Source organism: Streptomyces sp. ISL-99 (assembly GCF_018614005.1).
Taxonomy (GTDB): Bacteria; Actinomycetota; Actinomycetes; order Streptomycetales; family Streptomycetaceae; genus Streptomyces; species Streptomyces flavidovirens.
The window spans coordinates 1-105,704 of sequence record NZ_JAGGPC010000035.1 but is presented as its reverse complement, the minus strand read 5'-3'; the positions used below and the strand labels follow the sequence as shown (position 1 = coordinate 105,704).

The window sequence follows — 105,704 nt, the reverse complement described above, 5'->3', positions numbered from 1 at the left end:
GGCCCGCACCACCGCGCGGCGCGCGAGCGGCCCGAGTGCCGCGGGGGCCCCGGCGGCACTCAGCGCCGTGCCGAGCGCTCGCGTCACCGCGGTGCGCAGGGCGGGGGCGGCGGGCAGGCGGGCGTGCTCCTCGACGCTGGAGTCGAGGAGCACGACGGAGGCCGTACGGGCCGGGTACAGGCGGGCGAACGCCTCCGCGTGGAACCCCGCGACGGAGTGCCCGACGACGGTGGCCGGGCGGTGATCACCGTCACCGTCACCGTCGCCGTCCAGGGACAGCGCGTCGAGGATCGCGGCGATGCGGTGCGCTTCCCCGCTGGCGGTGGGGGGCGTGGCGGTGGGGGCGGGGGCGCTCAGGCCGTGGCCGGGGCGGTCGAACCGTACGACCGTGCGAAAGGGCGCGAGCAGCGGCACCACGGGGTCCCAGTCGAACCAGCTCATGCCGAGACCGGCGCTCAGCACGCACACCGGGCCGCTGCCTTCGACGACCACGTGGTGCGCCGTACCGCCGATCCTGATGAAACTCCCCGTCGAGGTCACTCGTACAGCTTCTCGCGTGCGATCGACCACGCGAGCACGACGAGCCAGACCGCCGCGAGGAGGACCTGGAGCCGCTGCCCGGCGCCCAGAAGCCACAGGCCGTTTCCGGCCTCGAAGGCGGCGATGGACGACAGGGTCCAGACGGTGGCCGCCAGTTCGGCCGCCGCGATGGCCGGTCCGGTACGGGCGAGGGGTGAGCGGCGGCCGTGGCGGCGGGCCGCGACGGTGAGCGCCACGACGGCGACGACCGCCGCGGTCGACGCGATGCTGCTGCTCCACGCGTGCGCCGCGTGGGTGGCCGGGACGAACCCCGCTGCCTCGCGGACCGCGCAGGCCGCGTCCACGGTCGGCGCGCAGCTCAGCGGCAGCCGGGAGTCCGCGGCGGTCGCGGCGCCGAAGACGGCGAGGGCCGCCCAGCCGGTGACGTCCCACAGGCCGCGCGGGCGGCACCTGACGAAGGCCCAGAGCGCGCCCGCGAGGATCAGCAGACCTGCGACGAGGTCGGTGACCCGGAAGAGGCCGCCGAACGGCTGGTCGGCGGCGGCCAGTTCGCTGACGTACGTGCGCAGGGGGTCGAGGCCGGTCGCCAGGACCGCTTCGAGTACCCAGGCGGTGTACACGGTGGCGCCGAGCGCGAGGAGGACGGCGATGGGCCGGGTGCCGCGGAGGGACGCAGTGGGCATAGTGAGATGAACGTTACTTCGGGATTACGGCACGGCGGCGACCGGGCGGGGCCGGGGCCGCTGCCTCGGGGACGCGCCATGGGGCCTCCCCCGGGATCTGCCACGGGAACGCCCGTCGACCTGCCCCGGACAAAGGTGATGAGCCCGACGAGCCTCGCTGCTGATCGACGGCAGCGGCCGCCAGAAGGTCCTTACCGGCAACCTCCTGCCGGGCAAGCGGTCCGTCGGGAAGTACGCCTACTCCCTGCCGCCCGACGCGGCCGACCGGATACGGGTCGAGTTCAGCCCGGACGTGATGGAGTACGACGACACCATCTGGACCGGCCCGGTCAAGTGATCCGGGCGGCGGTGCCGGATCCCCCAGGACATCGCGTCAGACAGACGATTAGACTGGGGCGCGTGCCTCAACTACGCCTCGCTCTGAATCAGATCGACTCGACCGTCGGCGACCTCGCCGGCAACGCCGAATCGATCGTCCACTGGACCCGGCACGCCGCCGAGCAGGGCGCCCACCTCGTGGCGTTCCCCGAGATGGCGCTGACCGGTTACCCCGTCGAGGACCTCGCGCTGCGGTCGTCCTTCGTCGAGGCCTCGCGCGACGCCGTGCGCGCGCTCGCGGTGCGCCTCGAGAAGGAGGGCTTCGGGGAGATCCCGGTCATCGTCGGCTACCTCGACCGCTGCGAGAAGGCCCAGCCGCGCTACGGCCAGCCCGCCGGGTCCCCGCAGGACGCCGCCGCCGTGCTGCACCGCGGGAAGGTCGCGCTGTCCTTCGCCAAGCACCACCTCCCGAATTACGGCGTTTTCGACGAGTTCCGGTACTTCGTGCCGGGCGACTCGATGCCCGTCATCCGGGTGCACGGCGTCGATGTCGCCCTCGCCATCTGCGAGGACCTCTGGCAGGACGGCGGACGCGTGCCGGCCACCCGGTCCGCCGGGGCGGGTCTGCTCGTCTCCATCAACGCCTCGCCGTACGAGGTCCACAAGGACGACAGCCGGCTGGAACTGGTCCGCAAGCGCGCCCAGGAGGCGGGCTGCACGACGGCGTACGTCGCGATGATCGGCGGCCAGGACGAACTGGTCTACGACGGCGATTCGATCGTCTGCGACAAGGACGGCGAAGTCATCGCGCGCGCCCCCCAGTTCTCGGAGGGGAGCATGCTGCTCGACCTGGACCTGCCGGCGGCGGCGCCGAGCGGGGAAGCTCCGGCCGGAATCGTCGACGACGGGCTCCACATCGACCGCGTGATCCTCTCCGAGGAGCCGGTGCTGGCGTACGAGCCCGAGCTGACGGGTGGTTACGCCGAGCGCCTGGAGGACGAGGAGGAGGTGTACTCGGCCCTCGTCGTGGGACTTCGCGCGTACGCCGCCAAGAATGGTTTCAGCAAGGTCCTGATCGGGCTCTCCGGGGGCATCGACTCGGCGCTCGTGGCCGCGATCGCGTGCGACGCGCTGGGTGCGCAGAACGTGTACGGCGTGTCCATGCCGTCGAAGTACTCCTCGGACCACTCCAAGGGCGACGCGGCGGAGCTGGCGCGGCGTACGGGGCTGAACTACCGGACCGTCGCGATCGAGCCGATGTTCGACGCGTACATGGACTCGCTCGGCCTGACCGGCCTCGCCGAGGAGAACCTCCAGTCGCGGCTGCGCGGCACGACGCTGATGGCCATCTCCAACCAGGAGGGCCAGATCGTGCTCGCGCCGGGCAACAAGTCGGAGCTGGCGGTGGGGTACTCGACCCTGTACGGCGACTCGGTCGGGGCGTACGGGCCGATCAAGGACGTCTACAAGACGTGGATCTTCACGCTCGCCAAGTGGCGGAACAAGGCGGCCGAGGAGCGGGGCCAGACTCCGCCGATCCCGGAGAGCTCGATCTCCAAGCCGCCGAGCGCGGAGCTGCGGCCGGGGCAGGTGGACACCGACTCGCTGCCGGACTACGACGTCCTGGACCGGATCCTGGAGCTGTACGTCGACAAGGACCAGGGCCTGGAGTCGATCGTCGCCGCCGGGTTCGACCGGGCGCTGGTCGCGAAGACGCTGCGGATGGTGGACACGGCGGAGTACAAGCGGCGGCAGTACCCGCCGGGCACGAAGATCTCCGCGAAGGGCTTCGGCAAGGACCGCCGGCTCCCGATCACGAACCGGTGGCGCGAGTTCGGCTGACGTGTGAGGTGCGGGTGACGCCGGGCGCCGGTGACGCGGGGGCGGTGCGGGCGGGTGCGGGTGCGGTGTGCCTGCGGCGGGCTTTCCCCGACCCGCCCCTTCCCGACCCGGGACGCTGCCCCAGGGCCCCGGTCCTCAAGCGCCGGACGGGCTGGATGCGGCCGGGGGTGCTGTCGGGGCTCCGCCCCAGACCCCGCTCCTCAAACGCCGGAGGGGCTGAAAGTTGCCCAGGGGCAACCCTCCAGCCCGTCCGGCGTTTGAGGACACGCCCGTAGGGCGTCCGGGGGTCTGGGGGCTTGACCCCAGTTTCGGGAAGGGGCGGGGTGGGGAAATAATCGCCCTCACCCCGCCCCGTCCCGCGCCGGCTCCCGCCCCGATCCCCCCGCACCGGAGGCGACCACGCGGGAGCGGGACGACGCCGGGGTCCGGTCCAGGAGGCCCGCCGTCACGGCGATCGCGAGGCCTGCCGCCGCGAGCACCGCGCCGACCAGCGTCGGAGACATCCAGCCCCAGCCCGCCGTGATCGCCATGCCACCGAGCCACGCGCCGCCCGCGTTGGCGAGGTTGAACGCGGAGTGGTTGGAGGCCGACGCCAGCGTGGGCGCCTCCTTGGCCTTGTTCATGACCAGCATCTGAAGCGGCGTCGTGGTCATGAAGCCGACCGCACCCAGCACCACCACAGTGGCCAGCGCCGCCCACCGCACATGCGCGGTGTAGTTGAACGCCAGCAGAACGACCGCGAGCACGGCCAGTGAGCCGTAGAGCGTGGGGCGCAGGGCGCGGTCCGTCAGCGGGCCCGCCGCCAGCGCGCCCAGCGTCATGCCGATGCCGAACAGGGCCAGGACCAGCGTCACCGAGGACTCGCCGAAGCCCATGACCTCCGTCGTCATCGAGGCCAGGTAGGAGTACACCGCGAAGACGCCGGCGAAGCCGAAGACCGCGGTGAGCAGCCCGAGCAGCACCTGACGGTTGCCGAGGGTGCGCAGTTCGCGGCGTACGCTCTGCCGCGCGTCGAGCGGGACGTACGGCACCAGACGGGCCAGCGCCGCCATGGCGACCAGCCCGATCGCCGCCACCACCAGGAACGTCGCACGCCAGCCGAGGTGCTGTCCGAGCAGCGTCGCCGTCGGTACGCCGACGATGTTGGCGACCGTAAGGCCCAGGAACATCGTCGCGACGGCCCGCGCCTGCCGCCCGTCCGCGACCAGCCGCGCCGCGACCACCGCGCCGACCCCGAAGAACGCCCCGTGCGGCAGCCCGGCGAGCACCCGGCCCGCGACCAGCCAGCCGAAGCCGGGGGCCAGGGCGGAGGCGAGGTTGCCGACCGTGAAGAGGGCCATGAGCAGGAGCAGCATGCGCTTGCGCGGGATGCGCGAGCCGAGCGCGGTGAGCAGCGGGGCGCCGATCACCACGCCGATGGCGTACGCCGACACGAGATAGCCGGCGGTGGGCGCCGAGGTGCCCAGGTCGTCCGCGACATTGGGCAGCAGGCCCATCATCACGAACTCGGTGGTGCCGATGCCGAAGGCACTGACGGCGAGGGCGAGCAGGGCTACGGGCCGGGGCGGCCTGGGCATGAAGGACCTTTTCAGTGGCAGGGGGCGCGCGAGTACGTTCCCGTACTGAACAAAGTCTCTCAGGGGAAATGTTCCCCGACGTAAACGCCGGGTTGCGAGAGGGCGTGCGGCAGGGCGCGCGGCCGGGCCTGCGGCTGTCAGATCTCGACCCGCGCCGCGATCGGAAGGTGATCGCTGCCCGTCTCCGGCAGCGCCCACGACGACATCGGCTTGATCCCCTTCACCATGATCTGGTCGATCCGCGCCATCGGGAACGACGCGGGCCAGCTGAAGCCGAAGCCGTCGCCCGCCGCACCCTGCGTGGACCGCATCTGCGAGGTGACGGCGTTCAGGGCCCGGTCGTTCATGGTGCCGTTCAGGTCGCCGAGGAGGGCTACCTTGCCGACGGGCTCGCGGGCGATCGCCTCACCCAGCGCGTCGGCACTTTCGTCACGCTGCCCGGCCGTGAAACCGGCGTTGACCTTGACCCGTACCGACGGGAGGTGGGCGGTGTAGAAGGCGACCTGGCCCTCCGGGGTCGTCACCGTCGAGCGCATGGCCCGGGTCCAGCCCATCTTGATGTCCACGGGCTGCGTGTCGCTCATGGGGTACTTGCTCCACAGGCCGACCGTGCCCTGCACCGAGTGGTACTTGTACGTGTCGGACAGCGCCCGCTCGTACGCCGGCACCTCGCTCGCCTTGAGCTCCTGCAGCGCCACGACGTCAGCACCGGAATCGGCCAGTTTGCGGGCCGTTCCCTCGGGGTCGGGGTTGTCGGCGTTGACGTTGTGCGAGGCGACCGTGAGGTTGCCACCGGGGGACGTCTTGTCGGTGAGCAGGCCGCCGAAGAGATTGAGCCAGACCATGGCCGGCAGCAGCAGCGCGACGAGCGCGGTCGCCGAGCGCCGCAGCAGGGCGCCGGCCAGCAGCAGCGGGATGCCCACGCCCAGCCAGGGCAGGAAGGTTTCGGTGAGGCTGCCGAGGTTGCCGACCTTGTTGGGGATCTCCGCGTGGAAGACCATCAGGAGTGTGAGCAGGACCGCGCAGAGGGCGAGGATGATGCCGCGCCGCCAGATCCCGCGATCGTGACGCAGGCTCCCGAGACGGCGCCGGAACCGGGATCCAGGACGCTCATGCCCTGAGCTGCCGTTCCCCGTGTCCGTCATGTACGCCTGCGCCATTCCGCTGTCCTCACTGACTGCCTTGCCGTGCACACCGCCCTGCCCCCCGTCTGACCCTAGGGGATGGCCGGTGTCTTTCCCCGCCGCCGCAACACGACGGCCGTACTGCCACGAGGACGACAGGGTGGCGCGACGGGTTCCGGTTCGTGGGCGCCATCCGAACCCTGTGACGAAACGCGCACAAACCAGCCAGTGCGTGCGGCCGGGTGCGGGTCCCCACTTCCCGTGGGTGCCGCCGGGATGCCACCATGGACGTGGTCCGGGGACGCCGTCAGGGCGCCTCGAGATTTCGAAGGAGCCGTTGGTCATGACGCTTCAGGCTGCCCAGAAGACATCCGCCGACAGCAGCAAGGCGCTGTACGGCGGCAAGGGCACTCGCCGCATCACCGTCCACGACATCGCCGCCGCCAAGGAGCGGGGCGAGAAGTGGCCCATGCTCACCGCGTACGACGCGATGACCGCGTCTGTTTTTGACGAGGCCGGGATTCCGGTCATGCTCGTCGGCGACTCCATGGGGAACTGTCACCTCGGTTACGAGACGACCGTGCCCGTCACGATGGACGAGATGACGCTGCTCTCCGCCGCTGTCGTACGGGGCACCAAGCGCGCCCTCATCGTCGGCGACCTGCCCTTCGGCTCGTACCAGGAAGGCCCGGTGCAGGCCCTGCGCAACGCGACCCGGCTGATCAAGGACGCGGGCGTGGGCGCGGTGAAGCTGGAGGGCGGTGAGCGCTCGCACGCCCAGACCGAGCTGCTGGTGAAGGCCGGCATCCCGGTGATGTCGCACCTCGGCCTGACGCCGCAGTCCGTCAACACCATGGGCTACCGGGTCCAGGGGCGCACCGACGAGGCCGCGCACCAGCTCCTGCGGGACGCGAAGGCGGCGCAGGACGCGGGTGCCTTCGCGGTCGTGCTGGAACTCGTACCGGCCGAGCTGGCCGCCGAGGTGACGCGCTCGCTGCACATTCCGACCGTCGGCATCGGCGCGGGGCCCGACACGGACGCACAGGTCCTGGTCTGGACCGACATGGCGGGTCTGACGGGCGGCAAGGTGCCGCGCTTCACCAAGCAGTACGCGAACCTGCGGCAGACCCTCGGGGACGCGGCGAAGGCGTTCGCCGGCGATGTCGTCGGCGGAACGTTCCCGCAGGAGGAGCACACCTTCCACTAGTCCGTCAGTCCTTCAGTCCGTAACAAAGCCACTGCCGCACCACAGACAGCCCGCCGACATCCCCCATCGGCGGGCTGTCGGCATTCTGTCGGTGCGTTGTCAGTGGCGGCTGTTCTCATGGTCGGCATGACGCGATTCGACAAGAACCCCACAGGCGGCGCGGCCAACGCCGTCGAGGTAAGGGGACTGGTCAAGCACTACGGCGAGACCAAGGCACTGGACGGCGTGGACCTGGACGTACGGGAAGGCACCGTGCTCGGTGTCCTCGGGCCCAACGGCGCCGGCAAGACCACTCTCGTACGCTGCCTGTCCACCCTGGTCCAGCCGGATGCCGGCACGGCCGTGGTGGCCGGGTACGACGTGGTGAAGCAGCCCCGGCAGCTCCGCCGCACCATAGGCCTGACCGGGCAGTACGCCTCGGTCGACGAGAAGCTCGCCGGCTGGGAGAACCTCTACATGATCGGGCGGCTGCTCGATCTGTCCCGCAAGGACGCGCGGCGGCGGGCCGACGAACTGTTGGAGCGGTTCTCGCTCACCGAGGCCGCGAAGAAGCCCGTGATGCAGTACTCCGGCGGCATGCGGCGGCGCCTGGACCTGGCGGCGTCGATGATCGGGCAGCCCGCCGTGCTCTACCTGGACGAGCCGACGACCGGTCTCGACCCCCGTACCCGCAACGAAGTGTGGGACGAGGTGAAGCGGATGGTGGGCGAGGGGGTCACCGTCCTGCTCACCACCCAGTACATGGAGGAGGCGGAGCAGCTCGCGAGCGAACTGACGGTCATCGACCGCGGCCGTGTCATCGCGGGCGGCAAGGTCGACGAGCTCAAGGCGAAGGTCGGTGGCCGCACCCTGGAGGTCCGTCCGACCGACCCGGCGCTGCTGCCCGCCATGGCGCAGGCGCTGGCCGGGGCCGGGCTCGACGGCATCGCGGGTTCGCAGGTCGACGCCGGCGAAGGCCTGCTGTACGTACCGATCCTGAGCGACGAGCAACTGACCGCGGTGGTCGGCCTGCTGGGTGCGCGCGGCTTCGGCATCGCGCACATAGGCACCCATCTGCCCAGCCTGGACGAGGTGTTCCTGGCCATCACGGGCGAGAAGACGAGCGACGCGGCGGCCGGGACCGTCGACTCCGCAGCGGACCACAAGCACGAGGAGGTCGCGGCATGAGCGCGGCGACAGTGACACCGGCGGCCACGTCGTCGTCCGTGAAGGCGCACGACAGCGAAGGGCGGATCGGTCTGCGGGCCAATCTGCGGCACATCGGCGCGCTCGCCCGCCGCAACACCTTGCAGATCAAGCAGGACCCGCAGTCGATGTTCGACGTCCTGCTGATGCCGATCGTCTTCACTCTGCTGTTCACCTACGTCTTCGGCGGGGCGGTCGCGGGCAACGGCAAGCAGGACGAGTACGTCAGCTATCTGGTGCCCGGTCTGATGGCGATGATGGGACTGAACGTCTCCATGGCCGTCGGCACCGGCATCAACGAGGACTTCCAGAAGGGGGTCATGGACCGGTTCCGTACGATGCCGATCGCCCGGTCCTCCGTCCTCATAGCGAAGATCGTCGTCGAGGTCGGCCGGATGATGGTCGCCTTCGCGATCCTGCTGGCCGTGGGCTTCGTCCTCGGGATGTCGGTCGACACGTCGCCGCTGCACGTGCTGGGGGCCGTCGGGCTCTCGCTGCTCTTCGGCGCGTCGCTGATGTGGATCTTCATCCTGATCGGTCTGTCGGTGAAGACGGCGCAGGCCGTGCAGGGGATGGCGATGCTCGTGCTGATGCCGCTTCAGTTCGGGTCGTCGATCTTCACCCCGCCGTCGACGATGCCGGGCTGGCTCCAGGCCTTCACCGACTACAACCCGCTGTCGAGCCTCGCCGACGCGGCGCGCGGACTGTTCATCGGCGGGCCCGTCGCCCGCGATGTGTGGATGGTGCTGGCGTGGGCCGCGGCCATCACGCTGGTGACGGCGCCGCTGGCGATCTCGAAGTTCCGCAAGAAGACCTGACGTTCCGTTATCAGTTCTTCCTGACGTTTCGTTATCGCTTCTTCGTGACGTTTTCTGAGGTGCGCGGAGCTCGTCACCGGCCGGCGATGGCGGCGGCCTCATCCAGGGTGAGGCCGCCGCCCTCGGCGTACGCCGTCTCGTACGCGGCGTCGCCCAGCGCGGCGCGGGCCGCCGCCTCGGCGGCCGCCCTCGCCTCACGCTCCTGGGTCGCCAAAAAGTGGCCGGACGGGAGCAGCGCCTCGTACGCGCCGAGCAGCAGCGCCGCGTCGCGGGCGCGACCGGGGCCGCCCAGCCCTGCCAGGGCACCGGCCACCGTCATCAGGTGCATCGCGGGCATCTGCGGGGCGACAATGCGGGACAGCGGCTCGCGTGAACTTTCCAACGCCTCGCGGGCGTGCCCGAGGGCCTCCTCGTACCGGCCGTCCAGGTTGTCCATCCAGGCGAGGAGGCCGAGCACGAAGCCTGCGAAAAGCGCGAGGTTGGAGCGGTTGAAGGACTGGCGCATCAGCTCCAGTTGCTCTCGCCCCTCGTCCGTACGGCCCGTGCGGCCGAGCCGCATACACAGGAACATGCGGGCGGCGGGCTCCGACTCGTGGCCGTGCTGTTCGACCTCGGCCAGGATTGCGCGCAGCATCGCCTCGGCCTCCTCACCGTCCCCGGTCTCCAGCAGTACGCCGGCGAGCCGTGCCCGCAGCAGCGCCACCTGGGTCTGGGCGCCGAGCAGGTCCGCCTGGCCGATCGCGGCGCGGAAGTCCTCGGCGGCGAGGGTGAATTGACCTGTGCGCTCGCGTGCCTCGCCGCGGGCGGCCAGTGCCTCGGCCCTGCCCCAGGCGTCACCGAGCCGGGTGAAGATCTCCAGGCTCTCGTCGGCGTCGCGGCCGGCGTTGCCGCCCCAGTCGCTCCGGTTGGCGAGGATGTTGGCCCGCAGCTGGAGGGCCATGGCGAGCTCCCAGGTGTAGCCGTACTCCCGGCAGGCGTCGACGGTTCGGTTGACGACCTCCTGCAGCTGCCCGGGGCTGCCGGTCAGCATGACCGCGTAGATCCAGAGATTCCCCGGGATACGGCAGGTCTGCGGCAGGCCGGGCCGGTAGACGTCGACTACGCGGCGCAGCCATGCCGTCGCCTCGTCGCCGGTCCACACGTCGAGCTCGTGGTTCATGCTCGCCAGGTGGATGAGCCAGGCCCCTCGCCTGGCCTCCAGCAGCTGTTCCGGCGCCATGGGCGGCGGAGTGTCCGTACACCGCTCGTGCAGGGCGGGAGCGGGTGCGGCCGGCGGGGCGAAGGGGTCGGGGCCGAGTTCGGCGGCGGCGCGGGACCAGTGGCGGGCGTCGCCGCGCAGGCCCCGGATCGTCCAGTACCAGGCGAGCGAGTGGACCAGGCAGAGTGCCTCGTGCTCGTCGCGGGCGGCGACGGCGCGGCGCAGGGCGGTGCGCAGGTTCTCGTACTCGGCCTCCAGGAGGCTGAAGCAGGCGAGTTGTTCGCGGCCGCGCAGCAGGGGTTCGGCGCGGCGGACGAGCTCGCGGAAGTGGACGAGGTGGCGGCGCTCGGCGGTGGGGCGGTCGCCTGCCTCGTCGAGGCGTTCGGCGGCGTACTCCGCGACGGTCTCAAGGAGGCGGTAGCGCATGGTGCCGTTGCCCGAAGGGGCCGCCACCACCAGTGACTTGTCGATGAGTGAGCCGAGCAGGTCCAGTGCGTCGGGGCCGCACACCGCTTCCGCGGCGGCCAGGTCGCAGCCGCCCGCGAAGACGGACAGGGCGCGCAGGGCCGCCCGCTCCCCCTCGTCCAGCAGGTCCCACGACCAGTCGACGACCGCGCGCAGCGTCTGCTGCCTCGGCAGTACGGTGCGGCTCCCTCCGGTCAGGAGCCGGAACCGGTCGTCGAGGCGGTCCGCGATCTGGCGCGGGGTGAGCATCCGGAGCCGGGCGGCGGCCAGTTCGATCGCGAGGGGCAGTCCGTCGAGGCGCCGGCAGATCTCGGCGGCGGCGGCCGGGTCGTCGTCGATACGGAAGCCGGGTTTCGCGGCGGCGCCGCGTTCGGCGAGGAGGCGCAGCGCCATGGGGTCGGGCAGCGGTTCCACGAGGCGGACGGTCTCGCCGGGGACGCCGAGCGGTTCGCGGCTGGTGGCGAGTACGGTCACGCCGGGGCAGCGGGCCAGGAGTTCCTCGGTGAGGCGGGCCGCGGCGTCGATGACGTGCTCGCAGTTGTCCAGCAGGATCAGCATCCTGCGGCGGGCGCAGTGCTCGACGAGGCGGAGGAGCGGATCGTCGCCGTGCCGGTCCGCGGCGCGCAGTTCCTCGGCGCCGGCGCCGCGCAGCACGGTCTCGCGCGCGCCCAGCGCGACGAGTACGGCTTCGGGAACGGTGTCGGGGTCGTCGACGGGGGCGAGCTCGGCGAGCCAGACACCCTCCTGCCAGGTGCCGTTGGCGGCCTCGGCGGCCTCTTGCGACAGCCGCGTCTTCCCGGCGCCGCCCGGGCCGAGCAGGGTGACGAGGCGGGCCCGCCCCAGGTCGGCGGTGATGGCAGCGATGTCGGCCTCACGTCCGACGAAGGAGGTCAAGCGGGCCCGCAGGTTTCCGTGCGGCAGGAGCTTTTCGGGCGCCGAACGTTCAACGCCCTGCGGGGAGCGCCCCGATACGTCCCCTGCCAGCGGCGTGGCAGGCGCAGCCGGGGGTGCGGTTGCTGGGGCGTTGGGGGCGGTGCCGCGCCGGGTCGTCTCCTCGGGCGTCGAACGTTCGGGTACTGCGTTGGTTCGTTCGCGGTGGTTGCGTTCAACGCCCTGCGGGGAGCGCCCCGGCACGTCCCCTCCCGGCGGTGTGGCGGGTGAAGCCGGGGTGGGGGCGGACGCGGAGGCGTTGGCCCGGGGCGCGGGTGTGGCGGCGGGGTTTGTTTCGGGCAGGGTGATCAGTTCGGTGTGGAGGGCGCGGAGTTCGGGGGACGGGTCCGTGCCCAGGCGGGACGCCAGGTCGCGGCGGATTTCTTCGTACGCCGCCAATGCCTGCGCCGTACGGCCCGTGTCGCGCAGGGCGCGCAGGCGGAGGGACTGGAGGTGTTCGTCGAGCGGGTGGTCGTCGCAGAGGGCGGCGAGCTCCGGCAGGGTCTCCTCCGGCCGGCCCAGGGCGAGCAGGGCGGCCAGGCGGGTGTGGCGGGCCGCGAGGCGGCGGGTCTCCCAGCGGGCTGCTTCCGCCGTACGGTCCGGGAGGCCGGCCAGGACCGGCCCGTGCCACAGGCCCAGCGCCTCCTCCAGCAGCTCCGCCGACTTGCCCGGGTCGCCTTCGTCCAGGGCCCGCGTGCCCTCCACCGCCAGCCGCTCGAAGCGGTACAGGTCCACGTCGTCCGGGTCGGCGCACAGCCGGTAGCCGCCGTCCGTGGAGGCGATCGCGGCGTGGCCCAGGGCCCGGCGCAGGCGGCCGACCAGGGCCTGGAGCGCGCCGGTCGCGTCGGCGGGCGGCTCGCCGTTCCACACCTCGTCGGTGAGGGCGCCGACCGTGACCGTACGCCCCGGCCGCAGCGCCAGCACCGTCAGCACGGCACGCAGCCGCGCCCCGCCGACGGCGATCGGCGTGCCGTCGTCGCGGAGTGCTTGCGTGGGTCCGAGGATGCGGTAGCGCACGGATCTATTGTCCGGGACGCGCGGACACCGGACCGCCGGGCGTCTCCAGCTCCACCAGAGCCCCCGTCTCGACGCGCCGGTAGCCCCGGCCCCCGCGGTCCGGCAGCGTCTCGTCGCTGAACCATCTGGGGCAGGTGCCGATCTCCCGCAGCCACCGTTCGCCCGCCACCGGCTCGTACGAACGCGACCCGGTGTGCGTCTCGGCGTACCCCTCGGTGACGACCTGGATCGAGCGGACCGTACCGACGGTCTCGGGGACGTCTTCCGGCTGCGGGCCGTGCGTCTCGACGGCGAGGAGTCCGACGACCGGGCGGCTGAGCGTCTCCCCCGCGTAGAGAGCGATGACGCCGGGGCCGCTCACCAGCCCGTAGCCCGCCGGCTCCAGCTCGCTGTAGGTGTCCTCCCACGACTCGTGGGCCGTGACCTCGTCCGGCTCATGCAGCGCCAGCGGCCACCGCACTTCGTCGCCGACCGAGAACGGCTCGCCGCAGCACTCCATCTGCCAGCTTTCGTACATGATTCGCCAGAGCGTCATGCATGCAGCTTCGCCGGAACTACCGTGGCCGCGCGAGACGTTTTCGTAGTCCTGCTGGGTAGGCAGTCCTGCTGTCCGGCCTGCCACCATCTTCTGGAGACCTGCCCATGACCACCGCCCTCACCCGTCGCGACCGGCGGATCAGTCCCGTCTTCCTCGGGATCGTCGCCGTCATGGCGGTCTCCGGCTGGGCGGTGTGGACGGAGTTCTCGGTGAGTACGGGCTTCGCCGTCTTCCTCTTCGTCACGTCCGCGTGGATCGTCTCGCTGTGTCTGCACGAGTACGCGCACGCCCGCACCGCGCTCCACAGTGGCGACATCTCGGTGGGCGCGAAGGGGTATTTGACCCTGAATCCTCTTAAATACACCCATGCGTTGCTCAGCATCGTGCTGCCCGTGCTTTTCGTGATCATGGGCGGCATCGGCCTGCCGGGCGGCGCCGTCTTCATCGAGCGGGGACGCATCCAGGGCCGCTGGAAGCACAGCCTCATCTCGGCGGCGGGGCCGCTGACCAACGTGCTGTTCGCGCTCGTGTGCACCGCGCCGTTCTGGCTGGACGCGCTGGCCGGCGTCCCGGACCCGTTCCGTTACGCGCTCGGGTTCCTCGCACTGCTCCAGGTCACGGCCGCGATCCTGAACTTCCTGCCGGTGCCGGGGCTGGACGGATACGGCGTGATCGAGCCCTGGCTCTCGTACCGGATCCGCCGCCAGGTTGAGCCGCTCGCGCCCTTCGGGCTGCTGCTGGTCTTCGCCGTGCTGTGGATCCCCGAGGTCGGGGGCCTCTTCTTCGACGCGGTCGACGCCGTACTGCGGAGCCTGGGGGTCGACGACTGGCGGACGGGCCGGGCGTTCTACCAGTTCTGGGACGGCGACCCCGACCTCGCGTCGCCGGTCAGCCCGTGACGGGGGTCCCGCGGCCGGCCTTCGCCTTGCGGACGTAGTACCAGGCCATGTTGGAGGCGACTGCGGCCAGCAGGATCCAGACGACCCCGAGCCAGTTGCCCTGGACGAAGGACACCACCGCCGCGGCCACGGCGAGGACGCAGACGACGAAGGCGTACAGAGCGAGGCGGGGCATGGGGGGCGGCTCCTGTCCGGGTGCGGAATGCTTCCGGTCCAGTGTCCCCCATGCCCCGACAGCTCCTGGACGTAGCTCCTACACGTCGGTCACGCGCAGGCCCGCGTGCGCCTTGTAGCGGCGGTTCACCGAGATCAGGTTGGCGACCAGGGACTCCACCTGGTGGGCGCCCCGCAGCCGGCCGGCGAAGACGCCGCGCATGCCGGGGATACGGGCCGCCAGGGCCTGCACGATGTCGGTGTCGGCGCGGGACTCGCCCAGCACCATCACATCGGTGTCGATCTCCTCGATCGCCTCGTCCTGGAGGAGGACGGCCGACAGGTGGTGGAAGGCGGCGCACACGCGCGAGTCCGGCAGCAGGGCGGCGGCCTGCTCGGCGGCGCTGCCCTCCTCGGGCTTCAGGGCGTACGCACCCTTCTTGTCGAAGCCGAGAGGGTTGACGCAGTCGACGACGAGCTTGCCGCTCAGTTCCTCGCGCAGCGCTTCGAGCGTCTTGGCGTGGCCGTCCCACGGCACGGCGACGATCACGATGTCGCTGCGGCGCGCGCACTCCGCGTTGTCCGCGCCTTCGACGCCGAGGCCGAGTTCACCGGCGGCGCTCTGCGCCCGCTCGGCGGCGCGCGAGCCGATGATCACCTTCTGGCCGGCCCTGGCCAGGCGGTACGCGAGCCCGCGCCCCTGGTCGCCGGTCCCGCCGAGCACGCCGACGACCAGGCCGGACACGTCCGGGAGGTCCCAGGGGTCCTTGGCTGCCTTGGCCGGCTTGTCGGCAGGCTGCTGCGCGCTGCCGGTGCTGTTGTCAGTGGAAGTCATGGGCCGACCCTACTTGCAGGTAGCACGCTCGTACGGGTGAGGCGGAGGCATTCGCGGGCAGTCGGCGGGCAGGTGCGGCAGGATGCCGCCGCATGGATGCCGTACGTGTCGCCCTGCTGCGTGAAGTCCTCGACGGGACCGAGTGGTTGCCGGCCACGCAGCGGTTCGCCGGGGCGCTGCGGTCCTCCGTCGTGCCGCAGGGCGGCGGGCTGCTGCTGGTGGGGACCGAGGTGTACGAGCCGTGGCACCTGGCCGCGCATCTCGTGGACGAGGCGGCGTGGTCCGGGCTCGCGGAACTGAACCCCACACTCGTACGCCACCGGGTGCGGCCCGGGGAGCCGGCGCACCTGTCGGTGGGCCTGGGCAGGATCGAGGCGGCGGGCCGGGGCGAGACGCTGCTGGTCGTGGCGCCGGAGCAGCCGGAGGCGGGGCTACTGGAGCGGGTGCACGACGCGCGGCGGGCCGGGGCGACGGTGCTGTCGCTGGACGGCGGCGACCGGGAGATCCGGGGGCTGGCGCACGAGGCGTTGTCCGTGCCGGTGGACGGGGAGGTGGATCTGGATACCGTGCAGCACCTGGTCAGTGCGGCGGCGGGGGAGAACAGCCTGCCGGCGCCGCGGGGGCGGCGGCGGTTCCGTGACCGCCTCTCCCGCCTCGCCGACCAGCTGACAGCGCCGCCGCCGGGGCGGTGGTAGGGGGTGGGCGCGGTGTGGGTGGGTGCGGGTGCCGCTGCGCGGGGCTTTCCCCTACCCGCCCCTTCCCGAAACTGGGGGCAAGCCCCCAGACCCCCGGACGCCCTCCGGCGTTTGAGGAGCGGGGGCAGGCCTCAGGTGCCTTCCTCGTCCGGCTGCGCGGTGTCCTTGTCGTGCCACTTCGGGTCCGTCTCCCACTGGAGGTTGCGCTCGGCCGCGGTCTCCATCGCGTGCTGCGCCTCCTGACGCGTCCCGTAGGGGCCGAAACGGTCCTTCGCCGGGCACTCCGGGCCTTCTTCGACCTTCTTGTGCTCCAGGCAGTAGAACCATTCGCCCGGCTTTCCGGCGGTGCGCTTCTTGAACAGGGCCATCGTCGGCTCCTTCCTCTGTCGCCATGCTGCCCGATGGCGGCTGGATACACTCGCTTGCATGTCTGGCCAGTCGCTGCTCGTACCAGGGGAGCTCTCTCCCACCCGTTCCGTTCCCGGCAATATCCGGCGTCCCGAGTACGTCGGGAAGCCGGCGCCGACGCCGTACACCGGCCCGGAGATCCAGGATTCCGACACCATCGAGCGGATGCGCATCGCGGGCCGCATCGCCGCCCAGGCGATGGAGGAGGCCGCCAAGCACATCTCACCCGGTGTGACCACGGACGAGCTCGACCGGGTCGCTCACGACTTCATGATCGATCATGGTGCCTACCCGTCTACCCTCGGCTACCGCGGTTACCCGAAGTCGCTGTGCAGCTCCGTCAACGAGGTCATCTGTCACGGAATCCCGGACTCCACGGTGCTGCGGGACGGCGACATCGTGAACCTCGACGTCACGGCGTACATCAACGGTGTGCACGGCGACAACAACGCGACGTACCTGTGCGGTGACGTCGACGACGAGTCGCGACTGCTCGTCGAGCGCACCCGCGAGTCGCTGGCCCGCGCCATCAAGGCGGTCAGGCCGGGGCGCCAGATCAACGTCATCGGGCGGGTCATCGAGTCGTACGCCAAGCGCTTCGGCTACGGCGTGGTGCGGGACTTCACCGGGCACGGCATCAACGCGTCGTTCCACTCCGGCCTGATCATCCCGCACTACGACAGCCCGCACGCGACGACGGTGATGCAGCCCGGCATGACGTTCACCATCGAGCCGATGCTCACGCTGGGTACGCACGAGTACGACATGTGGGAAGACGGCTGGACGGTCGTGACCAAGGACCGCAAGCGGACGGCGCAGTTCGAGCACACGCTGGTCGTGACGGAGACCGGGGCGGAGATTCTCACGCTGCCGTAAGCGGATGCCGTGAGCGGATGCCACGAACGGGCCGGGGCGGTAGCGTTTTACCGACAGGTCGTCGGGAACGCATTGACTTAGGCATGCCTAAGTAGGAAGATCGACGGTGGCGGCTGCGCGTGCTGCCACCGCAGGCTCTTCCTTTCCCGTCCCCTCGGTCCCCGGAGGTCCGCCTTGGACGCCACCGCCACAGCAGCCGCCAGTGCCACCGACGCCGCGACCCCCTTCTCCACGCTGATCCGCGTCGCCTCGCACGAACAGCACACCGAGGCGGAGACCTCCACCTTCATGAGCGACCTGCTCGGCGGAAGGCTCTCCGTCGACGCGTACGCGCGCTACACGGAGCAGCTGTGGTTCGTGTACCGGGCGCTGGAGGACGCCGCCGAGTCGCTCGCGGACGACCCGGTCGCCGGCCCGTTCATCCAGCCCGAGCTGATGCGCACCGCCGAGCTGGAACGCGACCTGGCGCACCTGCGCGGCGCCGACTGGCGCGAAGGGGCCGAGCCGCTGCCCGCCACCGCGGCGTACGCCGCCCGCGTCGCCGAGTGCGCGCGCGACTGGCCGGCCGGGTACGTGGCGCACCATTACACGCGCTACCTCGGCGACCTGTCCGGCGGCCAGATCATCCGCGACAAGGCGGAACGGACCTGGGGCTTCGAGCGCAAGGGCGACGGGGTGCGCTTCTATGTCTTCGAGGGCATCTCCAACCCGGCCGCTTTCAAGCGAAGTTACCGGGAGCTGCTGGACCAGGTGAACGCGGACGCCCTGGAGAAGCAGCGCATCATCGACGAGTGCAAGCGCGCCTTCGACTTCAACGGGGCGGTCTTCCGCGAGCTGGGCGGGGAGTTCCCGCTCAGCGCGTGAACCCCTGCGGCGGGTGTGGCGCGAAGCGGACGCGGCCGCCGACTTCGATCGTGGCCTCGGGTCCCGGCGCCGTCAGGATCTGGGAGCCGCGGCCCTGCGTGATGTTCAGGGCCCGGCCCAGTTCGGCGGTGAGCAGCAGCGCCGCGGCGCCGGTCGCCTCGTCCTCCGTAAGCCCGTCGTCGCGGCGCGGGAACGCCCGCGCGCGGACCCGGCCCGCCGCCTCGTCCTCCCAGGCCCACGCGTACAGCCAGCCCTCGCCGGGCGGAGGGGCGGGCAGCGCGTCGACCTCGGCCGCCGACGCGTACCGCTGGAGGCGGCGCGGCGGGGCCCACTCGGCGCGCGCCGTGATCCACGTGAACTCGCCGTCGTTACGCGCCCACACCTCCCCCGCCGGTGGGTTGACCACTTCCAGGTCGAGCAGCCAGGCGGTGCCGACCAGGGGGTGTCCGGCGAAGGGCAGGCGCAGGCCGGGCGTGTAGATGTCGACGACGCCGCGCTCGGGGTCGTCGACGAACACGGTCTCGCTGAAGCCGAGTTCGGCGGCGAGGGCCTGTCGGGACGCCTCGTCGGGGTACGCACGTCCGTCGCGTACGACGCCCAGGGCGTTGCCGTGGCGTCCGTCGGGGCCGCAGAAGACGCGGAGTACGTCGAGTTCGTTCACCCCGGCATTGAAGCACCAGCCCGCGCCTTCCCTGTTCCAGGTCACGGTGTGGCTGCTGTACCTGATCCCCACGCCCGCGCCTTTCCCGTCCCCGGTAGGGTTCCGGAAGTCGGTGGGCACGAAGACACAGAAGGCAGCGCATGAGCAGGCTGGGCAGGCGGAGCACGCTGAGGCGGCTGGGAACGGCGCTCGCGACAGCGACGGCGCTGTCGCTGACGGCGAGCGGGTGCGTGACGGTGCACGGCGAGCTGGAAGTCGTACCGGCGGCGACGGAGTCCGAGGCCGCGCAGGCCCTGAAGGACTTCACGGCCGCGTACAACAAGGCGGACAAGGCGTACGATCCGGCCCTCGACGCGGGCCGGGTCACCGGTGCGCTCGGCGCGATCAATCAGGCCGGACTCAAGGCGCGCCAGGCGCAGAGCCCGAACGGGAATCCGCGCCACGATCCGCTGGAGCTGACCGACGCGAAGTTCTCCATCCCCAAGAAGGCCGGCTGGCCCAGGTGGTTCGTCGCGGACACCGACAGCAACCGCGACAAGGACGGCGGGCGGCTGGACACGCGCTGGCTGCTGGTGTTCGTACGCGGTGGGGCCAACCAGCTGTGGGAGGTCTCGCACCTGTCGGTGCTGACGCCGGACGAGATGCCCGCCTTCAAGAAGGACAAGGACGGCTGGGCCGAGCCGGTGGCGCCGGACGCGCCCGGGCTCGTGGTGCCGCCGAAGGATCTGAGCGTGCAGTACGCGTCGTACATGCAGGACGGCAAGCCCGAGAACTTCGCGCCGGGGCCGCACACTTCCGCCGTACGCCAGATGCGCCAGAAGACGGCGCGGCAGGTCGGACGCACGGTCCAGTACCTCGACCAGGCGCTGGACACAGGGATGTTCGCGCCGCTGGGGCTGGTCACGGAGGACGGCGGGGCGACGGTGTTCTTCGCCACCCGCCAGTTCGAGCAGCAGACCGTGGCCGACGGGGTCCGGCTGGACCTCAACGCCGACGTACGGGCGCTGATGACCGGCACGGCGAAGACCAAGCTCACCAAGGAGCGGGTCTCCAGCCAGGTCGTGCTGGTGCCGCCGAAGGACGCGGCGGGCGGGTCGTCCGGTGGAACCGGCGCCGGCGTGGGGAAGCCGCAGGTGACCGTGCTCGCCCGGATTCAGGGGCTCACGGCCGCCAAGGGGTCGTGAACCGCTCCCCTGCCCCGGCGGCTCAGCGGCCCAGCGGCCAGGCCACCGCGTGGTGGTCGTCCGGGTCGTCCTCGCCGACGTACCGCGCGCACGCGTCGGTCAGCGTCTCCAGGAGCGTCAGCGGGTCGGGCAGCGGATGTTCGAGGCCGCGGACCCAGCTCACCCCGTGCTCACCGGGAAGTTTCGCCGGCGGTACGAGGACGTAGCTGCCCCGGCAGTGCCAGCGCAGCCCCGGATGCTCGTCCATCGTCTCCGGGTGGCAGTCCAGCTCGCACGGCCACCACTCGTCCTCGTCGTCCGGGGTGCCGCGGGTGGCGGTGAAGAAGAGCAGGCGCGCGTCGTCGCCGTTGCTGGCGCCGAACTCGGCCACCGGGCCGACGTCGACCCCGGCTTCGAGCAGCCGTTCCAGCGCGCTGCGGCCCGCTTCGAGCGGTACGTCGAGTACGTCGTGGACCATGCCGGTGGCGGTGATGAAGTTGGCCTGCGGCTGGCCCTCGGCCCAGCGTTTGATCTGCGCGGCGTCGGTGGTCGACTGGGTCTGCCAGGCGAACGAGACGGGGTGCCGGGCAGGGGTGGGACACCCGACGCGTTCGCACGAACATCGGTATCCCGCGGGGTGCGCGGCGGGCGCGAGCGGCAGGCCCGCGGCGGCGGCGGCCAGGAGCAGGGCCTCGCGGCTCTCGGCCAGGTCGTCGGCGTCGGTGGCCTTCGGGCGGCGGCGCAGCCACTGGGGAAGTCGGCTTTCCACTGTCTGCCTGCTCTCTGTGCCGCGATAGCGGCCGAAATCGGCGCCCATTCAACCCCTCACCTCAGCGTTGTGCTGTCCATGCTGCCACCATCCTGCGCCTCGGGTGGCCGCAGTCCCCATCCGGGGTACGCGGGCCGATACCACAGCGGTGGTGCGATTGGCGCCTTTGCCCCGATAAGTGGCCTCGCGGTGAACGTACGGCGAACTCCGTGAGCGAACTCACCCCCGGCGGCATCCAGGCAACCTCAGCGCGGTGCGAGGCCGCCGAGTGCGTAGTCGACGACGGCGTCGGCGTACTCGTGCGTGAGCGGGAGGGTGCGCAGCAGCCAGCGGTGGGCGAGCGGGGCGACGAGGAGTTCCAGGGCGATGCGCGGGTCGATCCCGGTGCGTACGTCGCCGGCTTCCTGCGCCGCGCGCAGCCGGTTCACGTACAGCTGGAGCGACGGTTCGAGCAGCTTCTCCACGAACTCCGCGCCCAGGGCGGGGTCGACGATGCCCGCGGCGGTGAGGGCACGGGAGGGGGCTTCGCACTTCGGGTCGAGGAGTTCGTCGACGGTGGCGCGCAGGACCGTCTTCAGGTCGGCCGCCAGGTCGCCGGTGTCCGGGATCTCGTACTCACCGCCCTCGGCGCCCGCCGCCTCCGCTGCCTGTTCGCCGAGGTCGAGGAAGGCTTCGAGCAGGACGGCGGCCTTCGAGGGCCACCAGCGGTAGATCGTCTGCTTGCCCACGCCGGCGCGGGCGGCGATGCCCTCGATCGTCGTCCTGGTGTAGCCCACCTCGCCGACGAGGGAGAGCGCCGCTTCGTAGATGGCGCGGCGGGAGCGCTCGCTGCGGCGCGTGGAGTCGGGGGTTCTGTCTGCGGGCTTGGGGTTTCGGGTCTCGGCCATGCGGCCAATCTACCAGTGCGGCGAGACGTCACGTCTCGTCGAGTGGACGCGAGCTGACCAGTACGGAACCACCCGATCGGTTCACTGCGCGACGGCCCTGTTCGGCGGACCATGGCTGTCACGCACACTCTGTGCCCTCAGGCCCCATGCCGCTCGTGAGGAGCCCTCATTGCCTCGTGACGCTTCGCCCCGCCGCTACCTGATGTGCCCCCCGGAGCACTTCAGGGTGACGTACTCCATCAACCCCTGGATGGACCCCGCAAAGCCGGTCGACCTGCCGCTGGCCCTGACCCAGTGGGAAGACCTGCGCGACCGCTACCGGAGCCTCGGCCACACCGTCGAACTCCTCACCCCCAGGCCCGGTCTGCCCGACATGGTGTACGCCGCGAACGGCGCGACCGTCGTCGACGGGCGGGTGCTCGGCGCCCGGTTCGCGTACGCGGAACGGGCACTGGAGGCCGAGGCGCACCTGGAGTGGTTCCGCGCCCACGGCTTCACCGAGATCTGCGAGCCCGCGCACATCAACGAGGGCGAGGGCGACTTCGCGGTCACCTCGTCGTGGATCCTCGCCGGCCGGGGCTTCCGCTCCAGCCCGCTGTCGCACGACGAGGCGCAGGAGTTCTTCGGCCGCCCGGTCATCGGCCTGGACCTCGTCGACCCGCGCTACTACCACCTGGACACGGCGCTGGCCGTCCTCGACGACCGTACGGACGAGGTCATGTACTACCCCGGCGCCTTCTCCCCCGGCAGCCGGGCCGTCCTCGCCCGGCTCTTCCCCGACGCGATCATCGCCGAGGAGGCGGACGCGGCGGCGCTCGGGCTCAACGCGGTGAGCGACGGGCGGCACGTGCTGCTGCCGCAGACCGCGCTCGGGCTGTTCGCGCCACTGCGGGCGCGCGGGTACGAACCGGTGGGGATGGACCTCGGGGAGCTTCTGAAGGGCGGCGGCAGTGTGAAGTGCTGTACGCAGGAGCTGCGCGGGGAGCCTTGCGGCTAGGGCTCGGCTAGGGCGTGTCCGACGGGGGCGGCGGCCAGGCGTCGCCCCAGTCGATGTCGCGGGCCGCCCGGTAGAGGTCGCCGTGGCGCTTCTTGGTGACCGTTTCGCGGGTCAGTTCCTCCGGCTTCGCGCACAGTTCCAGCAGGACCATGCCCTTGCGGATCTGCGGCCTGCGGATCACGCGGTTGGCGGCCGGGTCCGCATCCACTTCGTCACGGACGGCGGCGACGTAGCTGAACTTCTCGTCCTCGTACGGCAGCGAGCCGCCCTTGACCTGGCGGTGGAGGGAGGAGCGGCTCACCCTGGCGGAGAAGTGGCACCAGTCGGTGCCGGGCTCGATGGGGCAGGCGCCGCTGTGCGGGCAGGGGGCGGCGACGCTCAGGCCGGCGTCGATCAGCTGCTGCCTGGCCTCGATGACGCGGAGGTAGCCGTCGGGGGTGCCGGGTTCGACGATGACGACGGCCTGGGCGGCGCGGGCGGCCTCGGTGACGAGGGTGGCGCGGTCGGCGGGGGTGAGTTCCTTCAGGACGTACGAGATGGTGACGAGATCAGTGCTCTCGATCCGGAGCGCCGATCCGATACGGGAGCGCTGCCAGTTCGCGGCGCGCAGGGCGGGGGAACCGGAGGCTTCGGCCAGTTCCCGGCCGAGCGCGAGGGCGGGCTCGGCCCAGTCGACGACCGTACTGGCCGCCTTCTCCTGCCACGCCTCCGCCACGGCCCAGGTCGCGGCGCCGGTCCCGCCGCCGATGTCCGTGTGCGTCGCCGGGGTCCACTCCGGGGCCGCGGCACGCAGTGCGGCGAGCGCGGAACGTACCGCTTCGAAGGTCGCGGGCATCCGGTACGCGGCGTACGCGGCGACGTCGGAGCGGTCGCGGAGCACGGGGGCGCCGGTGGGGGTGGTGCCCCGGTAGTTCGCGATCAACCGCTCGACGGCCTGCGCGGCCTGCTTGGGCGGCAGCCCGTCGAGAAGTCCGGCGAGTGCGCTGCGCAGGGCTTCCGCGGTGGGGAGGGTGGAGTTCACTGTCGAATTTTAGGCACTTCCGGGGCACGCCGGGGGCCGCCGGTGGCGGGCGGGGGCGACCGGCGGCGGGGTGCGGCCGAACTGATCCGGCGCGAGCGGAAGTTGCTACGCTGACGCCCTTGACTTGACCCTCGGGGGGACCATGGGACAGCGGGTCGTACGGGTGGCTCTGGTGGCCGGTGTGATCGTTCTGGCGCTGCTGCTCCTGCTGGCCACGTGCGGTGGTGGGGGCGACAACAACGCGGACTCCGACGCCGCCGCCGACAAGGAACGGAAGTCCCCCCAGCCCTCCGCACCCGCGAGGAAGAGCGCGGCGGCCGGACCCGCGACGCGGCTGGCCGTTCCCTCGGCGTACACCAATGAGCGGGGCTGGCAGGTCACCGGTCTCTCGCCGGACTACGCGGTGGCCGCGAGGGCGGGGCGCGTCGGCTACCTGGAGCGGGTGTCCGCCACCCGCTTCCGCCTCCGGACCGTCGACGCGACGAGCGGGAAGACGCGGTGGGCGGGCGACCCGTGGCAGCCGTTGTCCGACCCGGAGCACTTTCCCCGCTTGCTTGCCGTGGCCAAGGACGGCCGCGAATTCTTCGTCACCTGGTCGTACGGGAAGGTCGGCGAGGACGCGCTGTCAGCAGCCGACATGATCGTGGCGCTCGACGTGTACGACGTCGAAAGCGGCACGCAGCAGCGGGTCGAGCTGCCCTGGGCCGACGTGCCGAGCGTGAACGGGGCCGGCCCCGGCATCCTCGTCAGCGACGGCGGCGCGGACAGCGCGGTCGTCGACCCGGCGACGGGCCTGGTGACCCGCGTCGCCGCGGCCGACCTTCGCTACCCGAAGGGGTGCGGGGAGTGCCGGGTGGAGACCCAGGTGCGGGCGGTGACGGAGAAGGGGGTGCTGGTGAGCGGGCGCCGGGAGTTCTGGGTGCGGGGCGGCTGGCACAGCCGGAAGACCGCGCCGGCCGGGACTGAGCCGGCCTCCGGGGTGCCGACGTCGGTGGTGGACGGGCGGATCGTCGCCCGGTGGAAGAAGAAGCGGGGCAGCGAGGGCGCGGCCGACTACGACGTGTGGGCGGTGCACGACGCGACGACCGGGAAGGCGCTCGCGAAGGCGGAGTGCCGGAAGCCGGCCATAGAGCCGGGAACGTACCCCCGGGCGGCGGTCGCGCCGGAGGGGCGCTACGTCGTAGCGGGGAGCCTCGGCTTCGACCTGGAGACGGGGGCAGGCCACTGCTTCGAGGAGGCGGACGGCACGAAGCCGCTGTCTCTGACGGTGGCGACGGACACGGGCATCGCGTACGGCACCACGGCGACGCACACCCCCGTGGAGGCCGACCTGACGACGTCCCGCCCCACGGCACTCCCGGCGAACGTGCACGTCCCGGCGGTGGAGGTGGCCGGCACGGCCCTGTTCCCCTGGACAGACCGCAAGGACCGCCCCCACCTGATCGCTTACGCGCGCCGAAGCTGAGAGGCCCCGCGACACCACGAGTTCGACCTCAGTAACCGCCCGGGCGGAAGCGGTGGCAGCCAGGGCCAGATCAAAGCGGCCCGCTCCGCCGGCGACCGCCTACGGACCGGTGCGGACGACGGCTTGGTCGCCGTGCGGGCCGAACATGTGCAGGATCTCCACGGCGTCCGTGCCGGCGGGGCCGAACCAGTGGGGTTCTGTGGTGTCGAACTCAGCCACCTCGCCCGGTCGGAGAGTGGACTCCCGTTCCCCGAGGATGAGGCGGAGTTCACCGGCGAGCACATACAGCCATTCGTAGCCGCGGTGGGTGACGAGCTTCGGCTCGCGGTGTGCGAGTACCTGCTTGAAAACCTGGACTCGGCCGGGGTACTGCGTCAGCGGTACGAGGACACTCCCGCGTCCCCGGCTGTGGGGCTTGAGGTGAACACGCGGGTCACCGGTGGCCGGTGCCGCCACGAGCTGGTCCAGTGCGACGCGGTGAATCCGCGCGAGCGGGATGAGCAGGTCGAGGGTCGGGCGCCGTCGGCCGGACTCCAGACGCGACAGGGTGCTCACCGAGATCCCGGTGCCGTCCGCGAGCGCCTCCAGGGTGAGCCCGCGGTCGCGGCGCAGTTCGCGCAACCTCGGCCCGATGCCGTCGAGGATTTCCGAGAGTTCCACTTCCATAAGAGCCATTTTGCAGTCTTCGCAAAGTCTCTGGGCCTCCGCTCCTCGCTGAACCGAGCATGGGCGGGCAGATCATCCCGGCACAACCGAAGGGGAATTCCCGTGACCGCCACATCCCTGGCCGCCCCACCACTCGCGCTCAGTGCGCGCCGGCGCTGGACGGTACTCGCCGTCTGCGCTCTGAGCATGTTCCTGGTGGGTGTGGACACCACCATCGTCAACGTGGGTCTGCCCGAGATCGGGCGCGGCCTGGGCGTGGGAACTCGCGGTCTCGAATGGATCGTCGACGCATACACCGTGGTCCTGGCCAGCCTCCTTATCGTGTCCGGCGCGCTCGCGGACCGCTTCGGACGACGCCGGGTCTTCCAGTGCGGACTGGTTCTTTTCGGCATCGCCTCACTGGCCTGTGCCCTGGCTCCGTCACCCGGCCTACTCGTCGCGGCGCGGGCCGTCCAAGGTATCGGGGCCTCGATGCTGAGCCCCGTGGCCCTGGCCATCGTCGTGAACACGATGCCCGACCCACGGGAGCGGGCCCGGGCGATCGGCATCTGGGCGTCGGTCTTCGGGCTCAGCATGGCGGCAGGGCCGGTCATCGGCGGGGCCCTCATCGCCGCGTTCGGTTGGCGGTCGGTGTTCTGGATCAACGCACCGGTCGTCGTCGCCGCCCTTGTCCTGGTCGCCGTGTTCGTACCGGAGTCCCGAGCGGCGCGCGCCCGGCGGCTCGACCTGCCCGGCCAGGCGCTTCTCACCGCGGCCCTGTTCCTCTCCGTCGGCGTCCTCATCGAAGGGCCCCACATCGGCTGGGCCTCACCCACGGCGCTGACCGGTTACTCCTTGATCGCGGTTGCCACCTCCGCGTTCGTCCGGGTCGAACTCCGTCGGCGGGAACCCTTGATGGACCTGGGGCTTTTCCGGCGGCCCCCCTTCGTCACGGCGGTCCTGGGAGCGATGGCGGTGTTCGTCGCACTCAACGTGAGCCTGATGCTCACCACGTTCTACCTCCAGCACGGACGCGGCTGGAGCCCGCTCGCCGCAGGCACGGCGACCCTGCCCATGGCGCTCGGGGCCTTCCTGTGCGCGCCCTGGTCCGGCATCCTGGTGGGACGCCTGGGACCGCGACGTCCGCTCCTCCTTGCCGGTGGGTTCATCACCGTCGGCGGCCTGAGCTTGGTAAACCTCGGCCAGGACACGAACGTGCTGCTGCTCCTGCTCGCCTACCTGCTCATCGGCGTCGGATTCGGATTCGCCAACGCACCTCTCACCAACATCGCAGTCGGCGGACTGCCTCCGTCCCGGGCCGGCGTAGCCGGAGCGATCACCTCGACCGCTCGCCAGATCGGCTCGGCGGTGGGCGTCGCCGTCGCCGGAGCCCTCGTCACGGGCGTCGGCCCCGCCGATCTCGCTCGTGCGTCCCACACGGGATGGCTGCTCGTGGGGGCTTGCGGACTGTTCCTGTTCGCCGCGGCGCGCACGTCCCAGCCGGCGACCACGGCCAAGGCGTAGACCTGGTGACGACCAGCGCCGGCAGAGCTCCCACAGGCTTGGCGACGCGATCGCCGATCAGTGTTCGCTGAACACGCCGATCGGGGAGCGGATCCCGATCGGTGCGTCGCGGACTGCAGGCGGCGGTATCAGCCGGTCGAACAGCGCCAAGCCCTGGGACCGCGGCACCCGCTCATCGTCCCACTGAAGCAGGAACTCCACCGGGACGGTGATCCGCGCGGCAGCCTCGGTCAGGCGTCGCGGGGTTTGCCGAACTCTTCTATCAGCACGGGGTACTGCTCCCCACCGTGTCCGGCGGCGATCGAGCGGTCCGCCATCGCCTTGATCAACTTCGGCAGTTCGGCGTTGATACCCGCCGCCTCGCTCTCCTCGATCAAGTGTGTCATCGTCCGCGCCTCGGTCTCCAGGGCCGACACCTCGGCCGGGAAGGCGCCGCTGTCGATCTGCTCGGCGTATCCAGGCAGCCATTCGGCCACGCCGGCAGCGATCTGCTGCGCGAACGGCGCGTACGTTGCGGCGTCAACACCGGCCGTCCTGAGCAGGGCGGTGCCCTGGAGCCAGGCGTTCAGGACGCTCCACATCATGGCCAGGCCCGCCACGTCGTACAGGGACGCCAACCCATGGTCCGCGCCGAGGTAGGTGACAGTGCCGAGCGCGTCGAGTGTTGACTTGTGTGCCTCGAAGTCCGGCTGCGGCCCGCTGTGCAGAATGACCGCTTCGGCGGTCCCGATCGCCGGCGGAATGGCCATGATGGCGCCGTCCAGGTAGTGGGCGCCGCGCTGCTCGGCCCATTGGGCGGCTTCCCGGGCCTGGGCCGAGTCGCCCGAGGTCAGGTTGATCAACATCGTGCCGTCCAGCTCGATATCGCTCGCGCCGAGCAGCTCGTACATGCCCTGGTAATCGGTGACGCAGATGATCGTCAGGGAACCGGCCTTGAGCGCGTCGCCGACCGTTGGCGCCAACTGGGCACCCTCGGCGACCAGTTGGTCGGCCTTGGAGGTCGTGCGGTTCCACACGGTTGTGGGATGCCCGGCTTTGAGGAACGCGCCGGCGAGTGCCTGGCCCATCCGTCCGAGTCCGATGACTGTCACGGGTGTATCGGTTTTTTTCCTCATGGCAGGATCGTCAACGTTGGTGCCGGTGTGAAGGTCAAGCGAGGTTTCGATGTTGATCGGGGAACTGAGTCGTCGGACGGGCGTCAACGCCCACCAGTTGCGCTACTACGAGGCCCATGGCCTGCTGGAGGCAGACCGCGGCGCGAACGGTTATCGCGAGTACGACGAGAACGCCGTGCTGCGGGTGAAGCAGATCCGGCACCTGCTGGGTGCCGGTTTGTCCTCCGAGGACATCGCGTACCTGCTGCCCTGTGCGGTGGGAGAGGCCCCGGAACTGCCCGGGTGTCCCGAGTTGCTGGCCGCGATGCGGTCACGGCTGCAGCGACTGGACGATCAGATGGCCAGGCTCGCTCAATCCCGCGACGCTCTTGCCTACTACATTGACGCGGCCGAGCGAACGGGCACCGAGAGCTATCCCCCCTTTGACGATGCCGACCTGGAGCCCGTACCCGCCTGAACAGCCGGCGTACCCCGCCTTGCGGACCGTCTCGACCAGCACCACCCGTCGGCCCGCGAGACCACCGCCGACGTCAACTCACCAGTGATGGCCGTGCGATCGTTCGTGCTCGGTCGTACAGGTCGCGGGCGGTCGCGTTCTTCAGGTGGGGGCGCAGGAGGCTGAACATCGTCTTCACGCGCTCGTCGGCTCGGCCGGACTGGACCATGGGGTAGTCGTCGAGGGCCTGGTGCCAGGTGGCGCAGGCTGCTTCGAGATGGCCGATCTCAAATTGGCGTTCTGCGAGTGTGCCTCGCTGGTGCATTCGCGTTCGCCGGTAGACGCCAGGACGCAGCCGATCGGCCTGCTGCATCGCCTCGACGGCTCCGCGGGTGTCTCCGAGTTCGTAACGCACCTGGCTGATGTGGTAATTGAGTGCTGCCGGGTCGTACGAGCCGAATACTCTCGCCCGAGACTCGGCGCGGTCCATTGCGGCCTCCGCCTCGCGCATATAGCGCAGAGCGCTCGTGCGGTCGCCGGTCTGCGCGGCAGCGTGGGCCTGCTGGCCCAGGAGAAACGCAAGCATTCGGGGCCCGGCCTTCGGGGATGCAGCGGCAGCAGCGTTGGCCAGCTCCACCGCCTTGGCCCCGTAGCCCAGGTCGACCGCCTGGACGCTCATGCCGCGCAGAGTGGTGCAGTACGTCAGGTGATCCTCGGCCGCGCCCGCCAGTTGCAGGGCGTTGACGTAGTAGCGCTGCGCAAGGCCGTGCAGCCCTTCGTCCACGGCCATGTAGCCGGTCAGGTACAGCAGGTCCGAGGCGGCGGACAGCATCGCTTGTCGTACCTCCTCCGACGCGTCGGCGCGAAGGTATGAAGCCACGGTGTTGACCATGAACGAGGCCGCCATGGGACGCGCGTGACGGCCGCCGAACTGGTCGTCGAGATCGGAGACTCGCTCCGTCATGGCGACGACCATGTCTACTTCGTTCATGCCGATACGCGCGGTGCGGCCGGACTGTACCGCCTCCGCACGCCCGATTACGTCCTGCCAACCGGGGATCGTGAGCGCCACGGAGAACAGACCGGCACCCAGGACGTTGCGGCGGGACGGGTCCATGTCTTGCCTCCCCAGGTCGATCATTCCCTCCACGGTATCCGTGGACGCGGTGGAGTGACTGCGGGGAACACGCAAGCTCGCCTCAGCGTGCGTCACAGGTCGGCCGAGGCGGCGCGAGAGAGCTTCAAGGATGCATGCCCGCACGGCACTGCGAGGGACAGTGCCGCCGAGCCAGTGGCTCACCGCCGACTCGTCGTATCGCAGCGGCGTGCCGGTCTCAGTGCCAACGCGGTTCACGGCACGAGCGAATTGGCGATGCGTCCAACGGCTTTCAGCAAGCAGGCGGCCGAGTGCCGTGTTCGGTTCACGCTTCCCCATGACCGTCAACTCCCCACGCACTTACGAACTTTCAAGGCTTTCAAGTCCCGCCGCTACTGCAACGGTACCGCTCAGCGTGTTCAGGCGGTTGCGTAGAGGCAGGAGCGAACGGCGAGACCGTCGCCGCAGGCATCGTCCGAGGGAATACGGCATGAGAAGCGAAGCGCGGGCCCTGCTGGCCCAGATGACCGAGGAACGCGGCACGAATGGAGTGCTGCGACTCGAAACGCACGAAGGCGCGGACCTCCCTCCCGGCTCCACTAAGTACCCGCCATGCCAGTGCCCTCAACACCGCGAACTCCTCCCGTCGCAGGGACAGGTTCCCCCTGCGCCCCGGGAGGACCCGCCGCTATGACGTGGCGGGCACCCCGTCCCGCTGCCCCGTGTAGGGCGGTCGGCAACCGGACGGGGCCAGCTCCGCAGCACCCGCCGCGGAGTGCGCTTCAACCCTGGAAGGAGAACGCAATGAACGTGGACGAGCTCGTCCCGCCGCACCACGTCGGAAGGAACTCATGTGCTTTCGATGCGTCTGCATCTGCCAGATGTCCGAGCCCCCCACTGGACTTTGCGGGGAGGTCGTTGGACCAGCGGTACGAGCTGGATCCAGCCCGCGAAGGTATCGACCCTCGCTGCGGAGTTCGATGGCGACCGTGCCCCGTGTGTCAGCCTGACGGTGAGGGAGTGCAAGCGGGGAGAGGCAGACTTCGTCGCACTGACGATGAAACCCGGGGAAGTCCGTCTGACGGCGGGTGCGGTCGGTACGGCGCCGCTCTTTCTCGTGTCGGTCGAGGATGTCTTGTACGCGTCCTGGGACCTTGCGGAGCTGCGCCCGCACCTACGGGCCGACCGGCTCGTGCCCCGCGTGGTGGCCCGGATTCTGACCAGACAGCATCGGTACACCGCCGACACGCTGTTTGAGGGGGTGTACCGCCTCACCGAACGTGCAACGGCCGTCTTCACATCCTCGGGCCTCACGGTGCAATACCCCGAACCCGCCGAGCACGTACTGGCACCGCGTCCTCTGCGCCCCGACGTGGACCCGCTCGACGTATTCGACTCCCTGCTGTCCGAAGCAGTCCGCGAAGCCCCCACGGCAACCGGGTGCGTCGGCATTGAACTTTCGGGCGGAGCCGACTCCGCCAACGTCGCCTTGTCGGTGAATTCCGCCCACTACAACAAGGTGCACAGTTTCGGGTTGGTGATGGGCGGAAGCTTCGGGGCACAGCAGCGAGAGCGCCGGCGGGCATTGGTGGACCACTGCGGCTTTCGTGACACGGCCGTTCCTGCCATGCGATTTCCGCCGTTCGTACCGGGCGGGGTGCGCGCCCTCGGTATGCCCCACGATCCCGCCGGCGCGTTCTACCAAGAGGCGTTCGACGTGATCCGCGAGCAGGCAGCAGCACGGGGATGTGAAGTCATGTTCACGGGCAGCGGTGGGGACGAGACCAACGCTCACCATTCGAGGACGAGCGCCGCACTCCCTACGACAGACCCCGTTCCGTGGCTCGGCAACGAGGCCGAACGAGCACTCACCGACGTGAACGAGCACCTGGCGCCGATTCCGGTGCTCCCGGTGCCAACGCTCATGGCGTTCGGGCTCCACAATCCGGGTTACCTCCGGGTCGGAATCTGGCCCGTGAGCCCACTCGTACACCCTCGCATCGTGCGGTTCATGGAGCAGCTACCGCACGAGTACAAGCGCGGAAAGGCGCTCTTCCGCGAGCGGCTGAGGCGTGCAGGACTGTCCGAGTCGGTCGCCTCGCCGGCGGAACCGGAGAACTTCCTAGGAGTCATGGAAGCGGGAATGCGCTCCTTCGGCCTGCCTGGCCTGGACAGCATGGTGCGGGAATCGCTCTTGGTGGATCTCGGATACGTTGACCCCGAAGCGCTCGCCAAGGCCAGGGAGGACGCCGAGCACGCGCCCGTGGTGCCTGATCTGCTGTGCGACGTGCTGGCCTTGGAAGTGGGACTGCGGAGCCTCATGTGACCAGCCCCGACGTGGAAGCCGAAACGCATGGAAGCAACGAACCTCTTCTATCGAGACCCGGCGCTGTATGACGCGATCCAGTCGGACAGCGGCAGTGCCGAGACATGCCGAGCCCTCATCGAACGCCATCGGCCGGATGCGACCACGCTGGTGGATTTCGGGTGCGGTACGGGGCGCGACCTGGAGATCCTGGCCAAGCGCTTCGACTGCGTCGGCGTGGACCTGCAACCCGGCTTGGTCGACTACGCGCAGCGAGTACGGTCCGGGCTCGACATCCGCGCCGGCGACATGCGGACTGTCCGTCTCCGGCGACGCATGGACGCCGTGATCTGCCTCGGCAACTCTCTCGCCTACCTGTACGACAACGACGAGATCAGCCAAGCATTCGCTACTTTCGCCGCTCACGCCCGACCGTGCGCACTGCTGGTGCTGTGTTCGCCCGTCTCGCCCGTCATCCGCCCTGAGGCGACCACGACCGTCGTCGAGACACCGGGCGGACCGGCCCGGGTCACCATTGGCTATGAGTGGGACCTGCGCACACAGATCAACACCATGCACAGGAGGTGGGTGCTCCCCTCCGGGGACGCTGCCCAGGATGTGATCCGGCGGCGCGTCCTGTTTCCGCGGGAACTGGAGCGCTACGCCTCAGCCGCGGGGTTCGAGATCGTGGACATGGTCGACGAGTCCGGGGCCGGATTCACCGGGCCGAATGCGTACACAGTGGCTCGATACTCGTGAGGACACCCCGGCTTGGGTACGGAGCCAAACCGTCGCCGTCACACTGACGCCGCGCGCTTCCACGGGCGGCACAGGGCTGCGAAGCAGGTCAGGGAGGCCAGGGCGCAGGTCAGTTGGACCACGGCCATCGGGACCGCTGTCGCCTCGCCCGCAATGCCGACCAGGGGGGACGCGATCGCGCCGATCAGGAACGACGACGTACCGAGCAGCGCGGACGCCGAGCCCGCCGCGTGCGGGGTGCGCATCAGGGCCAGGGCGTTGGTGTTGGGGAGGGCCAGGCCCATCGACGACATCAGGACGAAGAGGCCCGCCGCGACCGGCACCAGGCCGACCTCGCCGAAGACCCCGGTGGTCATGAGGAGGAGGGCGAGGGACGCCAGGGCGATGAGGAGCAGGCCCGCGGTCAGGACCTTGTCCATGCTGATCCGGCCCACGAGCAGCTTGCCGTTGATCTGGCCCACGGTGATCAGGCCGACCGAGTTGATGCCGAAGAGCAGGCTGAAGGTCTGGGGGGACGCGCCGTAGATCTCCTGGACCACGAAGGGGGACGCGGCGATGTACGCGAAGAGGGCGGCGAAGGCCAGGCCGCCGGTCAGCGTGTAGCCGGTGAACACCCGGTCCGCGAGCAGGCCGCGCATCGTGCGCAGGGCTTCGCCGACGCCTCCCCCGTGCCGCCGCTCCACCGGCAGCGTCTCGTGCAGCCACTTCCACACCACGAGGGTGAGGAGGACGCCCACGGCGGTGAGGACCACGAAGATGCCCCGCCAGTCGGTGAGGCGCAGTACCTGACCACCGATCACGGGCGCGATGACCGGTGCGACGCCGGAGATCAGCATGAGGGTGGAGAAGAACCGGGCCATCTCCACGCCGTCGTAGAGGTCACGCACGACCGCTCGGGCGATCACGATGCCCGCCGCCCCCGCCAGGCCCTGGAGCAGGCGGAAGGCGATCAGGAGTTCGGTGGAGGGCGCGAAGGCGCAGATCGCGGTGGCTACGACGTACACGATCATGCCGAGGAGCAGGGGTTTCCGGCGGCCGAACCTGTCGCTCATCGGGCCGACGACCAGCTGCCCCAGCGCCATGCCGGCCAGGCACGCGGTCAGCGTGAGCTGCACGGTGGCGGCGGGCGAGCCCAGGGACTTTGTGACCTCGGGCAGGGCGGGGAGGTACATGTCCATGGACAGCGGTGGCAGGGCGGTGAGACCGCCGAGTACCAGCGTGACCAGGAGGCTGGTGCGACGGGCGGAGGGGGAGGAAAGAGCTGCGCTTTCTGCCTCCGCGCCGGATATGTGACCTTGCGTGGACTGGCCTGTCTCCGGCATTCGCATCTCCATGTCGTTGAATCCGTACCTATGCTCTCAGCTCGTCCGGTGTGGTCGAGACCTTTTTTCTGGGGGCTGGGATGGGCAAGAAAACCGTGCGATGGGGCGTGCTGGCAACCGGCGGCATCGCGTCGTCGTTCACCGCGGACCTGCTCGCGATGCGGGAAACCGACGGCGCGGAGGTGGTCGCGGTGGCTTCCCGTACGACGGCCACCGCGAAGGCGTTCGCCGACCGGTTCGGGATACCGCGGGCGTACGGCAGTTGGGCGGAGCTCGCCATGGACGAGGACGTGGACGTCGTGTACGTCGCGGGTCCGCACTCCGCGCACCGGGTGGCCGCCGGGATGTGCCTGGAGGCCGGCAGGGCGGTGCTGTGCGAGAAGGCGTTCACGCTCAACTCCCGTGAGGCCGAGGAGCTGGTCGCCGTGGCCCGGCGCCACGACCGCTTCCTGATGGAGGGGATGTGGATGTACTGCAACCCCGTCGTCCGGCGGCTCGTGGAGCTGGTGCGGGACGGCGCGGTGGGGGAAGTGCGCACCGTACACGCCGATTTCGGACTCGTCGGGCCGTTCGCCCCCGAGCACCGGTTGCGTGACCGCGCGCTCGGCGGCGGGGCGCTGCTCGACCTCGGCGTGTATCCGGTGTCGTTCGCGCACCTGCTGCTCGGCGAGCCCGACCGCGTACAGGCGGACGCACTGCTGTCACCGGAGGGTGTGGACCTGAACACGGGGATGCTGCTCGGGTGGGATTCGGGTGCGACGGCGCTGCTGAGCTGTTCCATCACGGCCGACACCCCCATCACGGCGGCCGTGACGGGGACGAAGGGCCGGATCGAGCTGGGGCGCGGCTTCTTCTATCCGGACCGGTTCGTGCTGCACCGGGAGGGGGCGGAGCCCGAGGAGTTCACCGCCGGGGTGGACACTCGTCACAGCCTCCAGTACGAGGCCGCCGAGGTCATGCGCTGCCTGCGCGCGGGCGAGAAGGAGTCGCCGCTCGTCCCGCTGGACGGCAGCCTCGCCGTCATGCGGACGCTCGACGCGGTGCGCGACCGCATCGGCGTCCGCTACCCGGGCGACGACAACTAGACGCCGACCAGCAGCCGCTAGGCGGGCTTCAGGCCGGGGTTCCCCGCCTCCGTCACGAGCGAGGCCGCCGTCGTGACCGGGGCGCCGGGCGTCGTGACGGCGGACACCGTCCTGAAGTCCGCGCGCGCCGCGTCCTCGCCGAGTGTGACCGTCGTATAGCCGCGCCTGCCGTTGTAGAACTTCAGGTGCGCGTTGCCCCGCATCAGACGGTCGTAGTTGGCGGGCCGCTCCGCGCCGTCCTTGCCGCTCGATATGGAGGTGGTGACGAACTCCGTGCCGACGGTGCGCGAGTCCGGGTCCTCGAAGTCCTTCTTCAGGTCGAAGGCGTACGAGACGTGGACGTCACCCGTGAGCACCATGAGGTTGTCCACGCCCGCCGCCTCCGCGCCGTCGAGCACCCGCTTGCGCGAGGCCGGGTAGCCGTCCCACGCGTCCATGCTGACCTTCGGGTCGTTCACGCTGCGCCGGCGGGCGAAGGTGACCTGCTGCGGTACGACGTTCCACAGCGCCCGCGACTCGCGCCAGCCGTCGATGAGCCACCGCTCCTGCTCCGCGCCCGTCATGGTGCGCGAAGGGTCCTCGGACTCGGGGCCCGGCAGCTGCCAGCCGTCGCCGTACGCCTGGTTGGAGCGGTACTGGCGGGTGTCGAGGATGTCGAACTGCGCGAGCCGCCCGAAGTGCAGCCGCCGGTAGAGCCGCATGTCGGCGCCGTCGGGCCGCTGCGGGGCTCGCAGCGGCTGGTTCTCCCAGTAGGCGCGGTACGCCGCCGCCCTGCGCAGCAGGAACTCCTCGGGCGGTACGTCGTTCTCGGGGGTCTCGCCCGCGTAGTTGTTCTCCGTCTCGTGGTCGTCCCAGGTGACGACGAAGGGGTGGGCGGCGTGCGCGGCCATCAGGTCCGGGTCGGATTTGTAGAGGGCGTACCGCAGCCGGTAGTCCTCCAGCGTGACCGTCTCGCGGTTGAAGTGGGCGGGAAGGTGGCGGTCGGTGTAGGCGCGGGCGCCGCCGACGCCGTTGACGGCGTACTCGTAGAGGTAGTCGCCGAGGTGGAAGACGACGTCGAGGTCTTCCTCGGCCAGGTGCTTGTACGGGGTGAAGTAGCCGTCGTGGTACGCCTGGCAGGAGACCGCCGCGAGCCGCAGCTCGCTGACGCGCGCGCCGCGCGCGGGAGCCGTGCGCGTACGGCCGACCGGGCTGGTCCAGTCGCCCGCGCGGAAGCGGAAGTAGTAGACCCGGTCGGGGTCAAGCCCGCCCGCCTCGACGCGGACGCTGTGGGCGTACTCGGGGTGCGCGGTGACGTGGCCGCGCCTGACCGTCCGGCGGAAGCGGACATCGTGCGCGAGTTCCCAGCGCACCTGGACACGGGCCCGCGGCAGACCGCTGTCCGGTTCGTACGGCTTCGGGGCGAGTCTTGTCCACAGGAGTACGGACCCGGGAAGGGGGCACCTCCCATGCCCTTGAGGCTATGGGGGAGGGTCTCCGGACGCGACGCCCAGCGTGAAGGGGTCGTCGGTGATTCTCTTGGCGTCCAGCTCGGCCGCCTGGGCGGCCCCCGGAAGGTTCGTCGCGAAGGCGAGCGCGGCGGCGGCGCCGGTGACAGTGAGGAACCTGCGGCGGTGGATGTGCCGTGCGGCGGCCCTGAGCTCCTGGTCATGGCCCGATGTGCTGGTCATCTGCCCCTCCCCTGACTGCTGTTGTCAGGGGTATTGGAGTGCTGCGGGGCGTCGCCGCGCTTTCATGTACGTGTCACGTACGCTGCTGGGCCATGAACCCTCGGACGAAGATCGCAGTCGTGACCGGAGCGGGCTCGGGCATCGGCCGGGCCGTCGCACTCGCCCTGGCGGGCGCGGGCTGGTCGGTCGCGCTGGCAGGGCGGCGCACCGGGCCGCTGGAAGAGACCGCCCAGGAAGCGGGCGGCGAGACCTTGTGCGTACAGGCGGACGTGTCGCTTCCGGCCGACGTGAACGCCCTCTTCGCCGCCGTACGGGAGCGCTACGGACGCCTCGACCTGCTCTTCAACAACGCGGGCACGTTCGGGCCGCGCGGGGTGCCGGTGGAGGACATCCGGTACGAGGAGTGGCGCTCGGTCGTCGACGTCAACGTCACGGGCTCGTTCCTGTGCGCGCAGGCCGCGTTCCGGCAGATGAAGGAGCAGGACCCGCAGGGCGGCCGGATCATCAACAACGGTTCGATCTCGGCGCACGCGCCCCGGCCGAACTCCATCGCGTACACGACCACCAAGCACGCCATGACGGGCCTGACGAAGTCACTGTCGCTGGACGGGCGTCCTTACCGGATCGCGTGCGGCCAGATCGACATCGGCAACGCGGCGACGGACATGACGGAGCGGATGCAGGCCGGAATCCTCCAGGCGAACGGCGAGCTGATGGCGGAGCCGGTGATGGACGTACGGGACGTGGCGCGCACGGTGCTGCACATGGCGGAGCTGCCGCTTGAGGCAAATGTGCAGTTCGCGACGGTGCTGGCGACGACGATGCCGTACGTCGGGCGAGGCTGAGGGAACACCGGGACCCCGGCCGCCGTTGGCCGCGGTATGAAGTCATTCACCGACACCGACGTCCTGCGTTACACCGCCTTCTCGACCGACCCGGAGGGCGGCAATCCGGCGGGCGTCGTCCTGGACGCGGCCGGGCTCGACGACGTCGGCATGCTCGCCGTGGCGGCCGAGCTGGGCTACAGCGAGACCGCGTTCCTGACGCAGGAGCTGGAGCCCGGACGCGCCTTTACGGTCCGGTACTTCAGCCCGAAGGCCGAGGTCCCGTTCTGCGGCCACGCGACCGTCGCGACGGCCGTGGCGCTCGCCGAGCACCAGGGCCGCCCCGGCGACCTGGTCTTCGAGACGCGGGCCGGCACGGTTCCGGTGAAGGTGACCGAGAGCCCGGACGGCACGTACCGCGCCACTCTCACCAGCGTCGAGCCGCACACCGAGGACGCGGCCGAAAGCAACGTCGCGGAGGCACTGGCGGCACTGGACTGGCGGGCCGCCGACCTGGACCCCGCGTTCCCGCCGCGCATCGCGTACGCCGGCGCCCGCCACCTGATCCTGGCGGCCGCGACCCGCGAGCGGCTGGCGCGGCTGTCGTACGACTTCGAGCGGCTGGCCCGGCTGATGCGCCGCCTCGACCTGACGACGGTTCAGCTGGTGTGGCGCGAGGACGCGACGACGTTCCACGTCCGCGACCCGTTCCCGGTGGGAGGTGTCGTCGAGGACCCGGCAACGGGCGCCGCCGCGGCGGCGTTCGGAGCGTACGCACGCGAACTGGCGCTCGTCCCGGAGGAGTCGGTACTGACCCTCCACCAGGGCGACGACATGGGACGCCCGGGCGTCCTGACGGTCGAACTGCGGGCGGGCGACAGCCGGATCAGGGTCGGCGGCGCGGGCACCCGCATCCCGGAAAAGACGGCCAACACCCCGAACCCCTGAACCCCGGCCGAGGCGACGGAGCCCCGCCTCGCCGCCACCGCCCACTCAGGCGGCCGCGCACCAGGGCGGACTGCACCTCGGGAAGATCCAGTACAACGTGCCCGGCCAGTGACATGGCCCGCCTGATCAAGCCGAGCGGCACGTAGTACTGCCACTGACGAACCGCAGCAGCGGCAATCGCCTACAAAACGGGCGTTGCCGCTGCTGCCGGCCAGGGTGGACAATGACGGTCACAGGTCCTGCGCGCACGAAAGAAGATGCAGGCGCATGAACCGCAGCAGGCCGCTGACCACCGCTTTCCTCGCACTCACGCTGGCCACGGGCGGGTCCACTCTCGCCGCCTGCGGCAACGGAAGCGAGACGGGCCGGAACGGCGACGACGGCGGGACCGTCACCTCGGAAGAAACCACGCCACGCGAGGACACCACACGTCCCAAGGAGCCCCCACCGCGCGAGGAGACTCCACCGCGCGAGACCCCACCGCGCGAGGACACTCCACCACGCGAAAACCCCACGCAGCGCGAAGAGCCTCCGCCGCGCGAAGAGAACCCTCCGCCGAACGAGCCCGCCCCTCAGGGCGAGCGAGAAGAAACTGCAGAGGAAGCGGAGAGCGAGCCCCCCGATCCCCCAGTCACCGAGACCCCGTCGGCCGTCGTCGTCGAGCGCATAGTTGACGGCGACACCATCGAGGTAAGCGGCGACGGCCGCATCCTCCCCAGGGACACCTCGGTGACGGTACGCCTCCTGGCAATCGACGCCCCTGAGACGCGGGATTGCTACAGCAGCGAAGCGACCGCTCGCATACAGCAACTGCTCCCCCTGGGCTCCGAGGTTCGCGTCGAGCGGGACAAGGACCTCAAGGACAGGTACGACCGCTACCTGCTGTACGTCTGGAACGAACAGGGCGAGTTCGTGAACGAATCCCTGGTGCGTACGGGGCACGCCAAGGCGGTTCTCTTCGAGCCCAACGACAAGCGCTGGCCGACGATCTCGCAGGCCGGGGAGACCGCCGAGCTGAACGAGTCGGGCCTCTGGTCCGCCTGCGGCACGGAAACGGAAGCTCCCCCGCCACCCGACACTCCCCCACCCGCCGAGCCCCCCGAGCCAGCTGCCCCCGAGCCGGCTGCCCCCGAGGGGGCCTATCCCCCAGGGCCGCCGCCCGGCCCCGACCTCGACTGCTCCGACCTCCCCGGCCCGGTCGCGGTCGGCTCCGACGACCCGCACCGCCTCGACCGCGACGGAGACGGCATTGGCTGCGAATGAAGCGAACTGATTCCAGCGTCCGGAAATTGGAGGAGGACGGAACGATGCCTGCTTCCGGTCTCCCAGCCCCGAGAATGAGTCCCGCCGGCAGCATGCTGTGGGCACTCATCCCGCTCTTCACGCTCGGCCTGGGAACCCCGTTCGTACTCGCCTGGGCCGCCCACCGGCTAAGGTCGCGCGGTCTCGCCCTCAGCGCTCTCGCAGCGCTGATCATGATGGTCGCCGCGCTTTCGCTCAGTGGCTCGCCCGACGGTTCGGGCGGCAGCACGGCGGCCGGGTGGTTCATTGTCGCGCTCATAGGCGGCGGCCTCACAGCGACATTCGCAACCCGGCCGCGGCTCGTGGACCCCGGCCACAGCTCTCGCCCCCGCACAGGACCCGGGGTCCGGGGGCCGGCGTGGTCGCCTCGCACCGATCGGTCAGTGCCTGGAGCTGTGGACCCTGCCGTTGGCGCCGCACTCGTACGTCGGCAGCGACGCGCTGAAGCCCGGAGCCTCCTCGAACGTGACCCCGCCCTCGCACGAGAGCTGCTGATCGGCCGACCGGATCTCCCGCGCCGGTTCGACGACGGCGGTCTCGTGGACGTCAATCACGCACCGGTCTCGGTACTCACCACTCTGCCGGGGTTCACACCAGAACGGTTGATCTTCCTCCGATAGCCCCCGGCGAAAGCGAAAAGCGGCAGACGAGTCGGGCTGTACGCCGGGTTCTGTGCCTCGGGACCTCGCGGTCGTCGGGGCGACGGCCATCCATCTAGGACCGGCGTTGCCGCCGGCCTCGTGCGGTCTACCCGCGGACTCGGGCGGGCAGCCCTCGATCGTCCGCGCAAGGCCGTCTTGCGACGGCCTCTCTTGACCTTGCTCCAGGTGGGGTTTACCTAGCCGCCTGAGTCACCTCAGGCGCTGGTGGTCTCTTACACCACCGTTTCACCCTTACCGAGGACCGAAGTCCCCGGCGGTCTGTTTTCTGTGGCACTGTCCCGCGGGTCACCCCGGGTGGCCGTTAGCCACCACCTTGCCCTGTGGAGCCCGGACGTTCCTCGGGGAGATCCGGGGATCTCCACGCGGCCGTCCGCCCGGCTCGTCTGCCGTGCCGACCATGCTACCCGCCAGGACCTTCCAGCTCAGACGAAGGCCGCCGTCTCCAGGTCGAAGCCGAAGGGATTGGGGAGAGAGAGGGACTTGCCGAAGGGGATGGTGCAGTGCTGGCGGTAGTCGTCGCCCTCCGGCTCGCTGAACAGCGTCAGTGAGGACTCCTCGCGGTCGACGAGCAGGTAGAGGGGGATGCCGCCGCGGGCGTAGCAGTACCGCTTGTCCTCGCGGTCGCGCCTCGGCCTGGTGGAGGTGACCTCAGCCACCATGGCGACGCCGTCGCACGGCATCCACGGCTCGGCACCGCGGTACAGGCGCAGCTCGGTGGGGGCGAAGGTGCAGTCGGGAATGGCGTGGTTCTTCGGGCAGGCTCCTCCGCTCTTCAGTTTGAGGCCCTTGTTCCCGGAGAAATCCATGTCGGTCCGGGAGCGCCTCATCACCTGCTTCACGATCAGGCCGATGTAGTCCTCGTGGTCCCCGTCCGGCGGCGGCGTCACGACGATTTCCCCCTCGATCAGCTCGGCCCGGAAGCCTTCCGGCGTATCCAGCGCCAGGAAGCCCTCCAGCAGGACATCCGCCTGCGTGAGCGGTTCTTGCGGCATGGCACTCATGTCACGCCCCTTCCTCGGTCGCTCGCCAGACTGGTGCATCGCGTGATCAGCCGTCCGTGAGATGGGAGTCCTTCCTCCGATCGTGGCACACCGTCACGCGCTGACGACAGACGCGGCCCCGCGGTGTGGCCGCCCTTGACCCTGCCGCAGCGTCAAGGTTTCTACTGGGGCTCATGCGCATCGGAGAACTCGCCGCGCTCGCCGGGGTCACCACCCGCGCCGTGCGGCACTACCACCACCAGGGGCTGCTGCCGGAGCCCCCGCGGCTGGCCAACGGTTACCGGGTGTACGGGGTGCGGCATGCCGTCGCCCTGGCCCGCATCCGGCGGCTGACCGAGCTCGGCCTCGACGAGGTGCGGGACGTCCTCGCCGACGACGCGGGGGCCGAACTCGCCGTCGTACTGCGCGAACTGGACACCGACCTCGCCACTCAGGAGGCGGAGATCCGGCGGCGGCGAGCGCGGCTCGGTGAGCTGCTGGCGCAGGCCGAGGCGGGGACGCTGCCCGCCGAGGGGCCCGTCTCGCCCGCCCTGGCCGAGCTGCTGGGCGGTCTGCCGGTCACCGATTCGCCGTCGGCGGCGAAGGACCGGGCCCATCTGACCCTGATGGCCGGCAACGGGCAGAGCGATCAGGTCCTGCGGGCCCTCGCGCCGATGACCCGGGACCCTGCCGTGCTGACGCTGTACGAGCGGATCGACGAACTCGCCGACGCCTCTGGCGACGACCCCCGGATCCGCCCGCTCGCCGACGAGCTTGCGGCGGCCGTGCCGGACGCGGTGCTCGCGGCGATCCCGGCTGAGGGCCCTGTCGCCGCGGCGGGTGCGTACGGAGAAGCCATGCTGGCGGACTTCGCTCCGGCGCAGGCCGCGGTCGTACGACGCGTCATGGAGCTGCTCGCCGCCAGGATGGAGCGGTGAAGGGGCGGGCTGCGGCGCTCTTCGTCGTGGCGGCCAGCGCGTACCGGCCGCCTCCATCAGGTCCGTACGCGTCGAACGGCGTACTCCGACGCCAAGGAGGACGGCGTACTCGGCCTGACCGTGGGCGGGCAGACCACCGTGCTGCTGGAGCTGAACGAGCCCGTCGCCTACCTGCGGCCGCTCGGGGCGCGCGCCGAGACGCGGGTCGTACGCTTCCACGCCGACGAGCCGCGCGCGCTCGTCACGGCCGTCACGCGGGGGCGAACAGGACCTTCGCCGAGCCCGGGTCCGCCTGGGTGAGCCGTACTCTGATGCGCTCTCCCAGCGGTAGCTCACCGTCGCCGCCCTCGACCCGGCCGACCACCGCCACGTCGTCCAGGTGGACGGTGCCGACGGCCCGGTCGCGCTCCTGCACATCGACCACGTGGGCGTTGAACAGCTCGCCCACCCGGTCCCTGAGCAGCGCCGCCTCGACGATGTCCACGCACTCGCGCTCCACGGTGCTCGCCCGCCGTGTGCCCGCCGCCATCTCCTGCGGGAGGCCGGGCAGCGCGTCCCGTACCCACTGCGGCGGCTCCTCGCCCGCGACCGCGGCGACGCACAGCTCGCCCGCGTAACGGTCGGCGAGGCGGCGCAGGGGCGCCGTGCAGTGCGTGTACGGGGCGGCGACCGCCGCGTGGACGGCGGGGTCGGGGATCTTCCCGTCCGTGAAGACGGTGTAGCCCGCGCCGCGCAGCAGCGTCGTGCACTCCTGGAGGAACGCGGCGTGCGCGGCCTTCGTCGGGTCCAGGGAACGGACGATCTCGGCGTACGACGTGTGATGCGGCCACTCGATGCGCAGCGCCTTCGCCGACCGGCGCAGGCGCGCCACCTCGCCGACGGGGGCGGCGGGCAGGGTGCGCAGGATGCCGGTGCCGGTGGCGGTCATCCCCGCAGCCGGAGGCTGCCCAAGCATCACTGTGGCGGCGGCCATGCCGGTGAGGAGGGAGATCTGGGCGTTCCAGCCGTCGGCCGGCAGCGGGGCGCGGAAGCCTAGGAAGTACGAGTCGCCGCGTTCGACGATCTCCTGCTCCGGGACGTTCAGCGAGATCCCGCCGCGCTCGCGCTCCAGCGCCTCGCGCAGCCGCCCGATGTCACGCAGCAGCGCGACCGGCTCCTCGGCCGTGCCCGCGTCGATCTGCTGCTGGACGCCGGAGTAGTCGAGCCTGGCCCGGCTGCGTACGAGCGCGCGTCGTACGTCGACCGCCTCGGTACGGCCGTGCGCGTCGAGGTCGACGCGCCACAGGAGGGCGGGACGCGTCTGGTCCGGGAGCAGGCTCGCCGCGCCCTCCGAAAGCCGGGGCGGGTGCAGCGGAATCCTCCCGTCCGGGAAGTACAGCGTCATCACCCTGCGGTGCGCCTCGGCGTCCAGTGCGCCGCCCGGCGCGACGAAGGCCGCCACGTCCGCGATCGCGTAGTGCACGCGGTACCCGCCGCCTTCCCGGCGGGCCAGGTGCATCGCCTGGTCGAGGTCGGTGGAACCCGGCGGGTCGATGGTGAACAACGGGATGCCGGTCGCGTCGTACGCGGGCAGCCGGGGGGCCTTCGCGGCCTGATCCGCTTCCGCGAGGACCTCGGCCGGGAACTCGTCCGGCACATCGAGCGTGGTGCGCAGCGTGCGCAGGGCTGCCCGGAGGGGAGCCTCCGGTGCACCGGTCACATGGATCTGGCGGCGGGGCATGGTCCGAGCGTAGGTCCGGTCGGGCCGGGCGGCATGGCGGGCTCCGCTTACCCTGGCGTTTTGGTGTGTACGTATCCGAAGGAGTTCCGCTGTGCTCGTGCTCTTGCCGCCGTCCGAGGGAAAGGCCGCCAGCGGGGCCGGCGCGCCCCTGAAGCCGGAGTCCCTCTCGCTGCCGGAACTGGCCGGGGCGCGGGCCGCGGTGCTGGACGAGCTGGTGGAGCTGTGCGCCGCCGACGAGGAGAAGGCCCGCGTCGTCCTCGGGCTGAGCGAGGGGCTGCGCGGCGAGATCGCCAAGAACGTCGGACTGCGGACCGCCGGGGCCCGGCCCGCCGGTGAGATCTACACCGGCGTGCTGTACGACGCGCTCGGCCTCGCCACTCTGGACGCCGCCGCGCGCGAGCGGGCCCGGCAGTCGCTGCTGGTGTTCTCCGGGCTGTGGGGCGCGGTGGGGATCGGCGACCGGATCCCCTCGTACCGGTGCTCCATGGGCGTGAAGCTGCCAGGGCTGGGCGCGCTGGGGGCGTACTGGCGCGAGCCGATGGCCGCCGCGATGCCGGTGGCCGCGGGCGACGGTCTGGTGCTTGACCTGCGGTCGTCGGCGTACACGGCGGCCTGGAAGCCGAAGGGTGACGTGGCGGGGCGCACGGCCACCGTGCGGGTGCTGCACTCGCGGATCGACGCGGCGGGGGTCGAGAAGCGGTCCGTCGTCAGCCACTTCAACAAGGCGACGAAGGGGCGGATCGTACGGGACCTGCTCCTGGCGGGCGCGGCTCCCGCCGACCCGGCGGAGCTGGTGTCCGTGCTGCGGGATCTGGGGTACGTCGTGGAGGCGTCGGCTCCGGCGAAGGCGGGCAAGGCGTGGTCGCTGGACGTGGTGGTGAGCGAGATCCACTGAGCGTTGTTGCACCCTGCGCAACGCTCGTTGCACAGAGCGTCCGTCGGCGGCAGGATGGCGGCATGCCTTCCGTGCTCGACCTCGCGCCCGTCGTCCCTGTCGTTGTCCTGGAGGACGCTGCCGACGCGGTGCCGCTCGCACGGGCGCTCGTCGCGGGCGGGCTGCCGGCCATCGAGGTGACGCTGCGGACGCCGGCCGCGCTCGACTCGATCCGGGCCATCGCGGCGGAGGTGCCGGACGCGGTGGTCGGGGCCGGCACGGTGATCTCCCCCGCCGGGGTGGCCGACGCGGTGGCGGCCGGAGCGCGCTTTCTGGTGAGCCCGGGGTGGACGGACACGCTGCTGGACGCGATGAAGGGGGCCGGGGTGCCGTTCCTGCCGGGGGTCTCGACGACCTCGGAGGTCCTGGCGCTGCTGGAGCGTGGCGTGACGGAGATGAAGTTCTTCCCGGCGGAGGCGGCGGGCGGTACGCCGTACCTGAAGTCCCTGGGCGCCCCACTCCCCCAGGCCCGCTTCTGCCCGACGGGCGGCATCACCCTTGCTTCGGCACCGTCGTACCTGGCCCTCCCGAACGTGGGCTGCGTGGGCGGCACCTGGATGCTCCCACCGGCCGCCCTGGCCACGAAGGACTGGACCCGGGTGGAGACGCTTGCCCGCGAGGCGGCGGCGCTGCGGCAGTAGGGGCGCGGGGCCGCATGGGGTGCCGGGGCCGGGCCGCTCCGGGGGCGGCGTTCGGGACTGCATGATTTAGCCGCACACCAGCGCCCTATGTACGACGCCCACTCCCTGCGCACACATCACGCTTTACGTCCCGAACACCACCCCCTGCGCGTCCCGCCCCCTCCCGCCGGTGAGCGAAGTGCGGGCCGCCCGGAGCCGGCTGCCTTCCCCCCACCCCCCGAACGGCAGGGTGCCGCGCCACGACGCACGGGAGGGGGCCGGGGCCGTAGGGAGCGGTGTTCGGGACGTAAAGCGTGATTTGTGGGCTGGACGCCGGGGAGGCTTTCAGGCACCCCCGCGACGCGCCTAAATCATGCAGTCCCGAATGCCGCTCCCGTAGGGCCCGGCCCCCGGAACGATCACACCCACCCGCACCCAACGGTTCACCCGCCCACCGCCCCGCACCCGCCCCCGCTCACCGCAGGTGCGACGTGTCGTTCAGCAGGCGCAGCGACGCGTTGCCGTCCGCGTAGTACGCCACCGCCGACAGCGACGCCGCCGAGAGTTCCATGCGGAACAGGGACTCGGGCGGTGCGCCCAGCGCCAGCCGTACCAGCGTCTTGACCGGCGTCACGTGGCTGACGACCAGGACCGTGCGGCCCGCGTAGCGGGCGATCAGCTTGTCCCGCGTAGTCGACACCCGCCGCGCCACGGTGGCGAAGCTCTCGCCGCCGCCCGTCGGCGCCGCCTTCGGGGAGGCCAGCCAGGCGTCCAGGTCCGTGGGGTACCGCTCGCGGACCTCGGCGAACGTCAGGCCCTCCCAGGCCCCGAAGTCCGTCTCGCGCAGGCCCTCCTCGATGCGTACGTCCAGCCCGAGCCGCGCCGCCACCGCGTCCGCCGTCTCGCGGCAGCGTCGCAGTGGCGAGCTGACGATCTCCTGTACGGTGCCGCGCGCGGCCAGGGTCGTGGCGACCGCCTCGGCCTGGCGGCGGCCGACCGCCGACAGCTCGGGGTCGGAGCCACCGCTCCCGGAGAACCGCTTCTCGGGGGTGAGCGCGGTCTCGCCGTGGCGCAGGAGCACGAAGGTCGCGGGCGTACCGAGGTCGGCGGAAGCGCCCCAGCCCACGGTCGCGGCGGCCGGGGCGGGCTCGGCCTCCGAGGCATCGGGCAGGGTCAGCGGCTCGGCCACCGCGCGCCCCAGCGCCGCCCGGGCCCTGGCCGCACCGGCCACGGCGTCGCCCACCACGCGCGGCGGGGCGGAGGCACGGGAGTCCAGGTCGGCCGTGGAGGCCGACGCCTCCCACTTCTTGCCCTTCTTGCCCGCGTCCATCGCCTCGTTGGCGAGCCGGTCGGCGTGCTTGTTCTTCTCGCGGGGGATCCACTCGTAGGTGACCCGGACGCGCGGGAAGACTGTCGCGGCCTCGGCCGCGAGCGGCTTCATGTCCGGGTGCTTGATCTTCCAGCGGCCGGACATCTGCTCGACGACGAGCTTGGAGTCCATGCGGACATGGACGGTCGCGTCGGGTGCGAGCGCGTGCGCGGCGCGCAGGCCGGCGATCAGGCCCTTGTACTCCGCGACGTTGTTGGTGGCGACGCCGATGTACTCGGCGGCTTCGGCGAGCGTCTCCCCCGTGTCCGGGTCGAGGACGACCGCGCCGTAACCGGCGGGGCCCGGGTTGCCCCGGGAGCCGCCGTCGGCCTCGATGACGAGGCTGCGTCCCATGGCTACAGGCCGGACTCGGACGTACGGACAAGGATGCGGCGGCAGTTCTCGCACCGCACCACCGTGTCGGGTGCGGCGGCCCGCACCTCGTTGACCTCGGTGATGTTGAGCTCCAGCTGGCAGCCCTCGCAGCGGCGCTGGTAGAGGCGGGCCGCGCCGACGCCGCCGGACTGGACGCGGAGCTTCTCGTACAGCTTCAGGAGGTCGGCGGGGATGGTCGCGGAGGCGACCTCGCGCTCCTTGGTGACCGTGGCGACCTCGCCGTCGATCTGCTCGAACGCGGCGTCGCGGCGCGCGGTCGCGTCGTCGGCCTTGGCCTGGACGGAGGAGACGCGCTCGGTCAGCTCGGCGATCCGCTCCTGGATGGACTCGCGGCGCTCCATGACTTCGAGGACGACGTCCTCCAGGTCACCCTGGCGCTTGGCGAGGGAAACGATCTCGCGCTGGAGGTTCTCCAGGTCCTTGGGCGACGAGACGGCGCCCGAGTCGAGGCGCTGCTGGTCGCGCACGGCGCGCTGGCGGACCTGGTCGACGTCCTGCTCGGCCTTGATCTGCTCGCGGGCGGTGTCGCTCTCCTCGGTCTGCGCGGCGACCAGCAGGTCACGAAGCTGCGCGAGGTCCTTGGTGAGCGTTTCGATCTCGGCGTGCTCGGGGAGCGAGTTACGCCGGTGGGCGAGCTGGGACAGGCGCAGGTCGAGGGCCTGTACGTCGAGGAGACGGATCTGGTCGGCGGGCGCGGCGTTCAGTTGGGGGCTCCAGAAGAATCAAAGGGGGCGCGCGAAGCGCTCGTCGGAAGGGCGGTGGTGGGGGCGTGGTGGGAGGTCCAGGGGTCGGTGACCGTCTTCGAGACGTGGACGCGCAGGTCCCATCCGTGACGGTCGGAGATCTCGTCGAGCTGTGCGGCGGCCTGCTCGCACCAGGGCCACTCGGTGGCCCAGTGCGCGGCGTCGATCAGCGCGAGAGGGGTGTGTTCGCGGGCCTCGGAGGCCGGGTGGTGGCGCAGGTCCGCGGTGACGAAGGCGTCCACGCCGGCCGCCCGTACGTCGGCGAAGAGGCTGTCGCCGGAGCCGCCGCTGACGGCGACGGTGCTGATGAGCGCGTCCGGGTCACCGGCGACGCGGATGCCCTGCGCGGTGGCGGGCAGCCGGGCGGCGACGCGGGCGGCGAAGTGGCCGAGCGTTGCCGGGGGGTCGAGCTCGCAGACGCGGCCGAGGCCGCGGCGGCCCTCGGGGTCGGTGGGGTCGGGGACCAGCGGCCCGGTGACCCGCAGGTCCAGCGCTCCGGCGAGGGCGTCGGAGACGCCGGGGTCGGCACTGTCGGCGTTGGTGTGGGCGACGTGCAGCGCGATGTCGTTCTTGATGAGGGTGTGTACGGCGCGGCCCTTGAAGGTGGACGCCGCGACCGTCGTCGTACCGCGCAGGTAGAGCGGGTGGTGGGTGACGAGGAGGTTCGCGCCGAGCTTCACCGCTTCGTCGACAGTCTCCTGGACCGGGTCGACGGCGAACAGGACCCGGGTCACCTCGGCGTCGGGTTCGCCGCAGACCGTACCGACCGCGTCCCAGCTTTCGGCCCGCTCGGGGGGCCAGAGGGCGTCGAGTGCGGCGATGACTTCAGACAGACGGGGCACGCAGACAGGTTACCTGCGCCGGGTGCCCCGCCCACCATGGCGTACGCGGCTGCTCGACCGGGCCCTACGTGAGCCTGGGCGCGGCCTTGAGCTCGGTCCTGCCCATGGCGTGGGTGAGGGTGCGCGGGAACTGGCCGGCCTTGGCGTCCGTGCCGTACGCGGCGGTCTTGGCTGCGGCGTCGCCGAAGTCCTTGCCGCCCTGCGCCACGGCCTTCTTGTCGCCGCTGTCCTTCTGCTCGCTCTTGGTGTCGGTCGCGCCGCCCCCGCAGGCGGTGAGGGCGAGCGCCGCGGCCACGGAGAGGGAGACTGCGGCGGCACCGCGGCGTCGTACGGACATCAAGAGCTCCTGCACAGGACCAAAGGTTAGGTTCGCCTTACTTATCGTCACCGGCGCATCACCCAGCACACCCGCTTCCGTCATCTCAGGGGAATCAGATGACGGCCACCCTTATGTGTGAAGTGGGCGGTTGCATGTTGTTCGGCAGGAAGTGCGAAAACTAGCTTCGGTCGTCGGAGGTGATGGCCCGATGACGGCCTGTGCCATCGAGACCGCGGCTGACGGCGACGCGGTGAGTGAGGCGGTGTTCACGATCGCCGCTGACGGTTCCTACGCCGCGCGGCTGGCCGGCGCGGGAGACGCGCGGTTCCCCGAGCGGTGGACGCTCGACGGCCCCGAGCCCTACGCCGTGCCGCTGCCCGCCGACCAGCCCGAGGAACCGGACACCGGACTCCTGCCCCTGACGGACGGGCGGGTGCTGATCCACCGGCGGCAGGGAGGTGCCTCGCACGCCTTCGGCAGCGGCGCGGGGCGGCACTCCTTCTCGCTGCTGTACCCGACGGGACCACGCACCGGCGAGCTGCCGATGGGAGCGGTCGAGTGCGAGCGGCTGGAGCTGCTGCCGCCGGCCCCGGACGGCTCGCGTGCGTACGCCCTGTCCGTGGGTGAACTGTCCACGACGGTGTGGCTGGTGGCGGGCGGCGCCTTCGGTCCCGAGCACGTCGCCGAGATCTCGGGGCGCTGCTCGGGCGGCGTATGGCTCGACCGTACGGGACGGATGCTCGCCCTGGACCGGGAGGCCGACGGGGTGACGAAGGCGGTGGCGGTCGACCTGGAGCGGGGCGGGGAGGTGACGCCGCTGCTGCAGATCACGGAGGGCAGCAACGACCGGCTGCTGCTGGCGGATCCGGACAGCGGGCTGCTGCTGATCCGGTCGGACGCGCCGGGGCACGACCGGCTGGGGTGGGGTGTGCTGGGGAGCATGCTGCCGGTGCGATTCCCGGAGTCGCTGGCGCCTGCCGACTGCGCGGTGACGCCGTTCGCGGTGCAGCCGGGGCAGGTACTGACGCCGGAGAGCTGCGCGGTGGCGCTGCGGATCGAGGGGGCGGCGGGGAGCTGGGTGGGCGTGTGGCGTCCGGCGGGGCGGAGGCTGCATCACCTCGCGCCGCCGCAGGGGTGGTTGGCGGGGGCCGGGCTCTGGACGCGCGAGGGGGTGCTGCGACTGCCGTACGCGACGGGGGCGGTGAGGTGTGGGGTGGCTCGGATCGAGGCTCCGGAGGATGCGGTGATCACTGAACCCGCACAAGTGGAACGCGCAGGTGGGGAACCGTTTGCGGCTCCGGACACTCCTGTGGTGTGCAAGCCCGTACCGCTCCAGCAGGCGCCCCTCACCGGGCGCGGGGCACGTGGTTAGACTCGGGCCCCGGGACTGCGCGGTCGTTGCGACTGAACGCCGGTGGTGACGGCGGGGCGGGCCTTGCACCACTTGAAAGCGATCGCAGCGATTCCAGGGGATCTCCCAACATGTCTGAAGCCCGAACCGACACGACCCAGACGCGGCCGCAGCCTTCGGCCGCCGAACGGGACGACGCCGGCCACCGCTCCGGTAGGCACCGCGGAGGTGCGGCCACCACGGAGGACTCCACCGCCCCGTCCCACGGCCGCCACCGCCGGGCGTAGGGGGGGCGGAGCGCTTCCTGTACGGGGCTCCGCCCCGGACTCCGCTCCCCAAACGCCGGAGGGGCTGGACATTGCCGCTCAGCAGTCAATCCAGCCCGCCCGGCGTTTGGGGACACGCCCGCAGGGCCCCTGCCGCCGCCCTCACCCCCGCTTCAGGCCCAGTACCTCCGCCGCCCCGAACGTCTCGTTCGCCGGGCGGTCCTCGAAGTACGGTGACAGCCGTTCCGTCAGCTCCTCGTACGAGAAGACCTCCTTCGCCGTGTCGAACTTGGCTGCCACCTTCGGCCGTTCCATGACCGCGACCATGCCGCCGTGGACGACGAGCAACTGGCCGTTGACCCTCCCGGCCGCAGGCGACGCGAGGTAGCCGACCAGCGGGGACACGTGCTCGGGCGCCAGCGCGTCGAGTTCGCCCCCCGCCGGCTCCGCGAATCCGGCGAACACGTCCTCGGTCATGCGTGTACGCGCACGCGGGCAGATCGCGTTGGCCGTGACGCCGTACCTTCCCAGCGCCAGCGCCGTCGACGTCGTCAGCCCGACGATGCCGCCCTTCGCCGCCGCGTAGTTGGGCTGCCCGGCCGATCCCGCCAGGTACGCCTCCGACGAGGTGTTGACGATCCGCCCGTAGACGGGGGCGCCCGCCGCCTTGGAGCGTGCCCGCCAGTGCGCCGCCGCGAAGCGGGTGGTGTTGAAGTGGCCCTTGAGGTGGACGCGGATCACCGAGTCCCACTCGTCCTCGGTCATCGAGAAGACCATCCGGTCGCGGAGGATGCCCGCGTTGTTGACAAGGATGTCCAGCTTTCCGTACGTATCGACGGCCAACCGGACCAGCGCGCCCGCCTGTTCATGGTCCGATACGTCGCCGAGGTGGGCCACGGCCCGCCCGCCCGCCGCCCGGATCTCCGCGGCGACCTCCTCGGCAGGAGCCGCCGATGCCTCACCCGAGCCGTCGCGCCCCGGCTGCCCGTAGTCGTTGACGACGACGCTCGCGCCGAGCCGGGCCAGTTCCAGGGCCTCCGCGCGGCCCAGGCCGCGGCCCGCGCCCGTGACGATCGCGGACAGCCCGTCGAGCGGCAGTGCCGGTGACGGTGGCAGTGACATCCGTGGCCCCCTCAGATCTCGATGCACGTACGCAGGGCCTCGCCCGTACGCATCTGGTCCAGGGCGTCGTTGATCCCGTCCAGCCGCACCCGGTGGGTGATCAGGCCCTCCAGGTCGATCCGCCCGGCGCGCCACAGCGCGATGGCCCGCTCGTACGAACGGAGCACGTCCCCGCCCCCGTACATGGACGGCAGGATCCGCTTCTCGTCGAAGAACAGCTCGAACATGTTGAGCTGGAGGAAGTCGTCCATGGCGCCCGCGCCGACGACGCACAGCGTGCCGCCGCGCCGCGTCGTCTCGTACGCGGTGCGGGCCGTGGCCGACTTGCCGACGACCTCGAAGACGTAGTCGAAGCCCTCGCCCGCCGTGACGCGCTGCTTGGCGTCGGCCAGCTCGTCCGGTGGGACCGCTTCCGTGGCGCCGAACCTCAGCGCCGCCTCGCGCCGTGAGGCGACCGGGTCGACGGCGATGATCTGGGCCGCGCCCTGCACCCGGGCGCCCTGGATCGCCGAGATGCCGACGCCGCCGCAGCCGATGACGGCGACCGAGGAACCGGCCTCCACCCGCGCCGTATTGATGGCCGCGCCGAGCCCCGTCGTCACGCCGCAGCCGATGAGGGCGGCGATCTCGTACGGCAGGTCGTCGGGGATCGGGACGGCGCAGCCCGCGTCCACCACCACCTCCTCGGTGAAGGTGCCGGTGCCGGCGAAGCCGAAGACGTCACCGCCGCGGCGCTTGAAGTTCGGCGTGCCCGCGTTCATGAGCCCGGCGAGGCACAGGTGCGTCTGGCCGCGCTTGCAGGAGGGACAGGAGCCGCACGCGGGCAGCCAGCAGACCAGGACGCGGTCCCCCTGGCTGAACCCGGTGACGCCGTCGCCGATGTCGACCACCTCGCCCGCGCCTTCGTGCCCCGGTATGAAAGGGGCGGGCTGCGGCAGTACGCCGCTCATCGCGGAGACGTCGGAGTGGCACAGTCCGGTGGCCCGGACGCGGAGCTTGACCTTGCCGGGGCCGAAGCCCACCGCCTCGACGTCGTCGAGGACTTCGAGCTTGTCCTGCCCTATCTCGTGCAGTACGGCTGCGCGCACGGTACGGCTCCCTTCACGGGCCTCAGGGGATCAGGGGGATCAGGTGTGTACGACGGTGGTGTCGGCCAGTACCGGCGCGTCGTCCCTCTCGACAGCCGTGACGGACACCTGGACGCGCCCCGGCGACTTCCACATCCGCAGGTGCAGGGTCTCGCCGGGGAAGACGACCCCGGCGAAGCGGGTGCTGTACGCGTTCACGCGCGCGACGTCGCCGCCGAGCACGGTGTCGACGACGGCCTTGAGCGTCATGCCGTACGAGCACAGGCCGTGCAGGATCGGCCGGTCGAAACCGGCGAGCTTGGCGAACTCCGGGTCGGCGTGCAGCGGGTTCCAGTCGCCGGACAGGCGGTAGAGCAGCGCCTGGTCCTCGCGCACGTGCCGCTCGACCTCCACGTCCGGCGCGTGCGTGGGCTGTTCGATGCGGGCGGACGGTCCGCGCTCGCCGCCGAAGCCGCCTTCGCCACGTACGAAGATCTGGGTGTCGCTGGTCCACAGCGGCCCGTCGTCGTCGGCGGTCTCGGAGCGCAGCACGATGACGGCGGCCTTGCCCTTGTCGTACACCGCCTGGACCTTGGAGGTCTGCACCGCGTTGCCCCTGACGGGGATCGGGCGGTGCAGCTCGATGCGCTGGCCGCCGTGCAGGACGTGGGCGAGGTCGACGTCGATGCCCGGCGCGGAGAGGCCGCCGACCACGGCCATGCCGGCGCCCGCGACGGTGGCGAAGCTGGGCAGGACGTGCAGCCGGGATTCGAGGGTGTAGCGCAGCTCGTCGGGGTCGGTGGCGGGCGTGCCGGCGCCGAGGCCGAGGTGGTAGAGCTGGACGTCCTTGTGGTCCCAGGCGATTTCGGCGCTGCGGGGTTCGGCTGCGACGGCCTTTGCGGCATCGATGGGCATGGGGATGCTGCTCCTTGATGGATGGAAGACCCCGGCGCGGCCGTCCGCACCGTCGGCCGCACCGAGGTCGTGCGGGACCGGCCGCGGACCGCCCGTTCTAGAACGCGTTCTAGGCCGATGGAGCCTATGTATAACGCACGCCCCGGAAGTTGTGAAGACAGCTCACTGACGCACCGTCAGGCGGCGTCCGGGTCCTTGCGGTCCTGCCACCGACCTGGACGGCGCCCGCTCCGCCCTCTGCGCTCGGTTTGTGGTGCGGCGGTGTGGAGCGGTCTCCACCGTCGGCGGGGTTAGCCCGCCGACGGGTGCGGGCGCCGGTTGAGGGTCGGGTGGCGTGGTGCCGTCGTTGATGGCCGCGTTGGAGGACAGGGAGAACGCGTGCCGCTCCAGGGCTGAGGATCCGAGGCGACCACAGCGCATTACGGGGAGCTACCAATTCCGGCCTCGTCCGGCTATATTCTGCGCGCGACACTGCACTGAGCTGGTCTTCTCTGTGGGGTGGCCAGCTTTGATCGTGCGAGTGCGAAGGTCGGCCTGTGGGTACAGACGGCGATGCCGTGGGCGCTGTTGCGTGGGACGGGGCCCCGTCCGAGCGGTGGCAGCAGGTGTGGGGTCATCGTGAACACTTGCTGAAGGTTGCCCGGCGGCGGTCCATGAGTGCGGAAGACGCCGAGGACGCTGTGCACGAAGCGATGGTTCGGGCGGCGGAGCGCGCCAACGTGGACAACGAGCGGCTTGGCGCGTGGCTGACGACAGTCACGGTACGGCTGTGCATCGACCGATTGCGACAAGTCACTCGGGAGGCCGAGGTGCACACCCGTGCGGTCCTCGGCGCCCCTGGCCTGCCCCACGTTGAGGAAGCGGTGTGCGACCGCGCAGAGGCGAAGTGGCTCGCCAACCGGAGCACAGACCTTCCGGAACGCCAGCAGGAGGTGCTGAGCCTCAGGGCGCAGGGCTTGGCCGTTGCGGACATCGCGCAGCAGACAGGACTCAGTTACCAGGCGGCCCGGTCACTGCTGGCCAGGGCGCGAAAGACGCTGCATACCGTGCTGGCGGGGACGCTGGCCACCGGCATCTGGGCGTGGCGCAGCCGCCCGTGGACGGTGGTTGGTAGTGGGCAGACAGCGACCGTGGCGTCCGCAGCAGCAATACTGGCGGTTGCGGTTCTCGGCCTGTCCACGCTGGTCCAGGCCAAGGCGCCGGAGGCGCCCGACGTCCTTCCCTACGAAGCACCTCTTCGAGCTGGTGCGAACGCTCCCTTCACGGGCAGCTCCGCAGAGCACAGCCCGCCCATGCCGCTCACGGACCATGGTGGAGGAGGTGTTGCGCTGACGGGTGCCGGCCCCGAGCGGTCCAGCGCGCCGACCTTGGTTCCGATGAACCGGTCGGATACCTCTCCTGTCCCTACGCTTCCGAAGGCCTCGCAACCGACTCATCCCGCGATGCCGCAGCCGACCCTCCCCACGCTCCCGGCCGCTCCGCAGCCGACCCTCCCCACGCTCCCGGCCGCTCCGCAGCCGACTCTGCCCACGCTGCCCGAGGCGTCAGCCTTGCTCGCGCATGACACACCTGCCGCGCCGCAGGAGCGGCTCCGCGTGGACGCCGTCTCTGCTGTATCGGCAGACGTACCTCCCACGTCGCCGCTCCAGTGACGCCACACTGAGATCCGCGCACCTCTCCCACAGCCCAAAAAATCTTCTCTCGCGCGACGCACGCGCTGCTCCTCCCCGTAGAAGCAGATGAAGTCTCACGCTGCCGCGGCCACGTGGCGGCGCACCGGAGGGGAGGCGGGGTGCCAGACCATGCGGCCTTCCGGCTCCACCGAGCAAGGGAAGGAAGCCCGTGCTGAAGCGCATACTTCTATGTTTTTGGATGGGCATGTCAGCGCTGCTGGCAACAGCCCAGCCGGCGTCGGCTCACGAGCTGGGCTACAGCGCCGTGGACAACGGCGAGATTCGCTGGTGGGAGTACACCAGGTACGACACCGAAATCGCACACGCACACAGCACGTGGGATGCCCTCGGTCACATCAACATCGCGAAGGACGACTTGTTCACCGTCGAGGACCTGGAGTGGAACGACGCAGACCGCTGCGACGTCACCTGGGCCGGACTGTACGACTACGACCTTGTCTTCGCAGACGAGGTGTACCTCAATGTCTGCAATTTCAACAAATACAACTATGACCTCTTCATGCGCAAAGGCACCGCCGCCCATGAACTGGGGCACGCGCTCGGGCTCGCTCACAGCTATGAAGGCCAGCTCATGAACAAGTGCTCGGCCTGCTCTGGCGTCAACACCCCGCAATCGCACGACAAAGCCGACTACAACGACCTTTGGGGCTGATGAGATGAAAACCCTTTTTGGTGTGCGTCACCCTTGGCGGTCCACCCTCACTGGTCTCGTCGTCGCTCTTGTCCTCGCTCCCGCTGTAGTTGGATGCGCGCAGCAGAAGAGCCGCACGGCTGAGGTCGATCAGGTCACGGACGTAGCCAATCCGCGTGCGCTCGCGGCCATAGCAGATTCGATCTTCATCGGTGTCGTCGAAGAGCAGGTCGGGACCGAGAGCCTCGGCCAAGTTCCCGAAACGCAGTATCGGGTCAGGGTCAGCCAGCGACTGAAAGGGCCTACCGGCGACGAGGTAATCGTCAACCAGCTGGCAGGCGAACGCCCGGACGGGAGCCGCTTCTCCGTCGAGGGCGACGAGCCCCTACAGCCAGGGCAGGAGTACCTGTTCGCTGCGCGTACTCACCCCAACGGTAAATGGCAGACCGTTGCGGACGTGCATGGCACTCGCGAGATCGGCTCTGCAGCGGAACGCAGCGAACTCGCGACAACCTACCGCGATGCGATAGCGAATCCCCTCCGCCCTGAGGAGATGTGGAAGCGCAAGCCGGGAACGCCGAGCGAATGACGAGCTGTTGGCCGCCGATCACGGGGCACGCCTAAGGTTGGCGGCCAACAGTGGCTGAGAACTCCGGAGCATGGAGGCGCGGCGGGCATGAGTTCGGGCGCGGCGCCTGCCGCTCTGCCCTGCCTATACGAGTTGGAGGGCAGATCTAATGGGGGTTCTGGCGATCAGGCCGCGGGTATGAGCGTGTCGCGGTAGCGGGCCTGGTGGTTGCGGGTGAACTCCTGTTTCTCGTGCCAGGCCCAGTAGGTGTCGAAGTCGCCGTTGCTGCGCAGGGCACGGAGTTTCAGGACGGCTTCGGCGCCGGAGAGGCCCCAGCGGGCACCGGTGATGTCGAGCCGGTCTTTGACCAAGTCCTTGGACCGCCACGCCGACCCGGACGTGGCGAACAGAGCGATGATCCACTGGTAGTCCGGCGGCATCACCGTCACATCGCCCACGGCCTCCGCCGCCAACAGCGCCTCGGCCACATCGGCTGGCCCGGACGCCTCCGGGCCAGCCGCATCACCCGCGACCGCCGCCGACGGACCGTCCGCCAACACCGCCTTCACCGACAAGATCTGCACCCTTTGAAGATTGCGGACAACGGCCGGGGGCGTAGGCTCCGACCAGCCCGTAGGCACCGACCTGACCGATCTGGAACTGGAGCCCACCCCGTGATCAGAGTCCTCCTCGCCGAGGACCAGGGCATGATGCGCGGCGCCCTCGCCCTGCTGCTCGGCCTGGAGGCGGACATCGAGGTCGTCGCCCAGGTCGCCGCGGGTGACGAGATCGTTGACGCCGCCCTCGTCTCCCGCCCCGACGTGGCGCTCCTGGACATCGAACTCCCCGGCCTCAGCGGCCTCGACGCCGCCGCGCTGCTGCGCGACGAGGTCCCCGACTGCCGGGTGCTCATCCTCACCACCTTCGGCAGGCCCGGCTACCTGCGGCGCGCGATGGAGGCGGGCGCGGCGGGCTTCCTGGTCAAGGACGGCCCGGTGGAGGAACTGGCCGCGACGATCCGCCGGGTGCTGACCGGTGAGACCGTCATCGACCCGGCCCTCACGGCGACGGCCCTCAGCTCCGGGCCGAGCCCGCTCACCGCGCGCGAGTGCGACGTACTGAACGCGGCGGTGGACGGCGCGACCGTCGCCGACATCGCCGGGAAGCTGCACCTGTCGGAGTCGGCCGTACGGAACCACCTGTCGTCGGCGATCGCCAAGACCGGCACGCGCGACCGCATGGAGGCGGTACGCGCGGCGAGGCAGCAGGGCTGGCTCTGAGCCCTCGCGTTACGTGCCGAGCCCTCCCATTCACGTGCCGAGCCCTTGCGTTACGTCTGCTGGCTACCGCGCGGCAGCCAGACCAGCATCAGCACCGCACCCCCGAGCAGCGCCCCCGCCCCCACCCGGAACGCCAGCGCGTAGCCGGCCGTCAGCGCCTCCGCGCTCGTTCCGCCCGCCGTCCTGGACGCCGCGACCGTCGACAGCACCGCGAGGCCCAGCGCGCCGCCCATGGTGCGCGAGGTGTTGATCAGGCCCGACAGGAGACCGGCGTCGCCCGGTTCGCCGCTCGATGTGGCGAGCGAGGCCAGCGGGGTCGAGGCGAGACCCGCGCCGGCCATCATCACGACGCCGGGGCCGAGGACGGCGGTGAGGTACGTCCCTTCCGCCCCCATCGTGGACTGCCACGCCATGCCACCGGCCGCCACCAGCGCACCAGTGATCGCGACCCGGCGCGCACCCGCCCTGACCATGAGGCGCGGGGCCAGCTTGGAGCCGATGACGATGCTCAGCGAGCTGGGCACGAGGGCGAGCCCGGCGCCGAGCGGGGTGTACCCCAGCACGTTCTGGGCGTACAGCGTCATGAAGAACCACATGCCGAACATCGCGGAGCCGTTCACGAACATCGCCGCGTTCGCCGCCGAGACCGCCCGCACCCGGAAGAACTTCAGCGGCATCAGCGGCGCCTTCGTCCGCGCCTCCACCGCCACGAAGACCCCGAGGAGGGCGAGTCCCGCCGCCAGTGGCACCAGGGTTTCGGCCGCCGTCCAGCCCTCCGCCTCCGTCTGCACGATCCCGTACGCGAGGGTCGCGAGCCCGGCGGTGACCAGCAGCGCGCCGGGGAGGTCGAGCCGCCGGCCGTCCCTGGCGTGGCTCTCGACGAGCCACAGGGCGGCGCCCGCGAGCACCATCGCGCCGACGGGGACATTGATCAGCAGCACCCAGCGCCAGGACAACGCGTCCGTCAGTACGCCGCCGACGAGCCCGCCCGCGGCCCCGCCGCCCGCACCGACGGCGGCCCACGTTCCGATGGCGTGCGTGCGGGCGGGCCCTTCGGGGACGGCCGACGTGAGGATGGTCAGCGTCGCGGGGGCCAGCACCGCCGCGCCCAGGCCCTGCACTGCGCGGGCGGCCAGTAGCTGCCAGTCCTCCTGGGCGAGCCCACCCGCGAGCGAGGCGGCGGTGAACAGGCCGAGCCCGGTCAGGAAGGTCCGTTTGCGGCCGAAGATGTCCGCGGCGCGGCCGCCGAGGAGCATGAAACCGGCGAAGGCGATCGCGTAGGCGTTGACCACCCATTGCAGGCCGATCGCGCTGAGCGCGAGGTCGGCGCGCATCGAGGGCAGCGCGACATTGACGACGGACACGTCGAGGACGACGAGGAACTGGCCCGCGCAGGCGGCGAGTACGACTGCCCAGGTGCGGGACGGATTGCGGGCGGCGGGTATCCGGGTCTTGGCGGAGGAAGAGGAGGCTTGGACCATGCCTGTCATGCTCGCAGCAACAGTGTGCCCCGTACATCCGCCTTCCGGCGCACGGACACCCCCGGACACACCCCCACGCGCGATGCGGTCCTAGTCGGTGTCCTTCCGCCACATCTTGACGGTCGTCTTCGGATTGCTCGCGGAATTCGATGTGTGCGTCACCAGGCAGCGATACTGCTTACCCAGGTGAGCGACACGATCATTCGCCGCATACTGCCGGTTTACTTTCCATTCCGAAAATCCCGCTGCCATGTGATGACGCCCTTTCAAGGGTCCGGCTCGCTGCCGACCCGCCGGAATTGTCCCATGCCCCGACCCTCACGCCGCCCGCAGCATCGTCACCACCGCCGCCCCGCCGAGGCCGATGTTGTGCGCCAGCGCCACCCGCGCGCCCTCCACCTGCCGCGCCCCCGCCTCCCCCCGCAACTGCCACGTCAGTTCCGCCGCCTGGGCGAGGCCGGTGGCGCCCAGTGGGTGCCCCTTGGAGATGAGTCCGCCGGAGGGATTGACGACCCAGCGGCCCCCGTACGTCGTCGCGCCGCTCTCCACGAGCTTGCCGGATTCACCGTCGCGGCACATGCCCAGCGCCTCGTACGTCAGCAGCTCGTTGACAGAGAAACAGTCGTGCAGCTCGACCACGTCGACGTCCTCGATACCGAGACCGGACGCCTCGTACACCTGCCGCGCGGCGGCCCGCGACATCGGCTTGCCGACGACGTCGACGCAGGAACCGGAGGCGAAGGACTCCTCGGTGTCCGTCGTCATCGCCTGGGCGACGATCTCGACGGCCCTGCCGTGCAGGCCGTGCCGCACGAGGAAGCGCTCCGAGACGACTACAGCGGCCGCGGCCCCGTCGGAGGTCGGGGAGCACTGGAGCTTGGTGAGCGGCCGGTGGATGGTCTTCGCGGCGAGTATCTCCTCGACCGTCCACACGTCCTGGAACTGCGCGTTGGGGTTGTCCGCCGAGTGCCTGTGGTTCTTGGCGGCGACCGCCGCGAGCTGCGCCTCCGTCGTGCCGTACCGCTCCATGTGTTCGCGCGCCGCGTTGCCGAAGATCTGCGCGGTGGGCGGGGTCATCTCGAAGCCGTGGGCGGCGGCCATGACGCCGTAGTGCCGGGCGACGGGTGAGGTGGCGAAGTCGCCCCCGTCCGATCCACCTCCCAGCGCCCCCCGCTTCATCGTCTCGAAGCCCAGCGCCAGCACGCAGTCGCTGATACCGCCCTCGACGAACTGCCGCGCCATCATCAGCGCCGTCGACCCCGTGGCGCAGTTGTTGTTGACGTTGTAGACGGGGACGCCGGTCAGGCCGAGCTCGTACGCCGCCCTCTGCCCGGCCGTCGAGGCCTGGAAGCAGTAGCCTGCGGCGACCTGCTGGACGTCGCGGTACGCGATCCCCGCGTCGGCCAGCGCCTTGGTCCCGGCCTCCTTCGCCATGTCCCAGTACTGCCAGTCACGGCTCTCGGGCTTCTCGAACTTCGTCATCCCGGCACCGACGATGTACGCCTTCATCAGCTCGCCTCCCTCTCCCCTTCACCACGCCAGTCACGCGGCAGGCAGACTAGAACACGTTCCAACCTGACGGAAGGTCAGGTCGCGGCGGAAGAATCGATACGGCTACACCCGTTCGAGTGGCGCGGACATCGTGGGACATCCACATGGGCAACGGACAGAAGGCACCGAAGCCTTCAACGTCAAAACGTCCCGCCCGCCCACACGCCGAAGAACTCCACGAACCGGGCGGCGATCGTCTTCGTGGACACGGACTGCAACGGCCCCTCCTGGCACCTCCGGCCCGGCGGCAGCGCCTGCGACCGGCTTCAGCTGCGCTCAGTAATCTTCAGCTGAACATGACTGCTTCCGCCCCGGTACGACGCGCACCGGGGCGGACAGATTGCGCGAGCTCCTAATGATCTCGCGGAAGGGCGATGCCCTTGTGTACTACGCGTACTACACTGGGACCATGACCCGTTTCGTACCTATAAGAGAACTCAATCAGGACACGGCAGGCGTGATCGCTCGCGTCGAAGCGGGCGAGACCATCACGATCACCCGTAACGGCCGGCCCATTGCCACTCTGGTTCCCCAAGGCGCCGAAGCGGACGTTCCGACCTACCCCTTCCGCACCGATCCCATGGGCGAGCTCGATGACCTCCCCGTTTTCCAGGGCCCAGACCTCAGCGATGACGAGATCAAGGACACCTTGAGCGGCATGGGCGGCAGCGTTGACTGATCACGCCATTCCCGTGGCCGTCGCCGATACCAACGCCCTGTTCCGGCTGTTCACCACGTCCAGCAAACGGCATGAGGAACACCGTGAGGCGCTTAGCAGGATCGGCCACCTCATCGTCTCGCCGATGGTGCTCGCCGAACTCGACTACCTGCTGACCCAGAAGATCAACGCGTCCACGGCGGCGACCGCACTTGAGTTCATCGCCAAGCGTGCCGACACGCAGCGCTTCGAAGTGCCTGCCGTGCAGCCTCACCTGCACACAGCCCTCGCTGTCATGAACGGATACCGGGACCTTGACGGTGGCAGCGGAATCGGCCTCGCGGACGCAATGAACGTGGCCCTGGCGGCGCACTACCGGACGGCTGCCCTCTTCACCTCGGACATCCACTTCCGGATCGTGCGCCCCCTGGACGCGCACGAGTCGTTCCGACTCCTTCCGGAAGATCTCTAGCCCATGCGACCCTCGGCGGCGGCCGTGACGAAGGCCGCGAACGCGGCGGGGGCGACGGCGAAGGCGGGGCCTTCGGGGTGCTTGGAGTCGCGGACGGCGATACGACAGGGCTGGGCGGCGACCTCGATGCAGTCACCGCCGGTGTTACCGCTGTACGACGACTTGCGCCAGGCGGCGGCGCCGAGGGGGGCGCACTCGATGCATTCGCCGCCGGTGTTACCGCTGTAGCTGGACTTACGCCACCGCGCGTTGGTCAGGTCCTGGCTGATGCCCATAACGTTCCTCCATTACGCGGATGATCAGTGCCGCCGAATCCTCCACAGAGAGAGCAGCGGCCTGCAAGTGAGCGTAACGAAGCGCGGCTTCCTTGACAGTCTCAGGGTTGGCAGTCATGTGCCCCGAGATGAGGTCCTCCGAGTACACGAGGTCTGGATCGTCGTCGAACCGCATGGTGGTGAACGAACCGATCAGGCTTGCGTGTTCGCCGGCGGAAAAGGGGAGCACCTGGATCCTCACCCACCGCTCCTCGCGGAAGCTCAACAAGTGAGCCAGTTGATTCCGCATAACCTCCAGGCCGCCAATCGGCCGGTACAGCGCGGCCTCGTCCAGCACCACCCAGATCATGGGCGGATGCTCCCGGCGCAGGATCCGCTGGCGTTCCATTCGAGCCGCCACCAGCTCATCCAGGTTGTCCGGCAGACCCGTTGCCAGCACCGCCCGCGCGTACGCCTCCGCCTGAAGCAAGCCGTACACCAACTGCGCCTGGTACGTGGAGATGTACGCCGCCCGCGCCTCCATCTCCGCATACGGCTGGAACCAGTGCGGCAACTGGCTCCGCAACACCAGCCCCACCAACCGCGAAAACGTCCCGCCCGTCCCCAGCGCCGCGTCGATCCGTTCCGAGAAGTCGCGGGTCGGAACCTTCCGTGCCGTTTCCACCTGGCCGATCAGTGAGCCCGTACAGAAGACGATGTCGCCGAGCTGCCCCTGCTTCAGTCCGGCCGCCTCTCTCAGGCGGCGCAGTTCGGAGCCGTAGTAGTCCAGCGGCGATGCGCTGGGATCGAGATCGCGGATGTTGACCATGATCGGCGGCCACCCCCAAGTTCAACGCCGTGAGGCGTTCCTTTCGGTCAGTAGCCGAGCGTAATCGCGCCACTGCATCCTGGTGACATGAATCACGCAACTGACCGCTCACCAGCAGAAATTGACGCCAGCTATCGCATGGGCTTCACCGTAGGTGAGCACTCGGCGCGGCACATGCGCCGCATCGTGCGGACGTTTCTGGCCCGCTGGGACCTGGCCGAGCTGACCGACGCCGCCGAGCTCGCCCTCACCGAGCTCGTCGCCAATGTCGTACGTCACGTACCCGACCGGCACTGCAACCTCCTCATCCTCCGCCGGCCGGGCGGACTGCGGGTGGAGGTCACGGACAGGTGCCCCCGCCCGGTCCGCACGATGGGCACAGGAGAAGGCGACGAGCTCGCCGAGGGAGGGAGGGGGCTGCTGCTGGTCGAGGCCGTGACCGACCGCTGGGGCGCGGTGCCGCTGCCGGGCGGCAAGACGGTCTGGTTCGAGTGCGATGCGAAGCCCTGTTCGGGCCCGCCTACGATGTGACCGCCCAGTACACGTGCACGCCGCCTGACCGGAGGACCCCATGGCCGCCGCCGCGCCCAAGCCCGAGACGCTCGCCGCCTTCGAGGCCGCCAAGGGCTTCATGCCGGTGCGTGAAGGGCTCGCCCTGTACGCCGCCGCCGCCGAGGCCGGGGCGCTCGGGCTGCCGCTGGTGGAGGTCGGTACGTACTGCGGGCGCTCCACGATCCTGCTGGCCGACGCCGCCCGCGAGGCCGGAACGGTCGCCGTGACGGTCGACCACCACCGGGGCAGCGAGGAGCAGCAGCCCGGCTGGGAGTACCACGACCCGACGGTCGTGGACCCGGAGGTCGGCCGGATGGACACGCTCCCCACCTTCCGGCGCACGCTGCACAAGGCGGGTCTCGAAGACCACGTGATCGCGATCGTCGGGCGTTCGCCGCAGGTCGCGGCCGTGTGGGGCGGCAAGGTCGGTCTCGTCTTCATCGACGGCGGACACACCGACGAGCACGCCAACGGTGACTACGAGGGCTGGGCCCCGCACGTCGCCATCGGCGGGCTGCTCGTCATCCACGACGTGTTCCCGGACCCGGCGGACGGGGGCCAGGCGCCGTACCGCGTGCATCAGCGTGCACTCGCGTCCGGCGCCTTCACCGAAATCTCGGTGACCGACTCGCTTCGTGTCCTGCGCCGTACATCCTCGGGGATCTGACCGGCCCGGATAGCATCGCCGGGTGTCGTACGACAGCCAGCCCCCCACTCCGCCGTCCTCTCCCTCCTCCTCCCCCTCTCCTCGCCGCTTCGGCCGGGGGAACGTCACCGTCGCGGTCGCCGCGCTCGTACCGACCGCCCTGGCGGGCTGGCTCGTGTGGCAGGCGATGAGCGGCCCCGGCGACAGCGATCCGCCGAAGGTGGTACCGCTGCCGGGCCAGACTCAGAGTCAGAGCCGGTCCGCCTCGTCACATGCCGACGCGAAGCCGTCGGCGCCCACCACGCCGCCCACGGCGACCGCTTCCCCCTCCAGGACGAAGGAGGAGGACAAGCCGGTCGCGGCCCCGACCGCGACCGGGCCGCTCGCCGGCAAGGTCGTGGTGGTCGACCCCGGTCACAATCCGGGCAATTTCCGCCATACGCGCGAAATCAACAGACTCGTCGATGTCGGTACGCACCGCAAGGAATGCGACACCACCGGCACGTCCACCAACGGCGGCTACACCGAGGCCTCGTTCACCCTGGACGTCTCGCGCCGCCTGCGTACCCTCCTCGAACAGCAGGGCGCGACGGTCAAGCTCGTACAGAACGAGGACCGTCCGTACGGGCCGTGCGTGGACGAGCGGGCCCGGATCGGCAACGAGGCGAAGGCCGACGCGGTGGTCTCCGTCCACGCGGACGGCTCGGCGGTCGGCAACCGCGGCTTCCACGTGATCCTGCCCGCCCTGGTGAAGGCCGGCGCCGCGGATACGTCGGAGATCGTCGGCCCTTCGCGCGATCTGGGGACGCGCCTCGCGGGCAAGTTCGTCCAGGCGACGGGCAGCGCGCCGTCCAACTACGTGGGCGGTGGCACGGGGTTGGTCGTACGCAAGGACCTCGGCGGGCTCAATCTGTCGACTGTGCCCAAGGTGTTCATCGAATGCGGCAATATGCGTGACCCGAAGGACGCGGCTCTGCTGACGGACGGCGGCTGGCGCCAGAAGGCGGCGCAGGGGATCGCCGACGGCATCGGGAGTTACCTCAACGGGTAGGTCTGATACCCGGGGGCCGACCCCGCCGGAGGGACGATAGATTCATCCGTACGATGGGGAGCTGCCCCCGAGCTCCACACTGTGCCGCCCCGACGAGTCGACCCACTAAGGACCTTCAAAGTGAACATCCGCTCCCTCACTCGAGGCGACGGCGTGGTGATCGGAGCAGCGGTGGTGCTGTTCATCGCCTCGTTCCTCGATTTCAAGTCGTACGACAAGCCGGCTTGCTCGGGCAACTTCTGCCCTCCGGCCATCGATTCCGGCAATGCCTGGGACAGCCTGGGCCTTCTGATGAGCGTCTACCTGGCGGGTGTGATCGCGGCAGCACTCATCGTCGTGTCCCGTTCGCTGCCGCAGCAGCGGAAGATCGCCGGTATCGACCTCGGGCAGTTCGGGGTCGCGTTCGCCGTCTTCGCGGCCTGGACCGCCTTCTGGACGATCGTCGACGGCAGTGACTCCGGCCCCGGCCAGATCCTCGGCCTGCTCGCGGTACTGATCCTCGCCGCCGCCGCCGTCGCCGCCCCGCTCGTCCCCATGCTCAAGGCCCCGCTCATGGGCGCCCCGAAGCCGGTCACGCACCAGCCGTACGGTGGCCAGCCCGGTCAGCCGGGCCCCGGTGGTTACGGCTACCCCGGCGCGCAGCAGCCGCCCTACGGCGGCCAGCCGGGGCAGCCGCAGCCGTACGGTGCGCAGCCCCAGCCGCAGCAGGGTCAGCAGCCGCACGCGCAGCAGGCTCCGGCCTCGCAGGCGCAGCAGGCCGGTGCGCCCGCCGCTGCCGCCGCCGACTTCGCGCCGTTCTGGTTCGCGGTGCCGGTCGCCCGTCCGCTGTACGCCGAGGACGGTTCGCCGACGCCGATCGCCGAGCTCGCGCCCGGCACCTGGTACCTGGCGGTGGAGCAGCGCGGTCCCGGTCTGGTCGCCCAGACGCAGGACGGCCGCCGCGGCGTCCTCCAGGACACCACCGGCATCCAGCGCGGCTGACGCCGAGCAGCGTAACGACAACGGCTCCTCGCCCCTTCCGGGGCGAGGAGCCGTTTCCGTTGCGGCCACCCGGCGTTCACCCGTCGGAAAGGTGAAATCTCAACTGACTTGCCCCGTAAAAGAGTTACTGTCCGGTCGGCGTAGAAAACCGCACCCGTGATCGGGTACGTTCCTCCACGCAGCCGCCACACCAGGGGCACAGGGCTCCCAGGGACTAGCGGCGCGAAGGACCCTAACCTCTGTTGACCACAGCAGTAGAACTCTTCACCGTCCAGCCATACACCCCGCATTGCCAGGTGATCGCCGACGAGGGAGACCACGCCGTCGTCGGCATCTCGCCGGGCAACTCCTACTTCTCCGCACAGCGCGTCACGGACCTGGCCCACTGGGGCATACGCAACTTCCGTCAGGTCGACCTCGTCTACACAGACCTCCACGTAGGAGCCATGTACGAGGCGCTCGGATACACGCCCGAAGAGGCCCGCCGCAAGGAGGTGAAGAACCTCCGTGGCGTGCGCGCCAAGGTCACCAACGCCGCTCTGAGCGCCGACCCGACCGGCACCCGCGTACGCGGCCGCCCCATGTCGGACCTGACCAGCAGCCCCACCTACCGCGAACTCCACGCGCACCTGGGCAACCTGCTCGCCACCGACCCGGAGTTCCGCACGACGTGCGAAACCCTGGTCGACACGTTCCTGTCGACGAAAGTCCTGGACGGCAAGGACAGCACCGCCCGTCAGCGCGAGGTCTGCCTCAAGTACATCTGCGCCGAAGTGCCGTTGTTCCTCGACACCCCGGCGATCCTCGGCGTCTCGTCGTCGCTCAACTGCTACCACCAGGCGCTGCCTCTGGCCGATCTGCTGTACGCCCGCGGCCCCGGCCTGCGCGCCTCACGCAACCAGGGCCACGCCATCGTCACCCCCGCCGAAGGACACCGCCATGACCAGCACTGACACGCTCCTCGACTTCCCGTTCTCCCCCCGGGGCGACCAGCTCCCGCCCGAGATCGAGACCCTGCGCGCCGAGCCGGTCAAGCGGGTCCGCACGATCGCCGGTGACCCGGCCTGGCTCGTGTCCTCGTACGCCCTGTGCAAGCAGGTGCTCGAAGATCCCCGGTTCAGCCTCAAGGACACTTCCGCACCCGGCGTGCCCCGGCAGTACGCGCTGACCATCCCGCCCGAGGTGGTCAACAACATGGGCAACATCACCGGGGCCGGGCTGCGTAAGGCTGTCCTCAAGGCGATCAATCCCAAGACGGACGGCCTTACCGACTGGATGCGGGCCCACGCCGCCACCCTGGTCGACGAAATCGTCGACTACGGCCCGCCGGTCGACCTCCGCAGCCGGTTCACCAACCCCTACGCCGAGCACCTCCACTGCCGCATCCTCGGCATACCCCAGGCCGACGCGCCCCGCCTCGCCGCCAGCCTCGACATCGCGTTCATGAACTCGGCCTGCCCCATCACAGGCGCCCGCCTGAACTGGGACCGTGACATCGCCTACATGGTCGACCGCCTGGACGCCCCGGCCACCACCGGTCTCATGGCCGAACTCGCCGCTCTCCGCGGAAATCCCGACTACGACCATCTGACGGACGAGATGCTGGCCACGGTCGGGGTCACCATGTTCGGCGCCGGAGTCATCTCCACCATGGGGTTCCTGACCATGGCGATCTTCTCCCTGATCCAGCATCCGGACGTGTGGGAGCAGTTGCGCAAGGCACCCGAGAAGATCCCCGCCGCCGTGGACGAGCTGCTCCGCGTCAACCTGTCCATCGCGGACGGCCTGCCCCGCCTGACCCTGGAAGACGTCCGCCTCGGTGACGTCGAGGTGAAGAAGGGCGAGCTCGTCCTCGTCCTGGTGGAGGCCGCCAACACCGACCCGGCCGTGTTCGCCGACCCGCACACCGTTGACATCGACCGGCCCAACGCCGGCACGCACCTCTCCTTCGGCGGTGGCGCGCATTACTGCCCCGCCACCGCCCTCGGCAAGAAGCACGCCGAGATCGCGATCGAGGTACTCCTCGACAGGATGCCCGGCCTGCAGCTCGCCGTACCGGTCGACCAACTCGTGTGGCGGAGCGGGTTCATGAAGCGCATCCCCGAGCGCCTGCCGGTGGCCTGGTAGGCGATTGCCGGCGCCGGACGGCGCCCGCCACGGGGGATGGCCCCGGCCGGATTCGGCCGGGGCCATGGCCACGCCCGCGACCACCGCGCCACCTTCCGGGCGGGGGGCCGTTGTCGTACAGTCGGCCAGGTCCCGCTTCTGACGGACCGTCAGGCGATCGGACGCCCTCGCCCGGAAGGAAGCGGAAATGCGCCTCGGACTCGCTCTCGGCTACTGGGGCCGCGGCCCCGACCCCGGCCATCTCGATCTCGCCCGTGAGGCCGAGCGTCTCGGCTACGACTCCGTGTGGACCGCCGAGGCCTGGGGCTCCGACGCCTTCACCCCGCTCACCTGGATCGCGGCGCACACCACCCGCATCCGGCTCGGCACCGCCGTCGCGCAGATGGCGGCCCGCACGCCCACCGCCACGGCCATGCACGCGCTGACCCTCGACCACCTCTCCGGTGGCCGGATGATGCTGGGGCTCGGGCTTTCGGGACCGCAGGTCGTCGAGGGCTGGTACGGGCGGCCGTTCCCCGCCAGTCCGCTCACCGCCACCCGCGAGTACGTCGACGCAATCCGCCAAGTGCTGCGGCGGGAGGCGCCGGTCGAGGTGGACGGGCGGTTCCACCCGCTTCCGTACCGGGGCGCGGACGCCGTGGGCATCGGCAAGGCGCTCAAGCCCATCACGCATCCGCTCCGGGCCACCCTGCCCGTCCTCCTCGGCGCGGAGGGCCCCAAGAACATCGCGCAGACGACCCGAATAGCCGACGGCTGGCTGCCCCTGTACTGGTCCCCCATGCGCACCGACGTGTACGCGGCGTCACTGACCGGCCTGCCCGCCGACTTCATGATCGCGCCGATGGCACGGGCGCGCGTCTGCGACGACGTGACGGAGGGCCTGCTGCCGGTCAAGGCGATGCTGGGCTTCTACATCGGCGGCATGGGCCACGCGGCCCGCAACTTCCACGCCGACCTGATGGCCCGCATGGGTTTCGAGGCGGAGGCCCACCGCGTCCAGGAGCTGTTCCTGGCGGGCCGCAAGGAGGAGGCGGTACGGGCGGTCCCCGACGCGTTCGCCGACGAGATCTCCCTCATCGGCCCGCGCGAGCGCATAGCGGAACGCCTGGACCTCTGGCGCAAGGGCCCGGTCACGGACCTCCTGATAACGGCCCCGGACCCGCACACCTTGCGCGTACTGGCGGACCTGAACAGCTGAAGGGCCGCGCTCTCCCGATCGAGTGAGCCATACGGTTTCCGCCCCACCGTGTCGGCCGGCTCCCCCAGGTTCGGCCGCATGGAACCGCGGTACGACATCGAGATCGAACCCGAGGTACGGGCTTGGCTCGGTTCCCTTCCGAGAGATCACTACCGTTTCGTCGAACGGCACGCGGACCGCCTGAAGACGTACAGGTCGAGCGGGCTGTGCGTGCTCAGAAGGAGTGCGAGGCCGCGCACTGCCCGGCTGAGGCCGAGTACCACCGGACATTCGAGGAGCAAGGATGAGCGGCGGCTACCACACCGAGTGGAAGATCCCGGACGAGCACCGCGTCGACCCTGCGTACATCGAAGCGGGCGCCTCGATCGCCCTCGGTCAGGCGGTGTACGACTTCCGTGTCGCGCTCGGTATCTCGGAGGCCGAACTGGCCCGGAGGGCCGGTCTCACCGAGGCCGAAGTAGAGCAGATCGAGGGCGGTGGCGCCGCACCGACGCTGCCTCTGCTGCGGCAGCTGGCCTCCGCCCTCGACGCACAGCTGGACGTGTCCATCGACTCCGACGCCATGTCCCTGGCCTTCGTACCGCACGCCGCATAGCCGTCGGGTCAGGCGAAGTCATGCGGGCACTCCAGTGAACCCGGGACCGGCGCCGCCCGGTTTCAGCCAGCGTAAAACGGCAATACGTTCGACATGTCCTCACGTCATCGCAGTGGAAGCAACCAGGCGGCGACGGTCATCATCGTCGTCGCCGACATCATGGCCGTCATCCTCGGCCTGTGGATCCTGATGTACCTGCTGGACGCCAACCGCGCGAACGACCTGGTGAACTTTGTCCAGGACGCCGCCCGGTGGCTGGCCGGCTGGTCACACGACCTGTTCACCTTCGACGAGGCCTGGGCGCGTGTTGTCGCCGGGTACGGTCTCGCGGCGATCGTGTACCTCTTCGCCGGGCACGCCCTGGCCAACGTCGTACGCCGCCTCTGAGGCCCGCTGCTGACGACAGGCCCTAGCAGCAGTCCGGGTCCAGGCCTAGCGGCAGCCGTTCGCCGCTGAAGACCGCGGTGGTCGCCTCGTCGCCTCCTAGGGCGGCCACCGCCAGCAGCAGGGAACCCGCCGTCCAGGTGGTGAGTTCCTCGGGCCATATGGCCCGGTTGCCCTCGAAGACGTACCCCGTCCAGTACATGCCGTCCGGCGCCCGCAGGTGCTGGATCGACTGGAGGATCTCCAGCGCCCGGTCCGACTCGCCCATCACCCACAGCGCGAGGGCCAGTTCGCAGCTTTCGCCGCCGGTCACCCAGGGGTTCGGGAGTATGCAGCGCACGCCCCGGCCGGGGACGACGAAGCGGTCCCAGTCGGCCTCGATGCGGGCCTTGGCCTCGGGGCCCGTGACCGCGCCGGCGAGGATCGGGTAGTACCAGTCCATCGAGTAGCGGCTCTTGTCGAGGAACCGCTCCGGGTGGCGCTGGATGGCGTGCCGCAGCGCGCCGACCGCCAGCTCCCAGTCGGGCTGCGGCTCCTCACGCTGCTCGGCGATGGCGAGCGCGCAGCGCAGCGCCTGGTGGATGGAGGAACTGCCGGTCAGCAGCGCGTCGTTGACGGGAGTGCCGTCCTCCTCGCGCTTCCAGCCGATCTGGCCGCCCGGCTGCTGGAGCCCGAGGACGAACTCGACCGCCGCGTAGACGGTCGGCCACATGTGGTCGATGAACGCGTCGTCGCCGGTGGCGAGGTAGTGGTGCCAGACGCCGACGGCGATGTACGCGCAGAAGTTCGTCTCGCGGCCCCGGTCGGTGACCCGCCGCGCGTCTCCGTCGTCGTACGCCGCGTACCAGGAGCCGTCCGTGTTCTGGTGCCTGGCCAGCCACGCGTAGGCGCGCTCGGCGGCGTCGTGCTCGCCGGCCGCGTCGAGCGCCATGGCGGCCTCGGTGTGGTCCCACGGGTCGAGGTGGTGGCCACGGAACCAGGGGATGGCGCCGTCCTCGCGCTGTACGGCGAGGATGCCCGCCACGGTCTCGGCGGCCTCGTCGGCGGTGAGGACACCGGGCAGGACGAGGTGTTCCGTACGCTCGGGGATCGTCACTTGGCGTCCGCCGCGACCGACACGTCCGACGCGTCCGAAGTGGCCGACGTGGCCGGCAGGTGGGGCTTGGTCGCGTACGCCACGAAGCTCTTGCCCACCAGAGGGTTCAGCGCCTGCTCGGCGATGCGTGTGGCCAGCGGCTTCTTCATGATGTCCCAGACCAGCAGCTTGTGGTACGCGCGGACCGGCAGCGCTGCGTCCTTGCCGTCCCTGCCCACTCCGAACGCGCACTTCAGCCACCAGTACGGCGAGTGCAGCGCGTGCGCGTGGTGCGTGCCGTACGGCCTGAGGCCCGCTTCGCGCATCTTGCCGAGCAGCTCATCGGCCTTGTAGATGCGGATGTGGCCGCCCTCGACCTCGTGGTACGCGTCGCTCAGCGCCCAGCAGATCTTCTCCGGCCCGTAGCGCGGCACGGTGACCGCGATGCGCCCGCCCGGCTTCAGTACGCGCACCATCTCGGCCAGCACCCCCTTGTCGTCGGGGATGTGCTCCATGACCTCGGAGATGATCACGACGTCGAAGGAGGCGTCGGGGAAGGGGAGGTTGAGCGCGTCGCCCTCCATGGCGGTGGCGGTGGCGCCCGCCGGGGCCTCACCCGCCTCCTTCATCGCGGCGAACCACTTGGCGACCTCGCGGATCTCCTCGCCGTTCTGGTCGAGGGCCACCACCTGGGCGCCGCGCCGGTAGCACTCGAAGGCGTGCCGGCCCGCACCGCAGCCCAGGTCGAGTACGCGATCGCCCGGGGCGAGCGGGAAGCGGGAGAAGTCCACGGTCAGCACGGGGTCTGCCCTTCCGGGTGGGGGTGGGTTACGGCGACGCCAGTCCATCGGGGGCGCGTGGCTGGGGCCGCGTGACGGCGGGGGGTGTGCGGGGTCCGCGTCGGCTGCGGAGCCCGCGTCAACGAGGTCTCACCGGGCTCCCCCGCGCACCGCGCTGTGCGCGGCGATCCGTTCGCGGTAGAGCTCCGCGGTGCCCTGGGCGGCCTTGGCCCAGGTGAACCGCTCCAGCACCCGGTTACGGCCCGCCGTACCGAGGCGCCGGCGCAGCTCGGGGTCGCCGAGGAGGCGGCCGAGCGCGGCGGCCAGCGCGCCCGCGTCACCGGGCGGCACGGCCAGGCACGTCTCGCCGTCCGGCCCCGCAACCTCGGGGATCGCGCCGCCGGTGGTGGCGACGAGCGGGGTACCGGTGGCCATGGCTTCGGCGGCGGGCAGCGAGAAGCCCTCGTACAGGGAGGGGACGCAGGAGATCTGTGCGCTGCGGACGAGGTCCACGAGCTCCTCGTCGCTGATGCCCTTGACGAACTCGACGGCGCCCTGGAGCCCGTACCGCTCGATGGCCTGGGCGACCGGTCCGTCCTCGGCGCGCTTGCCTACGACGACGAGGTGCGCGCCGGGGTGTTCGGTGCGGAGCTTGGCGAGCGCCTCGACGAGGTGGACGAGGCCCTTGAGCGGTACGTCGGCGCTGGACGTCGTCACGATCCGGCCAGGGATCTCGGCGACGGACGGGTCGGGCGACCACAGGCCGGTGTCCGCGCCGATGTGCACGACGCGGATGCGGTCGCGGCGTACGCCGAGGTGCTCGACGATCTCCTGCTGCGAGGAGCCGGAGACGGTGAGCACGGAGGGCAGGCGGGCGGCTACGCGCTTCTGCATGCGCGTGAAGCCGTACCAGCGGCGTACCGAAGCGCGCTTGAGGCGGCTCTCGGCGGCGTCGAGATCGAGCTGCCGGTCGACGGTGATGGGGTGGTGGACGGTGGTGACCAGGGGGGCGCCGAGGTCTCCGAGCAGTCCGTAGCCGAGCGTCTGGTTGTCGTGGATGACGTCGAACTCGCCACGGCGGGCGGCAAGGTGGCGCCTGGCGCGGAGGGAGAAGGTGAGCGGTTCGGGGAAGCCGCCGGTCCACATCGTCGCTACTTCGAGGGCGTCGATCCAGTCGCGGTATTCGTCGCGCCGGGGAGTGCGGAAGGGGTCCGGGCTGCGGTACAGGTCGAGGCTGGGCAGCTCGGTGAGCGGTACGCCCTCGTCGAGTACGGGGTAGGGCTGGGAGCCGAGGACTTCGACGCTGTGGCCGAGGCGGGCGAGCTCGCGCGAGAGGTGGCGTATGTAGACGCCCTGGCCCCCGCAGAAGGGGTTGCCCTTGTAGGTGAGGAGCGCGATGCGCAGCGGTCGGTCGCCCTGGGCGGGGTCCCCCGCGTGGGGGCTCGCCTCTATGGCCTCAGCGGTCACTCACGGCCCCCTTCTCACTGCTCTTTGGCCGGAGCGTAGCCGCTGGCGCTAACCTAGAACAAGTTTCAGTATCGATCGTCCGACCAGCTCTGAATCTACCGGCAGGCAGCGCAACCGTAAGCGCCGGATCAGGTGATTCGCGCCACGGCAGGCGCCCTGCCATGCTGTGCCACCCGGGGGGTCCGGTCCCCCACGCCCGGCGTACGGACAAATGCCATGGAATGGGACGCATGACAGCGGAAGTCCAGCCCTCGTCGCCACCTCTGACGGAACGCCAGGAGGCGCGCCGCCGCCGGATCCTGCACGCCAGCGCGCAACTGGCCAGCCGGGGCGGGTTCGACGCGGTGCAGATGCGCGAGGTCGCCGAGGCCGCCGGTGTCGCGCTGGGCACGCTGTACCGCTACTTCCCCTCCAAGGTCCACCTGCTGGTCGCCACCATGCAGGACCAGCTCCAGCACATGCACACCACGCTGCGCAAGCGGCCCCCGGCCGGCGAGAGCGCGGCCGAGCGGGTCGCCGAGACCCTGATGCGCGCCTTCCGCGCGCTTCAGCGGGAGCCGCAGCTCGCGGACGCGATGGTGCGGGCGCTGACCTTCGCGGACCGCAGCGTCAGCCCCGAGGTGGACACGGTTTCCCGCCAGACGACGGCGATCATCCTGGACGCGATGGACCTGACGGGGCCGCCGACTCCGGAGCAGTTGTCGGCGGTCAGGGTCATCGAGCACACCTGGCACTCGGCGCTGATCACGTGGCTTTCGGGGCGGGCGTCGATCGCCCAGGTGAAGATCGACATCGAGACGGTGTGCCGGCTGATCGACCTGACCGGCCCGGCCGGGCGACCGGCCTGACCCGCCCGACCGATTCGATCGCCCCGCCGCAGCGGCTTGCCGTACATGAACCTTGCCGTACATAAACAGGGGGGGCACGCGTGCCCGAGATGTGCCTCCCGCGCTCCCCATTGGCCAGATTCCGCCCCCCTGACATCCGCCGTCGTGGGTACTAATGGGCGACGTGCCATGTTCATGCACAGCTACGCAGGGGCACCTCAGGGGGAGCAGGCAGTGACCAGCATGATCCGCGTTCTTCTCGTGCACGACGTCTGTCTGGTGCGGTCGGGACTGGCCGCACTGCTCGAAAGGGAGCCCGACATCGAGTTATCCGCCAGCACGTCAGGAGGAGCGCTGGGCAGCGCCCGGTCGTTAGCGCCGGACGTGTGCGTGGCCGACGCGGAGGGGCCGGGATCGCCGTGCCTGGCCGCCGCCGCTGAGATATCGGGCGCCCGCGGCGCGTATCCGGGCTGCGGGCTGCTCGTGCTGGCCCGGGCCGGCAAGCCCGGGCTCCTGCGGCGGGCGCACGAGGCCGATGCCCAGGGTTACGTCAGTAAGGACGCCCCGGCCGAGCGGCTGCTCGAAGGGATACGGCGGGTGGCCGCGGGGGCACGTTTCATCGACGACTCCCTCGTGAGTGAATTCCTGGAGGCCGCGCGAAGTCCGCTCACCACACGGGAGTTGAGCGTGCTGTCACTCGCCGCCGAGGGGGCGGACGTCACCGAGATCGCCCACAGCCTGCACCTGACCAACGGGACGGTGCGCAACTACATGGCCGCGATCACCCGGAAGACCGGGGCCCGCAACCGCGTGGACGCCATTCGCATCTCCCAGGGCGCCGGCTGGCTCTGACCAGCCGCCGGCCAGATCACGGTAGAGGGCGGAGCACCGGATCAGCTCGTCATGGCTGCCGCAGACGGCGTGCGTACCGTCCATCACGAGCACGCGGTCGGCGCGCCGGGCCGAGCTGATCCGGTGGGCGACGACGATCAGGGTGGTGTCCGGACGCTCGGCGAAGGCCCGTTCGGCGCGGGCCTCGGCGGCGGGGTCGAGATGGCAGGTCGCCTCGTCGAGCAGGACGACGGGCACGGGTGCGAGGTGGGCGCGGGCGAGGGCGATCAACTGGAGCTCGCCCGCCGACAGTTCACCGGGCGCCACGGCGGCGTCCAGGCCACCCAGGCGCAGCAGCAGTTCGTACGCCCCGACGGCACGGGCCGAGGCGAGCACGGCGGGGTCGGGTGGCGGGTCCGGGCACAGGTAGGTGAGGTTGTCGCGCAGAGCGCCGGAGAAGACGTACGCCTCCTGCGGCACGAGCGCCCGCCGGTGTACGGCGCCGCGCACGGGCTCTCCGCAGAGCCGGACCTCGCCGCCGGCGGGCTCCAGCAGGCCCGCGACGAGGGCGGCCAGGGTGGACTTGCCGATACCGCTGGGGCCGACGACGGTGAGGTGACCGCCGGCCGGGACGATGAGATCGAGCCCCTGGAACACCGGCTCGGCGTGCGGCCCGTAGGCGAAGGTGACCCCGCGAAGCTCCACGGCGGGCTGCGCGGGGCCGGCAGGCCGAAACGGCTTCTTTCCCCACCCCGCCCCTTCCCGAACCGGGGCTCCGCCCCGGACCCCGGTCCTCAGACGCCGGACGGGCTGGGGGGTTGCGGCGGGGAGCGCCTTCCCCGCACCGTGAGCGGGATCCGCCCCGGGACCGGAAGGCGCACCGGCGACGCCGGCGAGGGGCCCGCCTTCCGGCGCCGTGTGCTCGGGACCGGTGGGTGCACGCCCCGGCTGCGTCAGGCGGCGCAGGACCACCGTCAGGCGGGAGCCTGCTGTGCCCAGGGTCTGCATCAGGCTTTGGAGCGCGGGGAGCAGGGCGTACATGAGGTAGGTGAGGGCGCCTACCATGTCGCCGGGGGTCGCGCCGCGGCTCAGTAGCCAGGGGGCGGTCACCAGGAGCAGGATCACCGGCAGCCGGCCGCCCACCGCCACCGCGAGCACCCGCAGCACGCTCCAGCGGGCGAGGGTGCGCGCGGCGCGGAACTCGGCGGCGAACCGGGTCTCCGCCTCGGCGGCCGTCCGCGTCTCCGCGCCCGCCGCCGTGATGTCCCGCAGCCCGGCGGCGGTCGCGTCGAGCGTCACCGCCACCGCCTCGTCGGCGGCCAGGAACGTCTCCTGGCGGCGGGCCATCGGCCGCAGCGTCACGAGGAACAGGCCGAGGCCGAGGACCAGCGGCGGCACCACCACGAGCAGCAGAACGGGCGCCAGCGAGGCCAGCCCGGCCAGCGCCCCGGCCGCCGTGAAGACGAACGACCTGGAGACCATCACCAGGCCTGCGAAGGTGTCCCTGGCGATCTCCACCTGATGGGTGAGCCGGGACACCGCCGCATGGTCGGCCTCCGCCAGGGCCCGGCCGACGACACGGCGTACGAGGCCGTCGCGCAAGGGCTCCACCAGCTCGGAGACGGCCCGGAAGACCCGCCCGGTGCCGTACGCTCCGGCCGCGACGGCCACGGCGGCGGCCGCCAGCCAGCCCAGTCCCCCGGCCGTGCGTCCGGCCAGGAAGCCGTGGTCGAGGGCGCGGGCGACGGCGTACCCGAAGAGGAAGGTCTGCGCGGCCTCCAGCAGCGACCAGCCTGCCAGTCGGGCCAGTACGGGCCGCCGCCGGTTCAGGAAGCGCAGGCCCTCGGTGCGCAGCCGGGGTGCGTCAGTCGTCATGGGCTGAGTGGTCCGTTCCGTCCGTGTCGGTGAACACCGCCCGGTAGTCGGCCAGTTGCCACAGCCGCGCGTGCGGGCCCACCGCGCGGACGCGGCCCTCGTGGAGCCAGGCGACCCGGTCGGCGCGGGCCGCCGTCGAGGCCCGGTGGGCGATGATCAGGCGGGTACGGGCCCCGGCCTCCCGGGTCAGCGCCTCGCCCACCCGCAGCTCGGTGACCGTGTCGAGGCTGGAGGTCGCTTCGTCGAGGATCAGCAGCCGTCCGGGGTGCGCGAAGGCGCGGGCGAGCCCGAGGCGTTGGGCCTCGCCGCCGGAGAGCGGGGCCTCGGCGCACGGGGTGTCGTAGCCGAGCGGAAGGCGGCGGACAAAATCGTCGGCGCAGGCGGTACGAGCCGCCTCCCGCACCGCCGCCGCGTCCGGTTCGCCGGCGCCGAAGGCGATCGTGCCGCCGATGGTGCCGCCCAGCAGCGCGGGCCGCTCGAAGGCCTGGCCGACCGCGCGGCGCAGCACCTCACGGGGCAGCTCGCGCAGCGGGACGCCGTCGAGCGTGACCGTACCCGCGTCGGGGTCGGCGAGGCGGCCCGCGACCGCGGCGAGGGTGGACTTGCCGGAGCCGGAGCGGCCGACGAGGGCGAGCGAGGTGCCGCCGGGGACGGTGAGGTCGAGGCCGGCGAGGATCGTACGGTCACCGCGGGCGACCGTGATTCCCCGCAGTTCCAGCGTCCCGTCACCACCGGGCGGAAGCTCCGCGTCGCCGTGGGTGGTTGCCGGTACGGCGAGCAGTCCGGCGAGGCGGCGGGCCGCGCCCCGGCTGCGCACCAGGCCGTTCAGACGGCCGACCAGCATGCCGATGCCGGTGGCGAGCGCCGCGTACCGGGCGGCTGCGAGCAGCCCGCCCACCGAGAGTTCACCGGCCGACAGGCGTGTTCCGGCCACCGCCAGCACGGCGAGCTGGAGCAGCGGCACGATCACGGCGGCCTGGGCCGTGGAACGTCCCTGGACCCGCCACATCCGGTAGCCCTGGGCGCTGAGCGCCGCCAGCGGCTCCAGGATGCGGGCCTGCTCACGGCGGGCGGTGCCGGCGGCCGCGATCGTACGGGCGCCGCCCACCGCCTCCACGAGGCGTGCGGCGATCTCGCCCTGGCTCACCTGGTAGCGCGCGACACTGTCGCCCGATTCGCGGACGAAGACCTTCAACAGCAGGACGAGCACGGGCATGCCGACGAGGAACGCCACCGCCGTCCACAGGTCGACGACCGCGAGGGCGACGAGACCGCCGACGGGCGTCACCACGGCGGCCACCGTGCCCGCGAGCGCGGCCGGGGCGCCCCCGGCGTGAGCGGCGTTCCCGACCAGGCGGGCCACGATGTCGCCGGGTGGCACCCGGTCCGTGCAGCGCGGCCCGGCCGCCAGGACGTGCCGCAGCAGGCGCCGCCGGAACCAGGCGGTGGAACGGGCGTTGGTGGTGCCGGCCAGTACGCCGTCGAGTGCGTCGACCACGACGAGCAGGCAGGTGAGCGCCGCGCAGGCGGTGAGCCAGGTGGTGGCGGGACGCCCGGAGAGCAGCAGGTCCAGCGTGTGGCCGAGCACGGCGGGCAGGGCGAGTCCGGTCGCGGCGCCCGCGGTACTGAGGACCAGGATCGCCGCGCCGGGGAGCGCGCTGTGCCGGACGGATTCGAGCAGCAGCCGGTCGGCCGTACGGGGTTGGTCCAGCTCCTGGTTCATGCGCGTCACCCTCCCTTCGTGCTCCCTTCGTGCGCGCAGATGTACGGCCCCGGGGGCGCGGTGCCCCCGGGGCCGCATCTTCCGTCAGTACGCCTCAGAGATCTCTCTCGACGTCACAGACAGGACGTCACAGACACAGCAGGAAGCTGTTGGAGCTGTGCTTGTCGCACGCCAGCAGGCTCAGGCTGCTCTGGTCTCCGCCGTCGCTCTCGGGGGTGTCCAGGCTCTGAAGGTCGAGAAGTGCCATGGTGGTTCCCTTCGGTTGTCCGTTCCCGTGGGGACGGGTTTTTTTGGCGGTACGGCTCCGGGTCGGAGCCGTACCGGTTCTAGGGCCGCCTCAGCGGCGGGAGGAAGGGCAGGTGCGCGCCGGTGCCGCGCGCCGCTGCCAGTGCGAGGAGTACGCCGGCGCCGCCGGTGCCCAGGTCCATGGACAGGCGCATCATCTGGTCGCCGGGGAAGGCCAGGTGGCCTTCGTACGGCAGGGCGTACCAGCCGAGGCCTTCGAGCTGCGCGGCCAGATGGGCGGGGCGCGCCTCGGGGGCCGTCGTCCTGGCCAGGTAGAGGGCCATGCCCGCGCGCCCGTTGAACAGTCCGGGCTGGGCGTAGTAGCGCGACCGGGCGGCCCGTACGATGCCGGCCCGCGCCGCCTCGAACTCCTCGTCCGCGCGGTGGGAGAGGAAGTCGTCGAGCACCATGCCGATGCCCACGGACCCGGCCCCGAGGTACGGCATGGTGCGCGTGCCCTCGTCGACGAGCAGGGTGCCGGTGCTGTTGCGGACGCAGCGCGCGAGGTCGGCGCGCAGGGCGTCGGCTGCCAGGTCGAGGAGCTGTGGCGCGCCGGTGTCCTCGTACAGCCGCAGGAAGAGCAGCGCGGGACCGGTGGCGCCGTGCAGCAGTCCGGCGCGCTTGCCGGTACCACCATGGCCGGACTCCCGCTGGTCGGCGAGGAGCTGGGCGGCTTCCAGGGCTCGCTGGCGCAGGAACGTTTCCCCGGTGGTGCGGGACAGTTCGGCGAGTACGAGCCCGACCCCGGCCAGCCCTCCGTACAGCCCGGGAACGAGCCGCTGCCACTTCTCCTCCAGCACCCGCTGCACCAGCTCCAGCGCGCGTTCGCGGTGGCCGAGCCCGCCGAGGACGTGGGCGACGCCCGTCAGTCCGTCGTAGAGGCCGAGCGGTGTGCCGAGCGGCGGCGGATCGGTCTGCCGCAGCAGCCACTCCTCACCCTCCTCGTACCGGCCGGCACCCGCCTGGCGGAGCGCGTGGAGGACACCGGCGGCGCCGTGCGCGATACCGAGACCGCCGCCGTCCGCGAACTGGGCGATGTCGCCGGGGAAGATCCTGTCGTCGCGGCCGGGTGTCACGGAGGCCAGAATGCCCGCTGCGACCGAGTCGCGGCCGCCCGGCCAGTCGGCGGGCTCCACGGGCACGTACGGCTGCTGGTCGCGGGCCGTGTCCGTGTCCGTCCCGCGGATGACCGCCACCGCCTCGTCGAGGAACTCGCGTGGTACGTCCGGGAACTGGCGCGCGGCGACCTCCGCCAGGTGGCGTGCCTTGTCGCGGTCGACCACCAGCAGGGTGGTCATCGGCAGGAAGAGCGCCAGCCGCAGGCAGGCCAGGGCGTACAGGTCGACGTCGAACCCGGTGCGCTCGCGGGGCGCGATGAAGCCGGGGTGCGCGATGGCCTGGCGGTGGTGCTCGTCGACGTGCGCGGCGGCCTCGAAGTCCAGGAGGCGTACGGACTCCTCGTCCGGCCCGACCATGATGTTGAACATGTGCAGGTCGTTGAAGACGACGCCCCGGCTGTGCACGGCGGCGACCGCCTCCTCGACGGCGCGGTGGATGCGCAGCGCCCAGCGGGTGTAGTCCGCCACGGCGGCCGGGTCCGGCTCGGGTTCGAGCAGCGGGTGGCGCTGCGCGAAGAAGGAGTTGAGGGTGCGGCCGGGCAGGTGGTCCATCACCAGGAAGCGGTGGTCACCGAGCATGAACCAGTCACGGACCTCGGGGGCCACGCCGAGCCCGGACAGCCGTTCCAGGGCGGTCCGCTCCCGCTCCAGGCGGGTGACGGCGTCGGCCCGGTCGGCGGCGAGTCCGGCGTGCGGCCGCGCCTCCTTGAGGACCACCTTCTCGCCGCTGCGCAGGTCCTCGCCGAGGTAGACCCCGCCGCCGTTGGAGAAGTGCAGGGCGCTTTCGATGCGGTACGGCAGGTCCTTGGTGGTGGTGGCGTTACGGGCCGCGAGGTGCGGTGCGAGGAACGCGGGGAGCTCCACCCAGTCCGGTACGTGGAAGGCCGGCTCGCGCAGGTCGGGGACGAGCGTCCCCTCGGGGTTCTCGATCGCCGGGACGAGCGCGCCCTGGCCGTCGACGCAGTAGCGGTGCGCGAAGCCGCCGTAGCGGACGTACAGCGGACCGTCGCCCCAGCGGAGGTCGGTGAGGATGTACGGTCCGGGCTCGCCTTCGAGCAGTTCGCCCAGCTCCCGGAGCACGAGGTGCAGTTCGTTCTCGTCGGCGGGGTAGAGCGTCGCGAACTTGCCGCTGGAGCCGCGCCCCGCGTACTTGGAGTTGCGCAGGTGGAGCGGCTGCGGCCCGGGTACGAATTTGAACGGGATCGCTCGCGGGACGCAGTAGTCCCACACCTTCGCGGCCGTCTTCTCCGCGTTGTCCAGGCAGGCCGATACGTGGATCTTCCAGCCCTGCAGCGGCCGGCCGGGCAGCGGTGCGCCCTGCGCGTCGACGGGGTTGATGTGCATCCAGTCGCCGGAGACGAACCTCCGCCACCGCGGCGGCAGTTCACGCTGGGCCACCTCGAAGAGCGGCACCGGGGAGGACTGTCCGGGCCGCCCCGCGGAGAGACGGTCCGGGGTCTCGTAGAACTGTCTGTCGGCGAGGCAGAAGACCTCGTACCGGTTGTCCATGGGTCCCCCCTCGGCTGCGGTGACACCGAGAGGTTTCCACGCGGCAACAGGGGAGCGACAGTCACACCTGTCACGTCATGACAGTGCGGTACTCATAGGTAAAGAACCGTTCGCACCCGTTCGAGAGAGCGGACTCGGGCGAGGCGGCCCGCCCGTCAGCCGTCCGGCGGGAAGACCGTCTCTCCGCCGCCGGTCAGCCTGATCGCGATCGCTTCGACCGGGCACCCCTCCGCCGCTGCCAGCACCTCCTCGTTCGCGTCGAGGTCGGGGGCCGCCGGGTGCGACTGGCGGGCGGTGTCGAGGGCGAAGGAGCCCGGCGCGAGGTTCACGCACATGCCGGAGCCGATGCACACCGCCCGGTCGACCTCGACGTGCCAGCGGTCTCCCATCAGGCCTCCTCGTGACCGGCAGGGAGGTGGATCATCTTGTGCTCCAGGTACTCGCCGTATCCCTCGGGGCCGAACTCCCGGCCCAGACCGGAGTTCTTGTAGCCGCCGAAGGGCCCGAGCATGTCGATGCTGAAGGTGTTCACGGAGTACGTTCCGGTCCTGACCCGGCGGGCGATGTCTATGCCGTGGTCGGTATCCGCGGTCCATACGCTGCCGCTGAGCCCGTAGTCGGAGTCGTTGGCGATCCGCACCGCGTCGCGTTCGTCGTCGTACGGCAGGAGACAGATGACCGGGCCGAAGATCTCCTCGCGGGCGATCCGCATCGAGTTGTCCACGCCGCCGAAGAGCGTCGGCTCGACGTACCAGCCCCGCTCCATGCCCGCCGGACGTCCGCCGCCGGTGAGGATCTTCGCGCCTTCCTCCTGGCCGATCCTGATGTAGTCCAGGGAGCGCTGCTGCTGGCGCTTGGCGACGAGGGGGCCGACCTCGGTGGCCGGGTCGAGCGGGTCGCCGACCTTGAGCGCGCCGGCCGCGGCGGCGAAGGCGTCCGCGAACTCGTCGTAGCGCGAGCGGGGGGTGAGGATGCGGCTCTGGGCCACGCACGCCTGACCGTTGAGCATCCAGGCGAAGGGGACGATGCCGGCGACGGTCGTGGTGAGGTCCGCGTCCGGGAGGATCACCGCCGCCGACTTGCCGCCCAGTTCGAGGGTGACGCGGGTGAGATTGCGCGCGGCGACCTCCATGACGCGCTTGCCCGCCGCGACGGAGCCGGTGAACGACACCTTGTCGACGCCGGGATGCCCGACGAGGTACTCGCTGACCTCGCGGTCCGCCGGGATGATCGACAGGACGCCCTCCGGCAGTCCGGCCTCGGTGGCTATGTCGGCCAGAATGTACGCGTCGAGCGGTGTCTCCGGCGACACCTTGAGTACGGCCGTGCACCCCGCCAGCAGCGCGGGCGCGAGCTTGGCCGCCGCCGTGAACTGCGGGACGTTCCACGGCACGACGGCCGCGACCACCCCGGCCGGCTCCCGGCGTACGAGAATCGGCCCGAGCACGCCGGTCCGCCGCTCCTCGTACGGGAAGTCGCGCGCGACGGCGATGGTGGCGTCCCACACCATCATCGCGGCCAGCGCCTGCATCATGACGCTCGCGGTGTACGGCGTCCCGTTCTCGCACGTGATGCTGCGGGCGATCTCCTCGTGGCGCACGGCGATCGCGTCCTTGATCCGCGTGACGACGGCGACCCGCTCGTCGAGCGTCATCCGGGGCCAGGGCCCTTCGTCGAACGCCGTGCGCGCCACCGCCACCGCGCGGTCGACGTCGGCGCGGGACGCGTGGGGCACGCGGCCGATGACCTGCTCGGTGTGCGGCGAGACGACCTCGATGACGTCGGTGCCCAGCGGGTCGGTCAACTCGCCGCCGATGTAAAGCTTCCGGTGCTCCACAAGCTCGGTCATGACTGTCTGCCTCCCACGGCTCTCACGGGCCCGCGATGCCCGCCTTCAGTTTCCTGACGGTGCATCAGAACTAGTACCAGTTTCAGTCGGTGGAGTCCATGGACCACCCCTTTGCAAAGAAGTCGACCTGGGCGACTATTGGAACGAGTTCTAGTCCTGGACGAAGGAATGCCGAAGGAATGAGGACGGCCCGTGTCGCAGGTGACCGAGCACGGCGGCGGCGTCTGGTCGATCGAAGTTCCCATTCCGGACAACCCGCTCGGCCACACCCTGGTCCACGTCCTCGACACCGACGACGGGCCGGTCCTGATCGACACCGGCTGGGACGACCCCGCGTCCTGGAACACCCTGGCCGGCGGTCTGGCCGCGCTCGGTACGTCCGTCACCGACATCCACGGCGTCGTCATCACGCACCACCACCCCGACCACCACGGCCTGTCCGGGCAGGTGCGTGACGCGTCCGGTGCGTGGATCGCCATGCACGCCGCCGATACCGACGTCGTACGCCGGACCCGCAACGCGGAGCCCGGCACCTGGCTCGACTACATCACCGCCAAGCTCACCGCCGCCGGCGCCCCCGACGACCACCTCGCCCCGCTCCGCGCCGCCCGAGAGTCGGGCCGCATGCGCACCCTGCCCGGCCTCTCAGCGGCTCTCCCCGACCGCGAGATCGTCCCCGGCGACCTGCTCCCCCTCACCGGCCGCCGCCTGCGCGCGATCTGGACACCCGGCCACACCCCCGGCCACGTCTGCCTCCACCTGGAGGAGACGCACCCGGCGAACCTCCCCGGCAACGGCCGCCTCTTCTCCGGCGACCACCTGCTCCCCGGCATCACCCCGCACATCGGCCTGTACGAGGACCCCGACGACACCACCGTCACCGACCCCCTGGGCGACTACCTGGACTCCCTCGAACGCGTCGAACGCCTCGCCCCGGCCGAGGTCCTCCCGGCCCACCAGCACGCGTTCACCGGCGCCCCCGCCCGCGTGCGGGAACTCCTCGGCCACCACGAGGACCGCCTCAACGGCCTCCGCGCCCTGCTCGCCACCCCCCTCACCCCCTGGCAGCTCGCCGAACGCATGGAGTGGAACCGGCCCTGGGACCAGATCCCCTACGGGTCGAGGAACATCGCCGTCTCGGAGGCGGAGGCACACCTGCGCCGGCTGGTGAAGCTGGGCCGCGCGGAAGCGGTGCCGGGCGGCGATCCGGTCACGTACGTCGCTGCGTGAAGGCGCGGACCACCACCGGGGGCGCCTGATACGGGCCGGTACAGTGTGCGAGTCGTCATCATGCCGTTCTGGGGGAAGCCGGTGCGAATCCGGCACTGACCCGCAGCCGTATCCGCCCGTGCGAGGCGGTAAGTCGGAACGCCCGGTCCGGCATGACTACTGGCTCGGCACCGTCGAGGTATACGGAGCCGGAGCCCGGTGCGTGGTTTTCGCGTGCCCGGGCCCGGCTCCTCAGCAGGAGAGGCCCCCGCCCGTCATGACCCTTCGCCGCAGCGCAGCCACCGTGCTCGCAGCTTCCGCCGTACTCTGCGCGGCCACCGCCACGACCGCCGTCGCCGCGCCGTCCCCCAAGCCCGTGATTCCCTCGGGGCTCTACGGCGAGTCGGACCCGACGTACGACGGTGTCTGGCGGCAGTCGCTGGCCCTCCTCGCCCAGGACACGGTGGGCATCAAGCCCGCCGCGAAGGCTGTGAACTGGCTGGTCGGCCAGCAGTGCGACAGCGGCGGCTTCGCGTCCTTCCGCGCCGACGCCGCCGAGCCGTGCACGTCGAAGACCATGACGGACAGCAACGCCACCGCCGCCGCCGTGCAGGCGCTGAGCGCGCTCGGCGGGCAGGACGCCGCGGTGAAGAAGGGCGTCAGCTGGCTGAAGGGTGCGCAGAACCAGGACGGCGGCTGGGGCTACAACCCCGGCAGCCCGAGCGACGCCAACTCCACCTCGGTCGTCATCGGCGCGCTGGCCGCGGCGGGCGAGAAGCCGGCCGAGGTGAAGTCGCAGGAGGACAAGTCGCCGTACGACGCGCTCGTCACCTTCTCGGTCCCGTGCGACGCGAAGACGGGCGGCGGCGCGTTCGCGTACCAGCCGGACAAGGCCGGCAAGCTCGCGCCCAACGCCGACGCGACGGCGGCGGGTGTACTGGGCGGGCTCGGCCAGAAGCTGGACGCCAAGGGCAAGAAGCCCGGGGACAAGCCCGGCCAGAAGCCCGTCAAGTGCGTGAAGGGGAAGCTGACGCCCGCGCAGGCCGCCGCCAACGGCGCCGCGTACCTCGACGACGTACTCGCCAAAACGGGCCACCTCGACACGCCTCCCATGCCGGGCGCCGAGGACACGAAGGCGCAGCCCGACTTCGGCAACACCGCGGACGCCGTCGTCGCGCTGGCCGCTCAGGGCGGCGCCGAGCAGGCGCGGAAGCCGCTGGAGTGGCTGGAGAAGAACTCGGCCGCCTGGGCGAAGGGCAACGGTCCCGCCGCGTACGCCCAGCTGATCTTCGCCGCGCACGCGACCGGCACCGACCCGAAGAGCTTCGGCGGCGCGGACCTGGTGAAGGCGCTCAATGCGACCGGCCCGGCGCCGGAGGCCGCCGACAAGGCCGCCGACGATGCCGCCGACGAGAAGAAGGACGACGGCGGCGGCGGCTTCGGCACCTGGTGGATCGTGGCTGTCTTCTTCATCGCGAGCGTCGGCGCCGGAATCCTGTTCAGCGGCCGCAAGAAGAAGAACCAGCAGCTGTGACGGTCGCGGTCGTGCGGACCCGGCTGATGGCTGCGCTGCTCACGCTCGGCGCCGCGCTCGCGGTGCTGGGCCCGGCGGCGGGGCCCGCGCAGGCGGCGTCCGTACAGGCGGCGTCCGTACAGGCGGCGTCCGTACAGGCGATGTCCGCGCAGGCCGCGGCGTCGGGCGGCTACCGCTACTGGTCGTTCTGGGAGAGCGACGGCGGTGAGTGGACGTACGCCACCCAGGGGCCCGCCACCGCCAGGCCCGCCGACGGCGATGTCATCGGCTTCCGGTTCTCGGTGAGTGAGGACTCGCAGGACTCCGCGAAGCCGCGCCACGCGGCCGACTCCTTCGACGCCGTCTGCGGCGGGACGCCCGCCGAGGACGGCGCCAAGCGGATCGCGGTCGTCATCGACCCCGGTACGCCGGCCGACGCCCCGGACGGTGAGCAGCCGCCCGCGCTGCGCACCGCGTGCGCCCGGACCGGTACGGACGCCACCGCGGCGGACGCGCTCGCCTCGGTGGCGAAGCCGCTGCGCTATAACAGCACGGCCCTGCTCTGCGCGATCTCCGGCTACCCGAAGACCGGCTGCGGGGACCAGGTGTCCGGCCGTGAGGACGCAGGCACCTCCGCCGCGTCCCCGACCGCCCTCACGTCCACCGACGACGACAGCGGCGGCGGACCCTCCGCCGGGTTGCTCGTCGGCCTCGCCGCCGTGCTCGCGCTCGGCGCGGCGGGCGTGTGGCAGGCGCGCCGCCGCCGCGGATGACTTCCATGACCCTGCGCGCGCCGCAAGCCGGCCGCAGCAACGCGCTGCACGCCGGGGCGTGGTGGCTGTGGGCGCTCGGCCTGGCCGCCGCCGCGTCCAGGACCACCAATCCGCTGCTGCTCGGGATGCTGGTGGGGGTGGCCGGGTACGTGGTGGCCGCGCGGCGGACGGATGCGCCGTGGGCGCGTTCGTACGGCGCCTTCGTCAAGCTCGGCCTGCTCGTCATCGGCATCCGCCTGGTCTTCTCGACGTTCCTCGGCTCACCGGTTCCGGGCACCCACACCCTGTTCACGCTCCCCGAAGTGCCTCTGCCCGACTGGGCGCAGGGTGTGCGGATCGGTGGGCGCGTGACGGCCGAGCAACTGGTCTTCGCGCTGTACGACGGGGCGAAGCTGGCCACACTCCTGATCTGCGTGGGCGCCGCGAACGCGCTCGCCAATCCGGCCCGGCTGCTCAAGTCGCTGCCGGGCGCGCTGTACGAGGCCGGGGTCGCCGTCGTCGTCGCGATGACGTTCGCGCCGAACATGGTGGCCGACGTGGTGCGGCTGCGCACCGCCCGCCGCCTGCGCGGCCGGCCGACCGGGGGCGTGGGGGCCGTACTCCAGATCGGACTGCCGGTCCTGGAGGGCGCGCTGGAGAGGTCGGTGGCGGTGGCCGCGTCGATGGACGCGCGCGGCTACGGCCGCACCGCCCAGGTTCCGCCCGCCGTACGGCACACGACGACCGCGCTGACGCTCGGCGGGCTCCTCGGGGTGTGCGCCGGATCGTACGGGCTGCTGGCCGCCGAAGGTGCGACGTACGGTCTGCCGGTCATGGCCGGGGGGCTCGTCGCCGCGTTGGCGGGCCTGCGCCTCGGCGGCCGGCGCAGCGTCCGTACCCGCTACCGGCCCGACGAGTGGGGTGTACGGGCGTGGCTGGTGGCGGGGTCGGGGGCGGCGGTCGCGGCGCTGATGATCTGGGCGGCCGCGGACGATCCGGTGGCCCTGCACCCCGGGGTGGTCCCTCTCGTCGCCCCCGAATTCCCGCTGTGGCCGGCGGCGTCGGTACTGATCGGGCTGTTGCCGGCGTTCGTGGCCCCGGTGCCTCCCGCGTCTCCGGTATCTCCCGCATCTCCGGTACCTCCCGCATCTCCCGTAGTGAAAGCGACTCCGAAGTGATCCGGTTCGAGAATGTGTCGGTCAGCTACGCCGACGGCGACGCCGCGTCGCCGGCGATCCGGGGCGTGGATCTCACCGTGCCGGAGGGCGAGTTGGTCCTGCTCGTCGGCCCTTCCGGAGTCGGCAAGTCGACTCTGCTGGGCACGGTCTCCGGCCTCGTCCCGCACTTCACGGGCGGCACACTGCGCGGACGGGTGACGGTCGACGGCCGCGACACCCGGACCCACAAGCCGCGCGAACTCGCCGACTTGGTCGGGACGGTGGGCCAGGACCCGCTCGCCCACTTCGTCACCGACACCGTCGAGGACGAGCTGGCGTACGGCATGGAATCGCTCGGCCTCGCGCCGGACGTGATGCGGCGCCGGGTCGAGGAGACGCTGGACCTGCTCGGCCTCGCGGAACTGCGCGACCGCCCGATCGCCACGCTCTCCGGCGGCCAGCAGCAGCGCGTCGCGATCGGCTCGGTGCTCACCCCGCACCCGAAGGTGCTGGTCCTGGACGAGCCGACTTCGGCGCTGGACCCGGCGGCGGCGGAGGAGGTGCTGGCGGTGCTCCAGCGCCTGGTGCACGACCTGGGTACGACTGTGCTGCTGGCCGAGCACCGCCTGGAGCGGGTGGTGCAGTACGCGGACCAGGTGATCCTGCTGCCGGGCGCGGGTGAGACGCCGCGCATGGGTGCGCCGGCGGACATCATGGCGGCCTCGCCCGTGCACCCGCCGGTGGTGGCACTGGGCCGCCTCGCGGGCTGGACCCCGCTTCCCCTTTCGGTACGGGACGCCCGCCGCCGGGCGACGGACCTGCGGGCGACCCTGGCCGACGCGGAACCAGGTGCCGCGTCCGGCACGCCGCAGGACCCGGCACAGGCAAGCGTGCTTGCCCCTGGGCCATATCCAGCCCGTCCGGCGATTGAGGACCGGGGGTCTGGGGGCGGAGCCCACAGTTTCAGGAAGGGGCGGGTAGGGGAAAAGCTCGCCCGCCTGCTGGGACGCCGCCGCCCCGAGCCGCCCTCCGCCGAAGCCACCGGCACCAGCACCAGCACCAGCACCGCCGTAGCCACCGTCACGAACCTCCACATCCGCCGCGCCCGCGTAGAGGCCCTCCGCCGGGTCACCCTCACCGTGTCCCGGGGCGAGACCATCGCCCTCATGGGGCGAAACGGCGCCGGCAAGTCCACCCTCCTCGCGACCCTCGTCGGCATGATCGAGCCCACCTCCGGCACCGTCACCGTCGGCGGCCGTACCCCCCACCGCACCCGCCCCCGCGACATGGTCCGCGAGGTCGGCCTGGTCCCGCAGGAGCCGCGCGATCTGCTGTACGCCGACACCGTCGCCGCCGAGTGCGCCGCGGCCGACAGCGACGCGGGCGCCGAACCGGGCGCCTGCCGGGCCCTGGTCGCCGACCTGCTCCCCGGCATCCAGGACGACACGCATCCGCGCGACCTGTCCGAGGGCCAGCGCCTCGCCCTGGCCCTGGCCATCGTGCTCACCGGCCGACCCCCGCTCCTCCTCCTCGACGAGCCGACCCGCGGCCTGGACTACGCGGCGAAGTCGCGCCTGGTCGGCGTGCTGCGCGAGCTGGCCGCGCGAGGGCACGCGATCGTACTGGCGACGCACGACGTCGAGCTCGCCGCGGAGCTTGCGCACCGCGTCGTGATCCTCGCCGACGGCGAGGTCGTCGCGGACGGCCCGACGGCGGAGGTCGTCGTCTCCTCCCCCGCCTTCGCCCCGCAAACAGCGAAGATCCTCGCCCCGCAGAAGTGGCTGACCGTCACGCAGGTGCGCGACGCGCTGGGCGGGACGACGGCATGAGCGACGCACAGCCGGCCCGCCCCGTACGCCCCGTACGCCCGGTGCGCCTGGGCCCCCGCTCCGTCGCCGCGCTCCTGCTCATCAGCGCGATCGGGGTGATCGCCTTCGGCTGGCCGCTGCTCGCCGACCCCGCCTCGGGGCTCGCCCGTGACCACGCGCAGGACGCCCCCTGGCTCCTCGCCGTCCTCCTCCCCCTCCTCGTCGCCGTCGTCGTCGCTACGATCGCCGATTCCGGGCTCGACGCGAAAGCCGTCGCGATGCTGGGCGTGCTGGCCGCCGTCGGCGCGGCGCTGCGGCCGCTCGGGGCGGGGACGGCAGGCCTGGAGCCGATGTTCTTCCTGATGGTGCTGAGCGGGCGGGTCCTGGGGCCCGGCTTCGGCTTCGTACTCGGTGCGGTGACGATGTTCGCCTCCGCACTGCTCACGGGTGGTGTCGGGCCGTGGATGCCGTTCCAGATGCTGTCCATGGGCTGGTTCACGATGGGGGCGGGCCTGCTGCCGGGCGCGGAGCGCCTGCGCGGCCGCCTGGAGCTGGTGATGCTGGCGGCGTACGGCTGCGTCGCGGCGTTCCTCTACGGCACCGTCATGAACCTGCAGGGCTGGACGTACATCGGCGGCATGTCGTCCGGCGTCTCCTTCCACCCGGGCGACCCGCTCCACGAGAACCTGGCCCGCTTCCTCGCGTACTGCCTCGCCACCTCCCTCGGCTGGGACCTGGGCCGGGCGGCGCTCACCGTCGTACTGACCCTCACCATCGGCGCCACGCTCCTCAAGGCGCTGCGCCGGGCCACGCGACGCGCGGCGTTCGAGGCCCAGGTCACATTCGAGGGCCCGCGGCACTGACCGGGCGGTGAGAGGGCCCACAGGACCTTGGTCCTCGACTAGGCCGAATAGTAGGCCCAGAGCCCCGCCGCCGACCCCTCCACCAGCCCGCTGACCAGGACTGATACCCGCTAGCGCACGACGGGCCGATATGCCCGTTTTACCGGTTCTGCTAGTAAGCGGGGTGATTGCGCCGTGGCTGCTGCCCTGCTTCATTGGAGCAGTCGCCGGGAGCGGTACGCCGGTCGCCACCGGCCCGCCCGCGACATCCCCCGTACCCGACGTTAGGTCTCCACGTGTCGTTCCCGATCATCAACCGCCTCGTCTCCCGCCCCAAGTCCTTCGCCGCCGGCGCTGCCGTGCTGCTCGGCTCCGTGGGTGTGGTCATGGGTGGCGGCGTCTCCGAGGCCGCTGCCGCGAGCCCGCAGACCGTCGCCAAGCAGATGATCCCGGATGCCGCCCAGTACGCGTGCTTCGACAAGATCGTCGAGCACGAGAGCGGCTGGAACCCGCAGGCCAGCAACGCCTCTTCCGGCGCGTACGGCCTGGTCCAGGCCCTGCCCGCGTCCAAGATGTCGTCCGCGGGCGCGGACTGGAAGACGAACCCGGCCACCCAGATCGAGTGGGGCCTGGACTACATGAACGACCGTTACGGCAGCCCGTGCGACGCCTGGAGCTTCTGGCAGTCCAACGGCTGGTACTGACCAGCCGCGTGAGTGATGAAGGCCCCGTTGTCGTCGACCCCTCCCTGGTCGACCACAACGGGGCCTTCACGCCGTTCCGGGGCAGGAGCTACAGCCGCTGAATGATCGTCCCGGTGGCGAGCGCACCCCCCGCGCACATCGCGATGAGCGCGAACTCCTTCTCCCGGCGCTCCAGTTCGTGCAGCGCCGTAGCGATCAGCCGAGCCCCCGTCGCCCCCACCGGATGCCCCAGCGCGATCGCCCCGCCGTTGACGTTCACCTTCTCCAGGTCCTGCTCGAAGACCTGCGCCCAGCTCAGCACCACCGACGCGAAAGCCTCGTTGACCTCGACGACGTCGATGTCCTTGAGCGACATGCCCGCCTTGCCGAGCACCGCCCGCGTCGCGTCGATCGGCCCGTCGAGGTGGAAGTGCGGGTCGGATCCCACCAGCGCCTGGGCGACGATCCGGGCACGCGGCCTGAGCTTGAGCGCGCGCGCCATCCGCTTCGACGCCCACATGATCGCGCTCGCGCCGTCGGATATCTGCGAGGAGTTCCCCGCCGTGTGCACGGCGGTCGGCATCACGGGCTTGAGCCGGGCCAGCGCCTCCATCGACGTGTCCCGCAGCCCCTCGTCCCGGTCGACGAGCCGCCACATGCCCTGCCCCGCCGCCTGCTCCTCCTCGGTCGTCGGCACCTGTACGGCGAAGGTCTCCCGTTTGAAGCGCTCCTCGGCCCATGCCGTCGCGGCCCGCTCCTGCGACAACAGGCCCAGCGAGTCGACGCGTTCGCGCGTCAGCCCGCGCTTACGGGCGATCCGCTCGGCCGCCTCGAACTGATTGGGCAGGTCTACGCTCCACTCGTCCGGCCACGGCTTCCCCGGCCCGTGCTTGGACCCGGACCCCAACGGCACCCGCGACATGGCTTCGACACCGCAGCTGATGCCGACATCGATGACCCCGGCGGCGATCATGTTGGCCACCATGTGACTGGCCTGCTGGGACGAGCCGCACTGGCAGTCGACGGTCGTCGCGGCCGTCTCGTACGGCAGGCCGACCGCCAGCCAGGCGTTGCGGGCCGGATTCATGGACTGTTCGCCGGCATGGGTGACCGTACCGCCGACGATCTGTTCGACGCAGTCGGCGTGGATGGCGGTACGGCCGAGGAGTTCGCGGTACGTCTCGCCCAGCAGATAGGCCGGGTGCAGGTTGGCGAGCGCGCCGCCGCGCTTGCCGATGGGGGTGCGTACAGCTTCGACGATGACGGGTTCCGCGGCCATGAGCCATCCTCTCCTCGTCCGCAGGACGTCCCCCGGCGCCCACGGCAGCTGCGAACAACTAGTACGCGTTCTAGTTCTCTGAGCAGTCTCATGAGTGCCACCCGGCAACGCAAGGGCCTTGCACGCCTTGTGCGCGCACTCCACACGCAACAAATGGCGCCGCGGCCCTTGCCACTTGTAGAACTCGTTACTACATTCCCGGCAACTTCTGATGGGTCGTCAGACATGGGAGCTGCCGATGCACTGCCCCGCGCTGCCCGAAGGATTCGACTTCACCGACCCCGACCTGCTCCAAGCCCGCGTGCCGCATCCGGAGTTCGCGCGGATGCGGCAGACCGCGCCGGTGTGGTGGTGCGCGCAGCCCCCCGGTATCTCCGGTTTCGACGACGCGGGCTACTGGGCCGTCACCCGGCACGCCGACGTCAAGTACGTCTCCACGCACCCGGAGCTGTTCTCCTCCCATACCAACACCGCCGTCATCCGCTTCAACGAGTCGATCAGCCGCGACCAGATCGAGGTCCAGAAACTGATCATGCTCAACATGGACCCGCCCGAGCACACCCGCGTCCGCCAGATCGTCCAGCGCGGCTTCACCCCGCGCGCGATCCGCTCGCTGGAAGAGGCCCTGCGCACCCGCGCGCACTCGATCGTCGAGACGGCGATCGCCAACGCCGCCGACGACAACACCTTCGACTTCGTCACCAACATCGCCGTCGAACTCCCCCTCCAGGCCATCGCCGAACTCATCGGCGTACCGCAGGAGGACCGGACCAGGATCTTCGACTGGTCGAACAAGATGGCGGCGTACGACGATCCCGAGTACGCGATCACCGAGGAGGTCGGCACCGAGGCGGCCATGGAGATCGTCTCGTACGCCATGAACCTCGCGGCCGCCCGCAAGGAGTGCCCGGCCAAGGACATCGTGTCGCAGCTCGTGGCGGCGGAGGGCGAAGGGAACCTGGGCCCGGACGAGTTCGGCTTCTTCGTGATCCTGCTGGCGGTGGCCGGCAACGAGACGACGCGCAACGCGATCAGCCACGGCATGCACGCCTTCCTGACCCACCCCGAGCAGTGGGAGCTCTACAAGCGTGAGCGCCCGGACACCACCGCCGAGGAGATCGTGCGCTGGGCGACGCCCGTGGTGTCGTTCCAGCGGACGGCGACGCAGGATCTCGAACTGGGCGGGCAGCGGATCAAGAAGGGCGACCGCGTCGGCATCTTCTACTCCTCGGCCAACAACGACCCCGAGGTCTTCACCGATCCCGGAACCTTCGACATCACCCGCGACCCGAACCCGCACCTCGGATTCGGCGGCGGGGGCCCGCACTTCTGCCTCGGCAAGTCCCTCGCCGTACTGGAGATCAACCTGATCTTCAACGCGATAGCGGAGGCCCTGCCGGACCTGAAGCCGGCGGGGGACCCGCGCCGACTGCGCTCGGCGTGGCTGAACGGCATCAAGGAACTCCGGGTCACCACCACCCGCACCGCCCGCACCGCCCGCACCGCCCGCACCGCCTGACCGGCGCGGCTGCGGACAACCCCGGACATGGGAGGTGGGGGCCAACTCCCCCTACGCCCCGCCCCCCACCTCTCACCGGTTGGTCTCGTCGTAGTCGCGCCGGGCCCGGTCGACCTCGGGGAAGTGGGCGGTGGCCCATTCGGCGAGGTGCGCGAAGAGCGGGGCGAGGCTGCGGCCGTCCAGCTCGACGAACCGCTGGCGGCCGTGCGTGTGGAGGGTCCACAGGATCGGGGTGGTCCACCGGCTGAAGACGATGGCGAGGGGGGCTTCGGCTTGGAATCCAAGGCGCAAGGCGCTAATCACCCATTGCCGGACGGGCGTTGGGTTGTAATGGCCACATCAACAGATCTGTGGTTTGATGCGGCCTCAAGATCAACTATTTCTCTTCCGAAGGACACTTGTGCGTCTTCCCCGTCTTGCCGCAGCGGCCGTAGCAGCCGCCGCGCTCGCCGTCATTGCCGCCCCCACCACAGCCAGTGCGGCCCCCACCGTCACGGAGCGCACCGCGACCGGTGTCGATGTTCACACCAGCCAGGAGAGCGACAAGGAGATACGGGAGTACTGGACTCCCGAGCGCATGAAGCAGGCCAGCCCCATGGAGGCACCCAAGGCCAAGCCCGGCAAGCGCTCCGTCGACAGTCCCGCGAAGAGGATGAAGCTCTCCGCCTCGGCCAAGGGCGTCATGCCCAAGGCCACCACGACCCAGCTGAACGCTGCGGCTGCTACGACGGTCTCCGTCGCCCAGGAAGTCCCCTATACCAACAACCCGGCCTACAACACCGTGGGCAAGTTGTTCTTCAAACTGCCCGACGGCACTCCGAAGGAGTGCAGCGCCTCCTCGATCCTGTCGAAGAACAAGAGCACGATCTGGACGGCCGGGCACTGCGTCCACCTGGGCAACGGCTCAGGCGACGCCGGCTGGATGCGCAGCATCAAGTACGTGCCGGGCTACCGGAACGGGGAAGAACCCCTCGGCTCGTGGACCGCCCAACGCATGTACGCCCCGTCGACTTGGACTGCCGAAGGCGACACCAAAGAATCGGACATGGCGGCCATCGTCCTCAACCCCGTCCTGGTCTACGGAACTCTCGAGAACGCCGTCGGCGGCGCGCTGGGTTACCAGTTCACCGAGAACGGCACCGACTTCACCGACGTCCACGCCGTCGGCTACCCGGTCGAGGGCAACAACCGCACCGACCTCAACGGCCAGCGCATGATGTACTGCCGGGGCAACACCACCGACTACAGCTCCTTCAACCCCTTCGATGACCGCATCGCGATCTCCTGCGACATGGAAGGCGGCGCCAGCGGCGGCCCCTACATCGACAACCTGATCGAAGGCGCCCCGGTCATCATCGGCGCAGTGAGCCACCACGTAGAAGACCAGGCCGGAAACCGCGTCGACGACAAGCTGCTCTCCTCCGAGCACGGCGCCAACGCAGCGGCAGTGATCAACGCTGCCAACGCCACCTGACACCTGGCCAGCAGCACAAAGGACCCTCCCCGCAGGATCGGAGAGGGTCCTTCGCTATGGCCCGGCTTCAGTCCACGACGCTGTTGGGCATATCCATGGGCTCGGCGTACTTCCTGTCCTCATCCCACATGGCCTCGAAGATCTCCTGATCGCTCATCTTGTCAAGCTTCGCCTTCGGGGGAAGCGTCTTCCCTGACTTCGCCAGCGCGGCCTTCCACGCCCGGATGTGATCCTCGCGCGTCTCAGTCGGCACGTGCCCCTCTACGGACACCACGTGATCATCACTCATCGCTATCGTCACACCCGCTGTTGCCGCCGAGCCACACAACGCACCCAGCAGCACGGCCAATGCCACAGTCCTCTTCCGTGCATCCATGCTGCTCAGCTTATGAGTTGCCCGGCGGGTCACTCAGAGATCGATCCCTGCGGCACGTACGAAGGTTGTGAAGGCGGGGCGGGAGACGGTGAAGGCGGGGCCTTCGGGGATCTTGGAGTCGCGTACGGCGACGAGGCAGGGGGCTTCGGCAATCTCGACGCACTCGCCGCCCTGGTCGCCGCTGTAGCTGGACTTGCGCCAGGCAGCCGCGCCCAGGGGGGCGCACTCGACGCAATCGCCGCCCTGGTCGCTGCTGTAACTCGACTTACGCCACTGGGCGCTGGTCAGTTCGAGGTTGCTCCTCATAGCGTTCCTCCATGATGCGCCGGATCAGCTCCGCCGAGTCCTTGAGGGACAGGGCCGCCGCTTGGAGGTGATCGTAACGGAGTGAACAGTCCCTGACAGTCTCCGGATTGGCGGTCGGGTGCCCCATTCCATAGCCCTCTGTGTAGAGGATGTCCGGGTCGCTCGCGAAGCGATAGAGGTTGAAGGAACCTGTCAGTCCCGCATGCGCACCCGCCCCGAACGGCAGTACCTGGACGAACACCCTGGGGTCCGCCTCGAAGGACAGAAGATGGGTCAACTGGCCCCGCATGACCTCCGGACCGCCTATCACCTGCCTCAGCGCCGCCTCGCTGAGGATCGCCCACAGCAACGGCGGCTCCTTCTTCTCCAGGATGGACTGCCGGGCCAGCCTGACCGTCGTACGGTCGTCCAGGTTGCTCTCGTCCATGGCGCCGAGCACAGCCCGTGCGTACGCCCTGGTCTGGAGCAGGCCGTGCACCATGTGCGTCTGGAAGGTGCAGATCTCGGTCGCCCGCGCCTCCAGCTCCGCCACCTGCTGGAACCAGACCGGTAGTCGACTTCGCAGTACGAGCCCGAGCAGCCGGGACAGCATTCCGCCCGTCTCCAGCGCCAGGTCCACGCGTTCGCTGAACTCGGCCGTCGGGAGCTTGCGGGCGGTTTCGATCTGGCCGACCAGCGAGCCGGTGTAGTTGATGACCGAGCCGAGTTGTTGCTGGGTGAGTCCGGCCGCTTCGCGGTAGCGGCGGAGTTCGTAGCCGTAGTAGTCGAGCGGTGATGCGCTCGGGTCGAGGACGTTGATGTTGACCAAGGCGGGTCTCCCTCGCTCAACTCCGCCCCCTTTGAGGCGGATTGCGTTTTGAGGCGTTGCTGAGAGTAGTCGCACGGATACGTTCTTCGTAAGTGGGCCTGGGCTATCCGTACTGGTGAATGATCAATAACGTTGGGTGGTCAGCCCGTTACCGATCGAGGGAGCGTCCGACCAATGCCTACGGCCCAGCACGTCCCCGACCTGCTTTCGCCCGAGTTCGCCGCGAATCCGTACGCCGCCTACAAGGTCATGCGGGAGTCCGCGCCGCTGTTCTGGCACGAGGCGATGCAGAGTTACGTCATATCCCGGTACGAGGACGTCGAACGGGCCTTCAAGGACAAGGAGTCGGTGTTCACCACCGACAACTACGACTGGCAGATCGAGCCCGTGCACGGGAAGACCATCCTTCAGCTGAGCGGCCGAGAACACGCGGTGCGCCGGGCACTGGTGGCTCCCGCCTTCCGGGGCAAGGACCTCCAGGAGATGTTCCTTCCGGTCATCGAGCGCAACGCCCGCGAACTGATCGACACCTTCCGGGACCGGGGTACGGTCGATCTCGTCGACGCGTTCGCGACCCGCTTCCCGGTCAACGTCATCGCCGACATGCTCGGTCTCGACAAGGGGGACCACGCGAAGTTCCACCACTGGTACACCACCGTGATCGCGTTCCTCGGGAATCTGGCCGGTGACCCCGAGGTGGCGGCGGCGGGTGAGCGTACGCGCGTCGAGTTCGCCCAGTACATGATTCCGATCATTCAGGAACGCCGGAAGGCGCCGGGAAACGACCTGCTGTCCACGCTGTGCGAGGCCGAGGTCGACGGTGTACGGATGAGCGATGAGGACATCAAGGCGTTCTGCAGTCTGTTGCTGGCGGCCGGTGGCGAGACCACAGACAAGGCGATCGCGGCTCTCTTCGCCAACCTTCTCGCGCACCCGGACCAGCTGGCCGCCGTACAGAAGGACCGCGGCCTGATCGACCGGGCCTTCGCCGAGACGCTGCGCTTCACCCCGCCCGTACAGATGATCATGCGCCAGACTGCGGTGGACGTGACGCTCAGTGGTGGCACCATCCCGGCCGGCGCCACCGTCACCTGCCTGATCGGTTCCGCCAACCGTGACGAGAGCCGGTACGCCGACCCGGACTCGTTCAACATCTTCCGCGAGGACCTCACCGCGACGAACGCCTTCTCCGCCGCCGCCGACCACCTGGCCTTCGCTCTCGGACGGCACTTCTGCGTCGGCGCCCTGCTGGCGAGGGCCGAAGTGCAGGTTGGCGTGAACCAGCTGCTGGACGCGATGCCGGACATCCGGTTCGCGGACGGCGCCGAGATCGTCGAGCAGGGCGTGTTCACGCGGGGGCCGCAGGCCGTGCCGGTGGCGTTCACGCCCGTCGGCTGAGGGCTGCGGCGCCCCACTCAGCCGCGCCGGTGGACCCGATGGTGGTCAAGGAGTCTCCGGCGCGGCGAGTGGGCGGGAGCTCTCAGCGGTTGATCATGTCGCGGGTCTGGGCGTAGACGGTGGCGTCGGTGAGCAGTCCGTTGTGGCTCAGGCAGCCCGTGCGTGTGTTGGTGGCGCCGGAGAGGGCGACGCTGCTGTCGGGGTTGATGACCGTGTCGCAGGGCGACCACCAGGTCGCGTAGCGCGGGCTTCCTGGTGTCTCGTCACCGGAGTTGAGGGCCGTCAGGAAGTCAGATCCGATGCGCATCTCGTAGCACGAGGTGTCGAAGCAGCTGTTGGCCGTGTCGGTGCCGTGGTTGGGTCCGCCGAGCGATACCCATGCCTCGGTCTTCGAGTCGCCGCCGAGGTTCTTGGCGTAGTAGCGGGAGGAGAGCCCGCCCATGGAGTGGGTGACCACGTCGGCCTTCGAGGCTCCCGTGGCTGCCAGCAGCCGGTCTACCTCAGTGGCGAGCTGCTGGGCGGTGGTGGCGTTGGACTGCCGGGAGTCGTAGCTCCACCGGTCGAGGTGCGAGGCGGGCCAGCCGTCGTTCTTGAACCGGCTCACCATGGTGTCCCAGTTCGACGCACTGCCGTTGTAGCCGTGGACGAACAGGATGGGATCGCTGGAGCGGCTGTACGCCGACGCCGTGCCGGCCGCACCGGCCGGAGTCGTGGCTTGCAGGGGGAGCAGGAGGGCGGCGGCCGCAGCGGCCGCGATCACGGGCTTTCTCACGGTTACCTCACGGGGTTCCGGGCGAGCGGGACAGCGCGTGGGGGCGCTGGGGACGGGGGGAGCTGTGAGGAGCTGTCGTCCCGGGTCGCGGAATGACCGAAGGCACCGGTGCCGTACTACGAGGGTGGCGAAAGGTTACTGCCGGGTATCCGGAAGACGGCAAGACGCGTGCACGAAATACTTCCGGACCGGCCGCCGCCGCTGCTGCGCGGTTTGAGACGTCAGACGACGCAGGAGGGCCTGAAGGCCTGGTCGGCCGGTCCCGTGCGCTCCAGCGCATGCAGAACCCACTGGTGGACCACCGGGTCGTTGGGCGACTGATCGTGCTCGATGACGTTCAGCGGGCACGCGTCCTGGAGGGTGACGTTGGTGACGTCGCGGGCCGATCCGTCCAGGAAGGCGCTGGTGTAGGGCGTGACGACCTCGTCGTACCTGGTGGTGACGACGGTGTAGTGCGGGCCGGGCAGCGTCTCGTCCCTGGCGTTCAGGCCGGTCAGGAACTCCGAGCCCGCCTGTTGTTCGTCACAGGCCGGGCAGGCCGCGTTCTCGAGACCGGCGGGCCGCACGAGCGCGCTCTCGGTCCCGTGGTTGGACGGAACGATCCCGACCAGGTCGTCGACCTTCGTCGCGCCGCCGAGGTTCTTGATGTAGTACCGGGGCATCATGCCGCCCTGGCTGTGGCCGACGAGGTCGACCTTGCGCGCGCCGGTCGCACCGAGCACCGCGCCGACGAATGCATCCAGCTCCTCCGCCGACTCGGCGATGGGCCCCATGGCGTTGCCGCCGTAGTTCAGCGCGAAGACGCAGTACCCCTCGTCCTTCAGCCTGGGGCTGAGCGTCGGCCAGTTCTTGGCCATGTTCTCGAACGTGCCGTGCACGAGAACAACCGGGTCCGGATGCTCGGCGCCGGGCTTGCAGGACCAGTCATTGGCGCCGGGCGGAGAGACGTCGGTGGTGTCGCCGACGGCGGACGGAAGGGGGCCGGCGACGGTGGCGGTGACCGCGAGAGCGGCGGCGACCAGGGTGGAGCGCAGTCTCGGCACAGGGGGTCCTTGGGAGGTTCGGAGGCGAGCGGGAGCCGGGGGCCACAGATCGTGGTTGCGGGGGGGCGAGAGCGATGTCTGGCTGCTCCTGGAAACGGCGCTGTTCGCAGCCGGTTCGCCAGGGGCGCGGGATGGCTCCTTTGAGGGGGGAGATCCCGAACATCGTTCGGCAATGTCGTGCGGTGCGGCGATTTTGCGCGCAAGTTACTCGCGTGTCAACCCTTCCGGAGTGCGGCGATCACTGGCCGTGCCGGGATTCGTTGACCTGCTCTCAGGCATCACCGTAGTGTTGAGCGGACTAACAGTGCTAATCGCTCATTGGGCTCAAAATGGCCGTTAAGTTCCACGCCCGCCGCCGGGCGGCTGTCTTCGCCGGCTCAGTCCTCCTGGTTACGGGGCTCCCGTTCACGCTGTCGGCGTGCGGTTCCCCTACGCCGCCGGCGGGGCAATCGGCCGGCGAACCGGCTGTCGTCGCTCCGGAGTTCAGCCCCTCGCTCACCGGCGCGCTGGGGGCGCAGGTCACGGCGGCGCAGGACGCGGCGGCCAAGGAAGCCGCCGAACGCAAGGCAGCGGAACGCAAGGCGGCCGAGCGTCACCCTGAATCCGGGCAGCCCGACTCCGCCACGGGCGGCGGGAAGGTATGTACGACGGACCCGGCCGACCGGTCCGCCTGCCGCAACCCCGACCCCGGCGGGGCCATCGATCCCAACGGCGGTGATGTGGACGGCGACGGCGTCTTCGAGCAGCACGAGCCCGTCGGCCCCGGTTACAAGGACCCGCGCGCGTACGACGGTGGCAGGACGACCGGTGAGACCATGTGCGAGTGGCTGCGGTCCCAGGGCATGGCCTGCTGAGCGCCTGCCCCCGACGCGGCAGTCACGGGAGATCGCGCGAGGCGTTCCGCACGTCTGTCCCGGCCGACCGGGATCCCGCCGATGTCGCCGAGCGCTGTCGGCAGACCGGACCCGCCACTGGCTCGACGCCGCCGGGCTTCTCGGCGGACCCGGTCCCGGCAGCCCCTCAGTGGGACACCGGGGTGAAGGACACCGGCAGGGCGGTCAGCCCGCGCATCCAGATGGACGGCCTCCAGGCAAGCTCCTCGGGCTCGACCGCGAGCATGACGTCCGGGAGGCGTTCCAGCAGGGCCTCGACGGCCGTGCGGGCCATGACGTCGGCGAGCTGCGGCGCGGGATAGGGGCAGCGGTGTTCGCCGTTGCTGAAGGACAGGTGTGAGGAGTTGCCCTCCGCGCCGACGTGGCCCTCGGGCCAGATCTGCGGGTCGGTGTTGGCGGCGGCGAAGCCGAGCACCAGGCAGTCGCCGGCCTTGATGTGGCGGCCGCCGAGCTGGACGTCGCGGTCGGCCCAGCGGCCGATGAAGTTCTGGGTGGGTGTTTCCAGCCAGAGGACCTCGTTGAGGCCCTGCCCGACGCTGAGCCGCCCGCCGGAGACGTTCAGGGCGAACCGGTCGTCGGTGAGCAGCCGCCGCAGCGTGTTCCCGATCCAGTTCGCGGTCGGCTGCTGGGCGGCGGCGATGATGGAGATGAGGTCCTGGACGATCTCCTCCTCCGTCAGGCCCGCCGGGTGGTTGAGCATCCGGGAGATGACGTCGGGGCCCGGCGTGGCCCGCTTCTGGGCCACGAGTTGCTGGAGGCGCTGCCCCACCCGCCCGTACGCGGCCACCGGGTCGTCGCCCTGTGCCGCGTCCAGGGACATCCGCAGGTCCTCCACGAGGTCGTCGGTGTCGGTGCCGCCGGCCGGCATTCCGCACATCTGGACCGCCGCGCGCATCGGAAGGGCGTGCGCGTACGCCGCCATCAGCTCGGCCTGGCCGCTGCCCGCGAAGCCGTCGATGAGCTCGTCGGCGATCCGGCGGCAGTTGTAGCCGAACTCGAACTGGTCGACCGCTTCCAGGGCCTCGCTGATGACTCCGGCGCGGCGCTGGTGTTCGAGGCCCTCGGTGAAAAGGACCGACGGCTGGTAGCCGACGTACGGGAGAAGCGGCCAGTCGGCGGGGATGTTGTCCCACTGGTTCCAGCGCCGGGAGTCGCGGGCGAACAGGTCGTCGTGGGTGGTGACGTACGAGACCTCGGAGTAGCCGAGGACCAGCCAGGCCGGGATGTCGCCGTCGAGCAGCACCGGGGCCACGGTGCCGTGTTCGCGGCGCATCTCCCGGTACAGCTCGGCGGGCGTCTGCTGGTACTGGAGGCCGCTGAGCCGGATCGCGCCCGCGTCGTGCGCGGGGCAGCCCGGCGGAGGAGTCGCCCCGGAAGTGGCGGCGGTGGGGTCGCTCATGTGGTCGTCTCCTGGGCCAGGGCCAGCTTGTAGAGATGGTCGACGAGGGTGATCAGGACACGTTTGCCGTCGCTTCGCACCCGGGCGTCGCAGTCGAGCAGGGGGATGTGTTCGGGGAGTGCCAGGGACTGGCGGATCTCGGCCAGGGAGAAGTACGCGGCGTCGTCGTCGAACCGGTTGACGGCCACGACGAAGGGAGTCCGGTGGTGTTCGAGGCGGTCGATGGCGTACCAGGAATCGCTCATGCGCCGGGTGTCGACCAGGACGACCGCGCCGAGGGTGCCGGAGAACAGCCGGTCCCAGAGGAACCAGAACCGTTCCTGGCCGGGAGCGCCGAACAGGTAGAGCACCTTGGTCTCGTTGAGACTGATGCGGCCGAAGTCGAAGGCGACCGTCGTGGTGGTCTTGTGGGCGAGCCCCGTGGTCTCGTCGACGCCGACACCGGCCTGCGTCATGTACTCCTCGGTGTTCAGCGGCCGGATCTCGCTCACGGACCGGACCAGCGTGGTCTTGCCCACGCCGAAACCGCCGACGATGACGATCTTCAGTCCGGTGTCGGCGGCATCGGCGAGCGGCGTACGCTCCGGGGCCTGCGCCGGCGCGTCGGAGATCGCGGACGCGTCAGAGATTGCGGAGTCCATGCAGCACCTCCTTCAGCAGGGCGGATTCGGGCAGGTCGGCGGCGGCCGCGGCGGCCCTGGGACGGCGGGCGGTGATCCGTCCGGCGGCCAGCAGGTCCTCCAGGAGGATCCGTACGACGGTGATGGGCATGCGCAGTTCGGCGGCGATCTCCACCACCGCGGCGGGGTGGCGGCACAGCGTGAGGATGCGTACGTGCTCCGACTGCATGCCCGGCGTCGGGTCGCACTCGCTGACCACCAGGGTGACCAGATCGAACACCGTGGTGTCCGCGGTGTGGCTGCGGCCACCGGTCACCGTGTAGAGGCGGTCCGGAGACCCGGTGTCGACGGGGCGGCGGGTCATGACGTCGGACTGTCCTGCGCACGGCTGCGGGGTTCGGCTCGCAGGTGCTCGCCGATCTGCTCGACCAGCTCGCTCATGTTGTGGCCGACCACACCGGGGTCGGCGTTGTCGGCGGCCACGACGGCGAGGTGGGCGCCCTCACCGGCCTCGACTATGAGGAGCAGTCCGCCGTGGAACTCGGCCATCAGGTGGTTGACGCCGCCGGTGCCGTCGCCGAACTCCACCGAGGCACCGTGGGCGAGGGACTGCATTCCGGAGGAGATGGCCGCGAGCTGGTCGGCCTGGTCGAGGGTGAGGTTACTGCTGCGGCACAGCTTGAGGCCGTCGCGGGAGAGCACCAGGGCGTGCCGGGTGCCGGGGGTGCGCTCCACGAGGTTGTCCAGGAGCCAGGTCAGGCTGGTGTCGGTGGTCTGCACGGTGGTCATGGGCCGGTTGGGGGTGGTACTCCGGTCGGCCCGTGCCTCCAATCTGAAGGATCGGGTGAGGGGGACAGCCGCCTGTCGGGGCGGCAGCACGCGGGGGTTCGAGCACGGTGGTGCTCGGCGCTCGGCGCTCGGGCTTCATGGCTCAGCGCTCGGGGCTCAGGGCTCAGGCGGGTGGGCGCGGGTCCTTACGGCGCTGTGACTGGTGGAAGGCGCCGAAACTCGCACCGGGGTTGCGCCCGGGCGGGGTGGGCGGCTGGTCGTCGGCCTCGGTCGCGGGGCGTCCCCGGTCGGCGGCGGCCATCGTGCGTCCCGGCGGCCGTACGGGCAGGCCGCCCGCGGTCGCGACCTGAGCGGGGCCTTCGGC

102 protein-coding genes, 1 other RNA gene, 6 pseudogenes and 1 riboswitch are annotated in these 105,704 nt (G+C 70.8%); of the genes and pseudogenes, 52 read left to right on the top strand and 57 right to left on the bottom strand.

Annotated elements, in window-relative coordinates; genetic code table 11:
- On the bottom strand, window positions 1–540 hold a 540-nt coding region (locus J7E91_RS22320; protein WP_214907567.1), incomplete at its 3' end, for an alpha/beta fold hydrolase.
- Window positions 537–1,223 carry a DUF998 domain-containing protein gene (locus tag J7E91_RS22315; RefSeq protein WP_214907565.1) on the bottom strand — a complete coding sequence of 229 codons (687 nt, stop codon included), beginning with the start codon at window positions 1,221–1,223 and terminating at the stop codon, window positions 537–539. The genes J7E91_RS22315 and J7E91_RS22320, both read right to left, overlap by 4 nt.
- Before the next feature lie 399 nt (window positions 1,224–1,622).
- Between J7E91_RS22315 and J7E91_RS22310 the strand changes: the two genes are divergently transcribed.
- Window positions 1,623–3,383, top strand: a complete 1,761-nt coding sequence (locus J7E91_RS22310; RefSeq protein ID WP_214907563.1) for an NAD+ synthase — start codon at window positions 1,623–1,625, stop codon at window positions 3,381–3,383.
- Between the two features lie 341 nt (window positions 3,384–3,724).
- On the opposite strand, the gene J7E91_RS22305 is transcribed toward J7E91_RS22310, so the two are convergent.
- Window positions 3,725–4,960, bottom strand: coding sequence for an MFS transporter (locus J7E91_RS22305; RefSeq protein WP_214907561.1), 1,236 nt, complete (start codon window positions 4,958–4,960; stop codon window positions 3,725–3,727).
- 137 nt (window positions 4,961–5,097) lie between these two features.
- Window positions 5,098–6,120: an endonuclease/exonuclease/phosphatase family protein gene (locus tag J7E91_RS22300; protein ID WP_214907590.1), complete on the bottom strand. Its 1,023-nt coding sequence runs from the start codon at window positions 6,118–6,120 to the stop codon at window positions 5,098–5,100.
- Between the two features lie 307 nt (window positions 6,121–6,427).
- Here J7E91_RS22300 and panB point away from each other — a divergent pair, with 307 nt between their 5' ends.
- The 3 genes from panB to J7E91_RS22285 all read left to right on the top strand — a co-directional run bounded on the left by panB (window position 6,428) and on the right by J7E91_RS22285 (window position 9,294).
- Complete coding sequence (gene panB / locus J7E91_RS22295; RefSeq protein WP_214907559.1) at window positions 6,428–7,291, top strand: 3-methyl-2-oxobutanoate hydroxymethyltransferase; 864 nt, start codon at window positions 6,428–6,430, stop codon at window positions 7,289–7,291.
- A gap of 126 nt (window positions 7,292–7,417) precedes the next feature.
- On the top strand, window positions 7,418–8,458 hold the full coding sequence (locus tag J7E91_RS22290; protein ID WP_214907557.1) for an ATP-binding cassette domain-containing protein: 1,041 nt from the start codon (window positions 7,418–7,420) through the stop codon (window positions 8,456–8,458).
- Window positions 8,455–9,294: an ABC transporter permease gene (locus J7E91_RS22285; protein ID WP_214907555.1), complete on the top strand. Its 840-nt coding sequence runs from the start codon at window positions 8,455–8,457 to the stop codon at window positions 9,292–9,294. Before J7E91_RS22290 ends, J7E91_RS22285 begins: the two co-directional genes overlap by 4 nt.
- A gap of 73 nt (window positions 9,295–9,367) precedes the next feature.
- Here the strand turns inward: J7E91_RS22285 and J7E91_RS22280 are convergent, their stop codons facing one another.
- Together J7E91_RS22280 and J7E91_RS22275 are read right to left on the bottom strand one after the other, a co-directional pair.
- On the bottom strand, window positions 9,368–12,904 hold the full coding sequence (locus J7E91_RS22280; protein WP_214907553.1) for a BTAD domain-containing putative transcriptional regulator: 3,537 nt from the start codon (window positions 12,902–12,904) through the stop codon (window positions 9,368–9,370).
- Window positions 12,905–12,908: 4 nt separating this feature from the next.
- Window positions 12,909–13,439, bottom strand: a complete 531-nt coding sequence (locus tag J7E91_RS22275; protein ID WP_214907551.1) for a DUF6578 domain-containing protein — start codon at window positions 13,437–13,439, stop codon at window positions 12,909–12,911.
- A gap of 107 nt (window positions 13,440–13,546) precedes the next feature.
- Between J7E91_RS22275 and J7E91_RS22270 the strand changes: the two genes are divergently transcribed.
- Complete coding sequence (locus J7E91_RS22270) at window positions 13,547–14,341, top strand: site-2 protease family protein (RefSeq protein WP_214907549.1); 795 nt, start codon at window positions 13,547–13,549, stop codon at window positions 14,339–14,341.
- On the opposite strand, the gene J7E91_RS22265 is transcribed toward J7E91_RS22270, so the two are convergent.
- Window positions 14,331–14,516 carry a hypothetical protein gene (locus J7E91_RS22265; protein ID WP_214907546.1) on the bottom strand — a complete coding sequence of 62 codons (186 nt, stop codon included), beginning with the start codon at window positions 14,514–14,516 and terminating at the stop codon, window positions 14,331–14,333. The genes J7E91_RS22270 and J7E91_RS22265 overlap by 11 nt on opposite strands.
- Before the next feature lie 78 nt (window positions 14,517–14,594).
- Window positions 14,595–15,329 (bottom strand): NADPH-dependent F420 reductase, encoded by a 735-nt coding sequence (gene npdG / locus J7E91_RS22260; RefSeq protein WP_214907544.1) that lies wholly within the window; start codon window positions 15,327–15,329, stop codon window positions 14,595–14,597.
- Window positions 15,330–15,421: 92 nt separating this feature from the next.
- Between npdG and J7E91_RS22255 the strand changes: the two genes are divergently transcribed.
- Window positions 15,422–16,024, top strand: a complete 603-nt coding sequence (locus J7E91_RS22255) for a hypothetical protein (protein ID WP_214907542.1) — start codon at window positions 15,422–15,424, stop codon at window positions 16,022–16,024.
- Between the two features lie 131 nt (window positions 16,025–16,155).
- Here J7E91_RS22255 and J7E91_RS22250 read toward each other — a convergent pair whose 3' ends face one another.
- Entirely contained in the window at window positions 16,156–16,392 is a 237-nt protein-coding gene (locus J7E91_RS22250; protein WP_214907540.1) for a hypothetical protein, read from the bottom strand.
- Window positions 16,393–16,450: 58 nt separating this feature from the next.
- Here J7E91_RS22250 and map point away from each other — a divergent pair, with 58 nt between their 5' ends.
- Window positions 16,451–17,308 (top strand): type I methionyl aminopeptidase, encoded by an 858-nt coding sequence (gene map, locus J7E91_RS22245; RefSeq protein ID WP_214907537.1) that lies wholly within the window; start codon window positions 16,451–16,453, stop codon window positions 17,306–17,308.
- A 174-nt stretch (window positions 17,309–17,482) separates the two neighbouring features.
- A complete protein-coding gene (locus J7E91_RS22240) occupies window positions 17,483–18,172 on the top strand; it encodes a heme oxygenase (biliverdin-producing) (RefSeq protein WP_214907536.1) in 690 nt (229 codons plus the stop codon).
- Here the strand turns inward: J7E91_RS22240 and J7E91_RS22235 are convergent.
- Entirely contained in the window at window positions 18,162–18,833 is a 672-nt protein-coding gene (locus tag J7E91_RS22235) for a PhzF family phenazine biosynthesis protein (protein WP_214907588.1), read from the bottom strand. The two genes, J7E91_RS22240 and J7E91_RS22235, sit on opposite strands and share 11 nt — an antisense overlap.
- A 140-nt stretch (window positions 18,834–18,973) precedes the next feature.
- On the opposite strand from J7E91_RS22235, the gene J7E91_RS22230 reads away from it, so the two are divergent.
- A complete protein-coding gene (locus tag J7E91_RS22230) occupies window positions 18,974–20,017 on the top strand; it encodes a hypothetical protein (protein WP_214907535.1) in 1,044 nt (347 codons plus the stop codon).
- A gap of 22 nt (window positions 20,018–20,039) precedes the next feature.
- Here the strand turns inward: J7E91_RS22230 and J7E91_RS22225 are convergent, their stop codons facing one another.
- Window positions 20,040–20,813, bottom strand: coding sequence for a bifunctional DNA primase/polymerase (locus tag J7E91_RS22225; protein ID WP_214907533.1), 774 nt, complete (start codon window positions 20,811–20,813; stop codon window positions 20,040–20,042).
- A gap of 197 nt (window positions 20,814–21,010) precedes the next feature.
- Complete coding sequence (locus J7E91_RS22220) at window positions 21,011–21,652, bottom strand: TetR/AcrR family transcriptional regulator (RefSeq protein ID WP_214907531.1); 642 nt, start codon at window positions 21,650–21,652, stop codon at window positions 21,011–21,013.
- A 115-nt stretch (window positions 21,653–21,767) separates the two neighbouring features.
- On the opposite strand from J7E91_RS22220, the gene ddaH reads away from it, so the two are divergent.
- Window positions 21,768–22,649: a dimethylargininase gene (gene ddaH / locus J7E91_RS22215; RefSeq protein WP_374224761.1), complete on the top strand. Its 882-nt coding sequence runs from the start codon at window positions 21,768–21,770 to the stop codon at window positions 22,647–22,649.
- A gap of 7 nt (window positions 22,650–22,656) precedes the next feature.
- Here ddaH and J7E91_RS22210 read toward each other — a convergent pair whose 3' ends face one another.
- Window positions 22,657–23,670, bottom strand: a complete 1,014-nt coding sequence (locus J7E91_RS22210; RefSeq protein ID WP_214907528.1) for a small ribosomal subunit Rsm22 family protein — start codon at window positions 23,668–23,670, stop codon at window positions 22,657–22,659.
- Between the two features lie 142 nt (window positions 23,671–23,812).
- On the opposite strand from J7E91_RS22210, the gene J7E91_RS22205 reads away from it, so the two are divergent.
- Window positions 23,813–25,135, top strand: coding sequence for a hypothetical protein (locus J7E91_RS22205; protein WP_214907526.1), 1,323 nt, complete (start codon window positions 23,813–23,815; stop codon window positions 25,133–25,135).
- A gap of 99 nt (window positions 25,136–25,234) precedes the next feature.
- Here the strand turns inward: J7E91_RS22205 and J7E91_RS22200 are convergent, their stop codons facing one another.
- The gene (locus J7E91_RS22200; protein ID WP_374224759.1) at window positions 25,235–25,810 is read right to left on the bottom strand and encodes a helix-turn-helix domain-containing protein; all 576 of its coding nucleotides are present in this window, start codon (window positions 25,808–25,810) and stop codon (window positions 25,235–25,237) included.
- 93 nt (window positions 25,811–25,903) lie between these two features.
- On the opposite strand from J7E91_RS22200, the gene J7E91_RS22195 reads away from it, so the two are divergent.
- Window positions 25,904–27,304, top strand: a complete 1,401-nt coding sequence (locus J7E91_RS22195) for an MFS transporter (protein WP_214907522.1) — start codon at window positions 25,904–25,906, stop codon at window positions 27,302–27,304.
- 129 nt (window positions 27,305–27,433) lie between these two features.
- Here the strand turns inward: J7E91_RS22195 and J7E91_RS36160 are convergent.
- Window positions 27,434–27,526 (bottom strand): annotated as a pseudogene (locus J7E91_RS36160) (alpha/beta hydrolase); the annotation flags it as partial.
- Between the two features lie 8 nt (window positions 27,527–27,534).
- Window positions 27,535–28,419, bottom strand: a complete 885-nt coding sequence (locus J7E91_RS22190) for an NAD(P)-dependent oxidoreductase (RefSeq protein ID WP_214907520.1) — start codon at window positions 28,417–28,419, stop codon at window positions 27,535–27,537.
- Window positions 28,420–28,468: 49 nt separating this feature from the next.
- Here J7E91_RS22190 and J7E91_RS22185 point away from each other — a divergent pair, with 49 nt between their 5' ends.
- A complete protein-coding gene (locus J7E91_RS22185; RefSeq protein ID WP_214907518.1) occupies window positions 28,469–28,876 on the top strand; it encodes a MerR family transcriptional regulator in 408 nt (135 codons plus the stop codon).
- Window positions 28,877–28,949: 73 nt separating this feature from the next.
- Here the strand turns inward: J7E91_RS22185 and J7E91_RS22180 are convergent, their stop codons facing one another.
- On the bottom strand, window positions 28,950–30,290 hold the full coding sequence (locus tag J7E91_RS22180; RefSeq protein WP_251016078.1) for a tol-pal system YbgF family protein: 1,341 nt from the start codon (window positions 30,288–30,290) through the stop codon (window positions 28,950–28,952).
- A 718-nt stretch (window positions 30,291–31,008) separates the two neighbouring features.
- Between J7E91_RS22180 and J7E91_RS22175 the strand changes: the two genes are divergently transcribed.
- Together J7E91_RS22175 and J7E91_RS22170 are read left to right on the top strand one after the other, a co-directional pair.
- A complete protein-coding gene (locus tag J7E91_RS22175) occupies window positions 31,009–32,277 on the top strand; it encodes an asparagine synthase-related protein (protein WP_251016077.1) in 1,269 nt (422 codons plus the stop codon).
- Between the two features lie 27 nt (window positions 32,278–32,304).
- The gene (locus J7E91_RS22170) at window positions 32,305–33,015 is read left to right on the top strand and encodes a bifunctional 2-polyprenyl-6-hydroxyphenol methylase/3-demethylubiquinol 3-O-methyltransferase UbiG (protein WP_214907517.1); all 711 of its coding nucleotides are present in this window, start codon (window positions 32,305–32,307) and stop codon (window positions 33,013–33,015) included.
- 38 nt (window positions 33,016–33,053) lie between these two features.
- Here the strand turns inward: J7E91_RS22170 and J7E91_RS22165 are convergent, their stop codons facing one another.
- Window positions 33,054–34,337, bottom strand: a complete 1,284-nt coding sequence (locus tag J7E91_RS22165; RefSeq protein ID WP_214907515.1) for a Bcr/CflA family multidrug efflux MFS transporter — start codon at window positions 34,335–34,337, stop codon at window positions 33,054–33,056.
- 80 nt (window positions 34,338–34,417) lie between these two features.
- Here J7E91_RS22165 and J7E91_RS22160 point away from each other — a divergent pair, with 80 nt between their 5' ends.
- Window positions 34,418–35,422 (top strand): Gfo/Idh/MocA family protein, encoded by a 1,005-nt coding sequence (locus J7E91_RS22160; RefSeq protein ID WP_214907513.1) that lies wholly within the window; start codon window positions 34,418–34,420, stop codon window positions 35,420–35,422.
- Window positions 35,423–35,439: 17 nt separating this feature from the next.
- Here the strand turns inward: J7E91_RS22160 and J7E91_RS22155 are convergent.
- Window positions 35,440–37,092: pseudogene (locus tag J7E91_RS22155) on the bottom strand (alkaline phosphatase).
- A gap of 92 nt (window positions 37,093–37,184) precedes the next feature.
- Here J7E91_RS22155 and J7E91_RS22150 point away from each other — a divergent pair.
- The 3 genes from J7E91_RS22150 to J7E91_RS36155 all read left to right on the top strand — a co-directional run bounded on the left by J7E91_RS22150 (window position 37,185) and on the right by J7E91_RS36155 (window position 40,127).
- The gene (locus J7E91_RS22150; protein ID WP_214907511.1) at window positions 37,185–37,937 is read left to right on the top strand and encodes an SDR family oxidoreductase; all 753 of its coding nucleotides are present in this window, start codon (window positions 37,185–37,187) and stop codon (window positions 37,935–37,937) included.
- A gap of 36 nt (window positions 37,938–37,973) precedes the next feature.
- Window positions 37,974–38,864 carry a PhzF family phenazine biosynthesis protein gene (locus J7E91_RS22145; protein WP_214907509.1) on the top strand — a complete coding sequence of 297 codons (891 nt, stop codon included), beginning with the start codon at window positions 37,974–37,976 and terminating at the stop codon, window positions 38,862–38,864.
- Window positions 38,865–39,131: 267 nt separating this feature from the next.
- Window positions 39,132–40,127 carry a thermonuclease family protein gene (locus J7E91_RS36155; RefSeq protein ID WP_251016076.1) on the top strand — a complete coding sequence of 332 codons (996 nt, stop codon included), beginning with the start codon at window positions 39,132–39,134 and terminating at the stop codon, window positions 40,125–40,127.
- Window positions 40,128–40,546: 419 nt separating this feature from the next.
- Here the strand turns inward: J7E91_RS36155 and J7E91_RS22135 are convergent, their stop codons facing one another.
- The 3 genes from J7E91_RS22135 to J7E91_RS22125 form a co-directional block, all read right to left on the bottom strand.
- Window positions 40,547–40,720, bottom strand: coding sequence for a hypothetical protein (locus tag J7E91_RS22135; RefSeq protein WP_214907507.1), 174 nt, complete (start codon window positions 40,718–40,720; stop codon window positions 40,547–40,549).
- An 89-nt stretch (window positions 40,721–40,809) separates the two neighbouring features.
- Window positions 40,810–41,210: RNase P RNA component class A (gene rnpB, locus J7E91_RS22130), an RNA gene on the bottom strand.
- A gap of 40 nt (window positions 41,211–41,250) precedes the next feature.
- Window positions 41,251–41,820 carry a Uma2 family endonuclease gene (locus J7E91_RS22125; protein WP_214907580.1) on the bottom strand — a complete coding sequence of 190 codons (570 nt, stop codon included), beginning with the start codon at window positions 41,818–41,820 and terminating at the stop codon, window positions 41,251–41,253.
- Between the two features lie 182 nt (window positions 41,821–42,002).
- Between J7E91_RS22125 and J7E91_RS22120 the strand changes: the two genes are divergently transcribed.
- Window positions 42,003–42,746 carry a MerR family transcriptional regulator gene (locus J7E91_RS22120; RefSeq protein WP_214907505.1) on the top strand — a complete coding sequence of 248 codons (744 nt, stop codon included), beginning with the start codon at window positions 42,003–42,005 and terminating at the stop codon, window positions 42,744–42,746.
- A 250-nt stretch (window positions 42,747–42,996) separates the two neighbouring features.
- On the opposite strand, the gene J7E91_RS22115 is transcribed toward J7E91_RS22120, so the two are convergent.
- Window positions 42,997–44,466 (bottom strand): RNB domain-containing ribonuclease, encoded by a 1,470-nt coding sequence (locus tag J7E91_RS22115; protein WP_214907503.1) that lies wholly within the window; start codon window positions 44,464–44,466, stop codon window positions 42,997–42,999.
- Window positions 44,467–44,557: 91 nt separating this feature from the next.
- Between J7E91_RS22115 and yaaA the strand changes: the two genes are divergently transcribed.
- Window positions 44,558–45,361: a peroxide stress protein YaaA gene (gene yaaA, locus J7E91_RS22110; protein ID WP_214907500.1), complete on the top strand. Its 804-nt coding sequence runs from the start codon at window positions 44,558–44,560 to the stop codon at window positions 45,359–45,361.
- A gap of 62 nt (window positions 45,362–45,423) precedes the next feature.
- Window positions 45,424–46,041: a bifunctional 4-hydroxy-2-oxoglutarate aldolase/2-dehydro-3-deoxy-phosphogluconate aldolase gene (eda, locus tag J7E91_RS22105; RefSeq protein ID WP_214907498.1), complete on the top strand. Its 618-nt coding sequence runs from the start codon at window positions 45,424–45,426 to the stop codon at window positions 46,039–46,041.
- Window positions 46,042–46,495: 454 nt separating this feature from the next.
- Here the strand turns inward: eda and J7E91_RS22100 are convergent, their stop codons facing one another.
- The 4 genes and pseudogenes from J7E91_RS22100 to J7E91_RS22085 all read right to left on the bottom strand — a co-directional run.
- Window positions 46,496–47,743: a bifunctional RNase H/acid phosphatase gene (locus J7E91_RS22100; protein ID WP_214907496.1), complete on the bottom strand. Its 1,248-nt coding sequence runs from the start codon at window positions 47,741–47,743 to the stop codon at window positions 46,496–46,498.
- Between the two features lie 2 nt (window positions 47,744–47,745).
- Window positions 47,746–48,489 carry a zinc ribbon domain-containing protein gene (locus J7E91_RS37085; RefSeq protein ID WP_214907578.1) on the bottom strand — a complete coding sequence of 248 codons (744 nt, stop codon included), beginning with the start codon at window positions 48,487–48,489 and terminating at the stop codon, window positions 47,746–47,748.
- On the bottom strand, window positions 48,486–49,370 hold the full coding sequence (locus tag J7E91_RS22090; protein ID WP_028811260.1) for a Nif3-like dinuclear metal center hexameric protein: 885 nt from the start codon (window positions 49,368–49,370) through the stop codon (window positions 48,486–48,488). The genes J7E91_RS37085 and J7E91_RS22090 overlap by 4 nt, the downstream gene beginning before the upstream one ends.
- 73 nt (window positions 49,371–49,443) lie before the next feature.
- A pseudogene (locus J7E91_RS22085) lies at window positions 49,444–49,707 on the bottom strand (iron-siderophore ABC transporter substrate-binding protein); the annotation flags it as partial.
- A 190-nt stretch (window positions 49,708–49,897) separates the two neighbouring features.
- Here J7E91_RS22085 and J7E91_RS22080 point away from each other — a divergent pair.
- Together J7E91_RS22080 and J7E91_RS22075 are read left to right on the top strand one after the other, a co-directional pair.
- Window positions 49,898–51,061, top strand: a complete 1,164-nt coding sequence (locus tag J7E91_RS22080) for a hypothetical protein (protein ID WP_214907495.1) — start codon at window positions 49,898–49,900, stop codon at window positions 51,059–51,061.
- A 110-nt stretch (window positions 51,062–51,171) separates the two neighbouring features.
- Entirely contained in the window at window positions 51,172–51,327 is a 156-nt protein-coding gene (locus J7E91_RS22075; protein WP_214907494.1) for a hypothetical protein, read from the top strand.
- A 141-nt stretch (window positions 51,328–51,468) separates the two neighbouring features.
- Here J7E91_RS22075 and J7E91_RS22070 read toward each other — a convergent pair whose 3' ends face one another.
- Genes J7E91_RS22070 through J7E91_RS22060 form a run of 3 tightly spaced genes read right to left on the bottom strand, consistent with a single transcriptional unit; the run spans window position 51,469 to window position 54,410 of the window.
- Window positions 51,469–52,428, bottom strand: a complete 960-nt coding sequence (locus J7E91_RS22070) for a 3-oxoacyl-ACP reductase (RefSeq protein ID WP_214907492.1) — start codon at window positions 52,426–52,428, stop codon at window positions 51,469–51,471.
- 11 nt (window positions 52,429–52,439) lie between these two features.
- Window positions 52,440–53,516: a Zn-dependent alcohol dehydrogenase gene (locus tag J7E91_RS22065; protein WP_214907490.1), complete on the bottom strand. Its 1,077-nt coding sequence runs from the start codon at window positions 53,514–53,516 to the stop codon at window positions 52,440–52,442.
- A gap of 39 nt (window positions 53,517–53,555) precedes the next feature.
- A complete protein-coding gene (locus tag J7E91_RS22060; protein WP_214907488.1) occupies window positions 53,556–54,410 on the bottom strand; it encodes a MaoC/PaaZ C-terminal domain-containing protein in 855 nt (284 codons plus the stop codon).
- 536 nt (window positions 54,411–54,946) lie between these two features.
- On the opposite strand from J7E91_RS22060, the gene J7E91_RS22055 reads away from it, so the two are divergent.
- From J7E91_RS22055 to J7E91_RS22045, 3 genes are all read left to right on the top strand, one after another.
- Complete coding sequence (locus J7E91_RS22055) at window positions 54,947–56,062, top strand: sigma-70 family RNA polymerase sigma factor (RefSeq protein WP_308376896.1); 1,116 nt, start codon at window positions 54,947–54,949, stop codon at window positions 56,060–56,062.
- A 190-nt stretch (window positions 56,063–56,252) separates the two neighbouring features.
- The gene (locus J7E91_RS22050) at window positions 56,253–56,756 is read left to right on the top strand and encodes a matrixin family metalloprotease (protein WP_214907484.1); all 504 of its coding nucleotides are present in this window, start codon (window positions 56,253–56,255) and stop codon (window positions 56,754–56,756) included.
- Between the two features lie 4 nt (window positions 56,757–56,760).
- Complete coding sequence (locus tag J7E91_RS22045; RefSeq protein WP_214907482.1) at window positions 56,761–57,324, top strand: hypothetical protein; 564 nt, start codon at window positions 56,761–56,763, stop codon at window positions 57,322–57,324.
- A 164-nt stretch (window positions 57,325–57,488) separates the two neighbouring features.
- Here the strand turns inward: J7E91_RS22045 and J7E91_RS36145 are convergent.
- A pseudogene (locus J7E91_RS36145) lies at window positions 57,489–57,674 on the bottom strand (ISKra4 family transposase); the annotation flags it as partial.
- Window positions 57,675–57,977: 303 nt separating this feature from the next.
- Here J7E91_RS36145 and J7E91_RS22035 point away from each other — a divergent pair.
- The gene (locus J7E91_RS22035) at window positions 57,978–58,583 is read left to right on the top strand and encodes a response regulator transcription factor (RefSeq protein WP_308376895.1); all 606 of its coding nucleotides are present in this window, start codon (window positions 57,978–57,980) and stop codon (window positions 58,581–58,583) included.
- Between the two features lie 50 nt (window positions 58,584–58,633).
- On the opposite strand, the gene J7E91_RS22030 is transcribed toward J7E91_RS22035, so the two are convergent.
- From J7E91_RS22030 to J7E91_RS22025, 3 genes are all read right to left on the bottom strand, one after another.
- A complete protein-coding gene (locus tag J7E91_RS22030; protein WP_374224758.1) occupies window positions 58,634–60,064 on the bottom strand; it encodes an MFS transporter in 1,431 nt (476 codons plus the stop codon).
- A 90-nt stretch (window positions 60,065–60,154) separates the two neighbouring features.
- Window positions 60,155–60,316 (bottom strand): carbohydrate-binding protein, encoded by a 162-nt coding sequence (locus tag J7E91_RS37365; RefSeq protein WP_374224757.1) that lies wholly within the window; start codon window positions 60,314–60,316, stop codon window positions 60,155–60,157.
- A gap of 66 nt (window positions 60,317–60,382) precedes the next feature.
- Window positions 60,383–61,573, bottom strand: coding sequence for a lipid-transfer protein (locus tag J7E91_RS22025; protein WP_214907477.1), 1,191 nt, complete (start codon window positions 61,571–61,573; stop codon window positions 60,383–60,385).
- Window positions 61,574–62,024: 451 nt separating this feature from the next.
- Between J7E91_RS22025 and J7E91_RS22020 the strand changes: the two genes are divergently transcribed.
- Both J7E91_RS22020 and J7E91_RS22015 read left to right on the top strand, forming a co-directional pair.
- The gene (locus J7E91_RS22020) at window positions 62,025–62,294 is read left to right on the top strand and encodes a type II toxin-antitoxin system Phd/YefM family antitoxin (RefSeq protein ID WP_251016075.1); all 270 of its coding nucleotides are present in this window, start codon (window positions 62,025–62,027) and stop codon (window positions 62,292–62,294) included.
- A gap of 13 nt (window positions 62,295–62,307) precedes the next feature.
- The gene (locus J7E91_RS22015; RefSeq protein WP_308376894.1) at window positions 62,308–62,745 is read left to right on the top strand and encodes a PIN domain-containing protein; all 438 of its coding nucleotides are present in this window, start codon (window positions 62,308–62,310) and stop codon (window positions 62,743–62,745) included.
- On the opposite strand, the gene J7E91_RS22010 is transcribed toward J7E91_RS22015, so the two are convergent.
- Window positions 62,742–63,020, bottom strand: coding sequence for a DUF397 domain-containing protein (locus J7E91_RS22010; RefSeq protein ID WP_214907471.1), 279 nt, complete (start codon window positions 63,018–63,020; stop codon window positions 62,742–62,744). The genes J7E91_RS22015 and J7E91_RS22010 overlap by 4 nt on opposite strands.
- Entirely contained in the window at window positions 62,980–63,828 is an 849-nt protein-coding gene (locus J7E91_RS22005) for a helix-turn-helix transcriptional regulator (protein WP_214907469.1), read from the bottom strand. Before J7E91_RS22005 ends, J7E91_RS22010 begins: the two co-directional genes overlap by 41 nt.
- 87 nt (window positions 63,829–63,915) lie before the next feature.
- On the opposite strand from J7E91_RS22005, the gene J7E91_RS22000 reads away from it, so the two are divergent.
- From J7E91_RS22000 to J7E91_RS21960, 9 genes are all read left to right on the top strand, one after another.
- Entirely contained in the window at window positions 63,916–64,359 is a 444-nt protein-coding gene (locus J7E91_RS22000) for an ATP-binding protein (RefSeq protein WP_251016074.1), read from the top strand.
- A 40-nt stretch (window positions 64,360–64,399) separates the two neighbouring features.
- Window positions 64,400–65,047, top strand: coding sequence for a class I SAM-dependent methyltransferase (locus tag J7E91_RS21995; RefSeq protein WP_214907467.1), 648 nt, complete (start codon window positions 64,400–64,402; stop codon window positions 65,045–65,047).
- Window positions 65,048–65,069: 22 nt separating this feature from the next.
- Window positions 65,070–66,077 carry an N-acetylmuramoyl-L-alanine amidase gene (locus J7E91_RS21990; protein WP_214907465.1) on the top strand — a complete coding sequence of 336 codons (1,008 nt, stop codon included), beginning with the start codon at window positions 65,070–65,072 and terminating at the stop codon, window positions 66,075–66,077.
- Window positions 66,078–66,197: 120 nt separating this feature from the next.
- Window positions 66,198–67,058, top strand: coding sequence for a DUF5336 domain-containing protein (locus J7E91_RS21985; protein ID WP_214907463.1), 861 nt, complete (start codon window positions 66,198–66,200; stop codon window positions 67,056–67,058).
- A gap of 242 nt (window positions 67,059–67,300) precedes the next feature.
- The gene (locus J7E91_RS21980; protein WP_214907461.1) at window positions 67,301–68,011 is read left to right on the top strand and encodes a tRNA-dependent cyclodipeptide synthase; all 711 of its coding nucleotides are present in this window, start codon (window positions 67,301–67,303) and stop codon (window positions 68,009–68,011) included.
- Window positions 67,998–69,185, top strand: coding sequence for a cytochrome P450 (locus J7E91_RS21975; RefSeq protein WP_214907459.1), 1,188 nt, complete (start codon window positions 67,998–68,000; stop codon window positions 69,183–69,185). The genes J7E91_RS21980 and J7E91_RS21975 overlap by 14 nt, the downstream gene beginning before the upstream one ends.
- 187 nt (window positions 69,186–69,372) lie before the next feature.
- Window positions 69,373–70,383, top strand: coding sequence for an LLM class F420-dependent oxidoreductase (locus tag J7E91_RS21970; protein WP_214907457.1), 1,011 nt, complete (start codon window positions 69,373–69,375; stop codon window positions 70,381–70,383).
- Window positions 70,384–70,666: 283 nt separating this feature from the next.
- The gene (locus tag J7E91_RS21965) at window positions 70,667–70,978 is read left to right on the top strand and encodes a helix-turn-helix domain-containing protein (protein WP_214907455.1); all 312 of its coding nucleotides are present in this window, start codon (window positions 70,667–70,669) and stop codon (window positions 70,976–70,978) included.
- 93 nt (window positions 70,979–71,071) lie between these two features.
- Window positions 71,072–71,365, top strand: coding sequence for a hypothetical protein (locus tag J7E91_RS21960; protein WP_214907453.1), 294 nt, complete (start codon window positions 71,072–71,074; stop codon window positions 71,363–71,365).
- Window positions 71,366–71,387: 22 nt separating this feature from the next.
- Here J7E91_RS21960 and J7E91_RS21955 read toward each other — a convergent pair whose 3' ends face one another.
- The 3 genes from J7E91_RS21955 to J7E91_RS21945 all read right to left on the bottom strand — a co-directional run bounded on the left by J7E91_RS21955 (window position 71,388) and on the right by J7E91_RS21945 (window position 74,683).
- Entirely contained in the window at window positions 71,388–72,458 is a 1,071-nt protein-coding gene (locus J7E91_RS21955) for a prenyltransferase (protein ID WP_214907452.1), read from the bottom strand.
- A complete protein-coding gene (locus J7E91_RS21950; protein ID WP_214907450.1) occupies window positions 72,455–73,237 on the bottom strand; it encodes a class I SAM-dependent methyltransferase in 783 nt (260 codons plus the stop codon). Before J7E91_RS21950 ends, J7E91_RS21955 begins: the two co-directional genes overlap by 4 nt.
- A gap of 129 nt (window positions 73,238–73,366) precedes the next feature.
- The gene (locus J7E91_RS21945; RefSeq protein ID WP_214907447.1) at window positions 73,367–74,683 is read right to left on the bottom strand and encodes a glycosyltransferase family 4 protein; all 1,317 of its coding nucleotides are present in this window, start codon (window positions 74,681–74,683) and stop codon (window positions 73,367–73,369) included.
- A 230-nt stretch (window positions 74,684–74,913) separates the two neighbouring features.
- On the opposite strand from J7E91_RS21945, the gene J7E91_RS21940 reads away from it, so the two are divergent.
- On the top strand, window positions 74,914–75,531 hold the full coding sequence (locus tag J7E91_RS21940; RefSeq protein WP_214907445.1) for a TetR family transcriptional regulator: 618 nt from the start codon (window positions 74,914–74,916) through the stop codon (window positions 75,529–75,531).
- A 45-nt stretch (window positions 75,532–75,576) separates the two neighbouring features.
- Window positions 75,577–76,278, top strand: a pseudogene (locus J7E91_RS21935) (LuxR C-terminal-related transcriptional regulator); the annotation flags it as partial.
- Here J7E91_RS21935 and J7E91_RS21930 read toward each other — a convergent pair.
- The 6 genes from J7E91_RS21930 to J7E91_RS21905 all read right to left on the bottom strand — a co-directional run bounded on the left by J7E91_RS21930 (window position 76,204) and on the right by J7E91_RS21905 (window position 84,700).
- Window positions 76,204–78,216, bottom strand: coding sequence for an ABC transporter ATP-binding protein (locus J7E91_RS21930; protein ID WP_251016072.1), 2,013 nt, complete (start codon window positions 78,214–78,216; stop codon window positions 76,204–76,206). The pseudogene J7E91_RS21935 and the gene J7E91_RS21930 sit on opposite strands and share 75 nt — an antisense overlap.
- Entirely contained in the window at window positions 78,206–79,939 is a 1,734-nt protein-coding gene (locus J7E91_RS21925; RefSeq protein ID WP_214907441.1) for an ABC transporter ATP-binding protein, read from the bottom strand. The genes J7E91_RS21930 and J7E91_RS21925 overlap by 11 nt, the downstream gene beginning before the upstream one ends.
- A 127-nt stretch (window positions 79,940–80,066) precedes the next feature.
- Window positions 80,067–80,186 (bottom strand): SapB/AmfS family lanthipeptide, encoded by a 120-nt coding sequence (locus tag J7E91_RS21920; RefSeq protein WP_214907439.1) that lies wholly within the window; start codon window positions 80,184–80,186, stop codon window positions 80,067–80,069.
- Between the two features lie 79 nt (window positions 80,187–80,265).
- Entirely contained in the window at window positions 80,266–82,851 is a 2,586-nt protein-coding gene (gene lanKC, locus J7E91_RS21915) for a class III lanthionine synthetase LanKC (protein WP_214907436.1), read from the bottom strand.
- Between the two features lie 155 nt (window positions 82,852–83,006).
- Complete coding sequence (locus J7E91_RS21910; RefSeq protein ID WP_214907434.1) at window positions 83,007–83,240, bottom strand: ferredoxin; 234 nt, start codon at window positions 83,238–83,240, stop codon at window positions 83,007–83,009.
- Window positions 83,240–84,700, bottom strand: a complete 1,461-nt coding sequence (locus tag J7E91_RS21905; RefSeq protein ID WP_214907432.1) for an aldehyde dehydrogenase — start codon at window positions 84,698–84,700, stop codon at window positions 83,240–83,242. Before J7E91_RS21905 ends, J7E91_RS21910 begins: the two co-directional genes overlap by 1 nt.
- Window positions 84,701–84,892: 192 nt before the next feature.
- Between J7E91_RS21905 and J7E91_RS21900 the strand changes: the two genes are divergently transcribed.
- The 7 genes from J7E91_RS21900 (at window position 84,893) to J7E91_RS21870 (ending at window position 92,685) form a co-directional block, all read left to right on the top strand.
- Window positions 84,893–85,930, top strand: coding sequence for an MBL fold metallo-hydrolase (locus tag J7E91_RS21900; protein ID WP_214907430.1), 1,038 nt, complete (start codon window positions 84,893–84,895; stop codon window positions 85,928–85,930).
- Window positions 85,931–85,956: 26 nt separating this feature from the next.
- Window positions 85,957–86,095, top strand: a riboswitch (cobalamin riboswitch).
- Between the two features lie 91 nt (window positions 86,096–86,186).
- Window positions 86,187–87,443 (top strand): prenyltransferase/squalene oxidase repeat-containing protein, encoded by a 1,257-nt coding sequence (locus J7E91_RS21895; protein WP_214907428.1) that lies wholly within the window; start codon window positions 86,187–86,189, stop codon window positions 87,441–87,443.
- A 26-nt stretch (window positions 87,444–87,469) separates the two neighbouring features.
- Window positions 87,470–88,195 (top strand): SCO2322 family protein, encoded by a 726-nt coding sequence (locus J7E91_RS21890; RefSeq protein ID WP_214907572.1) that lies wholly within the window; start codon window positions 87,470–87,472, stop codon window positions 88,193–88,195.
- Window positions 88,192–89,352, top strand: a complete 1,161-nt coding sequence (locus J7E91_RS21885; protein ID WP_214907426.1) for an energy-coupling factor transporter transmembrane component T — start codon at window positions 88,192–88,194, stop codon at window positions 89,350–89,352. The genes J7E91_RS21890 and J7E91_RS21885 overlap by 4 nt, the downstream gene beginning before the upstream one ends.
- The gene (locus J7E91_RS21880; RefSeq protein WP_214907424.1) at window positions 89,349–91,160 is read left to right on the top strand and encodes an ABC transporter ATP-binding protein; all 1,812 of its coding nucleotides are present in this window, start codon (window positions 89,349–89,351) and stop codon (window positions 91,158–91,160) included. The genes J7E91_RS21885 and J7E91_RS21880 overlap by 4 nt, the downstream gene beginning before the upstream one ends.
- Window positions 91,157–92,002 (top strand): ECF transporter S component, encoded by an 846-nt coding sequence (locus J7E91_RS21875; RefSeq protein ID WP_214907422.1) that lies wholly within the window; start codon window positions 91,157–91,159, stop codon window positions 92,000–92,002. The genes J7E91_RS21880 and J7E91_RS21875 overlap by 4 nt, the downstream gene beginning before the upstream one ends.
- A gap of 275 nt (window positions 92,003–92,277) precedes the next feature.
- A complete protein-coding gene (locus tag J7E91_RS21870; RefSeq protein WP_214907420.1) occupies window positions 92,278–92,685 on the top strand; it encodes a transglycosylase SLT domain-containing protein in 408 nt (135 codons plus the stop codon).
- An 88-nt stretch (window positions 92,686–92,773) separates the two neighbouring features.
- On the opposite strand, the gene J7E91_RS21865 is transcribed toward J7E91_RS21870, so the two are convergent.
- Window positions 92,774–93,943, bottom strand: a complete 1,170-nt coding sequence (locus J7E91_RS21865; RefSeq protein WP_214907418.1) for a steroid 3-ketoacyl-CoA thiolase — start codon at window positions 93,941–93,943, stop codon at window positions 92,774–92,776.
- Window positions 93,944–94,181: 238 nt separating this feature from the next.
- Between J7E91_RS21865 and J7E91_RS21860 the strand changes: the two genes are divergently transcribed.
- Window positions 94,182–95,462 carry a cytochrome P450 gene (locus tag J7E91_RS21860; RefSeq protein ID WP_214907570.1) on the top strand — a complete coding sequence of 427 codons (1,281 nt, stop codon included), beginning with the start codon at window positions 94,182–94,184 and terminating at the stop codon, window positions 95,460–95,462.
- A gap of 72 nt (window positions 95,463–95,534) precedes the next feature.
- Here J7E91_RS21860 and J7E91_RS21855 read toward each other — a convergent pair whose 3' ends face one another.
- On the bottom strand, window positions 95,535–95,753 hold the full coding sequence (locus tag J7E91_RS21855; RefSeq protein WP_251016070.1) for a hypothetical protein: 219 nt from the start codon (window positions 95,751–95,753) through the stop codon (window positions 95,535–95,537).
- A 109-nt stretch (window positions 95,754–95,862) separates the two neighbouring features.
- On the opposite strand from J7E91_RS21855, the gene J7E91_RS21850 reads away from it, so the two are divergent.
- On the top strand, window positions 95,863–96,936 hold the full coding sequence (locus tag J7E91_RS21850) for a serine protease (protein ID WP_214907414.1): 1,074 nt from the start codon (window positions 95,863–95,865) through the stop codon (window positions 96,934–96,936).
- A 67-nt stretch (window positions 96,937–97,003) separates the two neighbouring features.
- Here the strand turns inward: J7E91_RS21850 and J7E91_RS21845 are convergent, their stop codons facing one another.
- Genes J7E91_RS21845 through J7E91_RS21835 form a run of 3 tightly spaced genes read right to left on the bottom strand, consistent with a single transcriptional unit; the run spans window position 97,004 to window position 98,426 of the window.
- On the bottom strand, window positions 97,004–97,312 hold the full coding sequence (locus tag J7E91_RS21845) for a hypothetical protein (RefSeq protein WP_214907412.1): 309 nt from the start codon (window positions 97,310–97,312) through the stop codon (window positions 97,004–97,006).
- Window positions 97,313–97,345: 33 nt separating this feature from the next.
- On the bottom strand, window positions 97,346–97,618 hold the full coding sequence (locus tag J7E91_RS21840) for a DUF397 domain-containing protein (RefSeq protein ID WP_214907410.1): 273 nt from the start codon (window positions 97,616–97,618) through the stop codon (window positions 97,346–97,348).
- Window positions 97,578–98,426 (bottom strand): helix-turn-helix transcriptional regulator, encoded by an 849-nt coding sequence (locus tag J7E91_RS21835; RefSeq protein WP_214907407.1) that lies wholly within the window; start codon window positions 98,424–98,426, stop codon window positions 97,578–97,580. The genes J7E91_RS21840 and J7E91_RS21835 overlap by 41 nt, the downstream gene beginning before the upstream one ends.
- 174 nt (window positions 98,427–98,600) lie before the next feature.
- Between J7E91_RS21835 and J7E91_RS21830 the strand changes: the two genes are divergently transcribed.
- Complete coding sequence (locus tag J7E91_RS21830; protein ID WP_214907405.1) at window positions 98,601–99,824, top strand: cytochrome P450; 1,224 nt, start codon at window positions 98,601–98,603, stop codon at window positions 99,822–99,824.
- Window positions 99,825–99,906: 82 nt separating this feature from the next.
- Here J7E91_RS21830 and J7E91_RS21825 read toward each other — a convergent pair whose 3' ends face one another.
- Together J7E91_RS21825 and J7E91_RS21820 are read right to left on the bottom strand one after the other, a co-directional pair.
- Window positions 99,907–100,596, bottom strand: a complete 690-nt coding sequence (locus J7E91_RS21825; protein ID WP_214907403.1) for a triacylglycerol lipase — start codon at window positions 100,594–100,596, stop codon at window positions 99,907–99,909.
- A gap of 221 nt (window positions 100,597–100,817) precedes the next feature.
- The gene (locus J7E91_RS21820; RefSeq protein WP_214907401.1) at window positions 100,818–101,639 is read right to left on the bottom strand and encodes a triacylglycerol lipase; all 822 of its coding nucleotides are present in this window, start codon (window positions 101,637–101,639) and stop codon (window positions 100,818–100,820) included.
- 329 nt (window positions 101,640–101,968) lie between these two features.
- Between J7E91_RS21820 and J7E91_RS21815 the strand changes: the two genes are divergently transcribed.
- On the top strand, window positions 101,969–102,493 hold the full coding sequence (locus J7E91_RS21815; RefSeq protein WP_214907399.1) for a hypothetical protein: 525 nt from the start codon (window positions 101,969–101,971) through the stop codon (window positions 102,491–102,493).
- Window positions 102,494–102,659: 166 nt separating this feature from the next.
- Here J7E91_RS21815 and J7E91_RS21810 read toward each other — a convergent pair whose 3' ends face one another.
- The 5 genes and pseudogenes from J7E91_RS21810 to J7E91_RS21790 all read right to left on the bottom strand — a co-directional run.
- Window positions 102,660–103,931, bottom strand: coding sequence for a cytochrome P450 (locus J7E91_RS21810; protein ID WP_214907397.1), 1,272 nt, complete (start codon window positions 103,929–103,931; stop codon window positions 102,660–102,662).
- Entirely contained in the window at window positions 103,928–104,572 is a 645-nt protein-coding gene (locus J7E91_RS21805) for an ATP/GTP-binding protein (protein ID WP_037647860.1), read from the bottom strand. Before J7E91_RS21805 ends, J7E91_RS21810 begins: the two co-directional genes overlap by 4 nt.
- Window positions 104,553–104,915 (bottom strand): DUF742 domain-containing protein, encoded by a 363-nt coding sequence (locus J7E91_RS21800; RefSeq protein ID WP_028811218.1) that lies wholly within the window; start codon window positions 104,913–104,915, stop codon window positions 104,553–104,555. The genes J7E91_RS21805 and J7E91_RS21800 overlap by 20 nt, the downstream gene beginning before the upstream one ends.
- A complete protein-coding gene (locus J7E91_RS21795; RefSeq protein WP_037647859.1) occupies window positions 104,912–105,340 on the bottom strand; it encodes a roadblock/LC7 domain-containing protein in 429 nt (142 codons plus the stop codon). The genes J7E91_RS21800 and J7E91_RS21795 overlap by 4 nt, the downstream gene beginning before the upstream one ends.
- A gap of 163 nt (window positions 105,341–105,503) precedes the next feature.
- Window positions 105,504–105,704, bottom strand: a pseudogene (locus tag J7E91_RS21790) (ATP-binding protein); the annotation flags it as partial.

Excerpts from the sequence above, each read along its gene's own strand:
- J7E91_RS22045 (WP_214907482.1), top strand. The coding sequence starts at position 56,761 with ATGAAAACCCTTTTTGGTGTGCGTCACCCTTGGCGGTCCACCCTCACT.
- J7E91_RS22205 (WP_214907526.1), top strand. The coding sequence starts at position 23,813 with ATGGGACAGCGGGTCGTACGGGTGGCTCTGGTGGCCGGTGTGATCGTT.
- J7E91_RS22060 (WP_214907488.1), bottom strand. The coding sequence starts at position 54,410 with ATGCCCATCGATGCCGCAAAGGCCGTCGCAGCCGAACCCCGCAGCGCC.
- J7E91_RS22250 (WP_214907540.1), bottom strand. The coding sequence starts at position 16,392 with ATGGCCCTGTTCAAGAAGCGCACCGCCGGAAAGCCGGGCGAATGGTTC.
- J7E91_RS22185 (WP_214907518.1), top strand. The coding sequence starts at position 28,469 with ATGTTGATCGGGGAACTGAGTCGTCGGACGGGCGTCAACGCCCACCAG.
- eda (WP_214907498.1), top strand. The coding sequence starts at position 45,424 with ATGCCTTCCGTGCTCGACCTCGCGCCCGTCGTCCCTGTCGTTGTCCTG.
- J7E91_RS21840 (WP_214907410.1), bottom strand. The coding sequence starts at position 97,618 with ATGAGGAGCAACCTCGAACTGACCAGCGCCCAGTGGCGTAAGTCGAGT.
- J7E91_RS21970 (WP_214907457.1), top strand. The coding sequence starts at position 69,373 with ATGCGCCTCGGACTCGCTCTCGGCTACTGGGGCCGCGGCCCCGACCCC.
- J7E91_RS21875 (WP_214907422.1), top strand. The coding sequence starts at position 91,157 with ATGAGCGACGCACAGCCGGCCCGCCCCGTACGCCCCGTACGCCCGGTG.
- J7E91_RS22075 (WP_214907494.1), top strand. The coding sequence starts at position 51,172 with ATGTCTGAAGCCCGAACCGACACGACCCAGACGCGGCCGCAGCCTTCG.
- J7E91_RS22300 (WP_214907590.1), bottom strand. The coding sequence starts at position 6,120 with ATGGCGCAGGCGTACATGACGGACACGGGGAACGGCAGCTCAGGGCAT.
- J7E91_RS22270 (WP_214907549.1), top strand. The coding sequence starts at position 13,547 with ATGACCACCGCCCTCACCCGTCGCGACCGGCGGATCAGTCCCGTCTTC.
- panB (WP_214907559.1), top strand. The coding sequence starts at position 6,428 with ATGACGCTTCAGGCTGCCCAGAAGACATCCGCCGACAGCAGCAAGGCG.
- J7E91_RS22030 (WP_374224758.1), bottom strand. The coding sequence starts at position 60,064 with ATGGTCCAAGCCTCCTCTTCCTCCGCCAAGACCCGGATACCCGCCGCC.
- J7E91_RS22275 (WP_214907551.1), bottom strand. The coding sequence starts at position 13,439 with ATGACGCTCTGGCGAATCATGTACGAAAGCTGGCAGATGGAGTGCTGC.
- J7E91_RS21930 (WP_251016072.1), bottom strand. The coding sequence starts at position 78,216 with ATGACGACTGACGCACCCCGGCTGCGCACCGAGGGCCTGCGCTTCCTG.
- J7E91_RS22010 (WP_214907471.1), bottom strand. The coding sequence starts at position 63,020 with ATGGGCATCAGCCAGGACCTGACCAACGCGCGGTGGCGTAAGTCCAGC.
- J7E91_RS22265 (WP_214907546.1), bottom strand. The coding sequence starts at position 14,516 with ATGCCCCGCCTCGCTCTGTACGCCTTCGTCGTCTGCGTCCTCGCCGTG.
- J7E91_RS21910 (WP_214907434.1), bottom strand. The coding sequence starts at position 83,240 with ATGGGAGACCGCTGGCACGTCGAGGTCGACCGGGCGGTGTGCATCGGC.
- J7E91_RS22165 (WP_214907515.1), bottom strand. The coding sequence starts at position 34,337 with ATGCCGGAGACAGGCCAGTCCACGCAAGGTCACATATCCGGCGCGGAG.
- J7E91_RS22160 (WP_214907513.1), top strand. The coding sequence starts at position 34,418 with ATGGGCAAGAAAACCGTGCGATGGGGCGTGCTGGCAACCGGCGGCATC.
- J7E91_RS21810 (WP_214907397.1), bottom strand. The coding sequence starts at position 103,931 with ATGAGCGACCCCACCGCCGCCACTTCCGGGGCGACTCCTCCGCCGGGC.
- J7E91_RS21960 (WP_214907453.1), top strand. The coding sequence starts at position 71,072 with ATGTCCTCACGTCATCGCAGTGGAAGCAACCAGGCGGCGACGGTCATC.
- J7E91_RS21920 (WP_214907439.1), bottom strand. The coding sequence starts at position 80,186 with ATGGCACTTCTCGACCTTCAGAGCCTGGACACCCCCGAGAGCGACGGC.
- J7E91_RS22175 (WP_251016077.1), top strand. The coding sequence starts at position 31,009 with ATGAAACCCGGGGAAGTCCGTCTGACGGCGGGTGCGGTCGGTACGGCG.
- J7E91_RS21925 (WP_214907441.1), bottom strand. The coding sequence starts at position 79,939 with ATGAACCAGGAGCTGGACCAACCCCGTACGGCCGACCGGCTGCTGCTC.
- J7E91_RS21890 (WP_214907572.1), top strand. The coding sequence starts at position 87,470 with ATGGCTGCGCTGCTCACGCTCGGCGCCGCGCTCGCGGTGCTGGGCCCG.
- J7E91_RS21795 (WP_037647859.1), bottom strand. The coding sequence starts at position 105,340 with ATGACCACCGTGCAGACCACCGACACCAGCCTGACCTGGCTCCTGGAC.
- npdG (WP_214907544.1), bottom strand. The coding sequence starts at position 15,329 with ATGACTTCCACTGACAACAGCACCGGCAGCGCGCAGCAGCCTGCCGAC.
- J7E91_RS22180 (WP_251016078.1), bottom strand. The coding sequence starts at position 30,290 with ATGGGGAAGCGTGAACCGAACACGGCACTCGGCCGCCTGCTTGCTGAA.
- J7E91_RS21800 (WP_028811218.1), bottom strand. The coding sequence starts at position 104,915 with ATGACCCGCCGCCCCGTCGACACCGGGTCTCCGGACCGCCTCTACACG.
- J7E91_RS22020 (WP_251016075.1), top strand. The coding sequence starts at position 62,025 with ATGACCCGTTTCGTACCTATAAGAGAACTCAATCAGGACACGGCAGGC.
- J7E91_RS21805 (WP_037647860.1), bottom strand. The coding sequence starts at position 104,572 with ATGGACTCCGCAATCTCTGACGCGTCCGCGATCTCCGACGCGCCGGCG.
- J7E91_RS22005 (WP_214907469.1), bottom strand. The coding sequence starts at position 63,828 with ATGGTCAACATCCGCGATCTCGATCCCAGCGCATCGCCGCTGGACTAC.
- J7E91_RS22070 (WP_214907492.1), bottom strand. The coding sequence starts at position 52,428 with ATGTCACTGCCACCGTCACCGGCACTGCCGCTCGACGGGCTGTCCGCG.
- J7E91_RS21895 (WP_214907428.1), top strand. The coding sequence starts at position 86,187 with ATGACCCTTCGCCGCAGCGCAGCCACCGTGCTCGCAGCTTCCGCCGTA.
- lanKC (WP_214907436.1), bottom strand. The coding sequence starts at position 82,851 with ATGGACAACCGGTACGAGGTCTTCTGCCTCGCCGACAGACAGTTCTAC.
- J7E91_RS22125 (WP_214907580.1), bottom strand. The coding sequence starts at position 41,820 with ATGCCGCAAGAACCGCTCACGCAGGCGGATGTCCTGCTGGAGGGCTTC.
- J7E91_RS21940 (WP_214907445.1), top strand. The coding sequence starts at position 74,914 with ATGACAGCGGAAGTCCAGCCCTCGTCGCCACCTCTGACGGAACGCCAG.
- J7E91_RS22150 (WP_214907511.1), top strand. The coding sequence starts at position 37,185 with ATGAACCCTCGGACGAAGATCGCAGTCGTGACCGGAGCGGGCTCGGGC.
- J7E91_RS21860 (WP_214907570.1), top strand. The coding sequence starts at position 94,182 with ATGCACTGCCCCGCGCTGCCCGAAGGATTCGACTTCACCGACCCCGAC.
- map (WP_214907537.1), top strand. The coding sequence starts at position 16,451 with ATGTCTGGCCAGTCGCTGCTCGTACCAGGGGAGCTCTCTCCCACCCGT.
- J7E91_RS22170 (WP_214907517.1), top strand. The coding sequence starts at position 32,305 with ATGGAAGCAACGAACCTCTTCTATCGAGACCCGGCGCTGTATGACGCG.
- J7E91_RS22145 (WP_214907509.1), top strand. The coding sequence starts at position 37,974 with ATGAAGTCATTCACCGACACCGACGTCCTGCGTTACACCGCCTTCTCG.
- J7E91_RS22025 (WP_214907477.1), bottom strand. The coding sequence starts at position 61,573 with ATGAAGGCGTACATCGTCGGTGCCGGGATGACGAAGTTCGAGAAGCCC.
- J7E91_RS22255 (WP_214907542.1), top strand. The coding sequence starts at position 15,422 with ATGGATGCCGTACGTGTCGCCCTGCTGCGTGAAGTCCTCGACGGGACC.
- J7E91_RS22200 (WP_374224759.1), bottom strand. The coding sequence starts at position 25,810 with ATGGCTCTTATGGAAGTGGAACTCTCGGAAATCCTCGACGGCATCGGG.
- J7E91_RS22315 (WP_214907565.1), bottom strand. The coding sequence starts at position 1,223 with ATGCCCACTGCGTCCCTCCGCGGCACCCGGCCCATCGCCGTCCTCCTC.
- J7E91_RS21965 (WP_214907455.1), top strand. The coding sequence starts at position 70,667 with ATGAGCGGCGGCTACCACACCGAGTGGAAGATCCCGGACGAGCACCGC.
- J7E91_RS21905 (WP_214907432.1), bottom strand. The coding sequence starts at position 84,700 with ATGACCGAGCTTGTGGAGCACCGGAAGCTTTACATCGGCGGCGAGTTG.
- J7E91_RS37365 (WP_374224757.1), bottom strand. The coding sequence starts at position 60,316 with ATGGCAGCGGGATTTTCGGAATGGAAAGTAAACCGGCAGTATGCGGCG.
- J7E91_RS22120 (WP_214907505.1), top strand. The coding sequence starts at position 42,003 with ATGCGCATCGGAGAACTCGCCGCGCTCGCCGGGGTCACCACCCGCGCC.
- J7E91_RS22305 (WP_214907561.1), bottom strand. The coding sequence starts at position 4,960 with ATGCCCAGGCCGCCCCGGCCCGTAGCCCTGCTCGCCCTCGCCGTCAGT.
- J7E91_RS22220 (WP_214907531.1), bottom strand. The coding sequence starts at position 21,652 with ATGGCCGAGACCCGAAACCCCAAGCCCGCAGACAGAACCCCCGACTCC.
- J7E91_RS21845 (WP_214907412.1), bottom strand. The coding sequence starts at position 97,312 with ATGGATGCACGGAAGAGGACTGTGGCATTGGCCGTGCTGCTGGGTGCG.
- J7E91_RS22080 (WP_214907495.1), top strand. The coding sequence starts at position 49,898 with ATGACGGCCTGTGCCATCGAGACCGCGGCTGACGGCGACGCGGTGAGT.
- J7E91_RS22285 (WP_214907555.1), top strand. The coding sequence starts at position 8,455 with ATGAGCGCGGCGACAGTGACACCGGCGGCCACGTCGTCGTCCGTGAAG.
- J7E91_RS22115 (WP_214907503.1), bottom strand. The coding sequence starts at position 44,466 with ATGCCCCGCCGCCAGATCCATGTGACCGGTGCACCGGAGGCTCCCCTC.
- J7E91_RS22230 (WP_214907535.1), top strand. The coding sequence starts at position 18,974 with ATGAGCAGGCTGGGCAGGCGGAGCACGCTGAGGCGGCTGGGAACGGCG.
- J7E91_RS21975 (WP_214907459.1), top strand. The coding sequence starts at position 67,998 with ATGACCAGCACTGACACGCTCCTCGACTTCCCGTTCTCCCCCCGGGGC.
- J7E91_RS21995 (WP_214907467.1), top strand. The coding sequence starts at position 64,400 with ATGGCCGCCGCCGCGCCCAAGCCCGAGACGCTCGCCGCCTTCGAGGCC.
- J7E91_RS36155 (WP_251016076.1), top strand. The coding sequence starts at position 39,132 with ATGAACCGCAGCAGGCCGCTGACCACCGCTTTCCTCGCACTCACGCTG.
- J7E91_RS22225 (WP_214907533.1), bottom strand. The coding sequence starts at position 20,813 with ATGGGCGCCGATTTCGGCCGCTATCGCGGCACAGAGAGCAGGCAGACA.
- J7E91_RS22000 (WP_251016074.1), top strand. The coding sequence starts at position 63,916 with ATGAATCACGCAACTGACCGCTCACCAGCAGAAATTGACGCCAGCTAT.
- J7E91_RS21865 (WP_214907418.1), bottom strand. The coding sequence starts at position 93,943 with ATGGCCGCGGAACCCGTCATCGTCGAAGCTGTACGCACCCCCATCGGC.
- J7E91_RS22190 (WP_214907520.1), bottom strand. The coding sequence starts at position 28,419 with ATGAGGAAAAAAACCGATACACCCGTGACAGTCATCGGACTCGGACGG.
- J7E91_RS22290 (WP_214907557.1), top strand. The coding sequence starts at position 7,418 with ATGACGCGATTCGACAAGAACCCCACAGGCGGCGCGGCCAACGCCGTC.
- J7E91_RS21815 (WP_214907399.1), top strand. The coding sequence starts at position 101,969 with ATGGCCGTTAAGTTCCACGCCCGCCGCCGGGCGGCTGTCTTCGCCGGC.
- J7E91_RS22100 (WP_214907496.1), bottom strand. The coding sequence starts at position 47,743 with ATGGGACGCAGCCTCGTCATCGAGGCCGACGGCGGCTCCCGGGGCAAC.
- J7E91_RS21830 (WP_214907405.1), top strand. The coding sequence starts at position 98,601 with ATGCCTACGGCCCAGCACGTCCCCGACCTGCTTTCGCCCGAGTTCGCC.
- J7E91_RS21885 (WP_214907426.1), top strand. The coding sequence starts at position 88,192 with ATGACTTCCATGACCCTGCGCGCGCCGCAAGCCGGCCGCAGCAACGCG.